General features: G+C 54.0%; 100 protein-coding genes and 4 tRNA genes (1 of these 104 cut by a window edge). 47 read left to right on the forward strand and 57 right to left on the reverse strand.

Annotation, left to right across the window (positions count from 1 at the left end):
- The 3 genes in view from IEW52_RS01850 to IEW52_RS01860 are tightly spaced (each overlapping or abutting the next) and all read left to right on the forward strand, a layout consistent with a single transcriptional unit that may run on beyond the window.
- On the forward strand, positions 1-400 hold the 3' portion of the coding sequence (locus tag IEW52_RS01850; protein ID WP_188628373.1) for a YajG family lipoprotein. The gene continues 182 nt to the left of window position 1, outside the view; the window shows 400 of its 582 coding nt (coding positions 183-582); its start codon lies beyond the left edge, outside the window; its stop codon occupies positions 398-400.
- Positions 397-966, forward strand: coding sequence for a peptidylprolyl isomerase (locus IEW52_RS01855; protein ID WP_188628374.1), 570 nt, complete (start codon positions 397-399; stop codon positions 964-966). The genes IEW52_RS01850 and IEW52_RS01855 overlap by 4 nt, the downstream gene beginning before the upstream one ends.
- Positions 947-2,362, forward strand: coding sequence for an AmpG family muropeptide MFS transporter (locus tag IEW52_RS01860; protein WP_188628467.1), 1,416 nt, complete (start codon positions 947-949; stop codon positions 2,360-2,362). Before IEW52_RS01855 ends, IEW52_RS01860 begins: the two co-directional genes overlap by 20 nt.
- Positions 2,363-2,615: 253 nt before the next feature.
- Here the strand turns inward: IEW52_RS01860 and IEW52_RS01865 are convergent, their stop codons facing one another.
- The gene (locus IEW52_RS01865) at positions 2,616-3,098 is read right to left on the reverse strand and encodes a YajQ family cyclic di-GMP-binding protein (protein ID WP_188628375.1); all 483 of its coding nucleotides are present in this window, start codon (positions 3,096-3,098) and stop codon (positions 2,616-2,618) included.
- Between the two features lie 129 nt (positions 3,099-3,227).
- On the opposite strand from IEW52_RS01865, the gene IEW52_RS01870 reads away from it, so the two are divergent.
- Positions 3,228-4,154, forward strand: coding sequence for a ketopantoate reductase family protein (locus IEW52_RS01870; RefSeq protein WP_188628376.1), 927 nt, complete (start codon positions 3,228-3,230; stop codon positions 4,152-4,154).
- Positions 4,155-4,268: 114 nt separating this feature from the next.
- On the opposite strand, the gene thiI is transcribed toward IEW52_RS01870, so the two are convergent.
- The 3 genes from thiI to pomA form a co-directional block, all read right to left on the reverse strand.
- Positions 4,269-5,720, reverse strand: coding sequence for a tRNA uracil 4-sulfurtransferase ThiI (gene thiI / locus IEW52_RS01875; RefSeq protein WP_188628377.1), 1,452 nt, complete (start codon positions 5,718-5,720; stop codon positions 4,269-4,271).
- Between the two features lie 167 nt (positions 5,721-5,887).
- The gene (locus IEW52_RS01880; protein ID WP_229667758.1) at positions 5,888-6,736 is read right to left on the reverse strand and encodes a flagellar motor protein MotB; all 849 of its coding nucleotides are present in this window, start codon (positions 6,734-6,736) and stop codon (positions 5,888-5,890) included.
- A gap of 44 nt (positions 6,737-6,780) precedes the next feature.
- On the reverse strand, positions 6,781-7,536 hold the full coding sequence (gene pomA, locus IEW52_RS01885; RefSeq protein ID WP_188628379.1) for a flagellar motor protein PomA: 756 nt from the start codon (positions 7,534-7,536) through the stop codon (positions 6,781-6,783).
- A 233-nt stretch (positions 7,537-7,769) separates the two neighbouring features.
- On the opposite strand from pomA, the gene xseB reads away from it, so the two are divergent.
- The 3 genes from xseB to dxs are packed head-to-tail and all read left to right on the forward strand — an operon-like array spanning position 7,770 to position 10,794.
- Positions 7,770-8,015, forward strand: a complete 246-nt coding sequence (gene xseB / locus IEW52_RS01890) for an exodeoxyribonuclease VII small subunit (RefSeq protein ID WP_188628380.1) — start codon at positions 7,770-7,772, stop codon at positions 8,013-8,015.
- A 16-nt stretch (positions 8,016-8,031) separates the two neighbouring features.
- Positions 8,032-8,907 (forward strand): (2E,6E)-farnesyl diphosphate synthase, encoded by an 876-nt coding sequence (ispA, locus tag IEW52_RS01895; protein WP_188628468.1) that lies wholly within the window; start codon positions 8,032-8,034, stop codon positions 8,905-8,907.
- 21 nt (positions 8,908-8,928) lie between these two features.
- Positions 8,929-10,794: a 1-deoxy-D-xylulose-5-phosphate synthase gene (gene dxs, locus IEW52_RS01900; protein WP_188628381.1), complete on the forward strand. Its 1,866-nt coding sequence runs from the start codon at positions 8,929-8,931 to the stop codon at positions 10,792-10,794.
- A 295-nt stretch (positions 10,795-11,089) separates the two neighbouring features.
- Here the strand turns inward: dxs and fusA are convergent, their stop codons facing one another.
- The 11 genes from fusA to IEW52_RS01955 all read right to left on the reverse strand — a co-directional run bounded on the left by fusA (position 11,090) and on the right by IEW52_RS01955 (position 24,689).
- Complete coding sequence (gene fusA, locus IEW52_RS01905) at positions 11,090-13,183, reverse strand: elongation factor G (protein ID WP_188628382.1); 2,094 nt, start codon at positions 13,181-13,183, stop codon at positions 11,090-11,092.
- A gap of 476 nt (positions 13,184-13,659) precedes the next feature.
- A complete protein-coding gene (locus tag IEW52_RS01910) occupies positions 13,660-15,000 on the reverse strand; it encodes a hypothetical protein (RefSeq protein WP_229667751.1) in 1,341 nt (446 codons plus the stop codon).
- A gap of 143 nt (positions 15,001-15,143) precedes the next feature.
- Entirely contained in the window at positions 15,144-16,079 is a 936-nt protein-coding gene (locus tag IEW52_RS01915) for an ABC transporter permease (RefSeq protein ID WP_188628383.1), read from the reverse strand.
- A 4-nt stretch (positions 16,080-16,083) separates the two neighbouring features.
- Positions 16,084-17,058, reverse strand: a complete 975-nt coding sequence (locus IEW52_RS01920; RefSeq protein ID WP_188628384.1) for an ABC transporter permease — start codon at positions 17,056-17,058, stop codon at positions 16,084-16,086.
- An 84-nt stretch (positions 17,059-17,142) separates the two neighbouring features.
- Entirely contained in the window at positions 17,143-18,696 is a 1,554-nt protein-coding gene (locus IEW52_RS01925) for an ABC transporter substrate-binding protein (RefSeq protein WP_188628385.1), read from the reverse strand.
- A gap of 34 nt (positions 18,697-18,730) precedes the next feature.
- Positions 18,731-20,470 (reverse strand): dipeptide ABC transporter ATP-binding protein, encoded by a 1,740-nt coding sequence (locus IEW52_RS01930; RefSeq protein ID WP_188628386.1) that lies wholly within the window; start codon positions 20,468-20,470, stop codon positions 18,731-18,733.
- Positions 20,471-21,045: 575 nt separating this feature from the next.
- A complete protein-coding gene (locus IEW52_RS01935; RefSeq protein ID WP_188628387.1) occupies positions 21,046-21,525 on the reverse strand; it encodes a phosphatidylglycerophosphatase A family protein in 480 nt (159 codons plus the stop codon).
- A gap of 164 nt (positions 21,526-21,689) precedes the next feature.
- Complete coding sequence (gene thiL / locus IEW52_RS01940) at positions 21,690-22,655, reverse strand: thiamine-phosphate kinase (RefSeq protein ID WP_188628388.1); 966 nt, start codon at positions 22,653-22,655, stop codon at positions 21,690-21,692.
- Between the two features lie 47 nt (positions 22,656-22,702).
- The gene (gene nusB, locus IEW52_RS01945; RefSeq protein ID WP_188628389.1) at positions 22,703-23,113 is read right to left on the reverse strand and encodes a transcription antitermination factor NusB; all 411 of its coding nucleotides are present in this window, start codon (positions 23,111-23,113) and stop codon (positions 22,703-22,705) included.
- A 13-nt stretch (positions 23,114-23,126) separates the two neighbouring features.
- Positions 23,127-23,594, reverse strand: coding sequence for a 6,7-dimethyl-8-ribityllumazine synthase (ribH, locus tag IEW52_RS01950; RefSeq protein WP_188628390.1), 468 nt, complete (start codon positions 23,592-23,594; stop codon positions 23,127-23,129).
- Between the two features lie 147 nt (positions 23,595-23,741).
- Positions 23,742-24,689, reverse strand: a complete 948-nt coding sequence (locus IEW52_RS01955; protein ID WP_188628391.1) for a mechanosensitive ion channel family protein — start codon at positions 24,687-24,689, stop codon at positions 23,742-23,744.
- A 289-nt stretch (positions 24,690-24,978) separates the two neighbouring features.
- Between IEW52_RS01955 and IEW52_RS01960 the strand changes: the two genes are divergently transcribed.
- Complete coding sequence (locus tag IEW52_RS01960; RefSeq protein ID WP_188628392.1) at positions 24,979-25,881, forward strand: DMT family transporter; 903 nt, start codon at positions 24,979-24,981, stop codon at positions 25,879-25,881.
- A 386-nt stretch (positions 25,882-26,267) separates the two neighbouring features.
- Here the strand turns inward: IEW52_RS01960 and IEW52_RS01965 are convergent, their stop codons facing one another.
- The 13 genes from IEW52_RS01965 to glyA form a co-directional block, all read right to left on the reverse strand.
- Complete coding sequence (locus tag IEW52_RS01965; protein WP_188628393.1) at positions 26,268-27,179, reverse strand: DUF808 domain-containing protein; 912 nt, start codon at positions 27,177-27,179, stop codon at positions 26,268-26,270.
- A 13-nt stretch (positions 27,180-27,192) separates the two neighbouring features.
- The gene (locus tag IEW52_RS01970; RefSeq protein ID WP_188628394.1) at positions 27,193-27,540 is read right to left on the reverse strand and encodes a HopJ type III effector protein; all 348 of its coding nucleotides are present in this window, start codon (positions 27,538-27,540) and stop codon (positions 27,193-27,195) included.
- A gap of 40 nt (positions 27,541-27,580) precedes the next feature.
- Positions 27,581-28,255, reverse strand: a complete 675-nt coding sequence (locus IEW52_RS01975) for an alpha/beta hydrolase (protein ID WP_188628395.1) — start codon at positions 28,253-28,255, stop codon at positions 27,581-27,583.
- 1 nt (position 28,256) lies between these two features.
- Positions 28,257-28,814 (reverse strand): HutD/Ves family protein, encoded by a 558-nt coding sequence (locus IEW52_RS01980; protein ID WP_188628396.1) that lies wholly within the window; start codon positions 28,812-28,814, stop codon positions 28,257-28,259.
- 51 nt (positions 28,815-28,865) lie between these two features.
- A complete protein-coding gene (siaD, locus tag IEW52_RS01985) occupies positions 28,866-29,645 on the reverse strand; it encodes a biofilm regulation diguanylate cyclase SiaD (RefSeq protein ID WP_229667752.1) in 780 nt (259 codons plus the stop codon).
- 9 nt (positions 29,646-29,654) lie between these two features.
- Positions 29,655-30,035: a biofilm regulation phosphoprotein SiaC gene (gene siaC / locus IEW52_RS01990; protein WP_188628398.1), complete on the reverse strand. Its 381-nt coding sequence runs from the start codon at positions 30,033-30,035 to the stop codon at positions 29,655-29,657.
- Positions 30,036-30,055: 20 nt separating this feature from the next.
- Positions 30,056-30,598 carry a biofilm regulation protein kinase SiaB gene (siaB, locus tag IEW52_RS01995; protein ID WP_188628399.1) on the reverse strand — a complete coding sequence of 181 codons (543 nt, stop codon included), beginning with the start codon at positions 30,596-30,598 and terminating at the stop codon, positions 30,056-30,058.
- A gap of 10 nt (positions 30,599-30,608) precedes the next feature.
- Positions 30,609-32,612 carry a biofilm regulation protein phosphatase SiaA gene (gene siaA, locus IEW52_RS02000; protein ID WP_188628400.1) on the reverse strand — a complete coding sequence of 668 codons (2,004 nt, stop codon included), beginning with the start codon at positions 32,610-32,612 and terminating at the stop codon, positions 30,609-30,611.
- A 135-nt stretch (positions 32,613-32,747) separates the two neighbouring features.
- Entirely contained in the window at positions 32,748-33,857 is a 1,110-nt protein-coding gene (ribBA, locus tag IEW52_RS02005) for a bifunctional 3,4-dihydroxy-2-butanone-4-phosphate synthase/GTP cyclohydrolase II (protein WP_188628401.1), read from the reverse strand.
- A 25-nt stretch (positions 33,858-33,882) separates the two neighbouring features.
- On the reverse strand, positions 33,883-34,536 hold the full coding sequence (locus IEW52_RS02010; protein WP_188628402.1) for a riboflavin synthase: 654 nt from the start codon (positions 34,534-34,536) through the stop codon (positions 33,883-33,885).
- Entirely contained in the window at positions 34,536-35,699 is a 1,164-nt protein-coding gene (gene ribD, locus IEW52_RS02015; RefSeq protein WP_188628403.1) for a bifunctional diaminohydroxyphosphoribosylaminopyrimidine deaminase/5-amino-6-(5-phosphoribosylamino)uracil reductase RibD, read from the reverse strand. The genes IEW52_RS02010 and ribD overlap by 1 nt, the downstream gene beginning before the upstream one ends.
- Positions 35,700-36,149 (reverse strand): transcriptional regulator NrdR, encoded by a 450-nt coding sequence (nrdR, locus tag IEW52_RS02020; protein ID WP_188628404.1) that lies wholly within the window; start codon positions 36,147-36,149, stop codon positions 35,700-35,702. It lies immediately after the preceding gene.
- Positions 36,150-36,353: 204 nt separating this feature from the next.
- Positions 36,354-37,607, reverse strand: coding sequence for a serine hydroxymethyltransferase (gene glyA, locus IEW52_RS02025; protein WP_188628405.1), 1,254 nt, complete (start codon positions 37,605-37,607; stop codon positions 36,354-36,356).
- Between the two features lie 273 nt (positions 37,608-37,880).
- Here glyA and IEW52_RS02030 point away from each other — a divergent pair, with 273 nt between their 5' ends.
- The 5 genes from IEW52_RS02030 to IEW52_RS02050 all read left to right on the forward strand — a co-directional run bounded on the left by IEW52_RS02030 (position 37,881) and on the right by IEW52_RS02050 (position 40,946).
- Positions 37,881-38,501, forward strand: a complete 621-nt coding sequence (locus IEW52_RS02030; protein WP_188628406.1) for a molecular chaperone TorD family protein — start codon at positions 37,881-37,883, stop codon at positions 38,499-38,501.
- Positions 38,501-38,854 (forward strand): DUF2956 domain-containing protein, encoded by a 354-nt coding sequence (locus IEW52_RS02035; RefSeq protein ID WP_188628407.1) that lies wholly within the window; start codon positions 38,501-38,503, stop codon positions 38,852-38,854. Before IEW52_RS02030 ends, IEW52_RS02035 begins: the two co-directional genes overlap by 1 nt.
- A gap of 15 nt (positions 38,855-38,869) precedes the next feature.
- Positions 38,870-39,838, forward strand: coding sequence for an amidoligase family protein (locus tag IEW52_RS02040; RefSeq protein ID WP_188628408.1), 969 nt, complete (start codon positions 38,870-38,872; stop codon positions 39,836-39,838).
- Positions 39,826-40,515: a gamma-glutamyl-gamma-aminobutyrate hydrolase family protein gene (locus IEW52_RS02045; RefSeq protein WP_188628409.1), complete on the forward strand. Its 690-nt coding sequence runs from the start codon at positions 39,826-39,828 to the stop codon at positions 40,513-40,515. The genes IEW52_RS02040 and IEW52_RS02045 overlap by 13 nt, the downstream gene beginning before the upstream one ends.
- Before the next feature lie 83 nt (positions 40,516-40,598).
- Positions 40,599-40,946: a YqaA family protein gene (locus IEW52_RS02050; RefSeq protein ID WP_373286209.1), complete on the forward strand. Its 348-nt coding sequence runs from the start codon at positions 40,599-40,601 to the stop codon at positions 40,944-40,946.
- Between the two features lie 36 nt (positions 40,947-40,982).
- Here IEW52_RS02050 and IEW52_RS02055 read toward each other — a convergent pair whose 3' ends face one another.
- From IEW52_RS02055 to IEW52_RS02075, 5 genes are all read right to left on the reverse strand, one after another.
- Positions 40,983-42,065 (reverse strand): toxic anion resistance protein, encoded by a 1,083-nt coding sequence (locus IEW52_RS02055; RefSeq protein WP_188628411.1) that lies wholly within the window; start codon positions 42,063-42,065, stop codon positions 40,983-40,985.
- Positions 42,055-42,765, reverse strand: coding sequence for a phospholipase D-like domain-containing protein (locus IEW52_RS02060; protein ID WP_188628412.1), 711 nt, complete (start codon positions 42,763-42,765; stop codon positions 42,055-42,057). The genes IEW52_RS02055 and IEW52_RS02060 overlap by 11 nt, the downstream gene beginning before the upstream one ends.
- A complete protein-coding gene (locus tag IEW52_RS02065) occupies positions 42,762-47,687 on the reverse strand; it encodes a DNA repair ATPase (RefSeq protein ID WP_188628413.1) in 4,926 nt (1,641 codons plus the stop codon). Before IEW52_RS02065 ends, IEW52_RS02060 begins: the two co-directional genes overlap by 4 nt.
- A gap of 61 nt (positions 47,688-47,748) precedes the next feature.
- Positions 47,749-49,830, reverse strand: a complete 2,082-nt coding sequence (locus IEW52_RS02070) for a flotillin family protein (protein ID WP_188628414.1) — start codon at positions 49,828-49,830, stop codon at positions 47,749-47,751.
- A gap of 55 nt (positions 49,831-49,885) precedes the next feature.
- Positions 49,886-50,479, reverse strand: coding sequence for a hypothetical protein (locus IEW52_RS02075; protein ID WP_188628415.1), 594 nt, complete (start codon positions 50,477-50,479; stop codon positions 49,886-49,888).
- 608 nt (positions 50,480-51,087) lie between these two features.
- Here IEW52_RS02075 and acs point away from each other — a divergent pair.
- The 13 genes from acs (at position 51,088) to IEW52_RS02140 (ending at position 63,419) form a co-directional block, all read left to right on the forward strand.
- The gene (gene acs / locus IEW52_RS02080; protein ID WP_188628416.1) at positions 51,088-53,037 is read left to right on the forward strand and encodes an acetate--CoA ligase; all 1,950 of its coding nucleotides are present in this window, start codon (positions 51,088-51,090) and stop codon (positions 53,035-53,037) included.
- Between the two features lie 384 nt (positions 53,038-53,421).
- Entirely contained in the window at positions 53,422-53,871 is a 450-nt protein-coding gene (aroQ, locus tag IEW52_RS02085; RefSeq protein WP_188628417.1) for a type II 3-dehydroquinate dehydratase, read from the forward strand.
- Positions 53,872-53,909: 38 nt separating this feature from the next.
- Positions 53,910-54,380 (forward strand): acetyl-CoA carboxylase biotin carboxyl carrier protein, encoded by a 471-nt coding sequence (gene accB / locus IEW52_RS02090; RefSeq protein WP_188628418.1) that lies wholly within the window; start codon positions 53,910-53,912, stop codon positions 54,378-54,380.
- Between the two features lie 10 nt (positions 54,381-54,390).
- The gene (gene accC / locus IEW52_RS02095; RefSeq protein ID WP_188628419.1) at positions 54,391-55,731 is read left to right on the forward strand and encodes an acetyl-CoA carboxylase biotin carboxylase subunit; all 1,341 of its coding nucleotides are present in this window, start codon (positions 54,391-54,393) and stop codon (positions 55,729-55,731) included.
- 140 nt (positions 55,732-55,871) lie between these two features.
- Positions 55,872-56,237 (forward strand): RidA family protein, encoded by a 366-nt coding sequence (locus IEW52_RS02100; RefSeq protein ID WP_188628420.1) that lies wholly within the window; start codon positions 55,872-55,874, stop codon positions 56,235-56,237.
- Between the two features lie 105 nt (positions 56,238-56,342).
- Positions 56,343-56,672: a YhdT family protein gene (locus tag IEW52_RS02105; protein ID WP_188628421.1), complete on the forward strand. Its 330-nt coding sequence runs from the start codon at positions 56,343-56,345 to the stop codon at positions 56,670-56,672.
- Positions 56,669-58,171 carry a sodium/pantothenate symporter gene (gene panF, locus IEW52_RS02110; RefSeq protein WP_188628422.1) on the forward strand — a complete coding sequence of 501 codons (1,503 nt, stop codon included), beginning with the start codon at positions 56,669-56,671 and terminating at the stop codon, positions 58,169-58,171. Before IEW52_RS02105 ends, panF begins: the two co-directional genes overlap by 4 nt.
- 329 nt (positions 58,172-58,500) lie before the next feature.
- Positions 58,501-59,388: a 50S ribosomal protein L11 methyltransferase gene (gene prmA / locus IEW52_RS02115; RefSeq protein WP_188628423.1), complete on the forward strand. Its 888-nt coding sequence runs from the start codon at positions 58,501-58,503 to the stop codon at positions 59,386-59,388.
- 231 nt (positions 59,389-59,619) lie between these two features.
- Positions 59,620-60,585, forward strand: coding sequence for a tRNA dihydrouridine synthase DusB (dusB, locus tag IEW52_RS02120; protein WP_188628424.1), 966 nt, complete (start codon positions 59,620-59,622; stop codon positions 60,583-60,585).
- Positions 60,586-60,610: 25 nt separating this feature from the next.
- Positions 60,611-60,910 (forward strand): DNA-binding transcriptional regulator Fis, encoded by a 300-nt coding sequence (gene fis / locus IEW52_RS02125; RefSeq protein ID WP_104486259.1) that lies wholly within the window; start codon positions 60,611-60,613, stop codon positions 60,908-60,910.
- A 227-nt stretch (positions 60,911-61,137) separates the two neighbouring features.
- The gene (locus tag IEW52_RS02130) at positions 61,138-61,785 is read left to right on the forward strand and encodes a hypothetical protein (protein WP_188628425.1); all 648 of its coding nucleotides are present in this window, start codon (positions 61,138-61,140) and stop codon (positions 61,783-61,785) included.
- Positions 61,786-61,988: 203 nt separating this feature from the next.
- Positions 61,989-62,996, forward strand: a complete 1,008-nt coding sequence (locus IEW52_RS02135; protein WP_229667753.1) for an amidohydrolase family protein — start codon at positions 61,989-61,991, stop codon at positions 62,994-62,996.
- A gap of 87 nt (positions 62,997-63,083) precedes the next feature.
- Positions 63,084-63,419 carry a hypothetical protein gene (locus IEW52_RS02140; RefSeq protein WP_188628426.1) on the forward strand — a complete coding sequence of 112 codons (336 nt, stop codon included), beginning with the start codon at positions 63,084-63,086 and terminating at the stop codon, positions 63,417-63,419.
- Between the two features lie 69 nt (positions 63,420-63,488).
- On the opposite strand, the gene IEW52_RS02145 is transcribed toward IEW52_RS02140, so the two are convergent.
- The 3 genes from IEW52_RS02145 to IEW52_RS02155 form a co-directional block, all read right to left on the reverse strand.
- Positions 63,489-64,079: a histidine phosphatase family protein gene (locus IEW52_RS02145; RefSeq protein WP_188628427.1), complete on the reverse strand. Its 591-nt coding sequence runs from the start codon at positions 64,077-64,079 to the stop codon at positions 63,489-63,491.
- Positions 64,080-64,370: 291 nt separating this feature from the next.
- Positions 64,371-65,552 (reverse strand): formate-dependent phosphoribosylglycinamide formyltransferase, encoded by a 1,182-nt coding sequence (gene purT, locus IEW52_RS02150; protein WP_188628428.1) that lies wholly within the window; start codon positions 65,550-65,552, stop codon positions 64,371-64,373.
- A gap of 409 nt (positions 65,553-65,961) precedes the next feature.
- Positions 65,962-66,531 (reverse strand): type 2 periplasmic-binding domain-containing protein, encoded by a 570-nt coding sequence (locus tag IEW52_RS02155; protein ID WP_188628429.1) that lies wholly within the window; start codon positions 66,529-66,531, stop codon positions 65,962-65,964.
- Positions 66,532-66,857: 326 nt separating this feature from the next.
- On the opposite strand from IEW52_RS02155, the gene IEW52_RS02160 reads away from it, so the two are divergent.
- Positions 66,858-67,538, forward strand: a complete 681-nt coding sequence (locus IEW52_RS02160; RefSeq protein WP_188628430.1) for an Ivy family c-type lysozyme inhibitor — start codon at positions 66,858-66,860, stop codon at positions 67,536-67,538.
- Positions 67,539-67,599: 61 nt separating this feature from the next.
- Here IEW52_RS02160 and IEW52_RS02165 read toward each other — a convergent pair whose 3' ends face one another.
- Complete coding sequence (locus IEW52_RS02165; RefSeq protein ID WP_188628431.1) at positions 67,600-69,699, reverse strand: BCCT family transporter; 2,100 nt, start codon at positions 69,697-69,699, stop codon at positions 67,600-67,602.
- Positions 69,700-69,935: 236 nt separating this feature from the next.
- Here IEW52_RS02165 and IEW52_RS02170 point away from each other — a divergent pair, with 236 nt between their 5' ends.
- Complete coding sequence (locus tag IEW52_RS02170) at positions 69,936-70,307, forward strand: hypothetical protein (protein WP_188628432.1); 372 nt, start codon at positions 69,936-69,938, stop codon at positions 70,305-70,307.
- A 129-nt stretch (positions 70,308-70,436) separates the two neighbouring features.
- Here the strand turns inward: IEW52_RS02170 and IEW52_RS02175 are convergent, their stop codons facing one another.
- The 4 genes from IEW52_RS02175 to yfbV form a co-directional block, all read right to left on the reverse strand.
- A complete protein-coding gene (locus IEW52_RS02175; protein ID WP_188628433.1) occupies positions 70,437-71,882 on the reverse strand; it encodes an NAD-dependent succinate-semialdehyde dehydrogenase in 1,446 nt (481 codons plus the stop codon).
- A gap of 161 nt (positions 71,883-72,043) precedes the next feature.
- A complete protein-coding gene (locus IEW52_RS02180; protein WP_188628434.1) occupies positions 72,044-73,543 on the reverse strand; it encodes an alanine/glycine:cation symporter family protein in 1,500 nt (499 codons plus the stop codon).
- 538 nt (positions 73,544-74,081) lie between these two features.
- Positions 74,082-74,840, reverse strand: a complete 759-nt coding sequence (locus IEW52_RS02185; RefSeq protein WP_188628435.1) for a M15 family metallopeptidase — start codon at positions 74,838-74,840, stop codon at positions 74,082-74,084.
- A 112-nt stretch (positions 74,841-74,952) separates the two neighbouring features.
- Complete coding sequence (gene yfbV / locus IEW52_RS02190) at positions 74,953-75,393, reverse strand: terminus macrodomain insulation protein YfbV (RefSeq protein ID WP_188628436.1); 441 nt, start codon at positions 75,391-75,393, stop codon at positions 74,953-74,955.
- A 261-nt stretch (positions 75,394-75,654) separates the two neighbouring features.
- Here yfbV and IEW52_RS02195 point away from each other — a divergent pair, with 261 nt between their 5' ends.
- The 4 genes from IEW52_RS02195 to IEW52_RS02210 all read left to right on the forward strand — a co-directional run bounded on the left by IEW52_RS02195 (position 75,655) and on the right by IEW52_RS02210 (position 80,915).
- Complete coding sequence (locus tag IEW52_RS02195) at positions 75,655-76,887, forward strand: acetate kinase (RefSeq protein WP_188628437.1); 1,233 nt, start codon at positions 75,655-75,657, stop codon at positions 76,885-76,887.
- Between the two features lie 9 nt (positions 76,888-76,896).
- Entirely contained in the window at positions 76,897-79,089 is a 2,193-nt protein-coding gene (pta, locus tag IEW52_RS02200; protein ID WP_188628438.1) for a phosphate acetyltransferase, read from the forward strand.
- Between the two features lie 178 nt (positions 79,090-79,267).
- A complete protein-coding gene (gene tpx / locus IEW52_RS02205) occupies positions 79,268-79,768 on the forward strand; it encodes a thiol peroxidase (protein ID WP_188628439.1) in 501 nt (166 codons plus the stop codon).
- A 238-nt stretch (positions 79,769-80,006) separates the two neighbouring features.
- Positions 80,007-80,915: a TIGR01777 family oxidoreductase gene (locus IEW52_RS02210; RefSeq protein ID WP_188628440.1), complete on the forward strand. Its 909-nt coding sequence runs from the start codon at positions 80,007-80,009 to the stop codon at positions 80,913-80,915.
- A 34-nt stretch (positions 80,916-80,949) separates the two neighbouring features.
- Here the strand turns inward: IEW52_RS02210 and IEW52_RS02215 are convergent, their stop codons facing one another.
- Positions 80,950-83,376, reverse strand: coding sequence for an ABC transporter permease (locus IEW52_RS02215; protein WP_188628441.1), 2,427 nt, complete (start codon positions 83,374-83,376; stop codon positions 80,950-80,952).
- Positions 83,369-84,052 carry an ABC transporter ATP-binding protein gene (locus IEW52_RS02220; protein ID WP_188628442.1) on the reverse strand — a complete coding sequence of 228 codons (684 nt, stop codon included), beginning with the start codon at positions 84,050-84,052 and terminating at the stop codon, positions 83,369-83,371. The genes IEW52_RS02215 and IEW52_RS02220 overlap by 8 nt, the downstream gene beginning before the upstream one ends.
- Between IEW52_RS02220 and IEW52_RS02225 the strand changes: the two genes are divergently transcribed.
- The gene (locus IEW52_RS02225; protein WP_188628443.1) at positions 84,051-84,665 is read left to right on the forward strand and encodes an arylesterase; all 615 of its coding nucleotides are present in this window, start codon (positions 84,051-84,053) and stop codon (positions 84,663-84,665) included. The two genes, IEW52_RS02220 and IEW52_RS02225, sit on opposite strands and share 2 nt — an antisense overlap.
- 181 nt (positions 84,666-84,846) lie before the next feature.
- On the opposite strand, the gene IEW52_RS02230 is transcribed toward IEW52_RS02225, so the two are convergent.
- The 6 genes from IEW52_RS02230 to gltX form a co-directional block, all read right to left on the reverse strand.
- Positions 84,847-85,518 carry a DNA-3-methyladenine glycosylase I gene (locus IEW52_RS02230; protein ID WP_188628444.1) on the reverse strand — a complete coding sequence of 224 codons (672 nt, stop codon included), beginning with the start codon at positions 85,516-85,518 and terminating at the stop codon, positions 84,847-84,849.
- Positions 85,519-85,688: 170 nt separating this feature from the next.
- Positions 85,689-85,764 (reverse strand) — tRNA-Ala (locus IEW52_RS02235).
- Positions 85,765-85,784: 20 nt separating this feature from the next.
- Positions 85,785-85,860: transfer RNA gene (locus tag IEW52_RS02240), tRNA-Ala, on the reverse strand.
- 39 nt (positions 85,861-85,899) lie between these two features.
- Positions 85,900-85,975: transfer RNA gene (locus IEW52_RS02245), tRNA-Ala, on the reverse strand.
- A 48-nt stretch (positions 85,976-86,023) separates the two neighbouring features.
- Positions 86,024-86,099: transfer RNA gene (locus IEW52_RS02250), tRNA-Ala, on the reverse strand.
- A 241-nt stretch (positions 86,100-86,340) separates the two neighbouring features.
- Positions 86,341-87,753, reverse strand: coding sequence for a glutamate--tRNA ligase (gene gltX / locus IEW52_RS02255; RefSeq protein WP_188628445.1), 1,413 nt, complete (start codon positions 87,751-87,753; stop codon positions 86,341-86,343).
- A gap of 260 nt (positions 87,754-88,013) precedes the next feature.
- Between gltX and IEW52_RS02260 the strand changes: the two genes are divergently transcribed.
- The gene (locus tag IEW52_RS02260) at positions 88,014-88,541 is read left to right on the forward strand and encodes a LysM-like peptidoglycan-binding domain-containing protein (protein WP_229667754.1); all 528 of its coding nucleotides are present in this window, start codon (positions 88,014-88,016) and stop codon (positions 88,539-88,541) included.
- A 62-nt stretch (positions 88,542-88,603) separates the two neighbouring features.
- Here the strand turns inward: IEW52_RS02260 and ligA are convergent, their stop codons facing one another.
- On the reverse strand, positions 88,604-90,637 hold the full coding sequence (gene ligA, locus IEW52_RS02265) for an NAD-dependent DNA ligase LigA (protein ID WP_188628447.1): 2,034 nt from the start codon (positions 90,635-90,637) through the stop codon (positions 88,604-88,606).
- Between the two features lie 296 nt (positions 90,638-90,933).
- Entirely contained in the window at positions 90,934-92,007 is a 1,074-nt protein-coding gene (gene zipA, locus IEW52_RS02270; protein ID WP_188628448.1) for a cell division protein ZipA, read from the reverse strand.
- Positions 92,008-92,383: 376 nt separating this feature from the next.
- On the opposite strand from zipA, the gene cysZ reads away from it, so the two are divergent.
- Complete coding sequence (gene cysZ, locus IEW52_RS02275; RefSeq protein WP_188628449.1) at positions 92,384-93,145, forward strand: sulfate transporter CysZ; 762 nt, start codon at positions 92,384-92,386, stop codon at positions 93,143-93,145.
- Here the strand turns inward: cysZ and mepK are convergent.
- Positions 93,109-93,657, reverse strand: a complete 549-nt coding sequence (gene mepK / locus IEW52_RS02280; RefSeq protein WP_188628471.1) for a peptidoglycan L,D-endopeptidase MepK — start codon at positions 93,655-93,657, stop codon at positions 93,109-93,111. The two genes, cysZ and mepK, sit on opposite strands and share 37 nt — an antisense overlap.
- A gap of 343 nt (positions 93,658-94,000) precedes the next feature.
- A complete protein-coding gene (locus tag IEW52_RS02285) occupies positions 94,001-95,614 on the reverse strand; it encodes a L,D-transpeptidase family protein (RefSeq protein ID WP_229667755.1) in 1,614 nt (537 codons plus the stop codon).
- Positions 95,615-95,921: 307 nt separating this feature from the next.
- On the opposite strand from IEW52_RS02285, the gene cysK reads away from it, so the two are divergent.
- From cysK to dsdA, 6 genes are all read left to right on the forward strand, one after another.
- Entirely contained in the window at positions 95,922-96,890 is a 969-nt protein-coding gene (gene cysK, locus IEW52_RS02290; protein ID WP_188628450.1) for a cysteine synthase A, read from the forward strand.
- Between the two features lie 258 nt (positions 96,891-97,148).
- Positions 97,149-97,658, forward strand: coding sequence for a PTS glucose transporter subunit IIA (gene crr, locus IEW52_RS02295; RefSeq protein WP_188628451.1), 510 nt, complete (start codon positions 97,149-97,151; stop codon positions 97,656-97,658).
- Positions 97,659-97,725: 67 nt separating this feature from the next.
- Positions 97,726-98,004: an HlyU family transcriptional regulator gene (locus tag IEW52_RS02300; RefSeq protein WP_188628452.1), complete on the forward strand. Its 279-nt coding sequence runs from the start codon at positions 97,726-97,728 to the stop codon at positions 98,002-98,004.
- Positions 97,982-100,075, forward strand: coding sequence for a tRNA(Met) cytidine acetyltransferase TmcA (locus IEW52_RS02305; RefSeq protein ID WP_229667756.1), 2,094 nt, complete (start codon positions 97,982-97,984; stop codon positions 100,073-100,075). Before IEW52_RS02300 ends, IEW52_RS02305 begins: the two co-directional genes overlap by 23 nt.
- Before the next feature lie 87 nt (positions 100,076-100,162).
- The gene (locus IEW52_RS02310) at positions 100,163-101,512 is read left to right on the forward strand and encodes an alanine/glycine:cation symporter family protein (RefSeq protein WP_188628453.1); all 1,350 of its coding nucleotides are present in this window, start codon (positions 100,163-100,165) and stop codon (positions 101,510-101,512) included.
- 123 nt (positions 101,513-101,635) lie between these two features.
- Entirely contained in the window at positions 101,636-103,006 is a 1,371-nt protein-coding gene (gene dsdA, locus IEW52_RS02315) for a D-serine ammonia-lyase (RefSeq protein WP_188628454.1), read from the forward strand.
- Here dsdA and IEW52_RS02320 read toward each other — a convergent pair.
- Entirely contained in the window at positions 102,983-103,585 is a 603-nt protein-coding gene (locus IEW52_RS02320) for a transglycosylase SLT domain-containing protein (protein ID WP_188628455.1), read from the reverse strand. The two genes, dsdA and IEW52_RS02320, sit on opposite strands and share 24 nt — an antisense overlap.
- 221 nt (positions 103,586-103,806) lie before the next feature.
- On the opposite strand from IEW52_RS02320, the gene IEW52_RS02325 reads away from it, so the two are divergent.
- From IEW52_RS02325 to oppF, 6 genes are all read left to right on the forward strand, one after another.
- Entirely contained in the window at positions 103,807-106,065 is a 2,259-nt protein-coding gene (locus IEW52_RS02325) for an arginine/lysine/ornithine decarboxylase (protein ID WP_188628456.1), read from the forward strand.
- Positions 106,066-106,286: 221 nt separating this feature from the next.
- A complete protein-coding gene (locus IEW52_RS02330; protein ID WP_188628457.1) occupies positions 106,287-107,912 on the forward strand; it encodes an ABC transporter substrate-binding protein in 1,626 nt (541 codons plus the stop codon).
- Between the two features lie 155 nt (positions 107,913-108,067).
- Positions 108,068-108,988: an oligopeptide ABC transporter permease OppB gene (gene oppB / locus IEW52_RS02335; RefSeq protein ID WP_188628458.1), complete on the forward strand. Its 921-nt coding sequence runs from the start codon at positions 108,068-108,070 to the stop codon at positions 108,986-108,988.
- A gap of 9 nt (positions 108,989-108,997) precedes the next feature.
- Positions 108,998-109,921 (forward strand): oligopeptide ABC transporter permease OppC, encoded by a 924-nt coding sequence (gene oppC / locus IEW52_RS02340; RefSeq protein WP_188628459.1) that lies wholly within the window; start codon positions 108,998-109,000, stop codon positions 109,919-109,921.
- A 10-nt stretch (positions 109,922-109,931) separates the two neighbouring features.
- On the forward strand, positions 109,932-110,906 hold the full coding sequence (gene oppD, locus IEW52_RS02345) for an oligopeptide ABC transporter ATP-binding protein OppD (protein ID WP_188628460.1): 975 nt from the start codon (positions 109,932-109,934) through the stop codon (positions 110,904-110,906).
- Between the two features lie 4 nt (positions 110,907-110,910).
- Positions 110,911-111,918: a murein tripeptide/oligopeptide ABC transporter ATP binding protein OppF gene (gene oppF / locus IEW52_RS02350; protein WP_188628474.1), complete on the forward strand. Its 1,008-nt coding sequence runs from the start codon at positions 110,911-110,913 to the stop codon at positions 111,916-111,918.
- Between the two features lie 98 nt (positions 111,919-112,016).
- Here oppF and IEW52_RS02355 read toward each other — a convergent pair whose 3' ends face one another.
- The 3 genes from IEW52_RS02355 to IEW52_RS02365 all read right to left on the reverse strand — a co-directional run bounded on the left by IEW52_RS02355 (position 112,017) and on the right by IEW52_RS02365 (position 114,708).
- Entirely contained in the window at positions 112,017-112,310 is a 294-nt protein-coding gene (locus tag IEW52_RS02355; RefSeq protein ID WP_188628461.1) for a hypothetical protein, read from the reverse strand.
- A 355-nt stretch (positions 112,311-112,665) separates the two neighbouring features.
- Positions 112,666-112,917, reverse strand: coding sequence for a hypothetical protein (locus IEW52_RS02360; protein WP_188628462.1), 252 nt, complete (start codon positions 112,915-112,917; stop codon positions 112,666-112,668).
- A 984-nt stretch (positions 112,918-113,901) separates the two neighbouring features.
- On the reverse strand, positions 113,902-114,708 hold the full coding sequence (locus tag IEW52_RS02365; protein ID WP_229667757.1) for a DODA-type extradiol aromatic ring-opening family dioxygenase: 807 nt from the start codon (positions 114,706-114,708) through the stop codon (positions 113,902-113,904).
- Between the last annotated feature and the right edge of the window lie 635 nt (positions 114,709-115,343).

A 115,343-nucleotide genomic window follows, 5' to 3' on the forward strand; every position in this document is an offset into this window, starting at 1 on the left:
TGAACAGAACAACAAGGCGCCGGTTGTGGTGGGTGCCAGCAACAATTTAAAGGTACAAATGGAGCAGGCACTAGCCCAGGGCTTTAGCAACCAGGGTGCCTTTGTTGAAAACGGCGCACCCACTCAGGTTACGCTGGAACTGCAGGACGTGCTGGCCCGGGTGATCCGGGGTCACATCAGCTACGACGTGGTCCAGCAACTGCGCATGCAGCTGATACTCAAGCGCGACGGCCGCACCATTACCAAGCAATATCGCCGCAGTGCCCAGACGGAGTTTCCTGGTCGCCTGCACCCGGAGCTGGACAAGGTAAAAGACGTCTTGAACGAGCAACTGAGCCTGATGGTCAAAGACATGTTGTCTGACGCCGATGTGCAACAGTTTATCGGTGGCCAATCATGAAGCGCTGTTTTATCCTGCTTGCCGGATTAATGGCCGCCACCGCGGCCCTGGCTGGCCCAAGAGTCGAGCTGGTCACCAACATGGGCACCCTCGAAGTCGAGCTGAACGACACAGCGGCCCCGGCCACCGTGGCCAATTTTTTACGTTATGTGGATGACGGCAGTTACGATGGCAGTATTTTTCATCGCCTGATCCCGGGGTTTGTGGTGCAGGGCGGCGGTTTTGATACCGATTACCAAAGCCTGCCCACCTACAGCCCGGTGGTCAACGAATCCAACAACGGCCTGGATAACCTGACCGGCACCATCGCCATGGCCCGCACCCAGGATCCGAACAGTGCCACCCGCCAGTTTTATATCAACCTCAACGACAACCAGTCGCTTAACGGCGGTCGCAAGGCCGGTTATACGGTATTCGGCAAGGTGATTGCAGGTGATGACGTACTGGAAAAAATGGCCAGGGTAGATACCGGCATGAACCTGAAACTGCGCGCACGAGACGTACCCGAGCAAGACATAGTGTTACAGCAGGTTCGTCGCCTGAATGATGCCCAGGCCAACCACTAAGGTGTCAGAAACCGCCAACGAGCCTAAGCGCAGCTGGTCTCAGCTACTGGCCCTGTATGCCGAGCGCCGGGTGTTGACCCTGTTTGCCCTGGGATTTTCATCCGGCTTGCCGATATTACTGGTGTTTGGCACCCTGTCTTTCTGGCTGCGCGAAGCCGGCATCAGCCGTACCAGCATCGGTTTTTTCAGCTGGGTGGCGCTGGCCTATGGCGTAAAATGGCTATGGTCGCCTCTGGTCGACCGCCTGCCCTTGCCGGGTCTGTCTCGACTGATGGGCCGGCGGCGCAGCTGGATGATGTTTTCACAGCTGATCATCATGGCAGCGCTGGTTGGCATGGCCTACTCCGAACCCAACACCCAAATCGTCAACTTGGCGCTGTTCGCGCTGGCAGTGGCCTTTGCCTCGGCAACCCAGGATATCGTGATTGATGCCTATCGAATAGAAGCGGCTCCTGAACGTCTGCAAGGTGCGCTGGCCGCCGCCTATATGACCGGCTACCGGCTGGCCATGATCATGGCGGGTGCCGGTGCGCTGGCTATTGCCGCCTGGGCCGGATCCGATTTGGGTTACGATCCTGTGGGTTGGCAAACAGCCTATTTATGCATGGCGGGCTTGATGCTGGTGGGCGTGGTTACCTGTCTGTTGCTGCATGAACCTGATGTCGATCTGCGCCAGCAAGCAAGTGCACAGGCCGAACATCGTCAGCAGCTTATCGATCAGGGATATCCTCGTTTGCTGGCCAGTGTGGCAGCATTTATGCGCAGTGCCGTGGTGGCGCCCTTTGCCGAGTTTTTTCATCGTTTTGGTAAACAAGCGCTGATTATTCTGGCGTTGATTGCCTGCTATCGCATCTCGGACGTGGTGATGGGGGTGATGGCCAACCCCTTTTATGTGGACATGGGGTTCAGCAAGTCACAAATTGCCACCGTCACCAAGGTCTATGGCGTGGTGATGACGCTGGTAGGGGCGGCGTTGGGCGGTATTCTGGTCAGTCGATTCGGCACCTTGCGCATCTTGATGCTGGGCGCCGTGTTGGCCGCGGGCACCAACCTGATGTTTGCCCTGATGACCCAGTTTGGCCCCGATGTGCGTTTGCTGACCCTGATTATTTCCTTGGATAATCTGAGTGCCGGCATTGCCACCGCGGCCTTTATTACTTATCTGTCCAGCCTGACCAATGTGGCTTTTTCTGCCACCCAGTACGCGCTGTTCAGCTCTGTGATGCTGCTGTTGCCCAAATTTCTGGCGGGGTTTTCCGGCATAGCGGTAGATGCATTTGGCTATGCTCCCTTCTTCATCGGCACCGCCGCCATCGGCCTGCCGGTGTTATGGCTGATCAGAAAAGTAGGAAAAACAGCGTCAAATGTGAAGGGGGAAGGGGACAACATAAAATAAGCACACTCAAACCTGGGGCTATTTTTGCCACGGAACCCACGGAAAAATAAAGGCTAACATCAAAACATATTCTGGTAAGACTGTAAGACAAGCACTGGTGAAGAGTTAAGGAGCGTGCTCTTAGCCTTAACTCTTCACCGCTTTATCGCTCTTCGTCAGTGGATTCCGTGGCAAGGAAGTCTTTAATCTCGGTCTTTAAAGGTTCAGGTTTAACCCTTCACCCTTTACGCCCCACTCCTCACGGGGTTTCGAATTAGTCGCGGAAGTTGTTGAACTGCAGCGGCTGTTCCTGGTCTTCCTGGCGCATCAGCGCCATCACTTGCTGCAGATCATCGCGCTTCTTGCCGGTCACCCGCAGCTGCTCTCCCTGAATGGACGCCTGAACCTTGATTTTACTGTCCTTGATCTTCTTGACCAGCGTCTTGGCCAGCGCGCTGTCGATCCCCTGCTTGAAGCCCAACTCCTGAATATGGCGCTTGCCCGAGCGGACTATACTGCCCGGATCCAGCACCTTGGTGTCGATACCGCGCTTGATCAAGGACCCCCGCAGTATGTCCCGCATCTGCTGCAGCTGAAACTCGGCATCGGCACTCAGTTTCACTTTCTCGTCTTTCAGCTCAAAGCTGGCTTCCACCCCACGAAAATCGAAACGGGTATCCAGTTCGCGGTTGGCATTCTCAACCGCATTACGTACTTCATTCATTTCAACTTCAGACACAATATCAAAAGACGGCATACTGGCTCCTTTAAAACGGTTTTATTAACCGACAGCGATAAAATAATACGCTGGCACCCGTGAAATTTCACAGTTAACGTATAGGCTTAAACTTTACAGACATAATAACAAAGTTCAGGGGATAGAGTGATGATGGAATGGACCATTCTTGGAGCCGGTGCTCTGGGTTGTGTAATGACGGGCCTGTTACGCCAACGAGGAGAAAGCGTCGCCTTGATGTTATCGGAACGTCATCGTGGCCATTTTCATCCCAGCCTGGAGCTGATCACCCTCACCGGGGCGCATCAACTGATCCAGAGCCGGCCTCGTTTTCCCGAGCATGCCCGTACCGTGGAATGCCTGCTGGTGTTTACCAAAGCCTACCAGGTCGTTGATGCATTAAAAGAGTTACGCCATTTACCCGCCAGTACGCCCATTATTCTGTTACACAATGGGCTGGGCGTGGCCGAAAAAGTACAGGCACTGTTTCCCAACAACCCATTACTGGCAGGTGTCAGCAGCCATGGCGCCATAAAAGAGCGGGACTGGCTGGTGCGTCATACCGGCAAAGGAGAAACCTGGCTGGGGCCATTGAATGACGCCGCAAAAACCTGGAGCCACTTGGTCAAACCGCTGGAAAAAGCCCTGGGTCATGCCGAATGGAGTGACGACATAGCACTGCACCAGCGTCGCAAACTGGCCATCAATGCCGTGATCAATCCGCTAACCGCCTGCAATAACATCACCAACGGCCAATTGCTCGAGCCGCGCTTTGCCGATGTGCTGGAGCAGTTAAGTGAAGAAGTGTATCAGGTGATGTCTCGGCTGGACGGCGATAAGGCGGAAACACAAGATGCTTTCCGTCGTCGCTTGCAGCAGGTGATCGAGCTCACCTCCAGCAACCACTCGTCCATGCATCAGGATCTGGCCCACGGCCGCCCCACTGAAAACGAATATATCAGCGGCTATATTCTGGCAAACGCCGGCAATCAACCGGTCCCCGTATGCAGCCAGCTTTACCAGGAAATCGAGCGTAAAAGCGGCACAGCAAAACCGGCACAACGGATGCAGCACTAGGCTGGACTTGAGCAGATAATAAATTACGACCAAAAAAAACACCGAACCTGACACAGGCTCGGTGTTTTCTTTTAGCTCGGCTTTTTCTTGCGGCTTACCGCTTCCGGCTTGTTTTTAAGGCTTATACACCTTGACGTTATCAAAGCCCTGCTCTTTTAAATGAATCGCCTGCAGGCGGCTCATAACGCCACGGGCGCAATACAGCAGGTAGGTCTTGCTGGGATCCAGCTCGGTAAACTGGCTCGACAACTTGAAGAACGGCATCACGACGACTTTGCGGCCCGGCACCGCCAGGGGAGTTTCTTCCTCCTCTTCGGGCGCGCGAATATCGAGGATCACCTCGGCAACGTCGTCGCTGCCCTTACTGAATTCAACTTCGGGTAATTGCCATTTTTGCTCAAGCTTGCGAATGTCATCCACTACAGCAGCCTCGATTGCGGCATCAAGCACGCCAAAGTCGAAGTGGCTTTCTTCTTCTGCCACTCGGCCCAGTTTTGCCTTGATGGTCGGATTCTTCGAAATAACACCGCAATATTCCGGCATTTTTTCGGCATAAGCGGCCGTACCAATCTGGCGAGCCACATCAATAATATCCTGCTTATCGTAGGCCACGAGCGGGCGCATGATCAAGGTATTCGTCACCTGATCAATGACATTCAAATTGGTGACCGTCTGGCTCGATACCTGCCCCATGGCCTCACCTGTCACCAGCGCATTAATGCCCAATCTTTCGGCGACCACGGCACCGGCACGCATCATCATCCGCTTGAGGATCACGCCCATGTAACCGTTGTCTACTTTTTCCAGGATCTCACCGACCACGCCTTCGAAGGGAACCGAGATAAACTTGACCCGATGGGAAGAGCCGTATTTCTTCCACAAATAATAAACGACTTCACGTACCCCGGCCTCGTGCTCGTCACCGCCCAGGTTAAAGAAGCAATAATGTACCCGGCTACCGCGCTTGATGAACTGATAAGAGGATACGCCCGAGTCATAACCGCCAGACATCAAACTGAGCACGCTTTCCTGAGTTGCAATGGGATAACCACCCAGACCGGCATATTGTTGATTCACCAAATACAGGCGCTCGCCATCCAGTTCCAGATTGACCTGCACATCGGGATTTTTCAGCTTAACACCGGCCGTATTGCAGCGTTGATTCAAGCCGCCGCCCACATAGCGTTCAACATCCAGCGAGCTGAAAATCTGTTGTCCACGGCGCTTGGCCCGTACGCAAAAGGTTTTACCTGCCAGACTGGCGCCGAACGCCTGTTCGGTGTGGGTCAGAATCTCGTCCAGAGTGGCAACCTGGTGCTCTTGCACCTCCAGAAACGCCTGAATACCAGGAATACAGGCCAGAGCCTGAATCATCTCCTGACGGTGTTCGTCGGTAAAAAAATTGGTGCGAACGATCAGCTTGTCCCAGTCGGACCGAATTTTGACGTTTTCATCCAGCGGGGTCAGTACGGTTCGAATATTGCCTTGCAAGAGCTTGCACATACGCTGGCGCACCGAACGGCTCTTGATCGTGATTTCTGGATGAAGCTTGATAATAAATTTCATAAATGCGGTACGCCTAGAACAACAGAGAGTGAATCGATACAAAAATAAAGCCCGATATTATACACCCTAATACTGGGCTTTTGTTCAAAAAATAGTTAACGGGAATGCGGAAGGAAAAGATAGGTAGGGAATGAGTCTCGACCACTCCCTACCTATCTTTTGGTATTCTAGCGCGGCGCGTTCAGGTCGAGTGGGGCGCTAAATCTGGGCTTGCCTTGCGAAATGGTGATTTCCACCCGGCGATTGCGACGCCGGCTTTCCGATGTGTCGTTAGGTGCCAATGGTCGGGTACCGGCCATGCCCATCACCACCATGCGCTCTTCCGCAAAGCCGTCTACTTTCAATAACTGATCGGCCACTGCCAACGCCCGCTGCGATGAGAGTTCCCAGTTGGAGCGAAACAACTCGTTGCGGCTTTGTATATCATCGGTATGACCCGACACCAGTATTTCGCCGGGAATATCTTTTAGCAAGCCGCCAATTTTACGCACTACCGGCCAGAATTGAGGCTGCAAAAACGCCGAGCCAGACGAGAAAGAAGCGTTTTCCTTGATACGAATAATGACCTGCTGACCCAGCGCTTCAATTTCAATGGCATCCTGTTCGATTGAATCATTCAGCTCTTCGGCCAGCTCTTGTGCCAGAGTCATGGTTTGCGGATCGACTTGCGGTATGTCCTGATTATCACTTCCGCTTTGATCACCGGTTTCACGATTCTGCCCCGCCGCTCTGTCCTCTTCGCCGGGCTGAAAATCCAGCTCGGCCTGGGTGGAATCCGTGGTGTGCTGCATGATCACATCAATGGGCGTGGGTTGTGGCTGGCCCGGTCGAAACTCAAGCGCAATCACGGAAGTACCTTTGGGAATTTCAGATACCTCCAGCTGGTTTTGCACGCCAAAGGCATATTTCATACTGCCAGCCACCTGTTTGAACTTGACCACGTCCATCTCGGCAAAAGCCAGCAAAAGTACGAAGAAACTCATCAATATAGTGGCGAGATCGGCAAAGGTCGCCATCCAGGCAGGCGCGCCGGCGGCGGCCTGCTTGCACTTTTTAGCCACTACTCCTCCTTCGACCGTTTAGCGTCGGCCAGGTAGTTTTCCAGCAAGCCCTGCAACACTCTCGGATTCTGGCCATCTTGAATGCCCAGTACCGCATCAAGAATAAGAGTACGATTAAGCCGCTCTTCTTCCGAGCGCAACTCAAGCTTGTCGGCAATGGGCAAGGCGAGCATGTTGGCCAGCATGGCGCCATACAGTGTGGTGAGCAAGGCGATGGCCATGGCCGGGCCGATGGCTTTGGGATCGTCCATGTTGGCCAGCATGGCCACCAGACCAATAAGAGTGCCTATCATGCCCATGGCCGGCGCTACATCACCCAGGGCGCGAAAAATCTTGGCCCCCTGCTCCTGGCGTTCTGCGGTCAGATCAATGTCTTTTTCCAGCGCCATTTTAACCACGCTCTGTTCGTGGCCATCCACCAGCATGTCTACCGCTTTTTGCAGAAAGGGGTTGGTGATCTCCGCCTCTTCCAGAGCCAGAAAGCCGCCCTTGCGTGCCGAATCGGCCAACACCACTACTCGTTCAATCAGCTCTTCGGGCTTTTCCAGCTTGAAGATAAACGCCTTGGCCGCCACCTTGGCCGCGCCCAGAAACTGGCCAAAGTTGAACTTCATCATCACCACGAACAATGAGCCGATAAATACAATAAAAAAAGAGGGCACATCGGCATACATGCCCAGGCTGCCTCCCAGCACCATGGCCATGGCAACAAATGCCAGGCCACCGACTAATCCGATAATCGTTGCCAGATCCAAAGCAAGGTCCTCATTGGTTATAACATGTATATAGACATGATTTTTGTGCGCATAATTGGTGCCAATCTTACCCTGTTACGCCTTCTGTTGTCGCTACTGGTTTTATCGGCAGTCGCATCGGATCCTTGACCACTTATCGAGCCTCATCGGTGAGCGGCTATAAGTTTCGCCAAAAGCAGGATGGCAATGATACTATTGCCCATCATTTTGCCGCTTAATGACAGAGGATGCCCGTGGCTACCAAAAAACCTGAAAATATGGATTTTGAAAGCGCCCTCGCAGAACTGGAAAACCTGGTTAACCAGCTGGAAGAGGGTGATCTGAGTCTAGAGCAGTCGCTCAAATCTTTTGAACGGGGCGTGCAGCTGGTACGCGCCGGTCAGCAACGGTTAACCCAGGCCGAGCAGCAAGTTCAAATATTACTGCAACAGGATGAAGAACAGCTAGTGACCTTCGCTTCGAGCCAAGAGGAACGCTAAGGTGAGCTTTATTCACATGCAGCAACATTATCATGAGCGCATAGCCAGGGTACTGGCTGATGCCATTAACGCCCTTCCTCCGTTGGCACCAGAACTGAAAGCCGCCATGGAATATGGCCTGCTGCAAGGGGGGAAGCGTGTGCGCCCCATGCTGGTTTATGCCAGCAGCGACGTACTGGGACAGGCCAACCCTGCCGCACAGGATGCCGCCGCCGCCGCCATAGAATGTATTCATGCCTATTCGTTGATCCACGATGACTTGCCCGCCATGGACGATGACGATTTGCGCCGCGGCCAGCCCACGGTTCACAAGGCCTTTGGTCAGGCCACCGCGATTTTGGCGGGCGATGCACTGCAATCACTGGCCTTCGAACTATTGAGCCAGTCAAACCTGGGCTTAAGCGCCGAGCGGCAATTACGCATGGTACAAGAGCTGGCCAGGGCCAGCGGTTATCAGGGGATGTGCGGGGGTCAGGCGCTGGATATCCAGTCGGAAGGCAAAGCCATCGATCACGCCACCCTGGAATGTCTGCACCGTCACAAAACCGGCGCCTTGATTCGTGCCGCCGTGCGCCTGGGTGCACTTTGTGCTACCCATATGCAAGAAGCACATTTTACTGCGCTAAGCCGTTATGCCGACGCCATTGGCCTAGCATTTCAGGTGCAGGACGATATTCTGGATATTACCGCCGATACGCAAACCCTGGGCAAAACCCAGGGCAAGGATCTGGTGCAGCAAAAAAGCACCTACCCTGCCCTGCTGGGCCTTGATGGTGCCCGGTCGCTTGCCGATGACTTGCAGCAGCAGGCGTTGTCGGCGCTGGCTGATATCCCCTATCCAACTCAAACACTGGAAGCATTCGCTCATTACATCGTGAAACGCGAGTTTTAGAGCGAGCATAATAATAAGCTTATGAGTCTGAATATTGCCGATTATCCAACCCTGGCACTGGCTAACCTGCCCGACGAGCTGCGCAGCCTGCCTCAAGACAGGTTACCTGCGTTGTGCGCGGAGCTGAGATCGTTTCTGCTGCACTCGGTTAGCCAAAGTAGTGGTCACCTGGCTTCTGGCCTGGGCGTGGTCGAACTGACCGTGGCCTTGCACTATGTCTATAACACGCCGTTCGATCGCCTGGTGTGGGACGTGGGCCATCAGGCTTACCCGCACAAGATTCTGACCGGCCGACGCGAGCGCATGGCCCATATTCGTCAGTTTCAGGGCCTGCACCCTTTTCCCTGGCGCGAAGAAAGTGAATACGACACCCTGAGCGTGGGCCACTCCAGCACCAGCATCAGTGCCGCGCTGGGCATGGCCATCGCGGCCGATCAGGAACAACAAGGTCGCAAGGTCGCCGCCATTATCGGGGATGGTGCCATTACCGCCGGTATGGCATTTGAAGCCTTAAATCACGCCGGTGATATTCATAAAGACATGCTGGTTATCTTGAACGACAACGAGATGTCGATTTCGGAAAATGTCGGCGCGCTGAATAATCATCTGGCGCGCATTATGTCGGGCTCGCTATACAGCAGTCTGCGCGAAGGCGGCAAGAAAGCACTGGAAATATTGCCACCGCTGAAAGAGCTGGCCAAGCGCACCGAAGAACATATCAAAGGCATGGTCATTCCCGGCACTCTCTTTGAGGAATTCGGCTTCAACTATGTGGGCCCCATAGACGGCCACGACATCAACACCCTGGTTGAGACGCTGCGTAATATGCGCAAGCTCAAGGGGCCGCAGTTCTTGCATATAATGACCCGCAAAGGCAAAGGTTACCTGCCCGCAGAGAAAGACCCCATTGGTTACCATGGTGTGCCCAAATTCAATCCGGCCGACAGCAGCCTGCCCAAGAGTGTTTCTGCCGGCCCCAGTTACTCCAGCATCTTTGGCAACTGGCTGTGCGACATGGCCAAGGTCTGTCCGCAGCTAATGGCGATTACGCCGGCCATGCGCGAAGGCTCCGGCCTGGTACGCTTCTCGCAAGAGTATCCCAAGCGTTACTTTGATGTAGCCATTGCCGAACAACATGCGGTGACGCTGGCGGCGGGCATGGCTATCGAAGGCAAAAAGCCGGTGGTCGCCATTTACTCCACCTTTTTGCAGCGCGCTTATGATCAGTTGATCCACGATGTGGCACTGCAAAATCTGGACGTGCTGTTTGCCATCGACCGCGCCGGCATAGTGGGCGCCGATGGTCCGACTCATCAGGGAGCTTATGATCTGAGCTTTATGCGCACCATTCCCAATATGGTGATCATGACCCCGGCCGATGAAAACGAATGCCGGCAAATGCTCTATACCGGTTATCAGCATCCGGGACCTGCCGCGGTGCGTTATCCGCGCGGCAACGGCAGTGGCGTTGAGATACAAGAACACATGACGGCGATCGAACTGGGTAAGGGGCGCGTGATCCGCCAGGGCGGCAAGATTGCCCTGCTCAACTTCGGCACCTTGCTGGCCGAGGCCCAAGCCGCCGCCGAACAGCTGAGCGCCACCCTGGTCGACATGCGCTTTGTGAAGCCGCTGGATGAGGCCTTGGTATTATCGCTGCTGGCCGACCATGACTTGCTGGTCACCATAGAAGAGAACGCCATTATGGGCGGCGCCGGTTCGGCGGTAAATGAGTGCCTGATGCGCCACAAAAAGCCGGTGCCAATGCTGAATCTGGGCCTACCTGATGTGTTTGTTGAACAAGGCAGCCAACAGCAAATTTTGGCCAAACTGGGTCTGAATGCCGAAGGCATGGTGCAGTCAATTCGGGAATACCAAGCTCGCTGAACTCCCTTCTATAACAGCACTCTGCGGTGACGTTTGACGCCAGAACTGGCCCAAACGTCACCGCATTTTTTGTCTTCTTCTGTTTATACTTATACCCATTAAAGTAAAGATTTGATCACCTTTGAGTCTGTATACCTGAGGCACCCCAACCACCTCCCGCGGCACGCCACTGGGCCAGCCATCCAATCTCAATAAAAAGATGTCAGGCTTAGCGCTGTTATCTCGTGTTTTTCAGACATAAAAAAACCGCTGCCGGAGCAGCGGTTTTTGCTTTAGACCTGAATCTTAAGCGAATTTACTTCTTGGCTTCAGCCGCTTTACGCTCTGCAACCTGGGCAACAACCTTTTCAGAGATGTTGGCAGGGCAAGCTGCGTAGTGCGAGAACTCCATGGAGAACTGACCACGGCCAGAAGTCATGGTACGCAGCGAACCAATGTAACCGAACATTTCGGACAGAGGTACGTCAGCCTTGATACGAACACCGGTTACACCAGCAATCTGATCTTTGATCATGCCACGACGACGGTTCAAGTCACCAATAACGTCACCTACGTGATCTTCAGGAGTGAACACATCAACCTTCATCACCGGCTCAAGCAGCTGTGGCTTGGCTTTGGCGATAGACTGACGGAACGCGCCTTTAGCAGCAATTTCAAACGCAATGGCTGAGGAGTCAACCGCGTGGAAAGCACCGTCAATCAGCTCAAATTCAACGTCCAGCACAGGGAAACCAGCGATGGTACCTGTCTTCATCATGCTGCCGAAACCTTTTTCGATAGCAGGCCAGAATTCTTTAGGAACGTTACCGCCCACTACAGAAGACTTGAACACAAAGCCAGTGTTGGCTTCGCCTGGACGGATCTTATAGTCAATCTTACCGTACTGACCTGAACCACCAGACTGCTTCTTGTGGGTGTAGCTGTCTTCAACTTCGGCAGTGATGGTTTCGCGGTAGGCAACCTGAGGCTCACCAACGATCAGCTCAACACCGTAAGTACGCTTCAAGATGTCGACTTTGATGTCCAGGTGCAGTTCACCCATGCCTTTCAGGATGGTTTCACCGGAATCTTCATCGGTTTCAACGCGGAAAGACGGATCTTCTGCAATCATCTTGCCGATCGCAACGCCCATTTTCTCGGAACCGTTCTTGTCTTTAGGCGCAACAGCGATAGAGATAACTGGCTCTGGGAATACCATGGCTTCCAGGGTACAAGGGTGCTTGACGTCACACAGAGTGTGGCCGGTTTGCACGTTCTTCATACCGATGATGGCGATGATGTCACCGGCTTGTGCCGATTCCAGCTCGTTACGCTCGTCGGCATGCATTTCAACCATGCGGCCAACACGTTCGGTTTTGCCGGTAGCGCTGTTCAGGATGGTGTCACCCTTCTTCAGGCGGCCTGCATAGATACGAACGAAGGTCAGCGCACCGAAGCGGTCATCCATGATTTTGAATGCCAGAGCTTTCAGTGGCGCGTCGGCGTCAACGATGGCGAATTCGCCTGTCTCAACACCTTCTTCGTCGGTCAGCGGCTGTGGATCAACTTCAACCGGGTTTGGCAGGTAATCAACTACCGCGTCCAGTACCAGCTGCATACCTTTGTTTTTAAAGGCAGAACCACAGTAAGTTGGGAACAACGCCATGGTACGAGTACCCTTGCGGATACAACGCTTCAGCTCTTCAATAGAAGGCTCGTTACCTTCCATGTAAGCTTCCATCAGGTCGTCGTCTTGCTCAACGGCGCTTTCAACCAGCATTTCACGGTATTCTTCTACCTGATCAACCATGTCGGCTGGTACATCTTCGATGGTGTAGTTTTCTGGCAGGCCAGAGTCGTCCCATACCCATGCTTTACGGGTCAGCAGGTCAACAACACCCTTGAACTCGTCTTCACGGCCAATTGGCAGCACCATAACGATGGGGTTGGCCGCCAGCACGTCACGAGTCTGCTGAACAACGCGCAAGAAGTCGGCACCGATACGGTCCAGCTTGTTTACGAAGATGATACGCGAAACTTCAGAGTCGTTCGCATAGCGCCAGTTGGTTTCAGACTGAGGCTCAACGCCGCCTGAACCACAGAATACACCGATGCCGCCGTCCAGTACTTTCAGTGAACGGTATACTTCAACGGTAAAGTCAACGTGTCCGGGGGTGTCGATCACGTTGAAACGGTGATCTTTCCAGAAACAACTTACTGCTGCAGACTGGATGGTAATACCGCGCTCGGCTTCCTGTTCCATGAAGTCAGTAGTTGATTCACCGTCGTGGGTTTCACCCGACTTGTGGATACGTCCGGTGAGTTTAAGAATACGCTCGGTAGTCGTGGTTTTACCCGCATCAACGTGAGCGAAGATACCAATGTTTCTGTATTTGGATAATTCGGCCATGATTCAACTTTAATGATTAGTTTAAGAAGTAGACGGAGCATCCAAAAGGTACTGACACACCGACACAGTTTTTAGGCCGCACATTATGTATTAAAACCTGACGGGGCGCAAATACGAAGACACGATAATGGCCATTTTTTAAACAGCAAAATCATTAATGAGCACGGCTTTGGCTTTTACCATCTCTTCTCTGTTTTCAAGAGCTAAGGTTCCATATCAGCGTTTTTAACCACAACGGCGGGCGGATTGAAAACGGGATATTCCCAGTCTCGCTCGCGCTGTATTGACTACAAGGTGCCACTGGCTACCTTGTAATAAATCCAGGCAAACAGACCTGAAAAAATAAGTATAGTAATCAAAACTTTAAGCAAAATGTATTTCATCTTTTCTCCTGAAAGGCACAGAACAGCCTCAGTTTTCACCTGGTATTCACGGTCAAGAGGCGTAGATTCGTCCCGGGCCAACTCGGTGCCTGCTCACTGCACGCCAAGCATTCTGGCCAACAGCCAAATCGCCGCCACTACACTCGCCGACATCAACATCAGATAGCTTGAATTCCAACGCATTATAGCGAAAGAATCGATGCCGTAACGCCCCTGAAAGGCCAGGTTGATACCCGATAACGGCCCGGTTGCGGTGCCTATCGCCCAGGAGGATAAAAATACCAGCGCCAGCAAGGTGTGATCCGGTTCAAGCGGCGTCAATACCGAGCCTGCCAATGCGATACCCACAATGGGATGAATGCCACACAAAGACAGCAATACAATAGCCAGATAGGTCAGGCTGGCTTCGGTAGCACCAAAATGTTCCAGCGGCAAGCTACCTCCCCAGCTCGACAACAGAGTTTCGAGGCCATATGCCAGCACGCCGGCCGCCAGGAACAAGGCCAGTTCGTTGCCCATTTGCGGCAGTCTGCCTGCAGTTAGCCGCCCTATTGCGGCCAGTGGCGAGCGCTTGCCTGCCGCCAGCACGCTTAAGCTGAATACCGGCGCCAGCAAGGTGATGATGGCCAGAATAGACAACGCGGGCCATAACTGATGCAGGACCAGCACCGCAATCGCCAGCAGCGCCGGTAACCAGATCCCCCCTAAATGCAGCGGATACCCCACAAAGTCGGTAATCGGTGCCGCAGGGGGCCTACTCTGCTTTGGTGATGTTGGCCTGGATAACTGATAAAAGGTCAGGACCATCGCCAGCAGCGCCAGCGGCATGCTCACCAGCCACAGTCTACTCAATCGGGCATGGGGTGCCACACTGAGCGCCACCGCCATGGCCCCAAAAAAGGGGGACCAGAAGGCCGCGGCGGTAAAGCCTCGGATCAGCACTATCGCCTGCTCCCGGCTAACACTATTACGCCGCGCCAATCGGTCGCCAATGATGAACACCGACGATAGATTGATCACCGAACCAAACAGATGCACAGCGCCCAGGGTAGAAGCCACGGCGCCCTTTCCTCGCGGCAAACGCTCTTCTTGCTCATCATTGGGCCGGCTGACCAGGCTCAGAAAACTGACGGCAACCAGCATGGACAACAAACCGGTGTTGCTGGACAGCAGACGCGACACACTCACTTCGGCTCCCAGCCAGGCACTGACGACCAGGCACATCGCCCCCACCAGCAGTAATACCAGCGCCTGCAGCCGATTACGCCGCGACAGACCAGGCCACAATAATAGCGCCGCCCCCCAGTAGCCCACACCCGCCATACTCGGGCTGACTGGCAACCCTAGCAAACCTGCGGCCACCGCCAGCATGGCAAACAGGATCAAGCAGCCCGCCAGACGGCGGCGGGCTGTATCAGAAATACGTGCAAACAAGATAATTCCTTGAATTAAAGCGGTAAGCGGTCAGCTTCAAGCTGTCAGTTAAAGACAACCATACGCTTTACGCCATACGCTGTAAGCCAAGGGAAAACACCTGTGCTCGCCCTTAACTTACAGCTGACAGCTTCAGGCTGTGTTTATCCTTTATATAACTTGGGGTTAAACACATCCCGCAGCCAGTCACCCAATAGATTGATCACCAAGACCAGAATGACCAGATACATACCCGGGAAGGCGGTAATCCACCAGGAACCGGAGAAGATATAGCTAAAGCCCATGCTGATCAACGAGCCCAGCGAGGGCTTGTCGACCGGCATGCCCAGCCCCAAAAACGACAGCGCCGCCTCGCTCATGATGGCGTTGGCCACCTGCACCGTCGAGATCACCAGAATCGGCGACAGGCAGTTGGGCAAGATATGACGAAACATGATGCGCATCGACTTGAAGCCCATCACCCTGGCAGCTTCTACATATTCCTTTTTCTTTTCCGCCAGCACGGTGGCGCGAATGGTACGGGCATACTGGGGCCATTCCGCCAGGCCGATGATCACCACCAGCATCAATACCGCATATTCGGCGTAAAAGTCGGCCCCCAGGGTGGCCTGGAATACCGCCGACACGATAATGGCCACCATCATGGTGGAAAACGACAATTGCACATCGGCAAAACGCATGAGCAGGTTGTCGATACGCCCACCAAAATAACCGGCCGACAAGCCCACAATAATGCCGATGAGCAGCTGCAATGCAACCGCCCCCAGACCAATCATCAGCGACACCCGCGAGCCATATAAAATGGTGCTTAAAATATCGCGCCCCTGCACATCAGTCCCCAGCAAGAAGCGCTCATCGCCCATGTCTTGCCAGCTGGGCGGCAATTCCGAGTCCAGAATATCAATGGTGGCCAGATCGTAGGGGTTATGAGGGGCAATAATGGGCGACAGCAGCGCAGCCGCCAGCAAGGCCACAAACACGGCAAAGCTGAACATGGCCACCTTGTCGCGACGAAAGTGATACAGAAAATCCGACTGTTTAAAGCGAGTCCAGCGGCTGAGATTCACGTTGGTGGTCATGGCATCATCCCTTTGCAGCCAGGTTAACGGTGGGGTTAATCAAGCCATAGAACAAGTCGACTATGGTGTTGGTTACCACAAACACAAATCCCACAAAAATCACGTAAGTAGTAATTAACGGCGTATCCACCCGATTAATGGCATCCAGAAACAGCAAGCCAATCCCCGGCCACTGGAACACGGTTTCGGTCAGAATGGTGTAGGCCACCATGGTACCGATTTGCACCCCACCCACGGTGATCAAGGGCAGCAAGGTATTTTTAAGGGCATGCACAAACCAGATGCGATACTTGGCCAACCCCTTAGCCCAGCCAAACTTGACGTATTCCGAACTTAACTGCTCAAGCATTTCTGAGCGAACCAGGCGGATAAACAGCGGCAGCATAATGGAAGAAAGCGCAATACTGGGCAGTATCAGGTTACGAAAGCCCTGCCAGTTGAACAGCCCCGACTCCCAACCCAGCGGGCTGGTCAGCTCGCCACGGCCATAAGCCGGCAGCCAGCCCAGCTCAATGGAAAACACATACATCAGCAGAATAGCGGTCAGGAACACAGGTACCGAAATGCCCACTATGCTGACCCCCATCACCAGCCGGGACAAGAAAGCCCGCGGCTTGATGGCGGAATACACGCCCAGTGGAATACTGAACGCAACTATGATGATGCTGGCACAAAACACCAGCTCCAGAGTGGCCGGTAATTTTTCGAAAATCACCTCCAGGGTGGGTTTCTTGTAAAAGTAAGAAGTCCCAAAATCCCCCTGCAGTGCATTGCCCACAAACCGGCCGTACTTCACCATAAAGGGATCGTTCAGGCCCATATCGGTGCGCATTTGTTGACGAACTTCTTCCGAAACCGACTGGCCAACCAGCTCGCGCAGCGGGTCACCCAGATTATCCTGAATTGAAAACGCAACCAGGCTGATGATAAACATCACCACTACCACCTGGAACAGCCGTTTCAGTAAAAAAGTAAGCATCTTTGTTACATCCAATAGCGGGAATGGGGATCAGGGAATGGGAAAACTCCCTAATCCCTAATCCCTAATCCCTAATCCCAGTTTTTATTCGACGACCAAATCACCCAGGTACGGGAAGTCCATGGCGTTCACCACCGCTTCGGCACCTATGTTATCGCGCGCACCCCAGGCGAGATCCTGCCAATGCAGCGGCACGAAAGCGGCATCGTCATACAGGATTTTTTCTGCCTGCTGCAGCATCTTGCCGCGTTTTTCGCCATCGGTTTCCAGGTTGGCGGACTCAATCAACTGATCCAGCTCCGGGTTGGCATAGTGACCGCAGTTATACTGGCCGCGGCCGGTTTCTTCATTGCGGGTCATGGTCAGGAATTCGGAGAAATTGGCCGCATCTTCGGTATCCGAGTGCCAACCAATCATCAGCATGTCGGCGTTGCATTTATCGAACTCGGGCCAGTATTGCGCCACCGGCATGGTTTTGAGATCCACATCGATATTAATGCGCGCCAGCATCGCCTTTACCGCTTCGGCAATTCTAAAGTCGTTTACATAACGGTTGTTGGGCGCAATCATGCTGATTTTAAAGCCGTCTTTATAACCGGCGTCAGCCATCAGCTGCTTGGCTTTGTCCAGATCAAAACGGGGCTTCAGCTCAGGATTGTGGCCCACATAACCGGCCGGAGCCTGTTGCGATGCCGTGGTGCCAAAGCCGCGCATGATGCGTTTTACAATACCGTCCTGATTCACCGCGTAGTTCACCGCCTGGCGCACTCGCACATCTTTAAAGGGCTCGAAACGATCCTGGTTCAGCTGAAAGGTAATAATGCGCGTGCCCGATTCGGTCACCAGCTTGACGCCGTTGGCCGATTTGACGCGATTTTGGTCGTTGGGCGAAACCGGTTTGATGAAGTCGACGTCACCGGCCAGCAAGGCCGCCACTCGAGTAGCGTCTTCCTTAATCGGCACCAGCGTCATGTTTTGTACGTTACCCGGTGAGGCGTTATCCCAGTAGTCGGCGTTACGTTCGTATTCTACCTTAACGCCCTGCTGGCGGAACTTGAGCTTGAAAGGGCCGGTACCAGAAGGATGGGTCGACGCAAACGAGCTGCCATGTTTCACCACGGCCCCCTTGTCTTGACCGTCATCGGTTTTACCGCTGTAGTACTTGGAATCCATCGGGAACAGATAGGTCACGGTATTCAGTACCAGCGGAAACGGCCCTTTGGTCACCAGGTCGACCGAATACTTATCTACCCTGGACGCCGCACTGAAGGGGTTGAAAATAGCCTTGAAGTCCGGCGATTCTTTCAGGCGATTAAAGGTCCACACCACATCATCGGCAGTCAACTCGTTGCCACTGTGAAAGGTGACGCCCTTGCGTAAATGGAAGCGCATGGTGTTTTCATCAATCCGTTCCCACTTTTCTGCCAGGCGCGGCTCAATGTCGAAATCTTTGGTCCAACGTACCAGCGGGTCGAACAACAGATGCGACATCTCCATGGTGGCGCCCGACAGCTGCTCATGCGGATCCATAGAGACAGGATCCGCATCGTAGGCAATGGTGATATCCGCCGCCTGAACACTGAATGCCAGCCCGGCAGCCAGCAGCGCTGCCGTTACTTTATTGAGTCCTTTTTTCATGTAACACTCCATTGACATGGTTAATGTGGATCCGTTAGCGAGGGTCCATTGTGGTGGTGGAAATATTCAGACCTTCCCGTGACATCCCCTTGAATTCGGGCATTAAAGAAATCAGAGAGCGACTGTAGGGATCGCTCGCATGGGTAAACAGCTGCTCGGTTTCAGCCACTTCTACCAGCGTGCCTTTTTTCATGACGCCGATGCGATCGCACATTTGGCGGATAACCGGCAAATCGTGGCTGATAAAAAGCATGGTCAGCTTCAACTCGTCTTGCAAGTCTTTCAATAAATTGAGAATTTGAGCCTGTACCGACACATCCAGCGCCGAGGTGGGCTCGTCACAAATCAGCAGTCGCGGGCGCGTAGCCAGCGCACGAGCAATAGAGATCCGCTGGCGTTGGCCACCGGAAAACTCGTGAGGAAACTTGAGCCCGGCCGCTTTCCCCAGACCGACATAATCAAGCAGATCGTCGACAATGCCGCGAATTTGTACTTCATTTTTCGCCAGCTGATGAAAACGAATCGGCTCGGCAATAATGTCGGCCACCCGCATCCGGGGGTTAAGGGAAGAATAGGGGTTTTGAAATACCATCTGCATTTGTCGGCGTATTGGGCGACGCTGTTTTTCGCTTTTAATCGCGGTCAACTCTATGCCTTCAAACCAGATTTTACCGCTGTCGGGCGGATACAGGCCGGTAATGGCACGCGCTATGGTCGACTTGCCCGATCCCGACTCGCCCACCAGGCCAAAGGTTTCGCCCTCGGCTATCTCAAAACTGACATCGTTAGTGGCTTGCAGATACTGACGGCGTGAGGCAAACAGCGAGTCCTGGGTAACAAAGCGCAGGTTGCAATGCTCCACTCTCAGCAAAGAGCCGCTGTAATCGCGCTGATCCTGACTTTGTCCCAACCAGTGGTTTTTAAGATCCAAAGTGGTTTTTTCCTTGGCGTCTTCAATGTAAGACACCAGCGGAAACCGATGCAGCTTGACATCGGATCGCGGCACGGCAGAAATCAGGCTCTTGGTGTAATCGTGGCTGGGGGTGCCCAGCACCTGGGCGGTGGGGCCTATTTCCATCAAGCGCCCGCGATACATCACCGCCACGCGGTCGGTCACGTTAGAGACCACGCCCATATCATGAGTCACCAGCATGCAGCCTACATTACGTTCTTTGCACAGGTTGCGGATCAGGGTCAATATCTGGTCTTGAATCGATACATCCAGTGCCGTGGTGGGTTCGTCGGCAATAATCAGCTCCGGGTCGCAAGACAGTGCAATGGCAATCACCACCCGTTGACGCATACCGCCGGAAAACTGATGAGGATACTGCTTGATGCGCAGCTCCGGTTCGGGAATACCGACCGCGTCCAGTAGTGATATCGACTTTTTGCGCGCCGCATCCCGACTCATGCCGGTATTGGCCAGCAGGGTTTCCACCATCTGGTATTCCACGGTAAACAGTGGATTCAGCGAGGTCATGGGATCTTGAAAGATAAAACCGATTCGACTGCCGCGAATGCTGCGCATCTGGTTGGCATTCAGGCCAGAAATAAGCTCGCCATCCAGATAAACCTCCCCTTTGGCGATGCGCCCTGGCGGGCTCAACAGGTCGATCACCGCGTTGCCTATGGTGGACTTGCCGGCGCCGGATTCTCCGACCACCCCCAGAATTTCTCCTCTTTCAATACTCAAGGATAAATCGTCAATGGCAGCCATGACGCCATGGCGAGAGGGATATTCAATGCGCAGGTTTTTTACTTCTAACAGGGACATATTCATCCTCGAGGTCCACTTGGGCCGCAATCCTTTCATCGGCTACAACAGGTAGCGCGGCAATCGATTATGTTACTGTCTGGTTTGTGATGACAATAAAGGTTAGTTACAAAAAAGCAACATATCGCGTCTATTGTAAACCCAGTTCTGTGCCAAGATAAATCGCAGTCATCCCGATTCATCTCACAAAACCAGCAATAAGTTTCAATAGATAAATGATAGCTAGAGTTTATGACTGACGACTCGGGAAAGGTCAAGCGAGAAATGAAACAAAAATAGAGTTTTTGATCTAAATCAGGGATTGGGGATTGGGGATTGGGGATTGGGGATTGGGGATTGGGGATTGGGGATTGGGGTAAAGATAGCGCCAATCCCCAACCTCCGGTAACAGAAAACCACCGCACCTGTAGAAGGCTGCTTTAGCTGGCTGGTTTTGCGCAGCAAAACGAAAACGACGATATTGCACAGCTGAAGCAGCGCCTACAAAAGCAAAAAACACCGGCCTTTTGAGGGCCGGTGTGTATCTTTAGCTGGGCTGGGCGTTTGATGCTTAGCGCAGGTTTACCAATGCCGATTTACCAATACAAGACGAGTAACTGCAGGCAGGCCAGGGCAAACACGCCGGCGATGACATCGTCGAGCATAATACCGAAACCGCCGTGCACGCGACGATCAAACCAGCTAATGGGCCAGGGTTTGATAATATCGAAGAAGCGAAACAGCACAAAGCCCACCACCATCCAGCCCAAACCGGCGGGAGCGGCAAACATGGTAATGCCATAACCAATGATTTCATCCCACACGATGGCGCCGTGGTCATGACGACCAATGGCCCTGGTCGCCGCATTGCAAATCCAGATACCGGCAATAAAGCCCAGCAATAAAATCAACAGATACCAGGCGGGGGAAAGGCCCTGTATCAGCCAATACAACGGAATGGCGGCCAGGGTCCCCATGGTGCCCGGCATAACGGGGCTTAAGCCAGAGCCAAAACCCAGGGCCAGTAAGTGCAAGGGATTGGACAGTTTCAAGTTGGCAAGCTCAGGCTTTCTCATCTAGACACTCCTAAATGATTCACTCACGGTAAGGAGTGAAGAGTAAATGGTGAAGGGTAAAATATAACCGCCCTGTATTTAACGAATAAAGACGTCTTACATGGCAAAAACAGGTTTGAGTAAAGTGCACTTATTTCGTCCACTTCACTCTTTACCCAGCCCCTTCACGGCTGGCGAAAGTGATCCCAACTTTGGCTTTGCAACTGGTAAGGGTGCCCTTCGAGCAATAGCTCTACATCGGGAATTCCGGTAAACATACGCCCGATACGGGTAAATTTAACCCCACAGTGCGCCAGGGCCATCTCCAGCTGACCACGATGCAATTCCGGTACGGTAAAGCATAACTCGTAGTCATCCCCTCCGGTCAGCGCCAACTCCCAGCCCTGCTCTTTGGAGACCGAATCCTGCATGGCCGCGCTCAAGGGGATCTGTTCCAGCTCGATTTGCGCCCGCATGCCCGACGCTCGGGTGATGTGTGCCAGGTCGCCCATCAGGCCGTCGGACAAATCCAGCGCACTGGTGGCGATATCTCGTAACGCCTGCCCCGCCAGAATACGTGGGTGCGGATGCTCGAACTTGTTGCGTACAAAGGCTTTATGCGCCTCGGGCACGGTAATATTACCCAGTACCTTCTGCAAGCCCAGAGCGGCATCACCCAGGGTGCCGGTGACATAAATACCGTCGCCAACCTGGGCACCGCTGCGCTTCAGACCTTTACCCTCGGGCAAGGTCCCTTTTACCGAGACGGTAATCGACAGCGGACCCTTGGTCATGTCGCCCCCCACCAGCGCCACATTGTAGTATTCCGCCAGCTCGAAAAAACCGGCACAAAACTGCTTGATCCACTCTTCATCCACCTCTGGCAGGGTAAGCGCCAGTGACACCCAGCAAGGGTCGGCTCCCATGGCAGCCAGATCGGACAGGTTTACCGCCAGGGCCTTGTGACCTAACGCAGTGGGGTCCATGTCGGCAAAAAAGTGTACGCCGCTAACCAGGGTGTCCGTGCTGACGGCCAACAGGGTATTGGGCGGAACTTGCAGCAAGGCACAGTCGTCGCCCGGCCCCATGACAACATCTTTACGATGACTGGCCACGGTGAAGTAGTGTTTTATTATATCGAATTCATTCATAAAAAATGAAAAGCCAGCAACCGCTGGCTTTTTTCCCGTGCTTATTGTTATTTTTTCAACTGCTTGATGACTTTATCCAGTACACCGTTTACAAAACGATGACTTTCTTCGGCAGCGAACGCTTTGGCCAGTTCAATGGCCTCGTTAATCACTACACGATAAGGCACATCTTCACGCCGAGTCAGCTCATAGCTGGCTAAACGCAGTATTGCCTTGTCAACCATATCCAAATCGGCCAGCGGACGTGAAAGATAGGATGAATAGACCGCATCCAGTTCGTTGGCATGCACCGACACCCCAAACAGCAGGTCGCGGAAATAATCCAGATCCACCCCTTTGGTGTCCTGTTCCAGTGCAAATTGCTGAGCAATATCGGCCACGTTATCCTTGGTCATTTGCCATTGGTAAATGGCCTGGGTAGCGAGACGGCGGGCCTTGCGGCGTTCGGACGGTTTCAATTCAATACTCCTCTTAGTCCAGCTGCTGCAGGACATTAATCATTTCAAGTGCGCTGAGGGCGGCTTCTGCGCCCTTGTTACCCGCCTTGGTGCCAGCACGCTCTATGGCTTGTTCTATGTTTTCGGTGGTCAATACCCCGAAGGCAATCGGCATTTCAAACTCCATCATTACACTGGCCATGCCTTTGCTGTTTTCATTGGCAACCAGGTCAAAATGATAAGTACCGCCGCGGATAACGCAGCCCAGGGCAACGATGGCGTCATACTTGCCGCTTTTGGCGAGTTTTTTACACACCAAGGGCATTTCAATGGCGCCAGGCACTTTTACCAGCGTAATGTTATCGTCTTTTACCTGGCCCTGACGCTTGAGCACATCCAGTGCACCGCCTACCAGGCTGTCGTTGATAAAACTATTGAAGCGAGCAACAACGATCGCTACCTTGGCCTCGGGAGTGGCCATCAGCCCTTCGATTACCTTCATGGGAATCCCTGTTTGGACAAAAGTGCGCACATTCTAGCACAACCTGAGGGTGACAAAAGTCATTAGATTGCGAACTTAGGTCTCGCGCCTGACGCTTTACGCCTTACGCCCCCCCCTGAAGAGGTTCGGCAAAAAAAGGGCGGCAGGCTAATGTCGCGATGCGGGAGTTTCGTCATCAGCGTCTTCCACTTCGGTTTGCTCCCGTAAAAAGCACACCAGATTTTCACTCGGCATTTCTATGCCGGCGTCGTCCAGCGTCAGCTTGATGATACGAATCACCTCGGCATGCACTCGCGTCACATCAGCCCGACGGCTATGGGTCCACCAGCGTACCCTGATCGTGACCCAGCTGGCCGCCAGATCCCATGGCAACGCCTGCACTTCGGGAGCGCCTTCCACCTGGGCCACCTTGGCAACGGCGGCCTTTAGCAGCTCGCACGCCTTGTCTATATCATCGTCATAACCAATGCCCACGTCGTATTGGCTGCGCCTGTAATCATGAGCAGTAAACACCCTGACCGCATTGGTATAAATATCGCTGTTCGGGATCACGATGCGCTGACCATCATAGGTTTTAATGATGGTAGCGCGGGTTTCAATGCGCTGTACCGTGCCTTCGTGACCGTTGACCTCTATTTGGTCGTTAATATTGAAAGGCTGGCGCAACAGAATAAGCAGCCCCGCCAGCCAGTTTTGCAGGATATCCTTGAAGGCGAAACCAATGGCCACCGAGCTAACGCCCAGGCCGGCAATCAGATCACCGGGTTTCAGACTGGGGATCACTATGGTGGCGGCCAGCAAAAAGCCGAATAAAATAACGGTCCATTTAACCAAGCCACCCAACACCTCACCCAGATTATCCCTGCCCCGGGTATGGGTCTGGCGTAGAATAAGCCGTCGCACCAACAGGGCGAGCCCATAGAAAACAAGTAACAGGACCAGGGCAACCAGCAAATTGGGCAGCAAGCGTATACCGCCATCCAGCCAGCTGTCGATGCGTTCTATGGCTACGCCAAAATCCAGATCGACCTGCTGCGGAACATCCTGATTGGCACTGCTCTCGTTTGCCGACGCCGTTGCGGAATTGTCTGCCATATTATCCTCCTGAGCGGCCGCCATACGTGAAGCGAATGGCGTCAAACTAACCCTAAAAGCTTATGTAACAGACGCCTGCTTTGCCATTTTTATTAACGCCTTTTCCGCCTTAAAACACCGGTCACCTCACAGTCGCAAGCGGCTGCGCGTGCAAACTGGATGAAATAACATAAAGTGAAGCAATGGCAGAATAAAGCGTCCACCTCTGCGGTAGAATGCAGACTTCTAGAGGAGCATTTTTCTCTTTTACAGCACAACACTTTTATCACATGCAGGGCGAGGTTTATTTATGCTGCCAGAGCGGCGTGGCGACGTGTTTATTTTAACGGCAACTTTATTGGCTTCTGCCGGCTGGTTATTCTCTAAAGAAGCCCTTGGCGGCCTTCCCCCTGCCGGGTTTGTCGGTTGGCGTTTCTTGCTGGCCGCCCTCTTGCTGCTGCCTTTTTGCTATCGGCATTTACGCAGCACTGCGCCCATACTCTTGCTCAAGGCCGCCGCCATTGGTCTGGTGATGACCCTGAATCTGATTTTCTGGATCCAGGCCATTTCTCACAGTGAAGGGATTGGCGAGGGGGCTTTTATTATGAGTCTGGCCATGTTGATGGTACCGCCGCTGGCCTGGCTGATATTCAAAGAGCGGCCACAACGCCAGTTTTGGCTGGCGCTGCCAATTGCCGTATTGGGGTTGTTTTTTCTGACCATGGGTAATGGCCTGAGCTTGTCACTCAGCCAACTGCTGTTTTTGCTGGCGTCGCTCTCGCTGGCGCTGTATTTCAATTTAAACAGCCGCTTTGCCAGGCGCGTTCACCCCATGGCGCTCACCTGCATTCAGCTGGCCGTTACCGGCATCATGCACCTGCTGTATTCCGGCTTGTTTGAGCAGTGGCCCGAACAAATTCTCCCGGTTACCTGGGGCTGGTTTGCCGCCAGCGTCTTGCTGGCCACCTCGTTACGGTTTGTCTTTCAAAGCATGGGGCAAAAATACAGCCATGTTGCCAACGCGGCCCTGATTATGATGCTGGAACCCATCTGGACGGTGCTGATCAGCGTATTCTGGTATCACGAGCCCATGCCGATACAGAAGATATTTGGCTGCCTGTTGATCCTGCTGGCCCTGCTCAGCTATCGCAGCCGTAACCTGCTGGACTGGTATCGCAGCCGCCGAGCATTACAGGCCGCCAATAAACGATAACCCGCCAGCCTGTCTCTTAATCACAACTATTTGTTGATATTAGTGTGGTTTGTCAGGCAGAGGGCGCTACTCCTCCGACTCGCCGTGAATACGGTCCCTGTAGGCTCAACTGACCATCCCTGGCGCGGATGGTCGGTTGAGCAGACACCCTCTGCCTTCCCATTGACAACGGAGCTGCCTGTTAATGTGACTGACCGACAGCTCAGGGGCTAAGAAGAGGCAGCTGGGATAGCCTCAGCCGACCATCACATGACAGGACGTCATGTGCTGAGCGTCGCAGGGATGCGGTTTAGCGTGTCGGAGGAGGGTACCCAGTCGCCTCTGGACATGAATTCACTGGCTAGCGACTTGTAACTAAGAGACAGGCATAAAGCCCCAACAACGCTTTAAGCGCTGTGCTTGAACAGGCTGAGCGCTTTTATCAGCAACAGCACCACCATGCCGGCGAATATGCCGATAACGGCGTTCAATAACAGAGGGGTCAGCCAGAGCAGCGTGCCTCCTACCCCGGGCAGGCCCTGACTCAGCTCTGCCCAGTGGTGAATCACCTGCTCGATGACGGGCAAACCATGTACCAGAATGCCGCCCCCCACCAGAAACATGGCGGCAGTGCCCACCACCGACAAGCCCTTCATTAAATAAGGGCAGGCCGCCAGCAATACCTCTCCGGCTTTTTTCAGTACACCGGTTTTCTGACTGAGATACAGCCCCAGATCATCGAGCTTGACGATGCCCGCCACCAGACCGTACACGCCTACCGTCATCAGCAAAGCAATGCCTGCCAGTACCGTCACTTGCTGACCAAAGCCAGCCCCCGCCACCGTGCCCAGGGTAATCACGATAATTTCGGCCGACAAAATAAAATCGGTACGAATGGCGCCCTTGATCTTGTCTTGCTCAAACGCCACACGGTCAACCGAGGGGGCAAGATCGGCCAAGTGAGGCTTATCTTCGCCCTCTTGGTGCATAAAAGAATGCACCAGCTTTTCTACCCCCTCGTAGCACAGAAACGCCCCGCCCAGCATCAATAACGGCACTATGGCCCAAGGCGCAAAGGCACTGATCACCAAGGCGGCCGGCACCAGTATCACCTTGTTACGCAAAGAGCCTTTTGCGACCGCCCATACTACCGGTAACTCTCGTTCAGCTCGTACGCCCGATACCTGCTGGGCATTCAGAGCCAAATCATCCCCCAGCACACCGGCGGTTTTTTTGGCCGCTACCTTGGTCATCAGTGAAATATCGTCAAGCAAGGTCGCAATATCGTCGATCAGGGTCAGCAGACTGGCTCCGGCCATAGTGGCGTCCTTATTAGCGGTGTTTAGGGGTTAACGGCTGTTGCTCATAGTGAATACCGGCCCAGCCGTGTTTGATGAAGTTACGGATATTTTGATGATCTTGTCCAGTCGGGTTAGCCAACACATTTTGATAATGTTGACCAAAACAGGTGAGCGCCTGCTCCTGGTTCAACTCGTGCAGTTGGGCAAAGGCAAAAATCTTGCACGAGCCATTGTTTTTCCCGGCTTCATTGTGCAGCTCACCGTTGTCAAAGGCGGTGGGAGTAAAGTCATAGCAGGCATCAATCACCGCCATCACCTCGGAAAATTCCATCTGCTCCGGCTGCTGTTGCAGCGCCGTAATCAACTCATGTTCGGTCATTGATATTCCTTAACTTTGATGTAATACCGGCGACCTGCGCTTATGCCGTTTGCTTCAACGCCAGGCACTGGCACAAAAAGCGGGCGATATCGGCTATTTGAGGGCCGCACACGCTGTGCTCCATCGAGTAATCATGAAACTCGGGGGTGAAACCCCATAACTGCAGTTGCTGACAGGCGCGCTCACCCAACACTGCTGGCACCACCGTATCACGTGTACCGTGCATCACCAGTATGGGCAGCTCGGAATTGGCCGCATGACGCTGCAGGGTATCGCCGGTGGCCAGATAGGTCGACATGGCCATCAGCCCGCCCAACGGCTTGTCACAGCTCAAGGCCGCCTCGTAGGCAACCGCGCCCCCCTGAGAAAACCCGGCCAGCACAATGCGCCGGCTATCGATACCGGCTGCAATTTGCTGCTCAACCAGCGCTTGTATCGCTCGGGCCGAAGCACGCAGCTGGCGTTCGTCCACTTCACGATCCAGATTCATGGCCAGAATATCGTACCAGGCCGGCATGCGATGCCCGCCATTAATGGTCACCGGTATTTGTGGCGCATGGGGAAAAATAAAGCGAATGGCGCTGCCTTGCGGCAAGTTCAGCTCGGGAACGATCGGCTCAAAATCATGGCCATCGGCCCCCAGACCGTGCAGCCAGATCACACAGGCATCCGGAGTTGGGGCGGTGTCTTTCACAATCACATTCAGTGTACTCATCTCAGGCTCCGTGCAAAGGATAAAGGGTGATATCCACCAGCGTCGCGCCCTGCTCGTCGGCAGTCAACTCCAGAAGTTCATCGGCGGCCAGTATCCATAACTCGGGCTCGGCACTCTGCCCCCTTGCATGACGATACAGCAGCCTGGGCGTCTCGCCGTAACAATGATAAATCTGCCACGGTGCCAGCTCATGTACCTGTAACTCGGCCCGGCCCCAGCGCCGATCGCTCATCACATTGAAGTCCAGGCATTCCCCGCCCAGTAATGTACAGTCAACCGATTCTTCTCCACAAAAGGCCAGCGGAACGAAGGGCGTATCCAGTGTTTTCAGCTGGCCGTTCAGATCCAGCTTGAAACCGGCCCCCTCTACCAGCATCAAGATACGGTCGACATTGGGGAAAAAAGAAAAAGGACCACTTTGCCCCACTCGGGCCATAGACACTCGCAGGCCAAAATCACTGCCAGGTACACCGGGCAGCCGATACAGCTCTCGGGTAACGCCGCCGCCATTTTTCCAGGGCATGTCGATAAAGTCATTCGCTCCCAGTCGTGTTGCCATCGATATTTTGCTCCGATTCCAGGGTAATAAACAAAAGTGGTGTTGGACTGGCTAAGTACGAGCTATCTGTAGCTGATCCCGGCCATTCTTTTTGGCCTGAATAAGCGCAGCATCGGCACGATTGATGGTGAGATCGACGTTTTCATCAGGCTGATACATAGCCAGTCCCGCACTGATACTGAGCCTGAGTTGTTCCTCTTTCTCCAGGCGCACCCCACGCACCGCAGCCATGACACGCTCAACAATATGACAGGCCTGCTCCAGTTCGGTTTGCGGCAATAGCAGCAAAAACTCTTCTCCTCCCCAGCGCGCGCACAAATCGTAGCCTCGCAGTTGCTGCACTATGGTCTCGGCCATCATGCATAAGGCCCTATCCCCCATCTCGTGGCCGAAATCATCGTTGATTCGTTTGAAATGATCGGCATCCAGCATGACCAGAGTAAAGGGGCTTGCGCCACGGCGACATCGCTCCACTTCTTCTCCCAGCCGGGCCATCAACAGTCGACGGTTCGCCAGTTTGGTCAAGGGGTCCTGCTGTGCCGCCTGCTTGAGCTGTTCGTTCAGTTCCATCAGGCTATGCTGATAGCGATCGGAAATACGGGTGATTTTTTCCAATCGGCGTAACTGCTTGTCGTATTGCTCCAGCAGTTCATGGGTCTGGGAGCGTGCGATACCATCGCTGCAATCGGCAATACGCAGCAGCTTTTCAAGCTGTTTGCGTTGCGCCTGTTCTCGCTGCTGCAGCCACTCCAGGGCCGGCAACAGGGGATTATCCTGATGTTCGGGGTTTGTCAGCAAGCGTTCCAGATCGGCATCAGTCCATGGTTTCATCATGCGGCTCTATTCATCATGGGGCTTTATATAGAAAGGAAAGGTGCAATCTTCTTTAAACTCTTCAGCCAGCTCCACTACCCGTTCGTTTTCCGGATCGTAATACCAGCGTACACTCACCGCACGCCCTTGCTCGTAGGCGGCCTCCAGCAAGTCAAAAATATCCATCATGGCCTTGACGCTGCTGGTATTCATGTAAATCAGACGTAGTTCAAGTTGCAGTGGCAAGGTGGACTGTTGCAAAAACTGCTCGACCCAGTGGATAACCTCATCAAAAAACTCAAACGAGTTTTCCGGATAAGAGTCGCCCTGCATGCTCATCAGGCCCCGGGCAGGATCGCATTGAATGGTCGGGGTAGAATGGCTGCCTGCCATCGTTAATGATTTCATGTCTATTTCTGGTCCCATATTCATATCACTGCCAACAAACTTAAAAAACCACGGCCGGAGCCGGTATCCACCAATTTGGCAACCATCGGCTGTGCGCTTTTTCGGGCAACATCCAGCAGGCCCAGTCCGGCACCACTGGCGGTATCTTCACCTCGAGGCTGGCGTAGCTGTGTTTTGTACGCTTTTTTCAGTTCAACCTTGTCCATTTCGGCCAGCTGCTCAATACGCTGACACACCGCCTGACCATCGTCCAGCTCTACCTGATTGCCCGCCAGCACCAGGTAATTGCCTTCGGTATTACGCGCCACCACCACGGTCGCCGAGCCTTCGGAGTCACTGTATTGCATGCGGTTGGCATAATGACGAATATTCTGGGTCAGCTCTATGTATACGCCAAAAACATCTTGTGCCGCATGGGGCAAGGCATTATCGGCCTGCAAATAGTTCTTTAACGCATTCCCTATTTCTTCTATCAGACTGCGAGAAATAGGACCGTTAAAACACAATAGTATGTGATTATTATTAAACTGTTCTCGTATCGACAATAAATCTATGGATAGCATAGCAACGTCCTTATTTGTATGAGTCCACTTTAAACGCCAGCAGGGTAATATCATCCCGCTGAGGATAGTCACCCCGGTAATCTTCCAGTGCCTGCTTGAGCGCCTGAGCCTGTTCACTCAAAGGCAAGCCAGTTTGTTGTTTCAATAAATCACAAAAACGACTATTACCCAAGCCAAACCCTTTTTCACCCCCCGCCTGATCCAGATAGCCGTCGGTGGCCAAATAATAAATATGCTCCGGCTGCAGGGCCAGCCGTGTATCGCTAAATTGCACCTGGCGACGGTCGAGCAACGGACGACGATGACCCTTAACCTCCATCACCTGATCACCATCGCTGTGATAGAGTGACATCTTGGCTCCGGCAAACACCAGCTGTTGAAGATCCGGCATCACACTGACCAGGCCAACATCCATGTTGGTGGCGAGTCCACGAGGCAGCTCGCAATCTTGCATCATGCCACGCAAGATAAGGTCGGTCTGCTGCAGTATGCCGGCCGGCGAGGTAATGCCACTATCATGAATGGCATGATCCAGTGCGGCACGGGCCAGCATGGTCATTAACGCTCCGGCCACGCCGTGCCCGGCACAATCCACCACCCCAACCAGATAACGGCCCTGCTCTGCGGGATGAAACACATAAAAGTCTCCGCCTACTACATCGCGAGGATGCCACAAGACAAAGTGCTGTTCACCCAGGGTTTGCCTTAACTGTTGATCGGGTAAAATCGCTTTTTGTATCAAGCTGGCGTAATCAATGGAGTCATTAATCTGTTGATGGGCCTTGCGCATCTTGTTGTTGGCTTCTTCCAGCTCAGAAGTACGACTGCGTACCTTGTGCTCCAGTTCCCGGGTATGGGTCTGCACCTTGTTTGCCATTACACCAAATGCCGTGCTCAAGTCGCCAATTTCGTCGCCCTGGGATGGCGGTAACGACGTTTTATAATCTCCATCGGCAATGGCACTGGCCGAGCTTTGCAGTCGTCGCAGCGGTGACAGGATCAATCGCTCTACCGCATAAGCCAGGGCCAGCAGCAAGAGGACAAAGATGATGACCAACGCCAACAGAGAGGTCATGAGCCAACCGGATTCCAGCACCTGGGCCGCATCGAGATCAATGGCCGTCACCACATACCAGCCCAGCTCGGGAATAAAGCTCATGGCCACCAACTGGCGCTTCTCGGCCAGGGTAAAACTGTCGATGCCTACCTGGCCGGGATTGGATTTAGCCTGTGCCATCAGCGTTCGCAACTGCGGCTGTTGCGCCTGGGGTAATTGCGCCAATAAGGTACGGCGTTGCACCTCGGCCCCGGTCGCGGAGCCGATGGCAATACTGTCTTTATCGGGATGGGCCTGAAACGCCCCCTGCTCATCGATGATCATGGGGGTGACGCCCACTTCATCGGTCGCAATAAACTCATTGATAAACTCGGTGAGATCGATCCCCGTTCCCGCCAGCCCCAGTACTTTACCCTGGTCTTCAACCAGAATATTTAACCAGACCCGCGTCGTTTCCAGCCGGGTATCAAGATTAACGTTGATATTAACCTGGTCACCCTTGGCCAGCACATTGTAAAACCAGCTGTCATCGGGGTTGCTGGCCACAAGAACATATTCGGGTTGGCCGTCGAATGCCGTGTTGGCTTCACGGTAATAATAGGCGCCTGACTGCGCGCTGGTAATAAAAAAGGAATGGCTACTGAAATCCTTGATATAGCCTTCGCTTTCACGAAACAGCAGGGCTTTATCTTGTTCATCACCTTCATTGCTCAGCCATTGCTTCATCAAGATGGAGTCGGCAAAGCGCTGGGCCAGAGCGAGATCCCGAGACAGGGGCACCAGAATATTCTGTCTGTTCAATTGGGTAAAGTTTCGGGCAAAGGCGCTGCCAAAATGGTCTTGCACCCCGGACATTATCTGCCAGCCAATTCCCACCGCCGGAATAAATACCAGCAAACAGGCCACGAAGAGTGCCCACATTGCCTTGGCGCGCAGTCCTTTTCCCCAAATAGCCATTGGCGTCCTTGCCCTTGTCATCATGTAATTAAGTCGAGGCTGCCATTGTTCACGCTTGTCTTTGAAAACTCAATCGGCACTCATAAAAAAGCCCACATAAAGTGGGCTTTTCTTTAAAACAACGGTCAATGTTCATCAATCGGTAATGTATTCCACGACTTCAAGGCCGAAACCCGACAAGGCATGGTAGCGTTTGGGGGAGCTTAACAGCTTCATTTTACCCACGCCCATGGCCTGCAGAATTTGCGAGCCCACTCCCACGCGGCGCGACGTGCCCTGCCACTTGGCGGCGGCGGATCGTTCGCCACGGTCCTCGGCTTCAAACTGGCGCACCAGCGACAACAAATGGTCCGGCGTTTCTTCTCGGCCCAGGATCACCAGCACACCGCCTTCCTCGGCAATGCGTTGCATCGACTTGCCCAAGGGCCAGGTACGAGATGAATGACGGTCTGTCATCAATACATCGGTAAACATATCGTGAATATGCACTCGCACCAGAGCCGGCTCATCCTGCTTGATGTCGCCTTTTTTCAGTGCAAAGTGCACCTGATTGTCGATGGTGTCTCTGAAGGTGACCAGCTCGAAATCACCGTATTCGGTGGGCAGATTACAACGGGCAACCTGCTCTATGGTGGTTTCGTTCTGATTACGATATTCAATCAAATCGGCAATGGTACCCAGCTTGATACCGTGCTCTTTGGCAAATACTTCCAGATCGGGCCGACGAGCCATGGTGCCGTCTTCATTGAGGATCTCGACGATGACCGACGAAGGCTCCAGGCCCGCAAGGCGCGCCAAATCACAACCGGCTTCGGTATGCCCGGCACGGGTCAAGACGCCACCGTTCTGGGCTTTCAGCGGAAAAATATGCCCGGGCTGCACCAGGTCGGCCGGTTTGGCATCGGGCGCCACCGCGGCCTGAACGGTACGGGCACGGTCGGCAGCAGAAATGCCGGTGGTCACGCCTTCGGCCGCTTCAATAGACACGGTAAAGGCCGTGGAAAACTGCTCGGTATTACGGCTGACCATCTGCGGAATATCCAGCTGGCGGCAGCGGGCTTCGGTCAGGGTCAGGCAAATCAGGCCTCGGCCATATTTCGCCATGAAGTTGATGTCTTCCGGGCGCACATGATGGGAGGCCATGATCAAATCGCCTTCGTTTTCGCGATCTTCATCGTCCATCAAAATAACCATCTTGCCCTGACGGATATCGTCGATGATCTCTTGGGTACTGCTTAAAGCCATGGAATTCTCCCTTAATATCTAACGACTACTTTATAAAACCACTGGTAGCCAGCGCCGACAGCGTAATCCCGGCTGACGCAGGCGTGGCATCCGCATTGAGCAGACGTTCCAGGTAGCGAGCAATAATATCCACCTCGAGGTTGACCAGCCGGCCGGGCCGCCAGTCGTTCAGGGTGGTTTCCTGCAAGGTATGGGGTACCAGCGTCAGCTTGAAACGCGACGCCACTACCTCGTTGACCGTCAGACTGATGCCATCCACCGTGATAGAGCCCTTTTCGGCAATATAACGCGCCAGATGGGCCGGAGCCTCAACCCACAGCTCAATGCTCTGCCCCCTAAGGGTGCGCTGGCTGATCGTACCCACATCATCAACATGACCGGACACCATGTGTCCCCCCAGTCGACCAGTGGCCAGCAGCGCCTTCTCCAGATTCACTTTTTGCCCTTTGGCATAGTTGGCAAAGCCGGTGCGTTCTATGGTTTCGCCGGAAACATGAGCACAATAATAATCGCGGCCCAGCTCGGTTACTGTGAGGCAGACACCATTGGTGGCAATCGAATCACCCAGCTTCACATCGGACAAGTCCAGCTGTGGGCAGTGAATGCGAATAACCGACTCCTTGCCCTGGCGGCGCAACTCGGCCAATACGCCGGTGGCTTCTACAATACCGGTAAACATCAGTTTTTTACCCTTGCGGTTAATTTAATATCTTCACCTACCTGCCGACAGTCTTGCCACTCCAGCCGGGTGATCTGACTCATGGCAACCCGCTCGGGAATATCGAATAAGCCACGGGCAGTGCTGCCCATCAGTTTGGGCGCCTGATAGAGCACCAGCTCGTCGATCAGTGTCGCCTCCAGCAAGGCGCCTCCTAACCGGGCCCCCGCCTCTACCCACAGATGATTAATCTGGCGACGGCCCAGCTCGGCCATCAGCTCGGGCAAGTCCAGCTGGCCGAGAGGGGTGCACGGCAGTACGCATTCTTCAACATTGGCATTGAAGCCGCCCGTCACCTGACCACGCAGCAACAAGATAGGGCCGGGCACGCTGAATAAGGCAAGATGAGGAGTCAGTCGGTTACGAGTGTCGATAATCACCCGCAATGGCTGACGTAACGGTTGGCTTACCTGAAGGCTAGCTAGCTCACCGGCATTATCAGCGGTCCGAACCTCGTCGTAACTGGCCTGCACCGACTCGGGCAGCTCGGCCCAGCGCACATTGAGGCTGGCGTTGTCGACCAGTACCGTATCGGCACCCGACAAAATGGCACAACTCAAGGCCCGGTGGCGTTGCACATCACGCCGCGCCGCAGAGCCGGTGATCCATTTGCTCTGGCCATTGGCCAGTGCAGTACGGCCGTCCAGGCTGGATGCCAGCTTGACGGTAACAAACGGCAGACCGGTACGCATACGGTGCATAAAACCGCGGTTAATGGCATCGGACTCGGCCGCCATCAGCCCGGCTTCCGCCATAATACCCGCCTCGCGCAGCATGGCCAGGCCACGACCCGACACCTGCGGGTTGGCATCCACACTGGCGGCGACCACCCGCGACACGCCGGCATCGATCAAGGCCTGAGCACAAGGCGGGGTACGACCATAATGGGAACAGGGCTCTAACGTAACGTAAGCGGTGGCTCCCTTGGCGGCAGCACCCGCCTGGCGCAGAGCAAACACTTCGGCGTGCGGGCCACCGGCCTGACGGTGATAACCCTCGCCCACTATTTTATCGTGCCGCACTATGACGCAGCCCACGGCGGGATTGGGACTCACGGTAAAACGGCCCCGTTTGGCCAGCTCCAGCGCCCTGGCCATGTAGTGTGCATCTTGGGAGTTAAACACTTATTGCTCCAGTCGGGCTATTTCTTCACCAAATTGGCGTAGGTCTTCAAAGCAGCGGTACACGGAGGCAAAGCGGATATAGGCCACCTTGTCGAGCAGCTTTAGCTCTTCCATCACCAGGTTGCCAATGTGATCTGACTTGATTTCTCGCTCGCCGGTGGCACGCAACTGAGACATGATGCGACTAACGGATTGCTCGATGGCTTCTATGCTGACCGGACGCTTTTCCAGTGCCCGTTGCATGCCCGCTTCCAGTTTGTCTTCGTTAAAGGGTTCGCGAATGCCGTTGTTCTTGATCACTCTTGGCATGACCAATTCGGCGCTTTCAAAGGTGGTAAAACGCTCTTTGCAGGCATTGCATTCTCGCCGACGGCGCACCTGCAAACCTTCACCGACCAAACGGGAGTCGATCACCTTGGTTTCGGTTGCTTGACAGAAGGGACAGTGCATAGCGCCTCCATGGGCTGAATTCGGTCATTAGTGTAAATAAGCAGGCTACAGATTGCCAGAATGAAACACAGTTGTAAGCATGAAGCTATCAGCAAAACGGGGTGGATATGAGTAGGGAAATGGGAATGGGGAATGGGGACGATGGATGAAAAAAGGGACCGGGAACGCAAGTCCCCGATCCCTAGTCCCTAATCCAGATACGTGTTAGGCGTAAACTGGGTGACGACGGCAGATATCCTGTACCTGCTCTTTCACGTTGGCAATGGCGGCTTCATCGTTGATGTCGTTCAGCACATCACAAATCCAGCCGGCCAGCTGGCGTACTTCGGCTTCTTTAAAGCCACGACGCGTTACCGCAGGGGTACCAATACGAATGCCGGAAGTCACAAACGGCGAGCGTGGATCGTTAGGCACGGCGTTTTTGTTCACGGTAATGAAAGCACGACCCAGGGCGGCGTCGGCCTCTTTACCGGTAATGCCTTTGTCGATCAGATCCAGCAGGAACAAGTGGTTGTGAGTACCACCAGACACCACCTTGTAGCCGCGCTTCTGGAACTCGTCAGCCATGGCCTGGGCGTTTTTCACGACCTGACCCTGGTATTCCTTGAACTCTGGCTCCATGGCTTCTTTGAACGCAACGGCTTTAGCAGCAATCACGTGCATCAGAGGGCCACCCTGACCACCCGGGAAGACGGCCGAATTCAGCTTCTTCTCCAGATCTTCATTGTTGGAGGCAGACAGGATCAAACCACCGCGTGGGCCGGCCAGTGTTTTATGGGTAGTGGTGGTCACCACATGAGCGTGCTCGATGGGGCTTGGGTAATGACCCGCCGCAATCAGGCCGGCCACGTGAGCCATATCCACCATGAACCAGGCACCTATCTTGTCGGCGATTTCACGCATACGCGCCCAATCAACGATACCGGAGAAAGCGGAAAAACCACCGATGATCATCTTCGGCTTGTGCTCAACCGCCAAACGCTCCATTTCTTCGTAATCGATCACGCCGGCTTCGTTAATGCCGTAAGGGATGATGTTATACATTTTGCCGGAGAAGTTGGCAGGCGAGCCATGAGTCAGGTGACCACCATGAGCCAGGTTCATGCCCATGACGGTGTCGCCTGGCTTGACCAGCGCCATAAATACCGCTGAGTTGGCCTGAGAGCCGGAGTGCGGCTGCACGTTGGCATAGGTTGCACCAAACAGCTCTTTGGCACGGTCAATCGCCAGCTGCTCGGCAATATCAACGTACTCACAGCCACCATAGAAACGCTTGCCCGGATAACCTTCGGCATATTTATTGGTCAACTGGGAACCCTGGGCCTGCATGACGCGTGGGCTGGTGTAGTTTTCGGAAGCAATCAGCTCGATGTGCTCTTCCTGACGTTGAGTTTCATCAACGATGGCCTGCCACAGCTGGGGATCATAATCGGCGATATTCATGTCACGCTTTAACATCCGTCTCTCCTGACTCATGGGGGTGTTCACTGAAGTGCCAAGTTTACCCTTTAGGGGCTGTGCGGCCTAGTCCCGACCCCATAGTTAACAACACTTATTTATCTTTATGTTGAAAATTTTACAAAAAGTTTAATATATAGCAACATTTAATTCCCTAGTTATTCACTCACATTCGGGGTAGATCTGACAGACAAAGCCGATAGAATAGAAACTTTTAGCTGAGCCAACCTGTATTTACAGAAAATCTGGCGCCCCGACCCCGTTGAGGAGTATATGCAAGACTTCACAGTGACCTCGCAACGCCGAGCCGAACTTTATCACTGGTTTACCGCCCTGTTTTCGGCTCCACTGGTCGAAGATGACATTAACGAGTTTGGCGGCTATGACATGCATGCCTTTCTAAGCAGTCTGGCCACCCTGGATCCCTTGCGTGAAGCCACCGAAGCCTTTCGGGTGCAAGCCGATCAAGTGTTGCGGCTAAAGCAGCCACAAGCCGAGCTGAGCGGGCAATATCAGCAGCTGTTTGGTGAACCTTCTTTACTGGACACCTCGGCTTTGGCTGCGCCGGATGAAGAGTCGCTGTTTTTGATGAGCATATTATTACATCAACACGGCACTCAACTGCAGGATGACGATCCTCTCAATGCCTGTAATCAGCTGGAAATGATGGCCACCCTGGCGCTGGCTGCCGCCGCTGCCAATGACGAACAACAGTGTATTGCCCTGCTCGACCAGCAACGGGAGCTGGCCAACCAACTGCTGCTTAACTGGTTACCCGCATTCGTTGCTGCCTGTCAGCAACAGGACTCCCTGGGCTTTTACGCCGCCGCTGCGCAACTATTACTGGCCATGTTCAGCATGGATATTCATTATCTGAACAATGTGGCGCAATAATGGCCCATCACAAGCACGGCAAAGCCAGCCCATCGCCCCAGACTCAAGAAGAGGCTGAACGCGTGGCCAGGGCCACCCAGAAACCGGGGCAAACCAAAGAACAGACACGACTGATTGCCCAGGGTATTCAAAAGGGCATAGACGAATATAAAAAGCAGCAAAAGGCCCGCGCTCGGGCCGCCGACAAGGCGAAAAAACAACGCAGCCGCGAACAGGCCCCCCCCCGGACTGACGAGCAGGAAGAGTGGGCGCCAGCACCCCAAGCGATTGGCACATCCTGGTTACCCTGGGCGTTGCTGGTATCAAGCTGGATTGGTTTTGCCGTTTACTGGTGGCAACAACAACCCGGATAACCCACAGGAGTGCACATGGCCCTTAGCTTACCCGAACACTGCCTTACTGCCGAAGGGGTTGAACGACGTCTTGGCGTTGAGCTTGAGCTAAACGGCCTGCCCCTGCCTCGGTTGGCCGGGCTGGTGGCCGAACAACTCGGCGGCACTCTGCAACCGCAGTCGGAATACGAAATAGACATAGAAACACCTCTGGGTACCTTTCGCGCCGAGCTGGACTTCGATTATCTGAAACGGCTGGCGCGAGAACAGCTCAAGCAACCGCCCGGAGAACTCGAATTGGCTGCCACCGAGCTGTTGGGCACCCTGGCCTTTCAACTGGTACCACTCGAACTGATCAGCCCGCCACTGCCCTTATCGCAGCTGGTCTGCCTAACACCCTTGTTTGAACGTCTGAGGCTGGCCGGCGCCAAAGGGACCCGCCATGCCCTGCACTACGCTTTTGGTTTGCACCTTAATCCCGAGCTGCCAGATACCGATAGTCATACCCTGCTGCGCTACTTCAAGGCTTATTTATGCCTGCACGACTGGCTGGAAGAGCACGAAGACATAGTGGCTGCGCGCAAGGTGTCGCCCTATATTCGCGCCTTTGGCAAAGAGTACAGCCGCCGGGTTATCGACGTGCATTACTGGCCTGCCTTGCCCGCCTTTAGTGCCGATTATCTATTGGCCAATCCCAGCCGTAACCGGTCACTCGACTTGCTGCCCTTGTTGGCCTGGCACGATGAGGCGCAAGTACAAAGAGCGGTACAGGACGACAAGGTCAACAAACGCCCCACCCTGCACTATCGTCTGCCCAACTCGGATATCGATAACCCCAACTGGTCCCTGGATCATGCCTGGCGGGGCTGGCTGCAGGTAGAGTCCCTGGCCAACGATGAACACCGGCTGGCCCAGGTATGCCAGCACTACGCCGCGCATCTTGACCAGCTCACGCCGGACTTCTTAAACCCGTGGAAATACAAGGTCATCCAATGGCTCCGCTAATTGGCGTCACCGGACCCGACAGCAGACTGCCCTGGGCCTGGTGGGCAACCCGTCTGGCCATTCGCCTGGCGGGTGGGCGGGCGCTGCGCTTGACCCCCAACAGCTTTCGACCCCACAAGAGAGACAAGCTGCAGGGGCTGATTATTGGCGGCGGCGACGACATAGATGCCGCCTTATACGGCGAAGACACCGGCCGCGCCCCGGCCGATCCCAGGCGGGATGCCTTTGAAATAGAGCTGATTGAGCACGCTCTGCAAACCCAACTGCCGTTATTGGGTATTTGCCGCGGTGCCCAGCTGATCAACGTGGTACTCGGGGGATCCTTGCATGCCGATATTCGCCCCCAACGCCAACACACTTCCAACCGTCGCACCCTGCTACCACGCAAAACCGCCCTGGGCACAGGCGAGGGGCGGTTACATCATATTATGGGCCAGTCACGCTGGCGTATTAACAGCCTGCATCATCAGGCGGTCAAACGACTGGGCGCTCAGCTTGAGGTGACTGCACGCGATCTGGACGGCTTTGTACAGGCCATCGAATATCGGGGCGATCACGCCATTCTGGGAGTACAGTGGCATCCGGAATACCTGCCTTATCTGGCTGGTCAGCGGGAAATTTTTCGCCATTTAGTGGCGCTGGCCAAAGCCACCTCTCCCGAGCGACTCTATCCCTGATGCTGGATTACCTCATTGTTTTTACCAGCAGCCTGCTGGCGGCCACCATAGCGCCCTTTTACTCGGAAGTGGTGCTGGCTGCCGTGCTCACCCGCCAGCCCGACGCCGCCCTGTTGTTGTGGTTGCTGGCAAGCATCGGCAATACCCTGGGCGCCATCGTCAACTGGTGGCTCGGCAAATACCTGCTGCATTATCGCCACAAGCGCTGGTTCCCCATCAAGGAAAAACAATTAGTCAAAGCCCAGGCCGGCTTTCAGCGCTTTGGCGTCTGGAGCTTGTTGTTGTCCTGGGCGCCCATCGGCGGCGATGCCCTGACCTTTATTGCCGGCATCATGAAGGTACAGCTGCTGCCTTTTACGCTGTTGGTGTTTATTGGTAAGGCAGCCCGCTACGCCGTGGTGATCTGGCTTGCGGATACGCTGCTGTTGTAAAAAGGGCCCTGTCGTTGCCGACAAGGCCCTTGGGGATTAAAAGGTCTGGCGTAAAGCCTGCTTGAGTTCCTCTTCGGCGCGAGCAATTTCCAGCTCGGCCGCGGCCCGTTGCCGACGCCCGTCACGATAATGCTCCAGGGTGCTGTTGAGGGTATCTATGGTGATGCGGTTCACTTCTTTCAGGGAGTCCAGATCCAGAATGCCGCGCTGGTAATTACCGGCAATCTCCTGCTCCAGCTGCTGCAGCTTCTGGGCATTACGTACATATTGCTGATTGGTATAGTCTTTGACGGCTCGCGTCACCTGCAAGGCCTTTTCTTTTTCATAGTTGGAAATTGCAATCAAGAATTGCCGTTTCCATAACGGAATGGTGTTGTGACAGATATCCTGAATATCTTCCATCAACATCTTGTTGCCTTCTTGGGACAGCCGGATTTGCGGTGCGGTTTGCAGTGCCGCCAGGCGCACCGCACTCAGATTGGCCAGACGTTTTTCCAGGCGCCCCAGCGCCTGTTGCAAATCACGCAATGCCTGTGCATCTACCGGATCGCCGCTTGCCTCGGCCTTGCTCTGCAAGGTGGGCACCTGCTGTTCAAGCAAGGTGTTCAGCTTAAGCTTGCCGGCGGCAATATACACATCCAGTTGCTGCAGTAGATGCAAATTTTCCTGATACAAGCCATCGAGGCGCTCAATATCCGTGGTCAGTTGGTGCTCATGGGCACGCAACTGCCCCTCCAGGGCATCGAGACGATCCTTTACCGAATCAAACCCCTTGATAAAGCTGCCAAAGGTCTGAAACAGTTCGCCAATAAGCGGCAGGCGACTGAGAAAGCTGTCGGGGCGAATCCGGTCCAACTCACAGCCTTTCATCTGGCCTATCATGGCATCCAGAATGTCTCCGGCTTCGCCCGTATCTCGACTGCGAATATTATCCAGCACCCGATCTGAAAAGGCGGTAATGCGCTCCATCGCCTCCTTGCCAAAGGTGATGGTCGCCACTGAATCGAGCGGATCAAGACTGGCGGCAATGCTCTGAACTGCCTGTTGTTCGTCTGTGTGCAGATCCCCTGGCCGCGTTTCGGCGAGAGCCTGTGTTTGCAAAACGGGTTCATTGGGCATGAAATACTCCTTCATGGTGTAGTTGCCACAAGCGGTTAAACTCCCCCACGTAGGCTGACACCAGCGGCTCGTTGTCGGTCAGCAACAGGTTTTCCTGGTTGTACTGGCTGGCGCTGCGCGTCCAGTTAAAGCTGCCATTGAGCAGCCAGCGTCGGTCGAACAGCGCGAACTTGTGGTGCATGTGATAGGGGCTGGTATCGAGCAAGACCTCGACGCCCTTGCGACTAAGATAATCCACGTCACTGCCCCTGTCGTTGGCCTTGTCCTGATCGCTCAGCACCCGCACCGCCACCCCCTTGTTGTGGGCCGCCAGCACCGCCTGGGTAAGGCGATCGTCGGACAAGGTAAATACGCAAATATCCAGTTGCGTTCGGGTCTGCTCAATCAAGCCGATAATGGCCTCTAGACAATCGCGCCCCGGTGAAAACCAGGCCCCGGATGTGACTGGCTGTACCTGCAGGCGGGCACGATCCAGCGTCTGGATTACCCGCTCCAGCCAGATAACCACCTCGGTGTTTAACTGGCCGTCTCTGGAGCGTTCGCGCGCCAATTCAAAGGCTTTGTTACGGGCAAAGGACAATAACTCCGGCTGAGAGACCAGACCATCAAACAGCAGCCCCAGATCTCGCCGCTCTTCCTTGGAAAGACGGCCATCGGCCAGGGTCAGTCGCAGCTGCATTTCCAGCTCTTGTTGTGTCATTCGATAGACTCCTTATCCGCCGCGCCGACGAGGGCGGCTTTATCATCAGTGCCCTGCATCATGGACCAGGCCAGGGTGCGCAGGTGGCTGCCAATGCCCTTCATTTCATCGGCGATCACACCCACCTTGTCGACCGGCTGATGCTGTTGGCGATAACGGGCGCAAATGGCGGCCCAGCGGTCGGCCTGCTCGGGTGTCAGAGTCCCGCGCAGCTCGGCCAGCTTGAGCAGGTTTTCTTCGGTGCCCTGGGTCAGTGTTTGCGCCTCGCCCAGATAGTGATCGTCAAGCAGGCGTTGCAGCTCTTGCTCTGTCATGACCGCCATCACTTTTTCCGCCAGCTTGTTCATGTTGCGATAAGAGCCCTGCAACTTGAACGGCGGCTCGGTGCGGTAATCGTCGGCCGAGGCGGCGGACGCGATATATTGCTGGTTAACCTTGAGCACCACCTGCTGCACTTGCAACAACCGGCTGAGAACGCCGGTGATCTCGCGAGCTTCATGGGCGGAATAGTTGTATTCCAGCTCACTGAGTGCAATGTCTTCGCCGCGCGCCATGGCCACCAGCAAGTAAAGGTCCTTGAGATTGCGACTGGCCAGCGGCGCCAGCACCGGGTTGGACGAGAGGGCATTTTCCACATAAGACAACTCAAAGGCCGCTCGCTGATCAGACAGCATGTCACCCAGGTTATAAATATCGGCGCGGTTGGCCAACATGTCGGGCAGGCGAAACACTTCTCCCGACTCGGTATAGGGATTGCCCGCCATCACCAGCGCAAAGCGCTTGCCTTTCATGTCATAGGTTTTGGGTTGGCCGCGCCAGACGCCATCGATGCGCCGCGTGCCATCACTCAGGGAGATAAATTTCTGCAAAAACTCGGGGTGCGTATGCTGAATATCATCCAGATACAAGAGCACGTTAGCGCCCATTTCCAGCCCCAGATTAAGCTTTTCTATCTCGCGGGCAGCGGTGGCATTAGGCGCATCCGCCGGATCCAGCGACACCACCTCGTGTCCCAGCGACGGGCAGTTGATTTTCATAAACACCATGCCCAGCTTGCCGGCTATGTATTCCACCAGTGTGGTTTTGCCGTAACCGGGAGGCGATATCAACATCAACAGACCCATTTGATCGGTTCGACGAGCCGTTCCCATGGCCCCCAGTTGCTTGGCAAAGTTGTCTCCGATCAAGCCCAGATAAGACTCACTGATCAGTTTGTTGCGTACGAAGCCACTGAGCGGACGCGCCTGAAACTGATCGGGGCGCAACTCGTCTCTGGCTTGCTCGAGCAAAGTCGAGCGCCTCGCCTGAAAGGCATCAAAGGCCGGTAATACCTGTTGTTGGTGATATTCACCCCGCGTTAAAAAGTCATCCAGGCTGAGTATCAGCTCTCCCCCATCCAACCTCGGATGGTCGGCCAGTAATCCTTGCACGCGTACCGCCAACGAGAAATCGAGCGGGCGCAACACCAGCTCGCTGTGCTCTTTAAGGCAGGCCAGCGCCGCCGCTTCAACCACGAAGCTGTCGGGTCTTTGCTGCTGTTCACAAAATGCCTGCAGCCACAGTTGATGCTCGGCACAGCTCTCGACACTGATTGAACTATCACCCTGCCAACCTAAGCTGCGGCGAAAGGACAGATAATCCGAGGCCAGTTCATCCGCATCCCGGCTGATCAGGATATCGCCATCGATGGCGAGTTGGCGCAACAGATAGTCGGCGGTTTGCCGGGTATCTATCGCCTCGGCAACGAGCCCGAGTTCCTGTATCGACAACGCCAACTGCTGCTGTAATTGCTCATACAAAGATGACTGCCCAAGATGTTGTTGTAATTGCAGGGCGTCTTGACCACGGCGACGCCAGTGCTCGCGCTGGATCTTAGGCTGGGCAGATAACCACAAGAGCCCGGTCGCGCGGGCGCGCTGGCCAAAGCGTAATAATCCCGCCTCTCTATACAAGGGCCAGAGCGCCGTAAGCAGGCACACTGCGTCTTGATCGTGAATGCCCTTTACATAACCATCGCGATAACGGCTGGCAGCAAAACGCTGTACTAATCCGGTCAATGTGCCTTCTTTGAGCGCCGCTTCCAGCACCTCGGGCGAGAGGTCTTCTTGTCGGCGCTCCACTTGCTGCAACAGGCAGTAAGCCAGATATTCAGAGCGGCTAAGCTGCGGGCTTTCCGAGGGTAGCGTCAGCTCACCAAACCGGCTCAGGGTTTCCAGCTCGGCATCCACCACCGGCTCGTAAAAGTCGGTGCCGGTAAGATGCAGCGCCAGTTGCTGCTGCCTTTGCACCAGGGTCAGGGCCGGCTCTTGAGTGTTGACCGCAAACCGATGTCGACCCAGCTTGAGCACGCTGCCCCCCTGCTCAAAGATATCCTGATTATCTCGCAGGGTACTCATTGCCTGTTCTTTCAGGGTCTTTACGCGCCCGCGTACCGCTTCGGCACGCACGCTGCCGCCCAGTTGCTCCATTTGAGTGGCAAGCTGCGCCAGCTTGTGCACCATGGCATCGGCGGCAAAATAACCGTTAAGCTCCGCCAACTGGTCGAAACGTCGCACTCGCTTGTCGATGCTGGCCAGCGTAATCTCTGCCGCCTGCGCCAGGTTGTCGAGCCGCTTTTGTCGCGCCGCAAGCAACTGTTGTTTGCGCGATTCCAGACTGGACTGTATCTCGTCACGTTTGTGATAGATGTCAGCCAGAAACTGATCGAATTCGGCAAAACGGCTTTCCAGTTTTTCAATCATGCCCATCAGTCGCGCCTGCTGTTCGTCGCAGCTTTCTGGACTGTCGGCCTGCCCCAGTGCCGACGTGACCGCCTGGGTCAACAACTTGAGCTGAGCCTCAAACTCGGCCTCTGCCTCGCCTTGACGCAGTTGCTGATGACGCTGGCGCAATCGAGCCAGACAGGCATTGAGCCGCGCCACCACTTCAGTAGTCAGATCGAGAATACGGGTCGCCTGGGTCGCATCCTGAGTTTCAATTTCGGCCACTTCTTCGTTGATCAGATCCAAAGACTGATGGATTTCATCCGCCTGCTCACGCAGTCGATCCAGCTCGACTGTGGTAGTACATTCGGGCAGAGCCCGTTCCAGCTCATCAATGACCTTGAGAAAAGGCTGATACGCCTGCTCTTTCTGTAACAACCCCAGCAGTCGCTGATTAAGCTGCTCACGGCCGTGTTCGAGCTGTTGCTCCAGCTCCAACAGACGTGCTTCATCCACATAACGGCCACCCTTGAGACTGATCACCCGCCCCAGCTGGGTTTTGATTCCGGCCAATAATTGAATAAGCTGCGCGGCATCGTCATCCGGGCTCAGTTTGATGCGGCCCAGCAACGTCTGCTGCTCCTGCGCCAACTCGGCAATGGCGCTATCGGTTTGCTGGCGCAACAGCTGTACCTTGGCAAACTCATCGACGATTTGTTCGGCGGTGGTGGTGATTTCACGCACCTGAGCACCCAACTTGCCTGCTGCATCGTCATCGAGCCAATGATAGTTATCGAGCGTGCGTCCACAAAAGGTCACCAGAATTTCATACAGCGAACGGGTCACCTCCTGGGTACGACAATAGGAGACGATACTGTTGATTTCGGCGATACCACGCACCAGTTCGGCATTGCCGATATTGGCGAAAAAAGGATGTTGATGCTGGTGTTGGTCAGCCTCGTAAATTTCGAGGGTCATGAACGGCGTTTGCCAGATGCGCAGCGGGTGCAGTTTGCTGGCCACACTGTTATCAGTGAGGCGAAACATCAACATGCGGCCATCGTTATAAAGGCTGTAGCCGTGATTGTAGTTAGGTGGACTGACGCTTTTCTCGATCAGGTTGTAGCTATAGTGCAGGTAGGCGCCTTGAACGGGATCAAAAAAGATAAACAGCACATCTTCGCCATTGGGAGCCTGTTCCCGATGGAAATAGCGCATCTGCCGCCAGTCTTCGTCAAATAGCCGAGCGTCTCCATCGGCCAGCAGATAGCCGTTGGCAAATAACAGGCCGTGATCTTCTGGTAGTAACTTGCAGCTCGCCCCGATGGCATCGGCGCGCACGACTTTTTCGGTCAGTCGGTTGTACGCCAGATAACGGTAGTCTTTCTCACGGTTAGGCCGCACCTTGAGCAGAATAAACCCCGCCGCCTCGGCATAATGGACTTCGGTATCGGCCAGCGTCTGGTGGACGTCTTCCACCGGCTCGTTGAATATTTCCAGACCGTCGGGGGTGTTGTTTTCAATACGAACACTGAGGCTGCCTGCCAGACAGTCGACAAACAGCTGATCGAGGATCATCAGGTGTGGTCTGTCTCCCTGCACCTGATGATCTCGCCCTGCCAACTGCCATTGCACATCCTGCTGGGGCGCTTCATCCAGCTGGGCTTGACCCGGATCGTCCAGATATTCGACGCGACCGTCTGCGTGCAGCTGCCAGCGATAGACCTTGCGATCTTCCAGCCGCGAGCCAATTTGAAACACCAGATACAACCAGCTGCCGCGCCGGCTGATTTGGGTCAAACGCGTATCTTTGTAGTAGGTGAGCAGTTCATTAAAGGAGTGGCGAAAACGGGCATCGTCGAGAAAAGTATCCGCCAGTGGCAGCTCTTCTACTCGAAACTGACCGTCATGTTCGACCAGTCGATATAATCCCAGTACTTCTTCCACGGACGGGACGGCTTTAAGCCCCACTTGTACACGATAGCCAAACAGCAAGAGGCCGTTGATCTGCGCTATGTCTATGGGCAGGCAACGATGTTCGGTATGTACATTGACCCTGCCCAGCAGCTCCTGGGCTCGGGCACCAAAGGCCTGTTGGCGAGCCTGATTAAAACTGCCGGCATCTTCGGCCAGCGCCTTGCCTTGCTCGGCCAGGCGGGCGCGCAGTATCTCGTAGGATCCTTCGCCGGCCACCGCCTCATTAAGTTGATGTTGTTCCATGATTAGATGATTCCAGGCTGGTAAGCGAACGGGGGCCGCATAACGGCCCCCTCCTTGCGGTTTACTCCTGTTTGGCGTCGCCTGTTACCAGCTGCTGCAGTTTATCCTGCAGGTTGCCGTTGCCATTGAGTTTGGTCAGCAGGTTGGCCAGCGCCAAATTGCTCACCGTGCCTGTGTCTATCTTGGAATTTTCCAGTACCGCGCGAATATCGTCGGACAGGCTGCGGCCTTGTTCAGTGTATTCACGCACCAGTGGCTTGAGCACTTCGCTGCTGCCAATGCGGCTGTCGAGTTTGGCGCTGCTCATCACGGTGCGACGCAGCTCTTCCATACCCTGACCGCCAAACAGCTTGATGTCCGCGTTGGACAGTGCCGTTGCCAGTGCCTTGGCACTGTCGACCGACATCGACTTTTGGGCGTCGATACGGGCAATTTCCAGCTCTTTCTGCTGCTGCAGTTCCAGCACCCATTTGTCGTGCTCACGGGTTTGATCGTCAAATTTCTTCGCCGCTTCAAAACGTGCCGTCTGGGTTTCGGCTTCGGCCAGCCCTTTGGCGCGCAGCGCCTGGGCCTCGGCATCACCTTTGGCTCTGTGGCTTTCGGCTTCAGCCAGACCAAGCGAAGAAATAGCAGCGGCTTCGGCGTCGCCGGTTTCACGAATCGCCATGGCACGCTCGCGATCCACACCGACCTGCGCCAGCCCTTCGGCACTGATTTCTTCACGCAGGGCATGGGCCATGCGCTCTTTGGCTTCGGCACGTTTGGTTTCCTGAATCAGTTCGGCCTCGGCTTCGCGGGTCTTCACATTCAGATCGTTTTCCGCTTCGCGGGTACGGATCTTGATTTGAGCTTCGCTTTCCAGGGTTTGCTTTTCCATCCATTCCTGAGCAGCCTGCTTCTCGGTGCGGGCCATGACCACGGAGCGAATGCCCTCGGCTTCGGCTGCCGCCTCGGCCTCTACCAGGCGCACTTTTTTCTCGCGCTCGACAAGCTGGAAGGCGCGCAAATTGGCGGTTTCTTCTTCTTCACGTGCTATCTTGCGCTCGATTTCAACTCGCTGAGATTGCGTTTCCACCACCGCCTTGCGGGCTTCTTCCAGCGCAGCCTCTTTCTCCATGGTCTGCTGGGCAATTTCCCGCTCGGTACGTACCCGTTCGGTTTCCTTGGCGCGATTGACTTCTTCCTGCTGAATAGCCACCTGACGCTCGTTGCTGCTGCGGGTTAAATCCACTTCCATCTGCAACGATTCCTGGCGCTTGGCCACGTTTTCTTCGGTCTGCAGACGCGCCAGTTCTTTTTGACTGACATATTCCTGACGCTTCTCTTCGGTCAGGGCTTCTTCTTGAGCACGAATGATCTCGATTTCGCGCTTTACGCGAGCCAGGTTTTCCTGCTCCTGCTTATCAAGCTGAGCGCGGTTGCTTTCGGCCTCTACGTTCTTTTGCTTGATTAAGGTTTGCTCGTCCTGACGAATGGCGTTGGTTTCAATATTTTTACTGGAGGTAATAGAAGCAATCTTGCGAATACCTTCCACATCCAATACGTTTTGCGGATCGTGGGCGTCAAAACAGGTCTGATCTACGCGGTCAATAACCACATCGTAGATCTTGAACCCATCCATCTCGGAGCCAATCACTTCCACCACAGCATCCCGAAATTCACGGCGGTTGGTGAGCAGCTCTTCAAATTCAAACTGCTTAACGGCGGTTTTCAGGGCCTCTGAGAATTTGGGCTGAAAATGTTCTTTCAGCCGATCCAGCTGAGACGCACCAATGGTGGTGAACAGCTTGGCCACGCGAATAATATCTTCTTCTTCGTGGTTAACACCGATATAGAAGTCTACTTTCAGGTCGGCACGAATATTATCCCGGCAATGCAAACCTTCCGATTCCTCACCCAACTGGTCTTTACGACCACTGCGGATCACCGAAATTTTCTTGCGCGTGATATCCATAAACTCACCGCGATTAACGACAGGCCACACAAAGGCACCGGTAAGCGTAGCGCGCGTCCGTCTGCTGCCGTTAACAATAAGTGCTTCACCTTCATGGCGTATTTTGTAATAGCGGCTGGTCAGAAAAACAAGTATCAAGACTATCAGGCCGGCAAGCCCACCGACAAAATAGTACAAAGGGGTAAACATTATCGTGCTCCTAGTTATAGTGATTTTTTTTGGGGGGATATCAAATAACAGACAATTATTGCTTGGTGATGAAATATCGCCGAGTCACATCATTGAAAGAAAGAATGCGAACTTCATCTCCATAATGCAGCTCTTCTTTATCATCACAATAAACATCAAGCTGATTTTCCACACTGCCACGAGTCACCACCACTTCACCGAAGTGTGCGCCCACTCGAGAAGTACGAACTCGAGCACGCATACCAATGTAATTGATGCTGGCGTAAACGCGGCTCTGATCAAACAAGGGAGCCAAAGGCTTCAGTATCCATGCAGCAAGGTAGAGACTGAGGTAACATGCCAGCGGTATGGCCAGAGTGGCGAGCGTATAAAACAGCCAGGCAGGAACCAAAGGCGTCACCAAATGAGAAAACATAAATAGTTCGGCCGTGGCTAAAAAAAACACCAAGGGTAAACTGACCACGATGGGAATTTGAGTGATGCCTATGGGTAACAGCATATCGGGCAAGTCTGCGTCCACGTTCAGGCTGGGTAACAGCTCGTCAAACAAGCCGGTAAATACCGAAAAGAGTAGCAGCAGTAAAAATAGCAAAAAGGGAATCGCTGTCATCACAACAGGAAAGGCAAAAAACGTTTGCCATACGTCCATGATAAGGTCTCGTTTGTATGTTTACCCGATACTAAATGCGTATTCCAAAGTGAGCATCATATGCAGCATTTATTTTTGTGCTGCGCACAATCGAAAAGGAAACTAACAAAGCCATCTGCAATCGTCAACGTTAATATTTTATATTAACGTTATTCACCCAACGACTTTCCAACCTTTTATAAGACCCAGTAAAATTCATCCTGTCGTAATTTAAATAGTCGTTACCCCTCTAAATTCAGGGTGATTTAGTCGTACATACTGCTCTTGCTCAGCCATCGTCTTTAAAATAAAATCTTGCTAATAAATATCCAGCAACAGGCGCAGACCTTAACCTTTACTCATGCTCGTCACTAACATCAGAAAGCCGACGGCTTTGTTCATACTTCAAGCGGCATTTGCTATCGCTTTACAACACGCATGCTACATGCGTGAATTTTGAACAAGCCGTACACTATCTGCATACAAACCAACAACAAAGCCTGCAAACTATGCTAGTAATGAGACATGGCTAGCCAAAAGTCTAATTGAGCGTGACGGCCTTCTGCGTCACCTTGTTACACAATAGTTACACCCCAGGGGTTATTGGTACTACACCAAGGAGCGGAATAATGAGTGAAGTTAAGGTTCATCCTGTCATGGCACATATTGCCGAACATGCCCTGATAGACGATGCAGGCTATAAAAGCATGTATCAGGAGTCTATCGAGAACCCAGAGAAATTCTGGGGCGAACAAGGTAAGCGTTTAGACTGGATAAAGCCCTATACCAAGGTAAAGAATACCTCTTACGATCCGGGCCATATCAACATCAAGTGGTTTGAAGACGGTACCCTTAACCTGTCCGCCAACTGCATCGACAGGCATCTGGCGACCAAGGCCGATGAGGTGGCTATTATCTGGGAAGGTGACAGCCCCGACGACGACAAAAAAGTCACCTACCGCGAGCTGCACGAGCAGGTGTGCCGCTTTGCCAACGTATTGAAAGCACACGGCGTGAAAAAAGGCGACGTGGTCAGTTTATATATGCCCATGGTAGTGGAAGCCGCCGTGGCCATGCTGGCCTGTGCGCGCATTGGCGCCGTACATTCGGTGGTGTTTGGTGGCTTTTCTCCCGACGCCGTAGCCAGCCGTATCATCGACTCCAATGCCAAACTGGTGATCACCGCCGACGAAGGCCTGCGCGGCGGTCGTACCGTGCCGCTGAAAGCCAACGTGGATGCGGCACTGGCCAAGCCGGGGGTGAGTGCAGACTGTAAAGTCATTGTTTACCGTCGCACCGGTGGCGATGTTGCCTGGGACGAGTCTCGCAATATCTGGTGGCATGAAGCCGCCGCCAAGGTAGACGCCGTTTGCGAGCCCGAAGAAATGAACGCCGAAGATCCGCTGTTCATACTCTATACCTCGGGCTCTACCGGTACCCCAAAAGGCGTATTGCACACCACCGGGGGGTATCTGGTGTATGCCGCCATGACCTTCAAGTACATCTTCGACTATCACGACGGCGACGTGCACTGGTGTACCGCAGACGTCGGCTGGGTGACCGGCCACACCTATATTCTGTATGGCCCGCTGGCCAATGGCGCCACCACCCTGATGTTCGAGGGGGTGCCCAATTACCCGAAAACCAATCGCATGAGCCAGATTGTCGACAAGCACCAGGTCAATATTCTGTATACCGCTCCTACCGCCATTCGCGCCTTCATGGCCAAGGGCGATGAAGCAGTAGAAGGCACCAGCCGTGCCAGCCTGCGCATTCTGGGCTCTGTGGGTGAGCCCATCAACCCAGAAGCCTGGGAATGGTATTACCGGGTGATTGGCGACGAACGCTGCCCGATAGTGGATACCTGGTGGCAAACCGAAACCGGCGGTATCCTGATTTCTCCGCTGCCCGGCGCCACCCTGCTCAAGGCCGGCTCGGCTACCCGCCCCTTCTTTGGCGTACAGCCCGCCCTGGTGGACGGGGAAGGCAATATTCTGGACGGCGCCACCGATGGTAACCTGGTTATTCTGGACTCCTGGCCGGGACAGATGCGTACCATCTACGGCGACCACGACCGCTTTGAACAAACCTACTTTTCGACCTTCCCCGGCACCTACTTCTGTGGTGATGGCGCTAAGCGCGACGAAGACGGTTACTACTGGATTACCGGTAGGGTAGACGATGTGCTGAACGTGTCTGGCCACCGCATGGGCACCGCCGAAATTGAGTCGGCATTGGTGGCGCATCCCAAAATTGCCGAAGCGGCCATTGTGGGCGTGCCTCACGACATCAAGGGCCAGGGTATTTACGCCTACATCACCTTGAATGCCGGCGAAGTACCCAGTGCCGAGCTGCATAAAGAGGTAAAAGACTGGGTGCGTAAAGAAATTGGCCCTATTGCCACGCCCGATGTCATCCACTGGGCCGAAGGCCTGCCCAAGACTCGATCAGGTAAAATCATGCGCCGTATTCTGCGCAAGATTGCCACCGGCGAAACCGATACCCTGGGCGATACCTCGACCCTGGCTGATCCGGCCGTGGTTGACCGTCTGATAGAAGAGCGGGTTCGTCTGGGTTGAATCACGTCAGCATGAAATAATGAATATCGCCGCCTGCGGGCGGCTTTTTTGTGCGCTGGCAGCAAAACTTCTCGCCGTATCACTTATTTGATGTAACTCTCATGTTAATGTCTAAAAATGTCGTATTGGTAACAGAAGCTAGCTACATTGCGTGCTGGTGCCGCTATCATGATGCCGCATCGGGTTGAAGGCCATCTTCTGTTACCAGGATTTAACCTGCCTTCAGTGATTAGACCAGTAAATTGCTGCCAATTTCCACGAAATCACTATAATTGGCCGATATGAGTCGAGCCGCACGATTTTATTTGCCAGCAATAGGTAAAAACGGCTAGGCTTCCGGTTACTCGATATGAACACTGCAAGATTGACGAGGATTGCTGCACAATGGCCGATGAATACCGAATTCTGTTGCTTAACGGACCCAATTTAAATCTGTTGGGCCAGCGCGAACCCGGCATCTATGGTCAGAACAGTCTGGCTGATATTGTTACTCGCCTGACCCAACAGGCAGCCGAGCGTAATATCACCCTCAGTCACCTGCAGTCTAATGCCGAACATCAACTGATTGACGCCATTCACCAGGCCTATGGCCAGCAGGATTTTATTATTATCAATCCTGCTGCATTTACGCACACCAGCGTGGCCATTCGTGATGCCCTGTTAGGAGTGAATATTCCTTTCATCGAGGTGCATCTGTCGAACGTGCATGCCCGTGAGCCGTTTCGTCATCACTCTTATCTGGCCGATAAGGCGGTAGGCGTGATCTGTGGTTTTGGCGCCAATGGTTACGAATTTGCCCTGGAAGCGGCGGCGAGACATTTAAGCCACCGTTAACTCCCCAAGCTCAGTACTAACATAACAAGAGAACGCTCATGGATATTCGTAAAATTAAAAAACTGATCGAACTGGTTGAAGAGTCTGGCATCGCCGAACTGGAAATTTCCGAAGGCGAAGAATCCGTTCGCATCAGCCGTTACGGTAATCCCGGCCAGCAAGTCATGCAGCCCCAATATCAGCAATTTCAAGCAGCTCCCGCTCCTGCACCGGCCCCCATGGCTGCCGCCTTGTCTCCTGCGGCTACAGAAGAAGCTGCCGCCCCGGCCGTTAGCGGCCATGTGATGCGTTCGCCCATGGTTGGCACCTTCTACCGTGCTTCTAGCCCGGGTGCTAAAAACTTCGCCGAAGTAGGCCAGACGGTCAATGCCGGTGACACCCTGTGCATTGTTGAAGCCATGAAGATGATGAACCAGATTGAAGCCGACAAGAGCGGCGTGATCAAAGCCATTCTGATCGACAATGGCGAGCCGGTTGAATTTGACGAGCCGCTGTTCATCATCGAATAAAGGAATTCTCATGCTGGATAAAGTAGTCATCGCCAACCGCGGTGAAATTGCCTTGCGGATCCTGCGCGCTTGTAAAGAGCTGGGGATCAAGACGGTAGCCGTGCATTCCACGGCCGACCGCGAGCTTAAGCACGTATTGCTGGCAGACGAGTCCATCTGTATTGGTGGCAACCAGTCTAGCCAGTCTTACCTGAACATACCGTCCATTATTGCGGCGGCAGAAGTGACCGATGCGGTCGCCATTCACCCCGGTTACGGCTTTTTGGCAGAAAACGCCGATTTTGCCGATCAGGTAGAAAAGTCGGGGTTCGTGTTCATCGGCCCTCGTGGCGACACCATTCGCCTGATGGGCGATAAAGTGTCGGCGATTAACGCCATGAAAAAAGCCGGTGTACCTTGTGTTCCCGGTTCAGACGGCCCCATCAGCGACGACGCCAAGAAAAACGCCGCCATCGCCAAGCGCATTGGTTATCCGGTGATCATCAAGGCCTCTGCGGGTGGCGGTGGTCGCGGTATGCGTGTGGTGCGCAACGAAAGCGAGCTGGAAAAATCCATTACCATGACCAAGGCCGAAGCCGGCTCTGTATTCGGTAGTGATGTGGTTTACATGGAAAAATTCCTGGAAAATCCACGTCATATCGAAATTCAGATTCTGGCCGACGGTCAGGGCACAGCCATTCATCTGGGCGAACGTGACTGCTCCATGCAGCGCCGTCACCAGAAAGTGGTAGAAGAAGCACCGGCTCCTGGCATTACCGATGAAATGCGCAAGTTCATTGGTGAGCGTTGCTGCCGCGCCTGTGTCGATATCGGTTATCGCGGTGCCGGCACCTTCGAATTCCTGTATGAAAACGGCGAGTTCTATTTCATTGAAATGAACACCCGTATTCAGGTTGAGCATCCGGTTACCGAGATGATCACCAGCGTGGACTTGATCAAAGAGCAGCTGCGCATTGCCGCCGGCATGCCGTTGTCGATTACTCAAGAACAAGTCAATGTTCGTGGCCATGCCATCGAGTGCCGGATTAACGCCGAAGATCCCAAGAGCTTTATTCCAAGCCCGGGTGAAATCAAGTTGTTCCATTCTCCGGGTGGCTTAGGGGTTCGTTGGGATTCGCACATTTATGCGGGTTACAAAGTCCCCCCTTACTACGACTCCATGATTGGCAAGCTGATCTGTTACGGCGAAAATCGCGATATCGCGATTGCCCGCATGACCCATGCCCTGAACGAGCTGGTCATTGAAGGTATTAAAACCAACATACCGCTGCATCAGGAAATCATGCGTGACGAGAACTTCCGCAACGGCGGTACCAACATTCATTACCTGGAGAAAAAACTGGGTTTGTAATTGTTGAGTCACAGCACATTTAAAACGGCGCCCTTGGGCGCCGTTTTTTTATTTGTGATCTCGCAGGCCTTGTGGCGTTTCCCCCTCGCCGTCTTTTGCCGTTAAAATAGCGCATTTACGTCTACCGCAAGAGAAGCTCAGTGACTATCCACCGTATCAATCCCTGCCAACGCTGGTCCGACATTACCGTGTTCAACGGCATGGCACACTTCGTCGAAGTACCCGAGTCCGATCTCGACGCCGATATTCGCGGTCAAACCGCGCAGATTTTTGCTCAGGCCGAACAGGCGCTGGCCAAGATCAACAGCGACAAGACACGATTGCTGTCGGTCACCATCTACCTGACCGACTTCGACAATTTGCCCGCTTTCAACGCCGAGTGGGATGCCTGGTTTGAGCCTAATACCGCCCCCAGCCGCGCCTGTGTAAAGGCCGAGCTGGCCAATCCACGTTATCTGGTGGAGCTGGCCTTTGTGGCCGCCGCCGGTGACGGTTACTCCGCATAGCCCAGCTGGTAACGGCACGCTCAAACGGACCACCAGCATAGCAGCCGATTGATTCCAGCAAGCTCGGGCTGGTATCCTGCGGCCCCTTCTTGTGGAAAATCAAAGATGATTAATATTGTATCCATCGCCCGTCGGGAGGCCGCCCTGAGTGTGGGCCTGGCAATGCTGTATATGCTGGGCTGGTGGCTGAGTGCCTATCAGGTTTCGCCGGAGCTAACCTTTGGCGGCTGGCCGCTGTGGTTTCTATTAAGCTGTTTGTTCAACCCCTTATTGTTTGTGGGCCTGTGCGTCGTCATGGTGCGCTATTGCTTCAAGACGGTGGCGCTGGACAGCCCTGAGCCTGCGAGCAGCCCTGAGCCAATCCATCGCCCTGCACCGAAAAACAGCTCCAGTATCGCCCCCTCTCATCACCATGAATCAGGTACACAGTCGTGAATATCGAGTTAGTCATTCCCCTGGTCTGTTATTTGGTCCTGATGCTGGCGCTGGGCTTTTACTTGAGCCGTCGCCCTCAGCAAGGCAGTTTCGTGCAGGACTACTTTTTGGGTAATCGCTCCATGGGCGGTTTTGTGCTGGCCATGACCATGGTGGCTACCTACGCCTCGGCGTCATCTTTTATCGGCGGCCCGGGTGCCGCCTACAGCATGGGGCTGGGCTGGGTATTATTGGCCATGATCCAGGTGCCCACGGTATGGCTGACACTGGGCGTGCTGGGCAAGCAGTTTGCCCACATTGCCCGCCGGGTAAACGCGCTTACCATCAACGACATGCTCTATGCCCGCTATCGCAGTCCGTTGGTGGTCATTCTGGCCGCATTCGGCCTGTTGGCGGCCTTTATCGCCACCATGGTGGTGCAGTTTATTGGCGGTGCCCGGCTGCTGGAAACCGTGACCGGCCTGCCTTATCAGGGCGGCCTGATCATTTTTGCCACTACCGTGCTGCTCTATACCCTGATTGGCGGCTTCAGAGCCGTGGTGATCACCGATGCAGTACAGGGCATCTTGATGCTGATTGGCACCATAGTGCTGCTGGTGGGTGTATTGCATGCCGGTGGCGGTGCCAGCGCCATGTTCAGCGCCCTGGCCGACATAGACCCGGGCCTGGTTACGCCCCAAGGGCCGGATGACTTTTTAAGCACCAGCTTTATGCTGTCATTCTGGGTACTGGTGTGCTTTGGCGTGATTGGCCTGCCCCACTCTGCTGTACGCTGCCTGGCCTATAAAGACAGTGGCGCCATGCACAAGGGCATTATCATCGGTACGCTCGTGGGTGCGCTCTTGATGTTTGGCATGCACTTTGCCGGAGCACTGGGGCGGGTGCTGGTGCCCGAGCTGACCGTACCCGACAAGGTGATGCCTACCCTGATGCTCACCGTACTGCCGCCCATAGTGGCGGGGCTGTTTTTGGCCGGCCCCATGGCAGCCATTATGTCGACCATAGACTCGCAGCTGATCCAGGCTTCGGCCACCCTGGTTAAAGACTTGTACCTCAATTACCTGAGCCGTTCTCATGGCGGCAAGCCCGCCCCTTCGCCGATCTTTATTAAGCGCGCCAGCCGCGGGGTCACGCTGGTCGTTGGCCTGATTGTGCTGTGGGCCGCCCTGAGCCCGCCGGACATGATAATCTGGCTCAATCTGCTGGCCTTTGGCGCCCTGCAGGCCATTTTCTTCTGGCCCCTGGTATTGGGTCTGTACTGGTGGCGCGGTACGGCCGCCGGGGCACTGGCCTCCATGGTCACTGGAGCCCTGTGTTACGGCCTGCTGACCACCTTTGGCATCAAGCTGCTGGGGCTCCATGCCATCGTTCCCAGCCTGGCCTTCTCGGGTCTGGCCTACGTCATAGGTTCACTGCTCAGCCCGGCCCCCTGCGCCGAAGTACGGGCCTTGTTCGGCAAAGAAGAACTTGGAAAAAGCAGCTCCCGGCACCCAGCTTGAGCCTAAGACCTAAAGACTAACGCTATGTTTGCCACGGAAGAACGCTGAAGACGTAACATATAGCACAAATGTAGTCGCGTGCTTTAGCCGCGAAAACCTGCAGAGCAGGTTCTGATGCACAGGTTCAACCCTGTTCGCCAAACTGTGTGTAAACCAATGTAATACGATAAACGATGAAACCTCGGAGTCGGGATCTGGCTTCGCCACATTGCGAAGCGGTCGCATCGCCTTGGTATCTACAGAAGGTGTTATTCTGTGGCTGCTTTAGCTGCTAAAAACGGCTGGTTTTATGCTAGAATCTGCCCTTTACCGTTTGATGAAGCCACGCCATGCCCTGGATACAAATTCGCATTAATGCCACCGAAAAAACCGCCGACAAGGTCAGCAACATGCTGATGGGGCGCGGTGCTCAGGCGGTGACCTATATGGACGCCGAAGACAAACCCGTGTTCGAACCCCTGCCCGGTGAAACCCTGTTGTGGGACGATACCGTAGTGGTCGGCATGTTTGATGCGGCCACCGACCCCGATCCCGTGATCGCCTTCCTGAAAAAGTACTACCGCAAAGATCTCACCTACAAGGTAGAGCAGCTGGAAGACAAAGACTGGGTACGCGAGTGGATGGACAGCTTTCACCCCATGCGGTTTGGCAAGCGGTTATGGATTTGCCCCAGCTGGCGCGATGTGCCCGATCCCGATGCGGTCAACGTGATGCTGGATCCGGGCCTGGCTTTTGGTACCGGCACCCACCCCACCACCGCCTTGTGCCTGGAATGGCTGGACGGCCAGGATCTGAGCGATAAAACCGTGATCGACTTTGGCTGTGGCTCGGGCATTCTGGCCCTGGCCGCCCTCAAGCTGGGCGCCAAGCAGGTGATTGGTATCGACATAGATCCACAGGCACTGCAGGCCAGCCGCGATAACGCCGAGCGCAATGGCGTGGCCGATCGCCTGAGCGTCTATCTGCCCAAAGATCAGCCCGACGGCCTGCTCGCAGATATCGTGGTCGCCAATATTCTGGCCGGCCCACTCAAAGAGCTGTCGCCGCTGATCACCAGCCTGGTCAAGCCCGGCGGCCAGCTGGCACTGTCCGGCATTCTCGACACCCAGGCCGAGGGGTTGAACCAGTTGTATGAACAGTGGTTTACCATGGATACTCCCGAACTGCGTGAAGAATGGGCGCGGCTAAGCGGCCAAAAACGCCAGGTAAATCAGTAAATAACTATTCAATAACGCCCGTGGCCCGGCCAAATCTGCCGCTGGAAAGAGACACCAATTAATGAGTCAAACGCATTCATTTGCGGATGAATAATCCGCAAATGAAATTGCATAAAAAACGCACCAGCATCTTGACTTATAAAAATTTAGCAATCGGTCAATTTGTGACCTTTTCAGACTCATAAAAAATGCGTAAGATACGCGACCCTGAGCAAAGATAGCCGTTATCTCATGCAAATTGGTCCTTACAAACTGTCTACCCCGTTATTGGTGGCACCGATGGCTGGCGTAACCGACAGACCATTTCGTACCCTGTGCTTGCGCATGGGCGCAGGAATGGCCGTGTCGGAAATGATGTCGTCCAACCCCAGGGTCTGGCAGTCCGAGAAGTCTTTACGGCGTATGGACCATGCAGGGGAAACGGGTATTCGATCCGTCCAGATTGCCGGGGCAGATCCTGAGTTGATGGCCGAGGCCGCCCGGTTCAATGTGGACCAGGGCGCGCAGATTATCGACATCAATATGGGCTGCCCAGCAAAGAAAGTGAATAAAAAAATGGCAGGGTCCGCCCTGTTGCAATATCCACAGCTAGTGCAAGAAATTGTCAGCGCCGTGGTGAAGGCAGTAACGGTTCCCGTAACCCTGAAAATTCGTACTGGCTGGGACCCTGATCACCGCAACGGCGTGCACATTGCTCGCATAGCCCAGGAATGCGGTATTCAGGCTCTGGCCGTGCATGGCCGCACACGCGCCTGCATGTACAGGGGTGAAGCGGAATACGATACCATTAGAGCAATAAAACAAGCCGTCTCTATTCCCGTTATCGCCAACGGGGATATCGACAGCCCGGAAAAGGCGCGTTTTGTACTGGATTACACCGGCGCTGATGCCATCATGATTGGCCGGGCTGCCCAGGGGCGGCCATGGATTTTTAGAGAAATCCGCCACTATCTGGAACAAGGTACCCATCCCGTGCCGCTTCACAAGGACCTGGAGCAGGCCATGATTAGGGAGCACGTTGATGCACTGCACGCGTTTTATGGTGAGGTGATGGGCGTGCGTATTGCCCGAAAACATGTGGGCTGGTATTTGAAAGATAGTGATGCGGGCCGTGACTTTCGCAGTGATTTTAATGCTATCAATGAGCCCGAGCTCCAGCTCGACTCATTGCAGCAGTATTTCGCGAATATAGCTTAACGAACAAAAGAAGAGCCGACTGAATATGTTCGAACAAACTACGACTTCTGATGCACTGGTTACTACCACTAAATCTCCAACCTCTGAGCAGCCTACCCAGCGCCCGTTGCGCAACTCGGTAGACCAAGCGCTGCGTAATTACCTGTCCCAGCTGAATGGTCAGGAAGTAACTGAGTTGTATGAGTTGGTCCTCGCCGAAGTCGAAGCTCCCATGCTGGACGTGATCATGCAGTACACTCGCGGTAACCAAACCCGCGCCGCCAACATGATGGGCATCAACCGCGGTACACTGCGCAAGAAGCTTAAAAAGTACGGCATGAACTAATTTATATTAGTTAAGTGCTTGAATTAAAAAGCGTTAACCTGCAAAGGTTAACGCTTTTTTTATGCATGAAATCACATTAAGCTCACATTTTTACCTGCAAAAAAGAACACAAGCTCCTCCAAGACATTACAAACAACAAAAAGCCTCTGTGACTCAATCTGTTTGGTATTATGCTGCAGCCTAAAAATCAGCCCTGTAAAACGCGGTCACTTAATACAGAGATTCATATGCTAAACACTGAACACTCCCCCCGGGATGGAACATCTATCATCGGCATCGACACCCAGCTCGATATAGATAAAACAAACAGCCAAAACAAAAAGCTACAGTCGCTGGGCTTCTTGAGCTTTTTGGAACAGGTGCAAACCGAGTTGAATGCTGCGGTGGCGGTCTTTGTTGCAGTGAACGGCCATGATGTTCAGCAGCTAATAGCCGATAAAACGGATATTAATACGCTGTTTGCCGACCATGAGCACTACCCTGACTTCGTCGCTTATTTTGCGCGTACCAAGGCCGAGATTGAACACTGGGTAGCAGCAGACAACCCAGAGCCCTTGGCGCATCAGGCCATTGTTGATCAAGTGATCTGTTTGCGGGCGTTTATAGAAACACGTTATGCCGCCTCTATTTCCGAACCGGATACGCCACCCAAACAACGCAAGGTTGGCCATTATCTCGGCGCCGGTATCGTATTTTTACCGATTATTTTTGCCTGGTTTACGCTACGCAAAGGCTACTCGAATTGGTTAAGAATAGGGGCATTTTTATGGCTGGCGGTATTTTTGTACGCCACCTTCCCCACCGCTAAAGATGACGTTGAGAAGAACTCCCCGCCCTACGAACAAGAGGTCCATGAACAAGACGCTGGCGAATAACATCCTCCACTCCAGTTAAGGGCTCCTGGCTGACATGGCGTGCTTGGCCCCGAGCAGTGTATTGTGGCTGAAACGCGGTATGTTCAGTCTCTGACAGACAGATCCTGTCCAAGGTATCCAGTTTCAAACGAACTCTTGTGCACTCTGTCACTCTTACTGGTTGGTTCATTATTAGAGAGACCCTTATGTTGTTAAGAATAACAATGATGATCTCGCTGCTGATCACCAGCCAGCTTGCTCACGCTCGCCCTTACGTAGATGGTCATCTGCACTACGTCGATTTCTTTCAGGAATCTGATGGCATGCCGGCTTTACTGAGTGCCATGGACGACGGCAATATCAGCCAGGCGGCCATTATGGGCATTCCGGTGGCCAAAATCTGGCACGAAGACGAACCCAAGAAGCCCCGTTATTATGCGGGGGATGATGCGGCCCTGTACTGGTATAGCGCCACCGACTTTGAGCTGCTCAATGCCATACAGGCACTGCAGCCGGAGCAACAGCAACGCTTTATTCCCTTTATTTCGGGCATTAATGCCAACGATAAAAACGCCGCCGCCCATTTGCGCCGGGCCCTGGAGCTTAACCCCGGTTTTTGGCAGGGCATTGGCGAGCTGTTTACCCGCCACGACGATGTCACCGCGCTGATGCATGGTAATACGCCACGGGCAAACAACGAAGCCATGATGAAGGTCTACAAGGTGGCCGCCGAGTTTGACTTGCCGGTACTGATCCACAGCAATGTGACCTCCAAACGTGAACGTAACCCGCTGTATCTTGAAGAAATGGAAGAGGCGCTGAGCAAGAACCCCGAGGTGAAGTTTATCTGGGCCCATGCCGGCACCAGCAAAGAGCTGCATCGCCACCAGGAGGAGCTGGAATTTTTGCGCCCTCTATTACAACGCCTGTTGGCAAAATACGATAATCTGACCATCGACTTGTCGTGGACGCTGATAGAGCCTTATTTACTCGATGAGCAGGGAAAACCTCGCCCCCAGTGGCTGGCACTGCTTAAGCAGTATCCACAGCGTTTTGTGCTCGGCAGCGATGTGGTCGGCCGGTTTGACAACCTGGGCAACACCATGCACCGCTTCGATCCTGTGCTGCAGGCGCTGCCGCCCGAGGTGGCGAAGGCCATTGCTCACGATAACTTTCTGGCCTTGTTGCCCAAGTCCGCCCAACACGCCGAGCAAGAATCAGCGTCAGACTAAAAACCGCTGACGAGCAAAAGCGCTCTGCGCAGGGGAGCGCTTTTTATCCGTGCGACTGTGTCATATCACCCTATTAAGGAGAACATCATGAAACGTCTGCTAACTGCGATAACAGGGATAATGGCAGTGGCGCTGCTGGTAGCCTGTGGTAAACCCACCGTTGAAATTGCACACACAGTGAAAGCCTCGCTGCAAAGAGTATTAGACTCGGAATTTAACCTGCTGCCCCAGGAATTGAGTGTGGATAAGGTTGAAGTATCTAGAAATTTGTTGGGTGGCTATAGTGGCACCGCCCATATTCTATACCAGGAACAATGGCATGAAATCCCGCTCAAAATCACGCTTATACACGGCGAGCCAGTATGGGAACTCAGCCCTGAGGCTATTCAGCTCATTAATCGCAACCCACGGCAAAGCCAGTAAATTACGACGCTGTCGGCCCACCCAGCCGCCGTGTCTATTTTGCCCTTAACGATTTACTCTTTACGCTGCTCACTCGCAGGCGATGCGTGCTATCTGGCCATGGCTGAGTTTAAAGAAGGCGTTTTGCGGGATCTCTTGCTGCCATACCGCATCAAAATCCAGGTTGGCGTACAGGCCGCGTAATACGGCGCCGGATAATCCATGGGCGACCACCACCACTTGCTGAGGCAAATCAGGATCTTGCAGCCAGCTTGAGAGCCTGGTTTGCAGTTTATCGTAGCGCTCGGCACCTGGCGCTTGCAGATACCAGCTTAATACCTGTTGCGAAATATGCGGGTATTGCTGCTGCAGATCCGGGGCGCGTTGCTGTTCCCATTCGCCCAGCCCCAGCTCCATCAGTCGTTCATCCAATCGAATATGCTCAGACGATATCTGTAATCGCTCGCCTACTATATGTGCCGTTTGTTGTGCCCGGCCCAGGGGGCTGGAATAGAGTGCCCACTCTTGTGGCGTGGCCAATAATTCGGCCAGAGTATTGGCCATGGCTTCGGCCTGTTGCAGTCCGGTGGCGGTCAGATCGGAATTGCAGTGCCCTTGTAAACGCTGCTCGGCATTAAACCGGGTTTGCCCGTGGCGTAATAAATAGATGGTACGTGACATGGTGTGAGTTACCTTGTTGACAGAAACAGCCCCCTGCACTTGTTAAGGGTGAAGCGTAAAGAGTTAAGAGGATGACATAAATTAAAATCACTCAAACATAGAGCTATTTTTGCAACGGAAGAACGCGGAACGCGCGGAAAATCAAGCAGAGATAAGATCGAAAATGGCTAAAAAATATGGTTGGTAAGAGCCAAACATAGTCTTGTTAGCTCTTAACATAAAATTACTTTTCAGATTTGATCACTATTTTTCCGCGTTTTCTGCGGGTTCCGTTGCAAGAATTCTTAGTCTTTAGAACTCGACGGTGACCTTGGCGGCACAGTCGCTGGCCTTGGTTTTGGCTGCTTCGATGCTGTCGGCCAGCGCCAGAGCAACGCCCATGCGACGGCGGCCATTAATCTCGGGCTTGCCGAACAGGCGTAGCTCGGTGTCCGGCTCGGCCAGCGCCAGGTTAAGGCCGCCGAAGCGGGTTTGACAAGACAGCCCTTCAGGCAAAATCACCGCCGAGGCGGCAGGACCATACTGGCGGATCAGCGGGATTGGCAAGCCCAGAATGGCACGGGCATGCAGGGCAAACTCCGACAGATTTTGCGAAATCAAGGTGACCAGGCCGGTGTCGTGCGGCCGTGGCGACACTTCACTGAACAACACCTCATCACCACGAATAAACAGTTCAACGCCAAATACACCAAAACCACCCAGGGCACCGGTCACTTGCTCTGCAACCTGTTGCGAGGCGGCCAGTGCCGCCGCACTCATCACCTGGGGCTGCCAGGAAGTGCGATAGTCGCCGTCTTCCTGCAGGTGGCCAATCGGCTCGCAAAAGCTGGTGCCGTTGACATGACGCACCGTAAGCAGGGTGATTTCATAATCAAACTCAACGAAACCTTCAATAATAACGCGCCCACCGCCGGCTCGACCGCCTTCCTGGGCATATTGCCAGGCCGCTTCAATGTCACTCTTCTGGCGCAAGGTGCTCTGCCCTTTACCGGATGAGCTCATGATCGGCTTGACCACACAGGGTAGCCCGATCTCGGCAATGGCCGCCTTAAACTCGGCCAGGGTACCGGCAAAACGGTACGGCGACGTCGCCAGCCCCAGTTCTTCTGCCGCCAGGGTGCGAATACCTTCGCGGTTCATGGTCAGCTGGGTAGCGCGGGCGGAGGGGATCACGGTAAAGCCTTCCTGCTCCAGTTCGGCCAGGGTGTCGGTGGCGATGGCTTCAATCTCGGGCACGATCAGGTGCGGCTGCTCTTGCTCGATGACGGCTCTGAGTGCCGCACCATCGAGCATGGAAATCACGTGGGATCTATGGGCCACCTGCATGGCGGGCGAGTCGGCATAGCGGTCCACCACTATCACTTCTACGCCCAGGCGCTGCAGTTCAATGACCACTTCTTTGCCCAGCTCGCCGCCGCCGCACATTAATACTCGGGTGGCCGTAGCCGAAAGAGGAGTTCCAATTGTTGTCATCTGCGCTGTTCCTGTAAAAGCAGGCCACCCACGGCGGCCAAAAATAAAGTAATAAGCTAGGGTCTGTTAGACTCCAGTCTGTCTTAGTCACAAGTCAATCAGCTGTTGATGTAGTGCAAAGAGGCAGCAGGATTGCCTACGCCAACGCGCTAAGCCGCATCCATACAACGCTCGTCAAATGCCGTCCCTGGCATTTGACGGTTGACTCCGACAACTCCTACTGCCTCTTTCAACGATACGGAGCCGTCTGTTGATCGCACTCACAGGCAACTCCGCTGTCGACGGGAGGGCAAAGATGGCAAGCCCAGCGGCGAGTCGGAGGAGCTGTGCTCTCTGCCTGACAAGCCACACTCATTTCAAAAACATCAACAAAAAGATGTGACTGAGAGACAGTCTGTTAGCCTCCAGATTACGGCTTAACGCTTTCCGAAGGGGCCTGTTCTGCCAGCCAGCTTTCTGCCGCCAGGGTCCAGTTCTGGCTTTGTTGCCAGCTGTTGATGATGTGCGTTACATCCTGCGGCTGCCAATGCAGACTGCGCAAAATAGCCAGCGCTTCGGGCGATTCCTGCTCAAGACTGCGGCGCACCACCGTATGGGGTTTATCGTTAACAGGCCATATTTCGCTTTCTTCCGCCAGAGCAGTGCCTTTGGGGCCTAAGTCGTCCAGCCGGTCAAAAAAGCGCTCCACAAAAGGGGCTGATGCATCGGGTAGCCATACCGTTACACTGGCATCGGCTTTACCGGCCCAGAGTCGCTGCCAGATTTGCCCTAACCGGGCTTCTTCAATGGTAACGGTAAAGCCCTGTTCTCGTAATACGGCACCCGCCAGATGAGTGCGGGCCAGCTCGGCGGGATTAGCGCCAGTAAGCAAATGAATCTGCCTGGAAGATGAATCGGTACAGGCCGCTAACAGCAGTCCGCACAGCAATAGCACCGATAGTGTAAATCGTCGCGCTGCCTGGGATATCAATCGTCGCATTCCCTGTTCTCCAATGAATCGCAATCCCCCTAAGAGTGCCAGAAAGTGACGCCAATAGCATGTGATCCGGCATGTTTTAACCACGGCTGATCACGGGCGGCTGATCGCGATTGGCGAAGAAAGAAACATGTGGTGACGGCAACACTTAGGCTGAGTCCCTGCTTGTTTCACTAAATCAGAATCCGCCGTAAATACCGTGAAAATGCGGTTACCACCCAGGATGCTTTTAACAGAAATTGTGCTAATGTGCGCCACCTTTTCGGACCTGGGCCCACGCCGAGGATCAGTTAGGCAAACCTTTATTTACTTACTCAAATGGATACAAGATGCGTCTATCTAACCTGTTAACCGTTACCGCACTTTGCTGGTTGCTCAGCGGTTGCGTTGCCCCCATGTTGGCCATGGGACAAAACCAGCTGATGTGGTCTTTGATCAAGCCTTTGGTCGGGCTGGATCCCAGCAGCAGCAAGCTGTTTGAACAGCCCATGATTAAAAACCGCATGACGGCCTTGCTGGGCGACGACTATCAAGACACGCTGGCCCTGCTGCGCACCGCCCCTAAATTACAGCAAGAAGGTACCCTGTTTTATCTGGCATCCAATGACACCCTGACCCAGGGATCTGATCGGGCCAGCCTGGTATGGAATGCTCAAACCAACCAAATGTCGGCTTTGCTAAACAAGGGAGATCTTACCCAGGTGTTTACCGAGTCGGACAGCGAACAAACGGTGGCATGGCCACAAACCGTTCAAACCTGGTTGGCCGAGCCTGACTCTGCCGGCGCAAAGGCAGCAGCTGCAGACGTGGAAACAGAGCGACGTCAACTAAAGCAAGAGCTGACGGCGGCCCAGCAAAAGCTCAAGGCGGCACAAGCGCAGCTGCAAGCATTGCAGACTGACTCCGCCGCCAATGCCAAGGTGGAAGAAAAGCTCAAGGCGACGGCACAGAGCAAACTGGCGGCAGAAACAAAACCCGCCAACACGGCCCCCCTAGAGTCTTTGAATTAAGCATAAAACAATGGCGTGGTTAACCACGCCATTGTTGTTTTTGACTGCTGGCGGCTAGCGGCTACATCGGTTTGTCGGCCAGATAACTGTCTTCTGGCGGATGATCGCTTTCGTTGACCAGGTCATCATCATGCTCTTCCATCTTCCAGGGCAAAATGCCCGGCGAGATGTGCAAGAAATGCAGATATTTCTCGAACTGGTCGAGAATATCGCTGATGATATCCTGCTGATCATAACCGTATACATCGTAAGCCTGGCCACCCCGGCGCAGGAACACCTCGGCACGATAGTAATGTTCATCCCCGTCCAGATCCCGCTCGGTTTCCGGAAAGGCAAAATCAGGCAAGGCATAACCACGCAGCCGAATTTCATAGATAAACTCGAGTTTACCCTCCTGAAACACCTGAAACTGCGCGCGGCAATTTTGCTCGTCAAAAGTCACTTCGGCTTCCCAGCCTTGCTGCTCCAGCTCCTGCTCCACCTTGTGCATGCCCTGAAAACAGGTGGTGCGAATAAATTTTTCTACCGCATCCCGAGCCGGAAAGTCCACCAGGTTGGCCAGACGCTTTTTCCAGAAACCCGGCCCGGCCTTGGCCCCGCTCTTGGCCGACTGCATATGATGTTGCAGGCTCACCTCGTGATGCCCTTCAATAATCAAGGCCCGCCACATGCCGACCATGGCAATCAGCATGATAATGGCAAAGGGCAAGGCACTGACGATAGAGGCGGTTTGCAAGGCCCCCAGACCACCGGCCAGCAAGAGTGCCGCAGCCACCACCCCTTCGGTGGTTGCCCAGAACACTCGCTGCCACACCGGCGTATATTGAGCACCGCCCGAAGCCAGCGAATCAATGACCAGAGAGCCCGAATCCGATGAAGTAACAAAGAAGGTAATGATCAACACCACGGTGACAAACGACACGATAGACGTCAGTGGCAGCCGTTCGAACAATTTGAACAAGGCAATCGCATGATCGGCCTGCACTTCATCGATCAGTGCCGTATAGCCATCCACCATGATCAGGTGCAAGGCGGTGTCACCAAACACCGAGAACCACAAGAAGGTAAAAATGGTCGGCACCACCATTACGCCTACCACAAACTGGCGAATAGTACGGCCACGGCTGATTTTGGCAATAAACAGCCCCACAAACGGCGCCCAGGCGATGGTCCAGCCAAAGATAAACAGGGTCCAGTTGCCAATCCAGTCACTGGCGGTATAGGCCTGCAGATTAAAGGTACGCTCGACAATGTTGCTTAAATAGCTGCCGGTATTCTGCATGAAGGTGTCGAGGATGAAGATGGTCGGCCCCACCGCAAACACGAACAGCATCAGCGAAATGGCCAGCGCCATGTTCAGCATCGACAGGCGCTTTACGCCTTTGTCCATGCCTGCCACCACCGACATGATGGCCAGCCCGGTAATCACGGCAATGGCAATAATCTGCACCGTGGTATTCACCGGAATATTCGGCCACAGATAATTCATGCCGGCGTTGATTTGCGCCACCGACAAGCCGAGTGTGGTGGCAATACCAAACAGGGTGCCCAAAATGGCAAACACATCCACGGTATGCCCCATGGGGCCATGAATTTTTTCGCCAATCAGCGGATACAAGGTAGAGCGCATCGACAGCGGCAGCCCATGGCGAAAAGCAAAGTACGCCAGTGATAAACCGACCAGGCCGTAAATGGCCCAGATATGAAAGCCCCAGTGAAAAAAGGCGATTTGCATGGCTTGCTTGGCGGCGTCTACGGTCAGCGCCGGCCCTTGTGGCGGTGAAGCATAATGCAACACCGGCTCGGCCACGCCAAAGAACAATAATGCAATGCCGTAACCGGCCGAAAACAGCATGGCAAACCAGGCGACAAAGCTGTATTCCGGCTCTGCATGATCTGGCCCAAGCTTGATATTACCCCATTTACTGAAGGCCACCGACACCACAAACACCAGGAAGATGGCCACCGACAGCATGTAGAACCAGCCAAAGGTTTTGGTGATGTAGCCCAGTACGCTGGAAAACAGCTCTCCGGCCTGAGTGGGGTTGCTCATGGTGCCAATCACCATAAGCGCAATCACAATCACGGCAGGGATAAAAACCGGTATTAGCACCGTTGATGAGGGAGGCGATTTTTCCGAGTTCGCTTTTTCCGAAACCATAATAGAACTCCTGTATTATTATTTAATGTCATAAAATGCAGCGTGCTCGAATTGAGTCTATCGCAAAAGCCACTCGCTTTGGGTAATAAGCTGGAGTCAAATGAACGATAATAATACGCCCAAGTTTTTAGCCGCTATTGAATGTCGTCGGTATTAACAACTCGCTTTACCGATAATAGCTATCCCATGCCCCTATACTAAAAAGACATTTTTGGCCGCTTTCAGCGGGAGGTATTATGCAAGGGAAAACAACTCGCCGTGGCTTGCCGAAGGTCGCCATACGGTACACCTGGGCACTGCTCATATTGTTGTTGAACATTCTGACGCCAGAGGCTTGGGCTGAAGACGTCATCAACCTCGAGTTCGGCGGCACGCCCGGAACGGCGTATTCGGCACACTGGACGGTAGAAAACGCAGGTCAAATCCGTGAATATCAGGAACAAGATGGCCGCGTTCCGGCCAGGCACCTCTATGCTGGCGACGCCATCAGCGGCACCGTCACGCTGTTAAGCGGCGGACAGTTAACGTTGAATGTGGAAAAAAGCGGCAATCGTTCTCGCTCTGCCACCCAGGGCAGGGGCAGCACGCTGCATTTCTCGGTCAGATAACCGGCTGAAAACTTTTTTCAATCTTGTTGCTATTCAGCCTAATACGTTCTGTCTATTGCGGTACCATTAAAAAGCCGCTGTTAGCAGCGGCTTGGATAGATGATTTATATTAGCGAAGTATATTCAACGTCAGTTAACCTGCCCCAGATTCACGTATTTGGTTTCCAGAAACTCATCCAGGCCGATACGCGAGCCCTCTCGGCCCAGGCCCGACTCTTTTACACCACCAAAGGGGGCCACTTCGTTGGAGATCATGCCGGCGTTAACCCCCACCATGCCTGACTCCAGCGCTTCAGACACCCGAAATACCCGATTGAGATCCCGGGTATAAAAATAGGCCGCCAGGCCAAAAGGCGTGTCATTGGCCCGTTTAATGGCGTCAGCTTCCTCTTTAAAACGAAAGCAGGCCGCTACCGGACCAAAAGTTTCTTCATGGGCCAGCAGCATGTCTTCGTTGGCCTCGGCAATCACGGTAGGCTGATAGAAGGTGCCGCCCAGCGGGTGCCGCGCACCGCCGCAAATCAGCTTGCCGCCTTTAGCCAGTGCATCGCTGACGTGCTGCTCGACTTTTTCCAGCGCGCCCTGGTTGATTAGCGGCCCCTGTTCGGCACCCTCGGTCAGGCCGTCGGCCACCTTGAGCGCAGTGGCGGCCTCGGCCAGCTTTTGTACGAAGGCATCATAAATGCCCTCTTGCACAAAGAAACGGTTTACACACACGCAAGTCTGGCCGGTATTTCTAAACTTGGAGGACATGGCACCGGCAACAGCCGCGTCCAGATCCGCATCATCAAACACAATGAAAGGCGCATTGCCGCCGAGCTCCAGCGACAGTTTTTTTACCGTGTCTGCCGCCTTGCCCATCAGCAGCTTGCCAACATTGGTGGAGCCGGTAAAAGACAGCTTGCGCACCTGGCTGCTGCTCATCAAGGCGTCACTGATGGCGGCGGTATCACCCGAGACCAGATTCAGCACACCTGGCGGCAGTCCCGCCTGTTCGGCCAGCACGGCCAGAGCATTGGCGCACAGCGGAGTTTCGCTGGAGGCTTTCACCACGGCGGTACAGCCGGCTGCAATGGCGGGCCCGACCTTGCGGGTCAGCATGGCAATAGGGAAGTTCCAGGGAGTAATGGCCGCCACCACGCCCACCGGTTGCTTGATCACCCAAAGACGGTTTTCCGCCGTGGGGCTGGGAATGGTATCGCCATAGGCACGTTTGGCCTCTTCGGCAAACCACTCCAGAAAACTGGCGGCATAGGCCACTTCACCCTTGGCTTCGGCCAGTGGCTTACCCTGCTCAAGCACCATGAGCTCGGCCAGGGCAGTTTGATGTTCCATCATCAATTCATACCAGCGGCGCAACACGGCTCCCCGCTCTTTGGCCGTTTTTTTGCGCCAGCTGTCAAACGCCCGCGTGGCGGCGGTAATGGCGGTTTCCGTTTCTTGAGTGCCACACCGGGCAACCTTGGCCAGCAGCTGACCGTTGGCCGGGTTGTTCACGTCATACTGCTGCTCACAGTCATGCCACTGACCGTCGCAATACCAACCGGTTTGCCATAAGAAATGCGAACTGTCCATTTAGCTTCTCCTTTATCGGTGAATGTATGACGAACATGGGATCAATAATGACGCTATCGGTAATCGGGTACGGGTGCAACCGTAAGCGCAAGATGTATAACCTTACTCACATAAACCAAAAAAGCCGGGCTAAGCCCGGCTTGAATAATAAAGAAGAGACGTTAACCGCGTTCGGTTTGCGCTGGCACCCCGGGTGGCTCGGTGTCTGGCACAGAGTGAGTATTACCCGCCTTGTCTGTCGTCCAGATATCCGCATTTTTGATGCCCAGCTTTGTCGGGTCGAAAACGGGATCCAAACCCTGGGCTTTTTGCGCCTCGTAATCTTTCAGAGCCAGTAATGCCGGCTTTTGCAGCAGCAAAATGGCGATGATATTCAGCCACGCCATCAAGCCCACGCCTATGTCACCCAATCCCCATGCCAGTTCGGCCGTTTTAACCGCGCCGTACACCACGGACGACATAAGCGCGATTTTCAGCAAGAACATCAGCCAGGGGCGATGGATATGGCGGTTGATATACGCCACATTGGTTTCGGCAATATAGTAGTAAGCCAAAATAGTGGTAAAGGCGAAGAAGAACAGCGCTATGGCCACAAACATGCCACCAAAGCCCGGCATCACCGACTCGACGGCGGCCTGGGTATACCCCGGACCCGCTTCAACGCCTGGCAGCTGCTCCACGATGGCCTCACCGGCTTTGCCCATCACGTTATAGGCACCGGTAATGATGATCATGAACGCAGTCGCGCTGCACACAAACAGGGTGTCTACATACACGGAGAAACCTTGCACCAGCCCCTGCTTGGCAGGGTGAGAGACCTCGGCGGCCGCCGCTGGGTGAGGACCTGTGCCCTGCCCTGCTTCATTGGAATAAATACCGCGCTTGACGCCCCATTCGATAGCCAGCCCCAGAATGGCGCCAAAACCGGCTTTCATGCCAAAAGCACTGCCAACAATAAGGCTGACCACATCGGGAACCATCTCGATGTGCATCGCGATAATCACGAAGGCGACCAGGATGTAACCCAGCGCCATGAAGGGCACTACTATCTGGGTAAAGTGCGCAATGCGCTTTACACCGCCAAAGATAATCATTCCCAGCAGCACCACAATCACGGCGGCCGATACCGACGGCGAAATGCCAAAGGCATTCTCGATGCCGGAGGCGATGCTGTTGGCCTGTACCCCAGGCATTAACAAGCCGCAACCCACTATGGTCGACAAGGCAAACACCCAGGCATACCATTTCATGCCCAGGCCTTTTTCAATGTAATAGGCAGGTCCGCCCCGATACTGACCCTTACTGTCTTTCTCTTTATAGATTTGCGCCAGTGTGGATTCGATAAAAGCAGTACCGGCACCAAAGAAGGCCACTACCCACATCCAGAACACGGCGCCCGGGCCACCAAAGGTGATGGCCGTGGCCACGCCTGCGATGTTGCCCGTTCCCACTCGTCCGGACAACGACAGGGTCAATGCTTGAAAAGACGTAATACCGGCAGGAGAAGACTCCCCCTTGAACATCAGCCTAACCATTTCCTTGATATGACGAATTTGTAAAAAACGGGTACGCAACGAAAAGTACAACCCCACGCCCAGACACAAGTAAATCAGGGGCAGGCTCCATATATAACTGTTTATGCCATTAACTAGGTCACTCATATAACATCCTTTGTTCTAATGTAATGACTCTGCACCAGCAGAACATTTGCCAAAACAGGCTTATCACCCACAGCTAAACAAGGGTCAAGCCGTCAGCTGCAGAGAAAAATACTCTGCATTATTCATCAGCACAAGTGAGCAGCCCGGACAAAAAGTCCACCTTGCAAAAAAACACAAACGCAACATTTGAATAACATTTCATTCCATTGGCGAAAGCGCCGAAGGACGTTACGCAGATTTCTTACTAACTCTCTGTTTAAGCAGCAATAAAGATCACTCAACCGACAAGGGCAGTTTTAAGAAGTGAATGAATATTTAAATGTGTGCGAAAGTAAGCCGTTTTTTCGAGGAACAATGAAATTGAAGAAACGGGATAAAGATCACATGAGCTGGTTGAGCAGCCGCCCATAGACGGAACCCAATGCATGAGACATACAGGCATTGATAACTGCACGAGCAAGCGTATGAGAGCGGAGGTTTATGCTGTGCATGAGCATGCACAGCACCAAAGATATTAATATTAAATAATTGAAAGCCGTTACTGAACTTGCAGAGCCACCTGGCGCAGCCAGCGCTGCCTTAGTGGCAGCATTTCCATGGCGCCAAACTGAGCCTCGCCTGCCTTGCTGTACCAGGCCCAGTTTTGATTGCCATAATCAAAATGCCACCATTCACTGGGGAGATTGGTAAAGCCGGCCTGGATCATCACGCTATGCAGCAAACGACGGTTTTCAATGACTTCCGCTTCCCGGGCACTGGGCTTTTCAATGGCCTCGAACGCCGCGCTGTAAGACCAGGGGCTGATGTCATCAAACTCGGTGCCCATGTCCAGAAACAGGCCTTCGCTATCACACAGGGCTATATCAACAGCGCCACCGGTTAGATGTGGGCTGGGCGCCGCAGGGTCGCTGCTTGGCGGTGCCACAAAATGACGGATGCGACTCAAGAGCTCGGGCTGGGAGTCATTAACATGATGCGCACTCATGGCCGCAAACAGAACATCATACAGATGCTGCTGCACTATCAGCGGACGCCAGCCATCCAGCACCACCAGCTCTATGCCTGACGGCAATAATCGCGCCGCCTTGTAAAGGCGATACAATACGGAGCGGCGAATATAACACTCGCTAATTGCGCCCGGCACATTTTGATGAAAATAGGTCGGGTAAGAACGCAGCGGCGTATTCACCAGCCCCAAAGGCACCAGAGGATCATCGGCCTCGACTATGGGTATCAGCTGCACTCGAGGCCAGTCTGGCTCAGGTTGGGCGATAATGGCTTGAGATAAGAAATTCATCACGTTTGCCTACGGTTACGAAGATATGGCTCAGGCTTACCAAAAGCACCGTACTTTGCAAGCAAAGAAGACTCTTTATGTGAACAGGCCGCAAAACTGGCGCGTTAATCAATCACAAATCACGAATGAAAGACTTGTCCAATTGTTTGAAGGCCAGGCTCAGGGTTTCGCCCAATTGAAAATAACTGGGCCTGGCGACCGGTTCGGCTATCGGCACGCCAGCGGCAACAATTTTGGCATAAAGCTGGCGATACCAGTTAACCAGTGAGGGGGGCAATGGGGTATCGGCGCGTTTGCCGAGCCAGAACAATCCCTGCATTGGCAGACTGGCCAGAAACATGACAGACGCCACCACTCCCGGCCAATAACGGGGGTCACCCGCCTGAAACTGCACCAGCAGACTCAGCACGATCAGGGCCGGCATGGTGCGCAGCCCCAAGCGCGTCGCCGTCATAATACGATATTCGGGAAACAGGGCCGCCAGTTGTCGTTCTTTGGGCCAAACGTCAAGGTAGGCGCTGCCTCTGTGTAGCGTGCCAGTCAATGTTGCCATAATGCCTCCAAAACAGGCCGCAATTACCATTACTAGACCCATATCATAGAACCGTTGTCACATTATGTTATTTTACGCCACCAACAGGGGTTTATCCCCCTGTTATTATAATTTGCTTGATTTTAAGGCATCGGCAAGCGCCATCAACCAGGCATAAGTTGCGGGTTGAGCATCACACTGGCGAGTACCGCCGCTGCCAATAACCTGAATATTGCATTCGGGCAGCAAGACTTTCGACCTCTCTGACGACAGGGTTTACAGATGACTAGCAAGCTGGTTCTTGTGCTTAATTGCGGCAGCTCGTCGCTTAAATTTGCCATTCTGAATGCCGACACCGGCGCCGAGCAACTTTCTGGCCTGGCCGAGTGCTTCTACCTGCCCGACACCCGCATCAGCTGGACGCTCAATGGCCAGAAAGGCAGTGTCTCTCTGGGCGCGGGAAGTGCACACCAACGGGCACTGGACTTTATCGTCGACACGCTGTTGAAGCCTCATCCCGAGCTGATGCACCAGCTTTCAGCGGTGGGGCACAGGGTGGTGCACGGTGGTGAGCAATTTACCCGTTCGGTACTGATTGATGACGCCGTGATCAAGGGCATTGAAGACTGTGCCAGTCTGGCACCCCTGCATAATCCGGCGCATTTAATCGGCATAGCCTCGGCCCGGCACTCGTTTCCCGACTTGCCTCAGGTCGCAGTGTTTGACACCGCCTTTCATCAGTCCATGCCCGAGTCGGCCTATCTTTATGCCCTGCCCTATGCGCTGTATCAGGACCATGATATTCGCCGCTATGGCATGCACGGCACCAGCCATTTTTTTATTACCGAACAAGCGGCCACTGTGCTTAACAAACCTCGGGAGCAGCTGAACATCATCAGTTGCCATTTGGGTAACGGCGCTTCGGTATGCGCCATCAAAAATGGCGAGTCGGTCGATACCTCCATGGGCATGACGCCGCTCGAAGGTCTGGTCATGGGCACGCGATCCGGCGATATTGATCCCGCCATTATTTTTCATCTGCACGATAATCTGGGTTATAGCCTGGACCGCATCAATACTCTGTTGACCAAAGAATCCGGCCTGCTGGGCCTGACCGGGCGCACCAACGACTGCCGTTATATCGCAGAGCACTACGATTCTCAGCCCGAAGCCAAACGGGCCATGGATATTTTTTGTTACCGCCTGGCTAAATATATTGCCAGCTATACCTGTGCCCTGGATGGCCGGCTGGATGCCGTCGTATTTACCGGCGGCATAGGGGAAAACTCGATTCTGGTACGTGAGCTAACCCTGTCCCAGCTTGGCTTGCTGGGTTTCAAACTGGATTCGGACGCGAACAAAGACACGCGCTTTGGCAAAACCGCCTGCATTACCACCCCGGACAGCACGCCCGCCTGGGTGATTCCGACCAATGAAGAGTGGGTCATTGCACAGGATGCACTAGTATTGTCCGGGCAATCAGCTACCTCCCCCATGCCGTTGGCAAAACAATAAGAGGATCTCATGGCTAGAACGATAATGCTTGTTCCCGTTAGTGGCGGCGTGGGTGCCACGTCTGTCAGTCTTGGCATGGTACGCGCCATGGAACGTAACGGGGTGAACGTCAGTTTTTTCAAGCCGGTTTCACAACCTCGTCATCGCAGCAAAATTCAGGACCATTCCACCGCCGTTATCGCCAATGGCTCTAATATTGAGCCGCCGGAACCATTCGCGCTTAGCTATGCCGAAACCATGATTTCTCAGGGCAACCTGGATGTACTGCTTGAAGAAATAGTGGCTCGGGTAGAAAAACATGTGGCAGATAGCGGAGCCGAAGTGATAGTGGTGGAAGGATTAATCCCCACCGATAAACAACCCTTTGCCAACCGCATCAACTACGATGTCGCCAAGGCGCTGGATGCCGATATGGTGTTTATAGCTCAGCCCGGCAACGACACCAGCCAGCAGCTGAAAGAGCGTATCGAGCTGGCCTGCTCCAGCTTTGGTGGCATGATCAACAAGCGTATTGTGGGCTGTATCATCAACAAGGTGGGCGCCCCCATGGATGAGCAGGGCAATACCCGGCCCGATCTCACCGAAATGTTTAATCCCAAAAACAAGAATCAGCAATACAGCCCCAACCTGGAAGTGCTGCAGGTATTTGGTAAAACCCCGCTGCGTATTCTGGGTTGTGTGCCCTGGAATACCCAGCTGGTGGCACCGCGCGCCGTCGACCTGGCTCGCCACCTGAATGCCACCGTGCTGAATGAAGGCAAACTGAATAGTCGTCGCCTGCAAAGCGTGACCTTTTGTGCCCGCGCCTTGCACAACATGGTGCAGCATTTCAGGCCCGGCAGCTTGCTGGTAGCCTCGGGCGATAGATCCGATGTGATTGTGGCTGTGTGTCTGGCCGCCATGAACGGGGTGAAAATTGGTGCCCTGCTGCTAAACGGCAGCTATCACCCCGAGCCGCAGATCATGGATTTGTGCCAGCGCGCCACCGAAACCGGATTACCCATCCTGATGGTGGATACCAACACCTGGCAAACCGCCGTGAGCCTGCAGCATTTCAACCTTGAAATTCCGGTGGATGACGCAGCCCGTATCGAGCTGGTGCAGGATTACATGGCCAGCCATATCGACCAGCACTGGATTGAGTCGCTGAGTGCCAAATCAACCCGCAGCCGCCGCCTGAGCCCACCGGCGTTTCGTTATCAGTTAACCGAACTGGCTCGGCGTGCCGCCAAGCGCATCGTGCTGCCCGAAGGAGAAGAGCCGCGCACCATCAAGGCGGCGGTGATTTGTGCCGAGCGCAGCATAGCCCGCCCGGTGCTGCTGGGTAACAGGGAAGAAATCATGCGCGTCGCAGCCCAACAAGGCGTGGTGCTGGATGAACGGGTCGATATTATCGAGCCTGAACAGGTACGGGAGCATTACGTAGAGCGCTTGGTGGAATTGCGCAAGGCCAAGGGAATTACCGACATTGTTGCCCACGAGCAATTAAAGGACAACGTGGTGTTGGGCACCATGATGCTGGAGCGTGACGAAGTAGACGGTCTGGTATCCGGCGCCATCAATACCACCGCCAACACCATACGCCCCCCGCTGCAGATCATTAAAACCGCACCGGGTTCGTCATTGGTGTCTTCGGTGTTCTTCATGCTGTTGCCCGATCAGGTGCTGGTTTACGGCGACTGTGCCATCAACCCGGATCCCACCGCCGAACAGCTGGCGGAGATCGCCATTCAATCGGCAGAGTCGGCGCTGGCCTTTGGTATCGAGCCCAGAGTGGCGATGATATCTTACTCCACCGGCAGCTCGGGCACAGGTGCCGATGTGGACAAGGTACGAGAAGCCACCCGCCTGGCCCAGGAAAAACGTCCCGACCTCATCATAGATGGCCCACTGCAATACGATGCGGCCATTATGGAAAACGTGGCCAAATCCAAGGCGCCGGATTCTCCGGTTGCCGGCAAGGCCACCGTGTTTATCTTTCCGGACTTGAACACCGGCAATACCACCTACAAGGCGGTACAGCGCTCGGCGCAGCTAGTCTCCATTGGCCCCATGCTGCAAGGCATGCGCAAGCCCGTTAACGACCTGTCGCGCGGCGCCCTGGTAGACGACATCGTTTACACCATAGCGCTGACCGCCATTCAGGCCAGCCAGATGGCGGCCGCCAAGCTGAGTCCACCTACGGACAGCAGTCAACCTTAAGCCGCAAGATGCCTGAAAGCGCCGCTCCTTGTACAAGGCCAGCGGCGCTTTTTTTATGTCTGGCGCGTATTCAAGTGTGGGCGATAAAAATAAAAACCTTTTCCTTATGGTGAAAACTGGTAACTTAACCCTTTCAACACACTTTTTTCACACTGCCTTTCAACAAGGAGCACAATACATGTCTACAGTGACGTTCCAGGGTAATTCCGTTGCCGTTTCCGGTCAGTTTCCACAAGCAGGCCAAGCGGCTCCCGATTTCACCCTGACCGACGGTGATCTGAATGACGTTCGCCTGGCGGACTTCAAAGGCCAGAAAGTACTGCTGAATATCTTTCCTAGCGTAGATACCGGCGTATGTGCCACCAGCGTGCGCACCTTCAATGAAAAAGCAGCCGCCCTTGGCAACACCAAGGTACTGTGTATTTCCATGGATCTGCCGTTTGCACTGGGTCGTTTCTGTGCCGCCGAAGGCATCGAAAACGTACAAACCGCGTCTGCCTTTCGCAATGCAGAATTTCTGAATGCCTACGGCGTTGCCCTGAGCGATGGTCCACTGCGTGGTCTGTCTGCCCGTGCCGTGGTGTGCATCGACGAGCAAGGTAAAGTGACTTACAGCGAGCGCGTTGCCGAGCTGACCGACGAGCCTGCATACGACGCCGCAATCGCCGCTTTATCCTGATCTTGCTGGATCCCTGTCCAGTCAGTTTTTTGATGTAATATCAAAGAACTAGCCATAATGTCCGAGGTAATCTACAGACTTACTCACAGTTTATGTGGATAACCTCGGTTATGTTGCCTCTGTTCTGCCGTTACACACCCCCTCTTTTACTCCCCCACAGCTGCCGCTCTCTGATACTCTGATAAGGTATGATCCTTTAGGGCACCGTTGGTCTGAATAGCAGATTGAGGAATACATCATGAATATATTACTAACCGGGGGTACTGGCTTTATCGGCCATCGCTTGATGAGTCATTTGCGGCCTCATCACCAGGTTACCGTGCTGAGCCGCACTCCCAACAAGGTACATCAACGCCTAGGGCACGATATTCAGGCATTGGCCTCACTGGACAATCTGGAGAACCTCGATCAATTTGATGCGGTGATCAATCTTGCCGGCGAGCCCATTGCCGATAAGCGCTGGACTCCCGCTCAAAAAGAACGCATTTGTAACAGCCGTTGGCAGATTACCGAGCAGCTGGTGAACAAACTCAAGGCTGGCCAACATCCGCCCAAGGTGCTGATCAGCGGCTCGGCCGTGGGTTTTTATGGCCGCCAGGGTGAGGCATTGGTAGATGAAGACTCGCATCCGCATCCGGAATTCAGCCACAAGGTGTGTGCCAGATGGGAAGAACTGGCGAACGAAGCCGCCAGTGAGCAAACTCGAGTGTGCTGTATTCGCCTGGCGGTAGTCATGGGGGCCGAAGGTGGCGCACTAAAGAAAATGCTACCCAGCTACCGCTTAGGCCTGGGTGGCCCCATTGGCAGCGGAAAACAGTATATGTCGTGGATCCACATTGATGATGTGGTGAGCTTGCTGCTGTTTTTACTGGAAAATGAGCAGTGCCAGGGCCCCTTTAATGCCGCCGCACCGGAGCCGGTGACCAACGAGCAATTCAGCCGCACCCTGGCCCGGGTATTGAACAAACCGCACTTTGCCCGTATTCCCGCCTGGAGCATGCGGTTACTGTTTGGCGAAATGGCCGACTTGCTGTTGACCGGTCAAAGAGTGATGCCGGTACGCCTGCAAAAAGCCGGTTTTTATTTTCGCTATCCCACTCTGGATAAGGCACTCAAAGAAACGCTCATCCACAACGCCAAACGGTAAAAGAAAGCGGACAGCTTGGCGCTTCCGGCTTTTGTTACCCCCACTGGCGTAACCGGTGCATCAGGGTGCCGCTGGTAATGCCACCCATTCTGCCTGTCAGTAACAGAAGTGCCGCGCCCAGCAAAGGAAGTCCGATCCACAGCCCAGGGTGCGGTTGCCATGCCAGCCCCAGCCATTGGGGCAACAACACAGCCACACACAATTCTACGGCCAATGCCGCCGCCAGGCCCGACACCAGCCCTGCCGCCAGCCACTCCCAACGCAAAGAGGCTTTCATTAACTTCTCACTTGCCCCCAGGGTGCGCAATAACACCAATTCGCGCTTGCGACTGTCCAGTGTGGTTTCCAGCTGTGCCAACAGCACCAGCAGGCTGGCGCCCGTGACCAGCGCCATGATCACCAACAAGGCCTGGCTGACTTGAGCCAGCACTTCTCGCAGCTGTTGCAACAAGGCTTCTACATCCAGCAGCGTCATGGTGGGAAAGGCGCGAATCAACGCCACCTCCAGTGCTTTTTGCTCCGGCGGCAGATAAAAACTGGCCAACCAGGTGGCAGGATAGGTCGCCAGCACATCGGGGCTGAAAATCAGGTAGAAATTGGGCCTCATGCTGTCCCAGTCGACTTCCCGAATATTGCGTACCTTGGCCGACACTGTCTGCCCGGCCAGGTCCAGAGTGAGTTTATCGCCTATGCTCAGCTGTAAACGCTCCGCCAGGCCCGATTCGACCGACACGCCGTTGGGCGCAGTACTCCAGCCTCCTTGCAGCAGACGATTGCCCTCTGGCAACTGTTCGCTATAGGTCAGATTCAGCTCTCTGCCCACTCCGCCATTATTACCGTTATCTACGTCGGAGACGGTGGCTTTATCGTTAATGGCACTCAAACGCCCGCGCACTATGGGATAAAACTGTGAACGATCCAGCCCGGCCTGATCCAGTCTGGCTCGCAACGGATCCAGCTGTTCACTGGCAATGTTAATCAGAAAGCGGTTGGGCGTATCTGCTGGCAGACGCGCCAAAAAGCCATCGACCAGCTCGCCCCGCACCACCCACAACAAGGTGCCGAGGAATAACGCCAGCGCAATGCCGCCAAACTGGACCAGGGTAGCCAGTCGCGCACGCTGCAAACGACTGACCGCCAGGCGAAAGCCGATGCCGCCTCCGCCATGACGAACCAGCGTCAACATCAACCAGCACAAACCGCCCAGCAAGCCCACCAATGCCACCAGTCCCACCAGCAGACCTGCCGCAAGCTGCCAGGAGCCGGCAAACAGCCAACTCAGGATAAAAGTGCCCCCCAGCAAAATGCCCAGGCTCCAGACCGGCGAAATACGCGCCTCGGCTTCATTACGCAGCACCCTGAGTGGCGGCACCTTGAGCAGACGCAGCATGGGAACGATAGACAACATCAGGGTCGTCAACAATGCCAACCCGATAGCCACCGCAAAGGGCATCAAGGACGGTGCAGGTAAAGGAACCTCCAGCAGCTCGCCCAGGCTCAGCAGGATCAGCTTGTGCAGCCCGTAGCCTGCCAGGGCCCCCAGCAAGGAGCCCATGACTAACAGACTTAGCAGCAGTCGCGTCAACCAGGAAAAAAGCTGTCGCCGACTGGCCCCAAGGGTCTTTAACAGCGCCATACGATCTTGCTCGCGCCGAGAAAAGTAGCCCAGGGCAATGGCCATCGCCAGTATGCCCAGCAGCACACCAATCAGAGAAGCCAGACGAAAAAACTGCTCAGCCCGAACCAGTGAGCGAGCCACCGGCGTGTCCGCATTATTGGGACCCCGCCAATGCTGCCCTTGCTGTAACCGGGGCTCAAGCCAGGCGCCATAACTGACTAACCGGGCAGGCTCGCCCTTGAACAAATAACCATAACGGACCCGACTACCGGCCATTTGAATACCCGTGGCCGCCACATCATCGATATGCATCAAGGCCCTGGGCGCCAACAATGCCGGAGAGAATCCCTGATCCGGCTCTTTAAGCAATTCCCCCGCCACCTTGAGCTCGGTATTCCCCAGCTCCACGCTATCGCCAATGTTCAGCTGCAATAACGCCAGCAGCCGGGATGATAGCCAGATAGAGCCCGCCGTAACGGGCTGTTGGGGCATGACTTGCAGTTCGCCATAAAACGGAAAGGCATCGTCTACCGCCCGCACGCTGGCCAGTTGCAATTGGTCACCGGCAAACAGCACGCTTTGAAACGACTGGGTGCGCGATACCGCCAGCCCCTGGCGCCGGGCCTCGGCAAGCCAGGCCGGATCGGCGTCGCGACTACCCGATAATACGCGGTCTGCGGCAATATAGTCGCGCCCCGATACGGACAGCGCCTGATTCAACCGATCCGCCACCAGCGTCACGCTAAGAATACTGGCCACGCTAAGTGCCAGCGCCAGCACAAACAGCCGCAGCGGGCCACGCCCCGCTTCCCGCCATATCAATCCCAGCCCCAGGCTACGCATGCTGTTCCTCCAGCCGACCGCCAGTCATCACCAGGCGTCGTTCGCAGCGCTTGGCCAATGCCTCGTCATGAGTCACCATCAGCAGTGTGGTGCCATGGGTGCGATTAAGCTCAAACAGCAATTCGATAATTTGCGCCCCCGTATGATGGTCCAGGTTGCCGGTCGGCTCATCGGCCAACAGAATATCCGGCTGGGTCATAAAGGCGCGGGCAATGGCCACCCGCTGCTGCTCGCCACCGGACAGCTGGCTGGGAAAATGCTGCATGCGCGCCGACAGCCCCACTTGCTCCAGCAACTCACGGGCCCGCTGAGCCCCCTGTTTTTGCCCTTGCAGCTCGGCGGGCAGCATGACGTTTTCCAGCGCAGTCAGGGTCGGCAGCAGCAAGAAAGACTGAAATACAAATCCGATGTGCTCCCCCCGCAACTGGGCTCGCTGCTCTTCATTTAATTCAGACAGCCAGCGGTCTTTAATGGCAATATCACCGTCACTGGCGCTATCCAGTCCGGCTAACAGCCCCAGCAGCGTCGACTTGCCCGAGCCTGACGCACCCACCAGCGCCACGCTTTGACCGGACTTGACTTCAAAGCTGATCCCCTCAAGGATGGTCAAAGAGTGATCACCTGGCCGAACCCTGTGACTCAGTTCGGCAACCTTGATAATGGGAGAAACTGTCATGTCTCGCGTCCTTCTGCTGCTGGTGCTGTTAGTGTCGTTTGTTACCAATGCTAACACCGTCTTGATCCTGGGTGACAGCCTCAGTGCCGGTTATCGCATGAATGCCCAGCAAGCCTGGCCGCAGTTATTGGCCAAACAGTGGCAAGATGAAAACCGCAAGGTCGAGGTGATTAATGCCAGCGTCAGTGGCGACACCACTCAGGGCGGCTTGCAGCGTCTGCCTTCCTTGCTGGAGAACCATCAGCCGAGCTTGGTGTTGCTGGAGCTGGGTGGCAACGATGGCCTGCGTGGTCTGCCACCCCCCCTTATTGAGCGTAATCTGGAACAGATGATTACGCTGGCCAATCAGGCGGGCGCCAGGGTAATACTGACCGAGATTCAACTGCCCCCCAACTATGGGCGCCGTTACTTGCAGCAATTTACCGCTATTTTTTCGCGATTATCAGAAACACACCAGCTGCCGTTGCTGCCGTTTTTTGTGGCTCCGCTGATAGGCGAAAACGGCATGATCATGGACGATGGCATTCACCCCACCGCCGATGCCCAGCCCCTTATCGTGCGCCAGGTACATGCCTTTTTAACACCCTATTTAAGGGATAGCCGTAAGCTGTAAGCCTGTCTCTTAGTCACAAGTCGCTAGCAAGTAAATAATGCATAGAGCCAGCTCGGTAGCCTCCTCCGACACGCTGCACCTATATGGGTTATGGCGAGTCGAACGGAGTAGTGCGCTCAGCCTGACTACACCATTAATTCAATAAAAAGATGTGACTAAGAAACAGGCTGACAGCTATCTTTTAATCGATGGAAAAGGCGATGGTCTTGCTGATTTCGGTCAGACTGAAGCCACTTTGCCGGCGCCATTCGTTAAACGCCGCCTGGGCCTGCTGCATGCCTGTTTTACTACCCAGTCCCGCACTCACCACCTCATGATGGCGTAAATAAGCAGTTACATCACCGGTAAAGGCAAAGGTATCCACGCCTAGCCGACGCAAGGCATAGGGGCCAATGTTACCGCCCAGTAGCTGCCCGTGCTGTTTGATTGTCAGCCAGAGTCCAATAATGTCGTCTTTGGGCCACTGAGCGACAAAGGCGCCAAAACCGCCGTGCTCCCTACCCAGCTCTAGCACCATGCGCGCATTCGCCGGCAAGGTGGCAATTTTTTTGGCGTGGCGCACAATGGTGGTGTCGTTATTCAGTCGCTCGAAATGACGCTCATCCAGCAACAGCATTTTTTCGGGATCAAAACCAAAGAAGGCACGCTCAAACTCCGGCCATTTATTGCGAATAACCTTATGCACGAAACCGGACTGGAACAGACTCATGGTAAAAGACGACAACCAGCGATCATCGGGTATCGCCGTCAGCTCGGTGTCCGTTGCTAACGGTGAAGCAATGAGTGCGTTAAGTGCCGCTTCGCCGCCATGACGCTCGCAGGCACGCCGATAGATGTCATCAAAATGCTCCATAAAATCAGTCTCGTTTGAATTTTTATACAAGGGGTTATCATCACAGAATACCTTGCCGCTGATACAGTTAAAAGATGCCTGGCGAGGCGCGAGAGAACGCGTGAAGTGCAAAAAAGACATAAAAAAAGCCGCTGCATTTCTGCAGCGGCTTTTCTTGATTCCACAATAAGTGGTGGAGCTACGCGGGATCGAACCGCGGACCTCTTGCATGCCATGCAAGCGCTCTCCCAGCTGAGCTATAGCCCCGAAATTGGGTCAGATTGTTTTGGTGGAGCTACGCGGGATCGAACCGCGGACCTCTTGCATGCCATGCAAGCGCTCTCCCAGCTGAGCTATAGCCCCAAAACAATGCTGTTTTACTGGTATTCATTTTTTGCCATTTGGTGGAGCTACGCGGGATCGAACCGCGGACCTCTTGCATGCCATGCAAGCGCTCTCCCAGCTGAGCTATAGCCCCATTTGGCAGATATTACTGTTATCTCTTTATTACTTTGCATTCGATAAGTGGTGGAGCTACGCGGGATCGAACCGCGGACCTCTTGCATGCCATGCAAGCGCTCTCCCAGCTGAGCTATAGCCCCGCTTACCTTCCTTCTCGGCATTGAACCGTTCAGGCGAGGCGCATAATAGGCAACCGACTTTTTTCTGTCAACCAAAAACTAACAAAAACCACCCGAGCAGTCATTTTTTGAACACCCTGATGAGATAACCACCAACTTTGTTCGTGAGCCTGCAGTGGTAACGCCTTCACTTGTCAGAAAAATTAATAAAAAACGGCGCTGAAAAAATCAGCGCCGTGAGTGTTCCTGCCTAAGTTAAACCTCAGCCTTGGGCGCGCTCTTCGATAAAGGACAATGCCCTATCGATGCGTGCCAGTACCTGCTCTTTGCTCAGCAAGGCAATCACGCCATCTATGGCGGGGGACTGGCCCGCGCCGGTGACTGCGACGCGCAGTGGCATGCCCACCTTACCCATACCCAGCTCCAGATCGGCGGCGGCGGCATTGATTTGCTCGTGAATGGTCGGTGCCTGCCAATCAGTCAGCTCGGCCAGCTTGCTGCGTACCAGAGCCAATGGCTCGGCCGCAACCGGGCGCAGGTGTTTCTTGGCGGCAGCCGCATCCAGCTCGCTGAAATCTTCAAACAGGTAGCGGCTTTGTTCGGCCATCTCTTTCAGGGTATGGCAACGCTCGGCGTACAGGGTAACCACATCCGCCAGGCTTGGACCCTGGTCGGTGACAATGCCTTGATCCTGCATGTGCCACGCCAGATACTCGGCCACTTCGCTGGCCGGCATGGTCTTGATGTAGTGCTGGTTCAGCCACAGCAGTTTATCGGTATTAAAGGCCGAGGCCGACTTGCCGATGGCATTCAGCGAAAACAGCTCGATCATTTCCTGCATCGAGAATATTTCCTGATCGCCATGAGACCAGCCCAAACGAACCAGATAATTCAGCAGCGCCTGGGGCAGATAGCCGTCGTCACGATACTGCATCACGCTCACCGCGCCATGACGCTTGGACAGCTTGGTGCCATCATCACCCAGGATCATGGATACATGGGCGAATTCAGGAACCGGGGCACCCAGCGCCTGATAGATGTTGATCTGACGCGGGGTATTATTGATGTGATCTTCACCACGTACCACGTGGGTAATCTCCATATCCCAATCGTCCACCACGACACAGAAGTTATAGGTGGGCGCGCCGTCGGTACGACGAATAATCAGGTCGTCCAGCTGATCATTACCGGTTTCAATGCGGCCACGTACATGGTCGTCAAATACCACAGAGCCTTCGGTCGGGTTTTTAAAGCGGATCACGCAGGGCGCGTCGGCGGCATGGTCATGCTCGCCATGGCGGCAGTGACCGTCGTAGCGAGGTTTGACGCCGTCGGCCATTTGTTGCTCGCGCAAGGCATCGAGCCGCTCGCGGGAACAATAACATTTGTAGGCTTTATCTTCGACCAGCAGCTGGTCTATCAGGGTATTGTAACGGTCAAAGCGCTGGGTTTGATAATAAGGACCCTCTTCCCAGTTCAGCCCCAACCACTGCATACCTTCTAAAATGGCATCTATGGCTTCTTGAGTTGAACGCTCCAGGTCGGTGTCTTCTATGCGCAATACAAACTCACCCTGCAGGTGACGGGCATAAAGCCAGGAGTACAGGGCAGTACGGGCACCACCGACGTGAAGAAAGCCGGTAGGGCTGGGAGCAAACCGCGTTTTAACTGTCATTCTTTCTGCCTTAGCTGGTAAATAAAGCCAAAATGGACTTGGGGTAACCCCCAAATGACTTTGGATAAAGTAAAGTAACGGCTATTTTAGCACCCGAGGCAAACGGGTTAAACGCTTTGTCATCTTCAGGTGTTGAGCTGATGATTGACAAAAGTTGTCGTCGCCTCAAAAGGAGCCGATCTCATGGCTTGTCGAGCCTGCGCACCACAGATACACTGATGCTCAAGAGGTGTCTATTCATGTCCAGAAGAAAAGCAGCAATGAAACGAAACGAACCCGAGTCTTTCGCCAGTAAAGTCAATATGTTGACCCTGCCCGTTCGTCAGGGGATTGGTCGTGGATTACAGGGCTTGCACCAGGTGCCCAGAATGCACAAGGCGGGATTATTGATTCTAATCCCCCTGTGGCTACTGCTATTGGCGTGGCAACCGGCTCCAGCACCGGTTGCTGCGCCCGTGAGCGGTAGCCTGAGCTTATCTCTGGCCCCGGCGGTCAGCCGCGACATAGCGGTGCCCAACGGCGGCAAACGCATCGATCATACCCTGGCCCAGGGGGAAACCCTGGCCGCCCTGTTTCGCCAGTGGCAATTACCAGGTACCGATCTCATTGCTCTGGTGCGTGCCGAACCCTCTTACAAGCCGCTAAGCAACTTGCGCGCCGGCCAGGATATCACGCTGGTTGTGAATGCCGATGGCCGACTGCATTATCTGGAGGTCAACGACAAGGGGCTGCTGCTAAACGCCTTTCGCCGTATGGGGCAGGAATTCAGCGTCGTCACCGCGCCGTAAAGCAAGCTGAAAGCTGGCACAAAAACACCGAGCCCATGGGCTCGGTGTTTTTGTTTATGGAGTCAGGCTTGAAGCTTCAACAACGCCAACAGGCCGTCTTCATCGAGAATGGGAATCTCCAGTTCCTGGGCCTTCACCAGTTTGGAGCCGGCGGCTTCGCCTGCCACAACGCAGCTGGTTTTGGCCGACACAGAGCCGGCAACCTTGGCACCCAACGCCTGCAGTGCCGCCTTGGCATCACTGCGCGAGAGTTGAGTCAGGGTACCGGTAAGCACGAAGGTTTGGCCTGCCAGTGGCTGCGCCTCAACGGCCACTTTTTCGATGGTAGGCCAGTGCAGGCCACAACCCCCTTCCGCTTGAGGGGTAACCAATGACTGCACTACGTCCTGGTTTTCCGGTTGGCGAAAGAAGTAATACAGATGCTTGGCTACTATGTCCCCCACGTCGGATACTTCCAGCAAGCTGTCTACCTCTGCTTGCATCACCGCCTCCAGAGTCAAAAAATGCTGGGCCAGATTATTGGCAGTGGCCTCGCCCACTTCACGAATGCCCAAGGCATACAGAAAACGTGGCAGCGTGGTTTCGCGAGACTTGTCGATGGCGGCCAACAACTTGCTGGCCGACTTGTCGCCCATTCGCTCCAGTCCCAGCAAGGCGTCGTGACTCAATGAAAACAGATCGGCCGGGGTCTTGATCAATTCCAGATCCACCAGCTGTTCAATCACCTTGGTGCCCAGGCCTTCAATATCGAGCGCCTTGCGCGATGAAAAGTGCTTGATAGCCTCTTTACGCTGAGCAGCACAAAACAAGCCACCGGTACAGCGCGCCACGGCTTCGCCTTCTATACGCTCTATATCTGCGGCGCAAACCGGGCATTGTTCGGGAAAGACAACGGCACTGGCACTGTCGGGGCGTTTTTCCAGCACCACGGCGACCACCTGCGGGATCACGTCACCGGCGCGGCGAATAATGACCGTATCGCCAATCATGACCCCCAGCCGCGCAATTTCATCGGCGTTATGCAGGGTGGCGTTGGACACCACCACGCCGGCCACCTGCACCGGCGCCAACTTGGCAACCGGGGTAATGGCACCGGTGCGCCCCACCTGAAACTCCACATTCAGCAACTCGGTCAACTCTTCCTGAGCCGGAAACTTGTGAGCCGTGGCCCAGCGAGGCGCTCGCGCCACAAAGCCCAGCTGTTCCTGCAGTGCCAGCTCATCCACCTTGTAGACCACGCCATCGATTTCATACGCAAGCTGATCACGGCGACGTAGAATATCCTGGTGATAGCGTTCGCAGCCTTCTCGGCCCTGCATGCGTTTGACTTCGGGACTAACCGGCAGTCCCCAGCCTTTAAGTCGCTGCAAGGTGTCAAAATGACTATCGGCCAAGGGAGCCCCCTCCACCAGCCCCACGCCATAACAGTAAAACGACAACGGACGCTTGGCGGTAATGCGCGAGTCGAGTTGGCGCAGGCTACCGGCGGCGGCGTTACGCGGATTGGCAAACACCTTGTCCCCTTTGGCCCGCGCAGCCTCGTTCATGGCCGCAAAGCCGGCACTGGGCATAAAGACTTCGCCGCGCACTTCAAGCCGGGGCGGCCAGTCGTCGCCTTTCAACTTGAGGGGAATGGCCTTGATGGTGCGGACATTCTCGGTAATGCCTTCCCCTGTGCTGCCATCACCTCGGGTGGCCGCCTGTACCAACTCACCCTCTTCATACAACAAACTCACTGCCAGACCATCCAGCTTGGGCTCACAGCAAAATTCCACCGCCGTGGTGCGCCCCAGTCGCGACATCAGCCGCTTCTCAAAGGCGGCCAGCTCCTCTTCGCTGAATACGTTATCCAGCGACAGCATGGGCAACGCATGGCGCACTTCGGGAAATGCCGACACCGGTGCCCCGCCCACCTTCTGGCTGGGCGAGCTGGCATCCAGTAATTCGGGATTGGCTTGCTCAAGCGCAATCAGCTCTCGCATCAACCGGTCGTATTCGGAATCGGGTACCGTGGGGGCATCGGCGATATAATACTGTTCGTTATAACGTTCGAGTTGCTCGCGCAAGGCAAGGATCTGGGCTTTTGCATTATTCATGGGAAGTGTCCGCTTAAATAATTCAGTAAAGAGTAAATGGTGAAGGGTGAAGAGGAGGACACTGAGCCAAACCATCCGGCTCAGCAGGCCTTTCGGCAACGGTAAGCCGTCAGCTTCCAACTGTCAGATAACACCGTGCATTAAGCAAAATAAAGATACTGGGGCAAGACGGCCAAGGGCGTGCCTTTTTCAGCTCAGTGCCATGTTTAACCCTTCACTCTTTACGCTTCACCCTTCACGGTATTAAAAACAAAAAGTGCGGCCATTGGCCGCACTTTAAAACGTAGAGTAAAAGGTTACTGTGCCTGGCTATCGAAGTCTCTCAGTTGCTCGCGGCAACGTGCCAGATAGTCAGGACTTAGCGGGCGCCGCTCCGCATCAAGCAGGAGTCCATCCAGGTTTTCGGCCATATTTTCGGCGGCCTGCACCATCAGATTGAACTGGTTTTTCGCCATGCCGGGCTTGGGCAGCTGCATGAAGATAGACACCCCGGGCGTACTGAACTCACTCATGGCGTTCGGGTTGAAGGTGCCGGGCTTAACCATATTGATCAAGCTGAACAGCGGCTCACCCTGAGCGCCAGCATTCTGGTAGCGATGAAAAATATCCATGTCGCCAAAGCTGAACTCTGCCTCGGTCAGCGCCCGAATCAAGTCGCGGCCCATCAGTTGCTGATTGGGACGAGCGACCAGATTAATGACGTATACATCCTGCCAGGTCTTGGGCACGTCACGCAGCGGGGCGGCAGGAGCAGGCTCAGGTTCAGGCGCATCCTGAATAATGGCCTTCGGCTCTGGCTGCGGCTCAGACTTCAACTCGACAGGTTCGGCCTCAGCATTATCTGACAGACGTTCATGTTCAAACTCGGATTCATCACGGCTCGGCTCGTCAAACAAGGGATCTATCTCCCCTTGTTGATACTGGCGAGCTCGCTGTTGTGCCTGAGTTTCACTCGGGCTCGGCTTGGGCGCAACGCCTTGCTGAACTGGCGATGCCTTGGCTGTTGCATCCTTGGTTGCAAAGGTACTGCTGGACAGCCGAGGGGGCATCCCCAGACTTGGCTCATCTTCTTCATCATCGTTGATGGCAGAAAAATGCGGGGCTTGATGCCAGTCATCTTCGTCGCCGTCATCCACCACGGAAGTCGGCTGCTGATGACTGCCAGCCACTCGTACCTTGCCAATGCCGTCACGGTCGAAACCGCCAACATCGTTGGCTGTCGCATCCGCAGCCTTGCCGGCAACTTTGCCCATGGGTTTTTCTCGTATGGGTTTTTGGCGCCCTTTCTGGCTTGACCACAGTCCGTGGATCAGCAGAGCAGCAATGGCTACCGCACCCAGAATGATCAAGATAATTCGCAAATCCTGCATTATCGTTTCTCTAAATTTTTTTGCTTATGTTAAAGCCATGTCGCCGACGCAAGCTTAAATAGCATGGCTTGAACCGGAATGTTATCGAAGACAACAACAAGGGTATGTTTACCATACGGGTTTGACAAGAGTCATCTGGGGGAGGAAAGGAGAAAAATCTGCATTTTGTTTATTTTTATCTACTTTAGAGACCTTTATTACCGCCAACTACAGAGTTAAGTGGTAAAAATGAACAACTTCAGGCCACCAACCTGGCCGCCCTGGCTACGACAGACTGCTTCGTTGCCACTTTACTCCCTTGTTTTTATAACGACAGTTCACTTGGCAGTCTGATGCTTGCTCTCTAAAATGTTCTTTTTTCTCAAGGAAGCTTTATATGTCCGCCTCTTACCATACGGCCAGCGGTCCACAGTATCTGCTCAGGGGATTGTCTCTGATTGGGGAACGGGATTTACGGCTTTTTGTGCTTATTCCACTGGCGGTTAATTTATTACTGTTCGGTGGCGCCTTTTACTGGTTTTATCTGCAACTGGATCAACTATTCGCCTGGTTTGAACAAGCCACCCCCAGCTATCTGCAATGGCTGAGTTATGTATTGTGGCCGCTGGCCATCATTACCATCGCCGTGGTGTTTTCATTTATTTTTACCAGCGTGGCCAATTTTATTGCAGCCCCCTTCAATGGGATGCTGGCCGAGCGGGTAGAACTTAAATTAACCGGTGCCCCGCTGCCCGATGCCGGCTGGCTTGATCTTGTAAAGGACACGCCGCGAATACTGGCCAGAGAAGTACATAAAATGCGCTATTATCTGCCCAGGGCGCTGGGGTGTTTACTGCTGTTTTTGGTGCCTTTGTTTGGCCAGACCCTGGCCCCGCTGCTCTGGTTTGTGTTCAGTGCCTGGATGATGGCGATTCAATATTGTGATTACCCCTTTGATAACCACAAAATTGATTTCGATTTAATGCGCCGCTCTTTGGGAGAGAAGCGCCGCCTCAGCTGGGGATTTGGTGCCAGCGTGGCCATTTGCTCCGGCCTGCCGGTGATAAATCTTTTGATCATGCCGGTGGCGGTGTGTGGTGCCACCGCCCTGTGGGTGGATCATTATACCCAGCTGCGAACCGGGCCGGTATCCAGATGAACGAAGTTGGAGCTGGGATAATAACCCACTCCGCCGACTTTCAGGTCTAATGCCGCCTTGCGCACCTGCGACAACGGCACTCCGGGCAGCCGTAAATCAATAGCCTGCCCTTTCATGTGATAACTTTTCTTGGCTACACCACGGCTGGTTCGGCGCAACATGGCATTGGTCGTGGGAGAGCGGTAGCCGGAAATAATCTGAATTTCGCCAGGCTTGCCTAAACGGTGCTGCAATAAAAATAGCTGGTCGAATAATTTGGGGTCGATATCGTGTTCTTCGTTTTCACGAAAATCACGCATGACATGATTAAAGGTATTTAATCCTTCCTTCAGGTAGTGTCCCTCTTCCCAGAAGTTGGCGGTAACCTGCTCACCGGTGTGCAGGTTATGCAGACTTAATTTACGCACCGGTGCCGACAGGCTGGCCTGTGCCGAAAGCGGTAACATGGCCGCTAGACCCACACCGCCCATCCCCATTAAAAAACGGCGACGATTCACGCCTGGTTGCTGCATATCTGATTGTTGCACACCGGCTTTTGCTCTTGCGAAGTTAAACATATTCAAACTCGTTGTTTTAAGTACCACACAGGCGCACCAGCTGAATGAAGCTTCAGCTGGTGACATCACTCAACGCTAAAAGGGAAAAGCAAAGACGGCCAGTATCTGATATTGGCTATTGTTTTCGGCTATGCGTTCTTGGCTATAGGATGTCATGCGCCACACTAAACAGCGTAGAAAATACCCTATTGCAGGCTAAAAAACCAACATGATTTCATCATGAAAACACAAGGAGCGCTCTTTCGGTGAGAGGGTTCGCTCCTTGCAGTTTCATTTGAAAACGGCTGTTGATGTATTGTTATCCCGCGCCGAAGGGACTGTTCATGGCTTTGTCAAAGCCGTAGATATCATTACGGAACTGAGGCATTCCGTCAGCATCCAGCCAACTCGGCCAATACACCATAAACAGCGGCAAGGGCTCGGCTACCCGGATCCAGCGGGTTTCCCGGTTGGCTTTCAGTGCCGCCAACCGGCTGCTGCTTAGCTGATCCTGCAGCAGCCAGTTGGCCAACTGCTCGGCGCCTTGCACCCTGACACAACCGGAACTCAAATCCCGGCTGTCTCGACCAAAGAGGCCACGAGTGGGAGTGTCGTGCAGATAGATGGCATCACTGTTGGGCAAATGAAACTTGTAGGCTCCCAGCGCATTACCGGTGCCGGGACGCTGGCGCAACCGATAGGGAAAACCGCCGCCTTCTTCCAGCCGTCTCTGCCAAATGAATCTGGGAACCACCTCTCCCCCGTCGAGTACTTCAAACCCCTGACGTTCGATATAACCCGGATCGCGATACAGTTTGGGCACTATGTCTTTGTTGATAATGGAGCGCGGTACGTTCCAGGGAGGATTGAACACCACATTGGTAATTTTGTTGGCCATGACGGGGGTTTTGCGTTCATCTCGACCCACGATCACATTGCTTTCCAGCACCATCACCTGATTCTGATACAACCGCAGATGATATTCGGGAATGTTCACCAATAAGTAGGAAGACGGCAGCTCGTCACCGATCAGGGTTCTCATCATGCTGCGCATCAACAATTGCGAGCGCTTCAACGGCGAAGTGTCAAGCCAGGCAAAAGTCTGTGGGCCAATCACACCATCGACCGTTAACCCGTGCCGCTGTTGAAAGCGTCGAATACCCTGCTCCAGATCCGAGTCGTACAACTGGGGATCAATAAACTGGCTGGCAGCAGGCTGACTACTACTGGCCAGAGGCGAGCTACTGACTGCGACGCCATTATCATGGGCATCAGGAGCCGTAAAATCGCTTTCCGACAAGGTCGTATCATCGGGAATGCCGGTATCTTCCAGTACCAGGTCCATATCCGGTACCGCAGGAAGCGCGACTTCTGGGGCGTTGGGCATATCGCCAAGCATGCGCAGTCGCTCCCGGATCTGGGGTATCACATCCATTCGCTCTCCCGGACGAACCGTAGTGGTACGCAAGACCGGCCAGGACACATCTTGCAACTCCAGCAAGCGAGTCAGTTGCTGTTGCAGTTGAGCATAGTTGGCATAACCCGGCATCAATCCCTGCACCAATTGCCAACGCCGTTTCAACTGACCGGCCAATTTAAGGTTGGCACGATCGGCTTCTGAAAAGCTCAGATCGGCTTTTCGGGTCCGCAGATGCTGGCGATCGAAAAAAGATAAATCAGACCAGTGACGCCAGAAACTCTGCACCCCAAGCAACAGCTGGTCGTCAGCCATATCCGACGCCGTGCTCTCTGCCACAGCCTGTTGCCACCACTCGGTCAGTGTGGGATGCACATCGGCCAGCGCCAGCTCCAGACCAAGCTGATGCAACTGTTGGCGCGCCTCGGGTTCATCCTGCCAGCTACTTGCAAAAACACTGCCCATACTCAAATACAGTAATAGCCAAAGTGCGCTTGCGGCTCGATATCTTTTCACCAGCTTGCTGCCTATCATTTCAATGCCCGCCTCATCCCTTGAATCACGTCTTTATTCAGCTTCTATTAACGACTACGTCATATCATTGAAGAATACCCTGCTTGTCAGTACCTTGATAGCAAACTTGTTCCTGATACACCATCAATTCCCCTGAATTACCTTAGCGTTAGCCGGCAATAAAGGAATATCATTTTATCATTTAATAACATATGGTTATAACAATTTGTCACTTCTCATTCTAGACAGAATGGTTAAGCTGGCTATATATCAATCATGATGGCATTAACGAACGATAGGGACAGTCACGATGAGCAAAATTTTTGAAGATAACTCTCTGACCATTGGCCAGACTCCTCTGGTTAAATTGAATCGAGTCAGCAAGGGCCGTGTTCTGGCCAAGGTAGAAAGCCGCAACCCCAGTTTCAGTGTGAAATGCCGCATCGGTGCCAACATGATCTGGGATGCCGAAAAGCGCGGTGAACTGGTCCCCGGAAAAGAGCTGATTGAACCCACCAGTGGCAATACCGGCATTGCACTGGCGTTTGTGGCAGCGTCTCGTGGCTACCCCATCACCCTGACCATGCCGAGCACCATGAGCATGGAGCGCCGTCAGTTATTGAAGGCTTTGGGTGCCAATATCGTGCTGACCGATGGTGCCAAGGGCATGAAAGGCGCCATTGAAAAAGCCATGGAATTAAAAGAAACGGCGCCAGAGAAGTTTGTATTGCTGCAGCAATTCAACAACCCTGCGAACCCGGAAATTCATGAGAAGACCACAGGCCCCGAATTATGGGACGATACCGACGGCGAAATTGATGTCTTTGTAGCGGGTGTAGGCACCGGCGGCACCCTGACCGGCGTGTCACGCTATATCAAGAACACCAAAGGCAAGGCCATCACCTCGGTTGCGGTTGAGCCTGTTGAATCTCCGGTTATTGCTCAGGCATTGGCCGGCGAGACATTAACCCCAGGTCCGCATAAAATTCAAGGCATAGGACCGGGCTTTATTCCCGGTAACCTGGACTTGTCTTTGATCGATCGTGTTGAACAGGTGACCAGTGAAGATGCCATAGAAATGGCGCGCCGTCTGATGAAAGAGGAAGGCATACTGGCCGGCATCAGCTCCGGTGCCGCCGTGGTCGCCGCAAACCGATTGGCAGAATTGCCCGAATTTGCCAATAAAACCATAGTGGTGATACTGCCAAGCTCTGGCGAGCGCTATTTAAGCACCGCCTTGTTCCAGGGAATTTTTACCGAGCAGGAACTGCAGGCTTAAATCTGGTCAGCTGCAGGCACTATGGGGGTCTACCTTCTAACGCGCGGGTCGTCTTATGGCGACCCGCGCTTTTGATTTATTCTGCCAACATCTGCCAACAACAGGGGCGCAACTGCAGCCCATGGCTTGCCATGTACATTCGTGCCGCAGCCCTTACAATGCAGGAAGCCTGCCGTATTTTAAGCGAGTTACCTATTCTTTCTCTTGGGAAAGACCGTCTGTTATCATCATCATTAAATAATGCCAGGAGCTGATATTATGGGTCTGTTCGATAAACTGAAAAGAATGGTGTCTGACGAGTCAGTAGACAGTGGTGGCATCGATATTTTTGCTCCTCTCTCCGGAGAGCTGGTTGCCATTGAAGAGGTACCGGATGTGGTATTTGCCGAAAAAATTGTCGGGGACGGCATCGCCATCAAGCCCAGTGGCAATAAAATGGTGGCGCCGTGCAACGGCACCATAGGCAAGATTTTTGAAACCAACCATGCTTTTTCCATCGAGTCAGACTCGGGCATAGAGTTGTTTGTACATTTTGGCATCGACACCGTCGAACTGAAAGGCGAAGGCTTTACCCGCGTAGCTACAGAAGGTCAGCAGGTAAAAGTCGGCGACACTATTATCGAGTTTGATCTGGCATTGCTTGAAGCAAAAGCCAAGTCGACTCTGACGCCGATCGTTATTTCCAATATGGATGAAATAAAAGAACTCACCAAACATACCGGTGCCGTCAACCTGGGTGAGGGTGTGATACTGACGGTGCGAAAATAATGCATCCAGGCTCAGGCCAGCAGGCGCCACCATGGCGCCTTTTTTCTTCATCAGTAAGGTTGTACTCATGTTTAATTGGCTAAAACGTCTGGGCCAGAACAAAGCTGGCGCATCGGCGGGCTTTGCGCACGTCTCTTATCAGGGCTTTGATATCCATCCCGCCCCCTTGCCAGACAGCGGGCAATATCGCTTGCATGGTCGTATTACCCGACTCAAAGACGGCGAACTGCAAGAACATCGCCTGATCCGCTCCGACTTGCTGCCCTCGGCCGAACTGGCCGCCGAGTTAATGGTCGCCAAGGCAAAACGGGTTATTGACGAAAATGGCAGCCGTCTTTTTGAGTGAGTGGCAAGCCTGGCGACAGCAATTACAACTGAACGGCGAACGGCGCCTGCTGGTACTTGCCGGTAGTCAAACCTGGGCAATGGCCCAGGCCCGCCAGCTTGGCAACGATTCGCATGCTCGCCAACTGTGGCTGGGCCAGGCAGACGCCGCCGGGCAGTCTGGCTTGCCCATCAATAAATTTCAAACCGCCCTGGGCCAGGAATACGACAGCCTGGTATTCAACGCCCATAGCGGGCTGCACCCGGACGCATTGGGTGCTGCAGCTGGTACCTTGATTGCCGGCGGTATCATGTTGCTGCTATGCCCACCACTGGCAGACTGGCCTGATTATCCCGACCCGGATCTGGTACGTTACGTAGCACAGCCCGAACAGGCCAAAGGGCTTGCCAGCCCTTTTTTACGCCGTTTTGTTCGGCTGCTGCATCAGGATGACAGTGTACTGATTTGGCAGCAAGGCTCGCCTTTTCCTGCTCTTCCCACCTTGTCCCCCCTACCCTGGCAACAAGAACGCGACCGCCAGGGTTGCCTCAATATCCAGCAGCGCAATGCCTTGGCACATATGCTGCGCTGTGCTCGGGCGCGCATTCCTCTGGTGCTGACGGCAGACAGAGGGCGCGGCAAATCGAGTCTGCTGGGGCTGGCCGCTCACCGCTTGATTCAATACGGACTGCGGGTGCTGTTAACGGCCCCGAATCAGAATGCGCCCGCTCAGGCCATGCGCCACTGCGCCAGCCCGCTGCACTTTGTGGCGCCCGATGCCTTGCTGGCCGAGCAGCCGGCAGCCGATATTCTGCTGATTGATGAAGCCGCCGCCATTCCGGTGCCCATGCTGCTTGCTCTGGCCAAGCGTTATTGCTGTATCTTTGCCAGCACCGAGCATGGCTACGAAGGTACCGGTCTGGGGTTTCAGCTCAAGTTTCAACCCAGGCTTGCCTGCTTGTCGCCAGGCTGGCGCAAGCTTCACTTGAACACGCCGGCACGCTGGAGCCCTGCCGATCCACTGGAGCCACTGGTGTTTAGGCTACTGGCACTCAATGCCTCCCCCCCGGCGCCAGCACTTTCACCGTCAGCCAACCCGATTCCAACCCAAGTCGAGCGCCTCGATTATCGCTGGGTCAGCCGTGAGGCATTACTGGCCGATGATGCTTTGCTGCAGCAGCTATTTGGTTTGCTGACACTGGCGCATTATCAAACCCGTCCCAGCGACCTGCGCCAGCTGCTGGATGCCCCCGACCTGCAATTGGCCGTTACCTTTCAGGCCGATATCCCCGTGGCCGTTGCCTTACTCATTAAAGAGGGCCCCATGTCGGCAGAGCTCAGCCAGGGCATCTGGCGTGGCCAACGACGCCCGCGAGGCCATTTGCTGCCACAATCACTGGCATTTCATGGTGGTATTACCGATGCCTGCCAATTCACCTATCACAGAGTGATGCGCATAGTCGTGCATCCTCATGCGCAGCAGCTGGGCATCGGCAGTCGGCTGTTGCGCTGGCTGCAGCTGCATTTATGTGAACAGTCCGGTGGGGATTTTATCGGTACCAGCTTTGGCGCCAGCCCGCAGCTGGTGGCGTTTTGGCAAAGTAACGGTTTCCAGGCGGTACGTCTGGGGCAAAGTCGCGATGGCGTCAGCGGCCTGCATGCGATGATGATGTTATGGCCCTGTTCGGTTGCGGCAAAGCAGGTTTTACCCTTGTGGCAAGGACAGTTCAGTGCCAACTTGCAGGCTTATCGCAAAGGGGTATGGCCGGATGAATTAACCCCGGTTTATCAGACCCTCAAGCTGGAGCCCCCCGCCTTGACCGAGCAGCAAGATAACCGCATTGCCCGTGATTTTGCCTTTTATCATCGGGATTTATGCAGCGATCAACCGGCGCTTTCCCGCTTTGTTGCCACCCAGGTGCCGCTGCGCCCCCTCTCTGCTCACCAGCAACAATTACTCAAGGCCCTGCTGACACCGGGTGTCATGCCTGCCCAAATCGCCAGCCTGCATGGCTTATCGGGTCATAAAGCGGTTATTGCTCAAGCTCGTCAATTATTGCAGCATTTTTTTGTGGTTCCATCCGAATCATAAAACTAGTACTCATTTTTCAAAAACACGACTAGGCTAGTACAGGAAAGTCTCTTAAATTCAATATTACTCGCTCTAGGAGTGCTGCAAATGGAATTGCTTACCAACATATTAGGCACCATCAACGGCGTGGTGTGGGGTGTCCCCATGTTGATCGGTATTTTGGGGCTGGGGCTCTATCTGCAACTGGGTTTGGGATTGATGCCCATTCGCAAGCTGGGTACCGGTTTTAAACTGCTGTTCAGCAAAACAGAAGTTGGCAGCGGCGAAATTTCCCCCTTTAATGCCTTGATGACGGCACTGGCCGCCACCATAGGGACGGGGAACATTGCCGGTGTGGCCACCGCCATCTTCTTTGGGGGTCCCGGAGCCCTGTTCTGGATGTGGATGACGGCACTGGTTGGCATGGCCACCAAATATGCCGAAGCCGTGTGCGCGGTCAACTTTCGTGAAACCGATAAACGCGGCAACCACGTAGGTGGCCCCATGTATTACATCAAGAACGGTCTGGGTGCTAAATGGGCCTGGCTGGGGGTTGCCTTCGCCATTTTTGGCGGCTTTGCCGGCTTTGGTATTGGTAATACAGTGCAGGCCAACTCGGTCGCCGATGCTCTCGATGCCTCTTTTGGCCTCTCGCACACCACCACCGGGATTGTCCTTATGGTGCTGGTGGGCCTGGTATTGATTGGTGGTATTCGCTGGATTTCGGAAGTGGCGGGTAAGCTGGTTCCGCTGATGACGGTCGCCTATTTTGCCGCCGGCCTGGTGGTACTGGCCATGTACATCACCGAACTGCCCGCCGCATTTGGCCTGATTTTCGAGCACGCCTTTACGCCGATTGCCGCTCAGGGCGGGTTTGCCGGTGCGGCAGTGTGGATGGCGATTCGCTTTGGTGTGGCCCGCGGGGTTTTCTCGAACGAAGCCGGTCTGGGTAGTGCGCCGATTGCCCACGCCGCCGCCAAAACCGATAGCCCGGTGCGCCAGGGGCTGATTGCCATGCTGGGTACCTTTATCGATACCATTATCGTGTGCTCCATCACAGGCCTGGCCATTATTGTGACCGGCAGCTGGACCAGTGGTGAAGCGGGGGCATCGCTGACGACCCTGGCCTTCTCGCTGGCCATTCCCGGCGGTGAATATATCGTCTCGGTTGCTCTGGCCATTTTTGCTTTTACCACCATTCTGGGTTGGAGCTTTTATGGCGAAAAATGCGTTCAGTTTCTGTTTGGCGTCAAGGCCATAGTACCGTTTCGCATTGCCTGGGTTCTGGCATTGCCCATTGGCGCCACCCAATCGCTGGAATTTATCTGGCTGCTGGCGGACACCCTTAACGCCATGATGGCCATTCCCAACCTGATTGCCCTGGCCTTGCTAAGCCCGGTGGTGTTTCGTTTAACCAAAGAATACTTTGCCAAGCAAACACCCGTCACCAAACCTTAAATTTCCAATGGGGAGCGAGCCCGACTCCTCCCCACTTTCCTGCCCACCTCGTTCTGCTCTCCGTTTTTTCATCAATGGCCTGATATACTGTGCTGTGTTCAGCATATTTTTCAGGATCATGACATGCACTCTCATCCTCACTACAGCAAAGAAGCCATTCGCGAACTCTGCCGCGCCAATCCGTTATTGGATGAATTGATGGCCCTCAGCCCTGTCAGCTGGTTTAATCCAGAGCGCCAACCCACAGAGCAGGCTCTGGCTGCGGTGGGCCTGACCGCCGAAGACGTGATTGATGCCAGCCTGCGGCTGGATCGCTTTGCACCCTACTTTTGTGCCGCCTTTCCCGACACCATGGCCAGCCACGGTCTGTTGGAGTCACCGCTGCAAGCGGTGCCCGCCATGCAGCAGGCAATGGAGAATCGTTTTCAACAACCGCTGGGCGGTCAGTTATGGCTAAAGCTCGATAGTCAGTTGCCGATTTCCGGCTCCATCAAGGCTCGCGGGGGGATTTATGAGGTGTTGCAGCACGCCGAAAAGCTGGCGCTAAAGGCCGGTCTGCTCCAGCGTACCGATAACTATGCGCGGCTGCATAGCGAGGAGTTCAGGGCGTTTTTCAGTCAGTACCAGATTGCGGTCGGCTCTACCGGCAACCTGGGGCTGTCAATTGGCATGATTGGCGCCCGACTCGGCTTTAATACCAGCGTGCACATGTCGGCCGATGCCCGCCAGTGGAAAAAAGACCTGTTGCGTGCCCAGGGCGTGACTGTGGTGGAATACCAAAGTGATTACTCGGTGGCGGTGGCCGAAGGGCGAGCTCAAGCCGAGCAAAACCCAAACTGCCACTTTGTGGACGACGAAAACTCGGTACAGCTGTTTTTAGGTTATGCCGTGGCCGGTGAACGACTGAAGGCGCAACTGGATCAGCAAGGCATCAAGGTCGATCGTAGCCACCCCTTGTTTGTCTATCTACCTTGTGGTGTAGGCGGAGGCCCGGGCGGCGTGGCCTTTGGCTTGAAGCTGGCCTTTGGCGATGCCGTGCATTGCATTTTTGCCGAGCCGACCCATTCGCCCTGCATGTTGCTGGGGGTTTACACCGGTCTGCACGATCAAATTTCGGTGCAGGACCTGGGTATCGATAACATTACCGCCGCCGATGGCCTGGCCGTGGGCCGGGCATCGGGGTTTGTCGGTCGCACCATGGCTCCCATGCTCGATGGTTTTTATACCCTGAGCGACAAGGAGATGTTGTCCTTACTCGGCTTGCTGAATGAGCAGGAGCACATTCAGCTGGAGCCCTCGGCGTTGGCAGGCATGCCTGGTCCCTGGCGTGTGCTCGAAAACGAGAGTTATCTAAAACGTATGGGGCTTAACCCGGAGCGGCTGGCCAACGCTCATCATCTGGTGTGGGCCACCGGCGGCGGCATGGTACCAGCAGCAGAAATGGCCAGCTATCTGACACAAGCTGCGGCCTTAGCCAAACCAGCCGCTATTTAAGTCATCTTTGCACTGCCAGTATTGGCCCGCGTAGCGTTTGGCGCGGGCCTCTACTTTGCGCGAGACCTTTAACAACCAGCCTTTACGATTATGAGTACCGCGGCGATAGCCGCCCCAGCCATCGTGATAGTTCAGATACTGACCGTAGGCATCCCACTTTGATACCCCGTTGATTTTGCTGGTTTTACTCATGTACCACCCCATGAAGTCCATCGCATCGTCAAAATTGCTGCGACTGGCCCAGCCATTACCACTTTCTCGCTGATAATCCGCCCAAGTGGCTTTTTTTGCCTGAGCATAGCCGTAGGCATCCGAGGCTCGGCCATAAGGGATAAACAAAAAGTATCGCATCGGTGGCTGGGCATCATGCATAAAGCTGCTTTCCTGGTACATCATCGCCATGGTGACGTGCACCGGCGCGCCCCACTTTTCTCGGGCCTTGTTGGCAGATTTATGCCAGCTTTTGTGCTCATCGAAAATGGCACAGATATTTTCCGGATTACGTGGCGGCGAGGCCGCACAACTGGTCAGTAACAGGGCACCCAGCAGATACAGGGTCGCTTTTACCATCAGATTCATTGGCTGGCTCATTGTTTCGAATAAAACTAACGATAAATAGTGCCTGCTACCTTGCAAAACTTCCAGTGTGGCCGATGACTTATGGTCGGTTTATGGCGATTGAGGTGTTAAATGCCATCGCCGACTTTGTCATCAGTCATTGTCACAGTAGAATGCTACCAAGCCGGCTTGGTTATCGAGCCCCTTTGCACACGCAAATACCGCACACTCAAGGAATGTCGATGCGCTTTTACTTCCCTATCATCATTATTGATGAAGACTTTCGATCCGAGAACACCAGTGGCTCGGGGATTCGCGAGCTGGCAGCCGCCATTGAAAAGGCCGGTATGGATGTTGTGGGATACACCAGTTACGGTGATTTAACCTCGTTTGCCCAACAGCAAAGTCGTGCCGCCGGATTTGTATTGTCCATTGATGACGAAGAGCTGGCCGGCAGCACCGAAGAAGCCCAGGCCGTATTGGCCCAGCTGCATCGTTTTGTTCAGCAGATCCGCCACCGCAATCCGGATATTCCCATTTATCTGTATGGCGAAACCCGTACCGCGCGCCATATTCCCAATGCTATCTTGCGCGAGCTGCACGGCTTTATTCACATGCACGAAGATACGCCGGACTTTGTGGCTCGCCATATTATTCGTGAAGCAAAAGGTTACCTGGACAGCCTGGCACCGCCCTTCTTTAGGGCGCTGACTCATTATGCCCAGGACGGCTCCTATTCCTGGCATTGCCCGGGGCATTCCGGCGGCGTGGCGTTCTTGAAATCCCCCGTAGGCCAGATGTTTCACCAGTTTTTTGGTGAAAACATGCTGCGAGCCGACGTATGCAACTCGGTCGACGAGCTGGGGCAATTGCTGGATCATACCGGCCCGGTGGCGGCAAGCGAGCGTAATGCGGCGCGGATCTTTAACGCCGATCATCTGTATTTTGTGACCAACGGCACCTCCACCTCCAACAAAATTGTCTGGCATTCAACCGTGGCTCCGGGCGACATAGTGGTGGTGGACCGTAACTGTCACAAGTCGATTCTGCACGCCATTATGATGACGGGTGCCGTGCCGGTGTTCTTGATGCCCACTCGTAACCATTACGGCATTATTGGCCCCATTCCGCGCAGCGAATTCGAGCCGGCGCGCATTCGCGAAAAAATGCAGGCCAATCCCTTCTGTCGCGAGCTGTTGGCGAAAAATCCGGATCTCAAGCCACGGGTGCTGACCATTACCCAGTCTACCTACGACGGTATTCTGTATAACGTAGAAGAAATCAAAAATCTGCTCGATGGCGAAATTGAAACCCTGCACTTTGATGAGGCCTGGCTGCCTCATGCCGCCTTCCACGATTTTTATGGCGATTATCACGCCATTGGCGAAAACCGCCCGCGCTGTGAAGACTCGATGATTTTTGCCACCCAATCGACCCACAAGATGCTGGCCGGTCTGTCCCAGGCGTCACAAATACTGGTACAGGATGGCAATGCCAATCGCCTCGATAGAGATGTGTTCAACGAAGCCTATTTGATGCACACCTCCACCAGCCCGCAGTACGCCATTATTGCCTCCTGCGATGTGGCTGCCGCCATGATGGAAGCGCCAGGCGGTACGGCTCTTGTAGAAGAGTCGCTGTCGGAAGCACTGGAATTCAGACGCGCCATGCGCAAGGTGGGTGATGAATACGGCAGCGACTGGTGGTTCAAGGTGTGGGGGCCGGATGATTTGACCGACCACGGTCTGGATGATCGCGACGCCTGGATGCTGCACGCCGGCGAAAGCTGGCATGGCTTTGGCAATGTGGAGTCTGGCTTTAATCTGCTCGACCCCATCAAGGCCACCATTTTAACCCCGGGCCTGAATATGGAAGGCGACTTTGCCGACTCCGGTATGCCGGCGGTGGTGGTCACCAAGTACCTGGCCGAACACGGCATCGTGATCGAAAAAACCGGTCTTTATTCCTTCTTTATCATGTTTACCATCGGCATTACCAAAGGCCGCTGGAACAGCATGGTAACCGAATTGCAGCAGTTCAAGGACGATTACGATCACAACGTGCCCTTGTGGAAGGTGCTGCCCAAGTTCATTCAAAGCCACCCCAGCTACGAGCGCGTGGGCTTGCGTGACTTGTGCGATCACATTCATCAAATCTACAAAGAAAATAACGTGGCCAAGCTGACCACGGAAATGTATTTGTCCGACTTGATCCCATCCATGAGACCCGCAGACGCCTTTGCCAAAATGGCGCACAAGCAGATAGAGCGAGTTCCGATCGACGAACTGTCGGGACGCACTACGGCGGTCATGGTGGCACCCTACCCACCCGGTATTCCGCTATTGATCCCGGGCGAGGTATTTAACGATACCATTATCAGCTACCTTAAATTTGCTCGTGAGTTCAATGGCCGCTTCCCGGGTTTTGAAACCTATATTCATGGCCTGGTAGCCGAAGAGCGTAACGGACAAACCCATTATTTTATCGACTGTATTTGCTAACCGCAGTCACCTTAAGGCGCTTTCATTGTAAGCGCCTTTTACGTTGGATGCATAAACAACGGCACCGGATCACATTGTGAGGGTTTAATGTCGGGTTGTTATTATTTCCCCTGCTATATCATTGATTAATTTTCTGTTCGCTCTATTAATAGCACTGCACGGCAAAAGGCATTTGCCGGATAAGTTATGTCCGGGCGAACAGGCTTAAAGGAGTAAGCAAGATGACACTGAAAAAAATCGCACTCGTACCCGTCTTGATGAGCGCATCCCTGTTGGCAATGACAGCGTCGACTCTGGCTGCAGACGTACCGGCCGGCATCGCCCTGGCCAAGCAGCAACATCTGGTAAAAGACAATGGCGCCGAGCCCGCCACTCTGGATCCGCACAAAACCGAAGGGGTACCGGGTGCCAACGTGCAGCGAGACTTGTTCGAGGGTCTGGTGACCTCGGGCCCTAACGGAGAAACCTTGCCCGGCGTGGCCGAGCGTTGGGAAACCAACGACAACAAACGGTTTGTGTTTCACCTGCGCGCCAATGCCAAGTGGTCTAACGGCGAGCCGGTCACGGCCCGGGATTTTGAATACAGCTTTAAACGCGCCATCGCCCCTGACACCGCCTCGCCTTACGCCTGGTATCTGGAAATTCCCACCATTGTAAACGCCTCGGCCATTCTCAAAGGCGAAAAAGAGCCAACAACTCTGGGCATCAAGGCGCTGGACGAACATACCCTGGAAATACAGCTAGAACAGCCTGTGCCCTACTTCGTCACCATGCTCTCGCACACCACCACCTATCCGATTTATCGCCCAGCCGTTGAGCAACATGGTGACAACTGGACCAGACCCGGCAATCTGGTGTCTAACGGCGCTTATACCTTATCCAGCTGGCGGGTAAACGAAAAAATCGAACTGGTGCGTAATACCCATTATTGGGATAACGAGCACACTGTCATCGACCAGGTAGATTACTTACCTATTACCTCACAAAACGCCGCCATGAACCGGTTCTTGGCTGGCGAATTGGACTTGACCAATGAAATACCCATCGAGCACTTTAAACGGTTAAACAAAGATCACCCCGAATCGGTCAGCATCACCGGCTATGTAGGTACCTATTACTATACCTTTAACACCCAAAAGCCCCCCTTCGATGACGTACGCGTGCGCAAGGCGCTGTCTTATGCCATTGACCGCGATATTATCGCCAGGCTGGTGATGGGCCAGGGTGAACTTCCCGGTTACACCCTGACCCCGGAAATCGTCGATGGTTTTACTCCCCCCAGGCTGGATTGGGCCAACTGGACCCAAGCCGAGCGTAATGCCAGGGCGCTGGCGCTGCTTGATGAAGCCGGCTTCAATAAACAGAACCCGCTTAAATTCGAGCTGCTGTACAACACCAGCGAGAACCATAAAAAGGTCGCGGTCGCCGTGGCGTCCATGTGGAAGAAAACCCTGGGCGCCGAGGCCGAGCTGGTTAACCAGGAATGGAAAACCTACCTGGATACCAAAACCCAAGGCAACTTCGATGTGGCCCGTGCCGGTTGGATTGCCGATTATAACGAAGCCTCTTCCATGCTGGACTTGCAACAAACCACCCATGGCAACAACGATGGCAAATACTCCAGCCTGCAGTATGACGAGCTGATGAAAGCGACCCGTTCCATTGTGGATGCCGATGCCCGTAACGCCAAATACACCCAGGCCGAAGAAATTCTGGCCGCCGACATGCCGATAGCGCCTATTTATCAGTACGTGACGGCTCGCCTGGTGCAACAACGGCTCGGCGGCTACCCCAATAATCCACTCAATAACCTCTATTCGAAAGACATGTATATCAAGGCGGAGTAATGCCCGCAGCCAATGGCCGGTGCCCGTCACCGGCCAGCTTTGCAACAACCAGGCTGAGGCCACCATGGGATCTGATCGCGAATAAACGACCACTTGGTAAGCGTCTTGCTCCAGATCGCTTACGCCTTTCATGGCCAAGGCCAACAGGATAAATCATGATTAGATTTATAATAAAACGGCTGCTGGAAGCCATTCCTACCCTGCTGGTGTTGATCACCATTTCCTTTTTCATGATGCGCTTTGCCCCGGGCAACCCCTTTAGCTCGGAGCGCAGCCTGCCACCGGAAGTACTGGCCAATATTGAAGCCAAATACGGCTTCGACAAACCCGTGATCGAGCAGTACTTCGGTTATCTGGGTAACCTGTTGCAGGGCGATTTGGGGCCCTCTTTCAAATACAAGGATTTTTCGGTTAACGAGCTGGTGGCTCAGGCACTGCCGGTATCCGCAGAAATCGGTCTTTATGCCTTTTTTGGGGCCGTTTTGTTCGGGGTAACGCTGGGGATTATTGCGGCACTAAAACAAAACAGCTGGCTGGATTATCTCACCATGTCCACCGCCATGGTGGGCGTGGTGATCCCAAGCTTTGTGCTGGCCCCCATCCTGGTGCTGATATTCGCCATCACCCTTAAATGGTTGCCCGCCGGCGGCTGGAACGACGGGGCTGCGCCCTATTTAGTGCTGCCGGTCATTGGCATGATGATGCACTACATTGCCACCATAGCCCGTATTACCCGGGGCTCCATGATTGAAACCATGAACGCCAACTTCATTCGTACCGCTCGCGCCAAGGGGCTGCCACTGCGCCGTATTATTTTACGCCATGCGCTGCGCCCCGCCATGTTGCCGGTGGTGTCTTACCTGGGCCCGGCTTTTGTCGGCATTATTACCGGCTCTGTGGTCATCGAAACCATCTTTGGCCTGCCCGGTATTGGCCAGCTGTTTGTGAATGGCGCCCTGAACCGCGACTACTCCATGGTGCTGGGGCTGACCATTTTAATCGGCGCCCTCACCGTTACCTTTAATGCCCTGGTCGATATTCTGTATGCGGTTATCGACCCTAAAATTCGCTACTAGGAGCCTGTGATGGTGGTGATTAAAGCCAAACGTGAGGCGATGACTCGCTTCTCCGAGCAACAGGATGATTCGTCGCTCACCATAACGGGGCGCTCTTTATGGCAAGATGCTCGACGCCGTTACTTTGCCAACCGTGCTGCATTGGCCAGCCTGATACTGCTGGGCCTGATCGCGTTGCTGGTCATATTCGGGCCTTACTTTTCACCCTACGCCTTTGATGATACCGACTGGGGTGCCATGATGGCCGCTCCCAGTATAGAAAGCGGCCACTATTTTGGCACCGACTCGCTGGGCCGCGACTTGTTTGTCCGCACCCTGGTCGGCGGACGAATTTCCTTGATGGTGGGCTTGATGGGCGCCTTGGTGGCCGTCATCATAGGTACCCTGTATGGCGCCACGTCCGGGTTTATTGGCGGGCGTACCGACCGCGTTATGATGCGAATACTGGAAATTCTCTATTCGTTTCCCTTCATGTTCTTCGTGATTTTGCTGGTCACCTTTTTTGGCCGCAATATTTTGCTGATCTTCTTCGCCATTGGCGCCGTTAGCTGGCTGGATATGGCGCGCATAGTGCGTGGCCAAACCTTAAGCCTGAAAAACAAAGAATTCATCGAAGCCGCACAGGTAGGAGGCGTAAGTCACCTGACCATAGTTACCCGCCACATAGTGCCCAATGTGCTGGGAATAGTGGCGGTTTATGCCACCCTGCTGGTGCCGGGCATGATTTTGTTTGAATCGTTTTTAAGCTTTCTGGGACTAGGCGTGCAAGAGCCGATGACCAGTTGGGGCGCACTGTTAAACGAAGGATCCAAGTCGATGGAAATTGCCCTGTGGCAGTTATTGTTTCCCGCCGGCTTTATGGTGACCACGCTGTTTTGCTTTAACTTTTTAGGGGACGGTCTGCGTGACGCCCTGGACCCCAAAGATCGCTAAGGATAGCTTGATGACACTATTAACGGTACAAGACTTGCGGGTTGAATTTACCACACCAGAGGGTAACCTGGTGGCGGTGAACGATCTGACCTTTTCCCTGGCAGCAGGCGACACCCTGGGCATAGTCGGCGAGTCGGGTTCGGGAAAAAGCCAAACCGCCTATGCCATTATGGGGCTGCTGGCCAACAACAGTCACACTCAGGGGTCTATCCGTTTTAACGATCAGCAGTTGCTTGGCTTGTCAGAAAAGGCGCTCAATAAGATCCGCGCCGAGCACATCGCCATGATTTTTCAAGATCCCATGACCTCACTCAATCCTTACATGAAGATCGGTCAGCAGCTGATGGAAGTGCTGCTCTTGCATAAAGGCATGAGCAAGGCCGACGCCTTTGCAGAGTCGGTACAGATGCTCAATGCGGTACAGATCCCCGAAGCGCGTCAGCGCATGAATATGTATGCCCACGAATTATCTGGCGGTATGCGCCAACGGGTGATGATTGCCATGGCGCTGTTATGCCGCCCGCAATTGTTAATCGCCGACGAGCCGACCACGGCGCTGGATGTCACCGTGCAGGCACAGATAATGAACCTGCTTAAGGAGTTAAAGCAGGAGTTCAATACCGCCATTATCCTGATCACCCACGACCTGGGTGTCGTGGCTGGCAGTTGTGAACAGGTACTGGTGATGTATGCGGGCAGAACCATGGAGGCCGGCTCGGTTAACGATATGTTTTATCGCCCCAGTCACCCTTACAGCCAGGGATTGCTGAGCGCCATCCCACGACTCGACGGTCACAGCAAATACTTGACCACCATACCCGGCAACCCGCCGAACCTCTTGCACCTGCCCGACGGTTGCCCTTTCCAGCAGCGCTGCCCACAGGTACAGGATATTTGCCGCACCACGGCGCCGCCACTCACCGCATTTGGAGCCGATCGCTACCGAGCCTGCCACTGGCAAGGAGACAGCCTTGAGCAAGAATGAAATCCTGAACACACAGCCTCAGCCGCTACTGTCGGTCAACGGGCTCAAGGTTCATTTCAGCATCAAACAAAAACACGCCTGGCCCTGGACGCCCCCGGCCACATTAAAAGCCGTAGACGGTATCAGTTTTATCCTGAATGCCGGCGAAACCCTGGGGATAGTGGGCGAGTCTGGCTGCGGTAAATCTACCCTGGCCCGCGCTATTATCGGCCTGGTATCCGCTAATGCCGGTGACGTGCTCTGGCTGGGTCAGGATCTGGTTCACGCCAGTCCCGGTGCGCTGCGCGAAATACGCCAGGACATACAAATGATCTTTCAGGATCCACTGGCCTCACTCAACCCCCGCATGACCATCGGCGATATTATTGCCGAGCCGCTGCGCACTTTTTATCCGCACTTGTCCAAGGCCGAGCGCAAGGAAAAAGTCAGCGCCATCATGGCCAGGGTCGGCTTGTTACCCAACCTGATCAATCGCTATCCTCATGAATTTTCTGGAGGACAATGCCAACGCATCGGAATCGCCCGAGCGCTGATCCTGGAGCCTAGGCTGATTATTTGCGATGAACCCGTCTCTGCATTGGATGTCTCCGTGCAGGCGCAAGTGATCAACCTGCTGAAAGCGCTGCAGGCAGACATGGGCCTGGCACTGGTCTTTATCGCCCACGATCTATCTGTGGTAAAACACATTTCCGATCAGGTGCTGGTGATGTACCTCGGCAAGCCGATGGAGTTAGGGAGCAGCCAGGCGTTATTTTCCAATCCCAGCCACCCCTACACTCAAGCGCTGATGAGTGCCGTACCCATTCCCGATCCTGAAGTTGAACGCAACAAGCAGGTAAAGCTGCTCGGTGGCGAATTGCCCTCGCCCATCAAACCTCCATCCGGTTGTGTATTTCGCACCCGTTGTCCACTTGCCGATGCAGAATGCGCCCATATCAAACCCGTACTCAAAGGCAGCGTCGGGCACAGTGTTGCCTGTTTAAAGGTGGTAATGGATACGAGGGAGCTTTAAACATAAAATGGGCCTGAGATAATCAGGCCCAATATCATGTAGTTTCTTGCCAAATACGACTCGTCGTTCGGGCAAGTCATCACACGGAGCCAACGTCCTCATAAAGCAGACATTAGCTCTTCATGTTCTTCAATTACCTCATCAATTATCTGGCACAGCGCTAACGCATCTTTACGTGAAAAATGCAGCCTTGTGCCGCTGTCGTTGCCCTCATCACACATCAACAACATGCCATCATTGGTGATCTTGAAGTGTAGCTGCTCAACCTCCCGACAAACACTCTGGTGCAGTTCAGGTATCTCTATTTCTATAGTGCAACACGGGTGGACCGTGATGTTGGCAGAAACATCTGTACCGCTTTTCAAGGTGTAGCAACATTTCCTGTCTAACATTATCGCCTCCTTATTTACGGTAAACAAAGAGCTATCTTCGGCAATATATTATTTATTCCAACCACCTGTTATACGACTCGTTAAAACTAATATAGTTCGTACAAGCTGCAAAAAAATAAGTTACCCACACAGGAAAAATAAAAGTGACAATTAAAATCAGATATTTATTTAGACACCTATTTGAGGCTAACATAATCAGGTTAATATGCTCCACTAGAAAAGGGATTCATCAGAGCATTAAAAAATGAACACAGAACATATAAAAAGTGCGCACACAAAGCTAGAGAATTGTAAATTATCACTCCAACAACAAACCGTTAGCATGGCATATAAATGTGCTGAACATATGGTTTTCTTATAGATCTGACATCAGCCTTTCATATTCATCAATCACATCGCTAACCACTTCATAAAGATCGAAAGTATCTTTACGTGAGAGATGCAGACAAACGTCTTCAATTATACCACACCCTTTTTCGTTACAGACCAACAACACTCCTTGTTCATTCAGCTTAAAATGAACCTTATCTAACTCGGCAGTCAGATGTTGATGTTTCTCGGGAATATCTACCTCTATGGTACCGCAAGGCTTGATGATAATATTCACGAGGCAGTGACCCTTTTGCAGCGTATAGCTACGCTTTCTGATTAACACCCTTATCTCCTTGAAATATAAATTAATATTGTCAACTACAGGCAATTCCGTTCACCAACAACTAGTGCCGAGTGGCTCTATATTAATTTTCAACAGGCTAAATAATTCTGCCCATAACACAATGGGCCCTAACTAGAATCACGCGCAAGTATCCACACAGCACTTTCGCCAGCTATCGATCGCAATCAAAAGGGCCTGACATGCTCAGGCCAAGGCAACATAAATATAATGACTAATAGCATAAGTCGGACATTAATCTCTCATGCTCTTCTTGTACTTCATCAATCATCTGGCACAGCTCAAGAGCATCGCCATAGGAAAGATCTAATTGGACAGATTTAGGCCCAATAGAATCCGCTGCATAACATTCTAATAATATGCATTGCTCATTTGGTGTAAAATGTATCAATGCTAGTTTGCTTCTTATGCACTGAGATTTTTTGGGCACTGCTATCTCAATGGTACAACAGGGCTCAATGGTTATCTCAACATAGCAACTAGCATCGCTTTGCAGCGGATAATGGCACTTTCTCGCTAACATTATTGTCTCCTTTACTCTTGGCATAAACCAAGAAGATAAATAAAACATCAGCCAACAAAACAGCGTGTTTTTCATACAGCCGCTTAATCTTAGTCCAAGTAACATGACTTGCAACCCAATAGTCCGACCTGCAGCTTGCTCATTCTGCTGAGTGATTGAATAGAGAAAGCATGTTTGTTCGAATGCTGGACTTTTTGAGTCTCGTATCAGCGGTTATCTGGCTGGCATATTTGAGAATGCCCCTGAATGGGCAGCTGATGCGCCCAAAGAAGTGATACGGCCTGCCGATTCCGAGAAAGCTCATAGAGGTTATTTTTCACGCTCTAGCTTCTGGCTATTTACGGATTGTTAGGCCTGTTGACACTTTAGAGTCAGCTCGATGAATTGTGATCGTTTTAGCTCGGTACTTTAGTGGATAAATCAGCCAGAGATTCCGAGCCCCAATATACTATTCCCGATTTTTTCCCCAGGATCCTTGCCGATATATGGGGATCACAGGGCTTTCCCGCCAGCCCGTAACAGACGTGCAGCGGCAGCAGGTGCTCCTCCCGAGGATGACAGAATCGGGAATAGGGGGCGCGATCCCAATGCACCAATCGCTCCGCCCGCTTCGGTTCCTCCATGCCGGCACTAGTGCAGGTTTCCTTCAGCCAGTCTTCGAAAGCCTCGTTAGCGGCCTGAATGTCCGGGGTCTTTGGCGAAAAGAGGGCTCGCATGTTATGGAAAGAAAAACCGGAGCCCATCACCAGCAGATTTTCGTAATCCAGTACCTGTAACGCACGGCCGATCGCGAGGTGGGTAGTCACATCCAGGCTGTTGACCAATGACAACTGCGCACACGGAATATCTGCCTGCGGATACATCAGTTTAAGTGGAACAAACAGGCCGTGATCAAAGCCCCGCAGCTCATCGAGCCGTGCAGAAATCCCTGCCTTTTCCAATACTTTGTGGACCTGCCCCGCCAGCACAGGTTCACCGGAGCATGGATACTTGATGTCGTAGGACTCTGGCGGAAAGCCGAAGTAATCGTAGATCAGAGACGGGGAAGATCCCGAGGTGATGGTCGGTACCGATTCTTCCCAGTGGGCACTGATAACCAGTATTGCGGAGGGCTTGCGCAGTCTGCCGGCTATCTCCGTGAGCCAAGCCACCATCTCTCGATGACCCGTATCCCCCAGCAACGGCATAGGGTGTAGTGGCACACTTTAAGTGTGCCACTACAAGGTGCTTGCAGCGTGTCGGTGGAGTGGCCCCTTCATTCGGCCTTTACCATGAAGCCAAGTAGATCATACCAATCTAAGTAAAAATATGATCTATTTTAAAGCTCGGAACGAGAGGCAACAGAATCACCTCCCGCGACACGCCATAAACCCATGGGGGCTCGGGAAATGCCTTCCTTGGCATTTCACAGTCGTGGGAGCCGAACTCTGTTGCCTCTCCTTAAGCACCGAGTTGTCTGCAGGGCGTTCCCACAGGCGACGCCGCAGCACAGGGGCGGATGAAGGGTTCTACTCAAGCGACCATCACATGACAGGTCAACAAAAGCTCCTGCAATGCTGACACTCCCGCCATCCTTGGCGGTCGGACGTCATGTGCTGAGCGTGCAGGGGGCGAGCGAGCCTCGCCGAGACGAATTATTTCAGCCTGACCGAACATCCAGTGAATGTTCGCAGTAGGCTGAAATGGTGAGTGGCATTATTAATACCAATTTGAATAAAGATCTGATCATTTTTAAACCTGAGCTCAGAGGCAACACAGTCGCCTTCCACGACACGCCATGAACTCATCCCTGAGGGCTCGGAAAATGCCGTCCATGACATTTCACGGTCGTGGTAGT

It is taken from the genome of Oceanisphaera marina, assembly GCF_014643915.1.
Classification (GTDB): domain Bacteria; phylum Pseudomonadota; class Gammaproteobacteria; order Enterobacterales; family Aeromonadaceae; genus Oceanimonas; species Oceanimonas marina.

Excerpts from the sequence above, each read along its gene's own strand:
- IEW52_RS01855 (WP_188628374.1), top strand. The coding sequence starts at position 397 with ATGAAGCGCTGTTTTATCCTGCTTGCCGGATTAATGGCCGCCACCGCG.
- IEW52_RS01860 (WP_188628467.1), top strand. The coding sequence starts at position 947 with ATGCCCAGGCCAACCACTAAGGTGTCAGAAACCGCCAACGAGCCTAAG.
- IEW52_RS01865 (WP_188628375.1), bottom strand. The coding sequence starts at position 3,098 with ATGCCGTCTTTTGATATTGTGTCTGAAGTTGAAATGAATGAAGTACGT.
- IEW52_RS01870 (WP_188628376.1), top strand. The coding sequence starts at position 3,228 with ATGATGGAATGGACCATTCTTGGAGCCGGTGCTCTGGGTTGTGTAATG.
- thiI (WP_188628377.1), bottom strand. The coding sequence starts at position 5,720 with ATGAAATTTATTATCAAGCTTCATCCAGAAATCACGATCAAGAGCCGT.
- IEW52_RS01880 (WP_229667758.1), bottom strand. The coding sequence starts at position 6,736 with ATGGCGACCTTTGCCGATCTCGCCACTATATTGATGAGTTTCTTCGTA.
- ispA (WP_188628468.1), top strand. The coding sequence starts at position 8,032 with ATGCAGCAACATTATCATGAGCGCATAGCCAGGGTACTGGCTGATGCC.
- dxs (WP_188628381.1), top strand. The coding sequence starts at position 8,929 with ATGAGTCTGAATATTGCCGATTATCCAACCCTGGCACTGGCTAACCTG.
- fusA (WP_188628382.1), bottom strand. The coding sequence starts at position 13,183 with ATGGCCGAATTATCCAAATACAGAAACATTGGTATCTTCGCTCACGTT.
- IEW52_RS01915 (WP_188628383.1), bottom strand. The coding sequence starts at position 16,079 with ATGACCACCAACGTGAATCTCAGCCGCTGGACTCGCTTTAAACAGTCG.
- IEW52_RS01920 (WP_188628384.1), bottom strand. The coding sequence starts at position 17,058 with ATGCTTACTTTTTTACTGAAACGGCTGTTCCAGGTGGTAGTGGTGATG.
- IEW52_RS01925 (WP_188628385.1), bottom strand. The coding sequence starts at position 18,696 with ATGAAAAAAGGACTCAATAAAGTAACGGCAGCGCTGCTGGCTGCCGGG.
- IEW52_RS01930 (WP_188628386.1), bottom strand. The coding sequence starts at position 20,470 with ATGTCCCTGTTAGAAGTAAAAAACCTGCGCATTGAATATCCCTCTCGC.
- IEW52_RS01935 (WP_188628387.1), bottom strand. The coding sequence starts at position 21,525 with ATGAGAAAGCCTGAGCTTGCCAACTTGAAACTGTCCAATCCCTTGCAC.
- thiL (WP_188628388.1), bottom strand. The coding sequence starts at position 22,655 with ATGAATGAATTCGATATAATAAAACACTACTTCACCGTGGCCAGTCAT.
- ribH (WP_188628390.1), bottom strand. The coding sequence starts at position 23,594 with ATGAAGGTAATCGAAGGGCTGATGGCCACTCCCGAGGCCAAGGTAGCG.
- IEW52_RS01955 (WP_188628391.1), bottom strand. The coding sequence starts at position 24,689 with ATGGCAGACAATTCCGCAACGGCGTCGGCAAACGAGAGCAGTGCCAAT.
- IEW52_RS01960 (WP_188628392.1), top strand. The coding sequence starts at position 24,979 with ATGCTGCCAGAGCGGCGTGGCGACGTGTTTATTTTAACGGCAACTTTA.
- IEW52_RS01965 (WP_188628393.1), bottom strand. The coding sequence starts at position 27,179 with ATGGCCGGAGCCAGTCTGCTGACCCTGATCGACGATATTGCGACCTTG.
- IEW52_RS01970 (WP_188628394.1), bottom strand. The coding sequence starts at position 27,540 with ATGACCGAACATGAGTTGATTACGGCGCTGCAACAGCAGCCGGAGCAG.
- IEW52_RS01975 (WP_188628395.1), bottom strand. The coding sequence starts at position 28,255 with ATGAGTACACTGAATGTGATTGTGAAAGACACCGCCCCAACTCCGGAT.
- IEW52_RS01980 (WP_188628396.1), bottom strand. The coding sequence starts at position 28,814 with ATGGCAACACGACTGGGAGCGAATGACTTTATCGACATGCCCTGGAAA.
- siaD (WP_229667752.1), bottom strand. The coding sequence starts at position 29,645 with ATGAAACCATGGACTGATGCCGATCTGGAACGCTTGCTGACAAACCCC.
- siaC (WP_188628398.1), bottom strand. The coding sequence starts at position 30,035 with ATGAAATCATTAACGATGGCAGGCAGCCATTCTACCCCGACCATTCAA.
- siaB (WP_188628399.1), bottom strand. The coding sequence starts at position 30,598 with ATGCTATCCATAGATTTATTGTCGATACGAGAACAGTTTAATAATAAT.
- siaA (WP_188628400.1), bottom strand. The coding sequence starts at position 32,612 with ATGGCTATTTGGGGAAAAGGACTGCGCGCCAAGGCAATGTGGGCACTC.
- ribBA (WP_188628401.1), bottom strand. The coding sequence starts at position 33,857 with ATGGCTTTAAGCAGTACCCAAGAGATCATCGACGATATCCGTCAGGGC.
- IEW52_RS02010 (WP_188628402.1), bottom strand. The coding sequence starts at position 34,536 with ATGTTTACCGGTATTGTAGAAGCCACCGGCGTATTGGCCGAGTTGCGC.
- nrdR (WP_188628404.1), bottom strand. The coding sequence starts at position 36,149 with ATGCACTGTCCCTTCTGTCAAGCAACCGAAACCAAGGTGATCGACTCC.
- glyA (WP_188628405.1), bottom strand. The coding sequence starts at position 37,607 with ATGTTAAAGCGTGACATGAATATCGCCGATTATGATCCCCAGCTGTGG.
- IEW52_RS02030 (WP_188628406.1), top strand. The coding sequence starts at position 37,881 with ATGCAAGACTTCACAGTGACCTCGCAACGCCGAGCCGAACTTTATCAC.
- IEW52_RS02035 (WP_188628407.1), top strand. The coding sequence starts at position 38,501 with ATGGCCCATCACAAGCACGGCAAAGCCAGCCCATCGCCCCAGACTCAA.
- IEW52_RS02040 (WP_188628408.1), top strand. The coding sequence starts at position 38,870 with ATGGCCCTTAGCTTACCCGAACACTGCCTTACTGCCGAAGGGGTTGAA.
- IEW52_RS02045 (WP_188628409.1), top strand. The coding sequence starts at position 39,826 with ATGGCTCCGCTAATTGGCGTCACCGGACCCGACAGCAGACTGCCCTGG.
- IEW52_RS02055 (WP_188628411.1), bottom strand. The coding sequence starts at position 42,065 with ATGCCCAATGAACCCGTTTTGCAAACACAGGCTCTCGCCGAAACGCGG.
- IEW52_RS02060 (WP_188628412.1), bottom strand. The coding sequence starts at position 42,765 with ATGACACAACAAGAGCTGGAAATGCAGCTGCGACTGACCCTGGCCGAT.
- IEW52_RS02065 (WP_188628413.1), bottom strand. The coding sequence starts at position 47,687 with ATGGAACAACATCAACTTAATGAGGCGGTGGCCGGCGAAGGATCCTAC.
- IEW52_RS02070 (WP_188628414.1), bottom strand. The coding sequence starts at position 49,830 with ATGTTTACCCCTTTGTACTATTTTGTCGGTGGGCTTGCCGGCCTGATA.
- IEW52_RS02075 (WP_188628415.1), bottom strand. The coding sequence starts at position 50,479 with ATGGACGTATGGCAAACGTTTTTTGCCTTTCCTGTTGTGATGACAGCG.
- acs (WP_188628416.1), top strand. The coding sequence starts at position 51,088 with ATGAGTGAAGTTAAGGTTCATCCTGTCATGGCACATATTGCCGAACAT.
- aroQ (WP_188628417.1), top strand. The coding sequence starts at position 53,422 with ATGGCCGATGAATACCGAATTCTGTTGCTTAACGGACCCAATTTAAAT.
- accB (WP_188628418.1), top strand. The coding sequence starts at position 53,910 with ATGGATATTCGTAAAATTAAAAAACTGATCGAACTGGTTGAAGAGTCT.
- accC (WP_188628419.1), top strand. The coding sequence starts at position 54,391 with ATGCTGGATAAAGTAGTCATCGCCAACCGCGGTGAAATTGCCTTGCGG.
- IEW52_RS02105 (WP_188628421.1), top strand. The coding sequence starts at position 56,343 with ATGATTAATATTGTATCCATCGCCCGTCGGGAGGCCGCCCTGAGTGTG.
- prmA (WP_188628423.1), top strand. The coding sequence starts at position 58,501 with ATGCCCTGGATACAAATTCGCATTAATGCCACCGAAAAAACCGCCGAC.
- dusB (WP_188628424.1), top strand. The coding sequence starts at position 59,620 with ATGCAAATTGGTCCTTACAAACTGTCTACCCCGTTATTGGTGGCACCG.
- fis (WP_104486259.1), top strand. The coding sequence starts at position 60,611 with ATGTTCGAACAAACTACGACTTCTGATGCACTGGTTACTACCACTAAA.
- IEW52_RS02130 (WP_188628425.1), top strand. The coding sequence starts at position 61,138 with ATGCTAAACACTGAACACTCCCCCCGGGATGGAACATCTATCATCGGC.
- IEW52_RS02135 (WP_229667753.1), top strand. The coding sequence starts at position 61,989 with ATGATGATCTCGCTGCTGATCACCAGCCAGCTTGCTCACGCTCGCCCT.
- IEW52_RS02140 (WP_188628426.1), top strand. The coding sequence starts at position 63,084 with ATGAAACGTCTGCTAACTGCGATAACAGGGATAATGGCAGTGGCGCTG.
- IEW52_RS02145 (WP_188628427.1), bottom strand. The coding sequence starts at position 64,079 with ATGTCACGTACCATCTATTTATTACGCCACGGGCAAACCCGGTTTAAT.
- purT (WP_188628428.1), bottom strand. The coding sequence starts at position 65,552 with ATGACAACAATTGGAACTCCTCTTTCGGCTACGGCCACCCGAGTATTA.
- IEW52_RS02155 (WP_188628429.1), bottom strand. The coding sequence starts at position 66,531 with ATGCGACGATTGATATCCCAGGCAGCGCGACGATTTACACTATCGGTG.
- IEW52_RS02160 (WP_188628430.1), top strand. The coding sequence starts at position 66,858 with ATGCGTCTATCTAACCTGTTAACCGTTACCGCACTTTGCTGGTTGCTC.
- IEW52_RS02165 (WP_188628431.1), bottom strand. The coding sequence starts at position 69,699 with ATGGTTTCGGAAAAAGCGAACTCGGAAAAATCGCCTCCCTCATCAACG.
- IEW52_RS02170 (WP_188628432.1), top strand. The coding sequence starts at position 69,936 with ATGCAAGGGAAAACAACTCGCCGTGGCTTGCCGAAGGTCGCCATACGG.
- IEW52_RS02175 (WP_188628433.1), bottom strand. The coding sequence starts at position 71,882 with ATGGACAGTTCGCATTTCTTATGGCAAACCGGTTGGTATTGCGACGGT.
- IEW52_RS02180 (WP_188628434.1), bottom strand. The coding sequence starts at position 73,543 with ATGAGTGACCTAGTTAATGGCATAAACAGTTATATATGGAGCCTGCCC.
- IEW52_RS02185 (WP_188628435.1), bottom strand. The coding sequence starts at position 74,840 with ATGAATTTCTTATCTCAAGCCATTATCGCCCAACCTGAGCCAGACTGG.
- yfbV (WP_188628436.1), bottom strand. The coding sequence starts at position 75,393 with ATGGCAACATTGACTGGCACGCTACACAGAGGCAGCGCCTACCTTGAC.
- IEW52_RS02195 (WP_188628437.1), top strand. The coding sequence starts at position 75,655 with ATGACTAGCAAGCTGGTTCTTGTGCTTAATTGCGGCAGCTCGTCGCTT.
- pta (WP_188628438.1), top strand. The coding sequence starts at position 76,897 with ATGGCTAGAACGATAATGCTTGTTCCCGTTAGTGGCGGCGTGGGTGCC.
- tpx (WP_188628439.1), top strand. The coding sequence starts at position 79,268 with ATGTCTACAGTGACGTTCCAGGGTAATTCCGTTGCCGTTTCCGGTCAG.
- IEW52_RS02210 (WP_188628440.1), top strand. The coding sequence starts at position 80,007 with ATGAATATATTACTAACCGGGGGTACTGGCTTTATCGGCCATCGCTTG.
- IEW52_RS02215 (WP_188628441.1), bottom strand. The coding sequence starts at position 83,376 with ATGCGTAGCCTGGGGCTGGGATTGATATGGCGGGAAGCGGGGCGTGGC.
- IEW52_RS02225 (WP_188628443.1), top strand. The coding sequence starts at position 84,051 with ATGTCTCGCGTCCTTCTGCTGCTGGTGCTGTTAGTGTCGTTTGTTACC.
- IEW52_RS02220 (WP_188628442.1), bottom strand. The coding sequence starts at position 84,052 with ATGACAGTTTCTCCCATTATCAAGGTTGCCGAACTGAGTCACAGGGTT.
- IEW52_RS02230 (WP_188628444.1), bottom strand. The coding sequence starts at position 85,518 with ATGGAGCATTTTGATGACATCTATCGGCGTGCCTGCGAGCGTCATGGC.
- gltX (WP_188628445.1), bottom strand. The coding sequence starts at position 87,753 with ATGACAGTTAAAACGCGGTTTGCTCCCAGCCCTACCGGCTTTCTTCAC.
- IEW52_RS02260 (WP_229667754.1), top strand. The coding sequence starts at position 88,014 with ATGAAACGAAACGAACCCGAGTCTTTCGCCAGTAAAGTCAATATGTTG.
- ligA (WP_188628447.1), bottom strand. The coding sequence starts at position 90,637 with ATGAATAATGCAAAAGCCCAGATCCTTGCCTTGCGCGAGCAACTCGAA.
- zipA (WP_188628448.1), bottom strand. The coding sequence starts at position 92,007 with ATGCAGGATTTGCGAATTATCTTGATCATTCTGGGTGCGGTAGCCATT.
- cysZ (WP_188628449.1), top strand. The coding sequence starts at position 92,384 with ATGTCCGCCTCTTACCATACGGCCAGCGGTCCACAGTATCTGCTCAGG.
- mepK (WP_188628471.1), bottom strand. The coding sequence starts at position 93,657 with ATGCAGCAACCAGGCGTGAATCGTCGCCGTTTTTTAATGGGGATGGGC.
- cysK (WP_188628450.1), top strand. The coding sequence starts at position 95,922 with ATGAGCAAAATTTTTGAAGATAACTCTCTGACCATTGGCCAGACTCCT.
- crr (WP_188628451.1), top strand. The coding sequence starts at position 97,149 with ATGGGTCTGTTCGATAAACTGAAAAGAATGGTGTCTGACGAGTCAGTA.
- IEW52_RS02300 (WP_188628452.1), top strand. The coding sequence starts at position 97,726 with ATGTTTAATTGGCTAAAACGTCTGGGCCAGAACAAAGCTGGCGCATCG.
- IEW52_RS02305 (WP_229667756.1), top strand. The coding sequence starts at position 97,982 with ATGGCAGCCGTCTTTTTGAGTGAGTGGCAAGCCTGGCGACAGCAATTA.
- IEW52_RS02310 (WP_188628453.1), top strand. The coding sequence starts at position 100,163 with ATGGAATTGCTTACCAACATATTAGGCACCATCAACGGCGTGGTGTGG.
- dsdA (WP_188628454.1), top strand. The coding sequence starts at position 101,636 with ATGCACTCTCATCCTCACTACAGCAAAGAAGCCATTCGCGAACTCTGC.
- IEW52_RS02320 (WP_188628455.1), bottom strand. The coding sequence starts at position 103,585 with ATGAATCTGATGGTAAAAGCGACCCTGTATCTGCTGGGTGCCCTGTTA.
- IEW52_RS02325 (WP_188628456.1), top strand. The coding sequence starts at position 103,807 with ATGCGCTTTTACTTCCCTATCATCATTATTGATGAAGACTTTCGATCC.
- IEW52_RS02330 (WP_188628457.1), top strand. The coding sequence starts at position 106,287 with ATGACACTGAAAAAAATCGCACTCGTACCCGTCTTGATGAGCGCATCC.
- oppB (WP_188628458.1), top strand. The coding sequence starts at position 108,068 with ATGATTAGATTTATAATAAAACGGCTGCTGGAAGCCATTCCTACCCTG.
- oppC (WP_188628459.1), top strand. The coding sequence starts at position 108,998 with ATGGTGGTGATTAAAGCCAAACGTGAGGCGATGACTCGCTTCTCCGAG.
- oppD (WP_188628460.1), top strand. The coding sequence starts at position 109,932 with ATGACACTATTAACGGTACAAGACTTGCGGGTTGAATTTACCACACCA.
- IEW52_RS02355 (WP_188628461.1), bottom strand. The coding sequence starts at position 112,310 with ATGTTAGACAGGAAATGTTGCTACACCTTGAAAAGCGGTACAGATGTT.